At 33.3% G+C, this 115,343-nt stretch carries 104 protein-coding genes and 1 tRNA gene (1 of these 105 cut by a window edge); 41 read left to right on the top strand and 64 right to left on the bottom strand.

Annotated features, from left to right (window positions below):
* Positions 1 to 1,910: 1,910 nt before the first annotated feature.
* From Q4Q40_RS18670 to Q4Q40_RS18725, 12 genes are all read right to left on the bottom strand, one after another.
* The gene (locus tag Q4Q40_RS18670) at positions 1,911 to 3,428 is read right to left on the bottom strand and encodes a peptidoglycan recognition protein family protein (protein ID WP_303303499.1); all 1,518 of its coding nucleotides are present in this window, start codon (positions 3,426 to 3,428) and stop codon (positions 1,911 to 1,913) included.
* Between the two features lie 47 nt (positions 3,429 to 3,475).
* On the bottom strand, positions 3,476 to 4,870 hold the full coding sequence (locus Q4Q40_RS18675) for a hypothetical protein (protein WP_303303500.1): 1,395 nt from the start codon (positions 4,868 to 4,870) through the stop codon (positions 3,476 to 3,478).
* Positions 4,871 to 5,010: 140 nt separating this feature from the next.
* On the bottom strand, positions 5,011 to 5,286 hold the full coding sequence (locus Q4Q40_RS18680) for a hypothetical protein (protein WP_303303501.1): 276 nt from the start codon (positions 5,284 to 5,286) through the stop codon (positions 5,011 to 5,013).
* Entirely contained in the window at positions 5,249 to 6,403 is a 1,155-nt protein-coding gene (locus Q4Q40_RS18685; RefSeq protein WP_303303502.1) for a hypothetical protein, read from the bottom strand. The genes Q4Q40_RS18680 and Q4Q40_RS18685 overlap by 38 nt, the downstream gene beginning before the upstream one ends.
* A gap of 57 nt (positions 6,404 to 6,460) precedes the next feature.
* Entirely contained in the window at positions 6,461 to 8,431 is a 1,971-nt protein-coding gene (locus Q4Q40_RS18690) for a hypothetical protein (RefSeq protein WP_303303503.1), read from the bottom strand.
* Between the two features lie 24 nt (positions 8,432 to 8,455).
* Positions 8,456 to 9,121, bottom strand: coding sequence for a hypothetical protein (locus Q4Q40_RS18695; RefSeq protein ID WP_303303504.1), 666 nt, complete (start codon positions 9,119 to 9,121; stop codon positions 8,456 to 8,458).
* 8 nt (positions 9,122 to 9,129) lie between these two features.
* Positions 9,130 to 11,046: a hypothetical protein gene (locus Q4Q40_RS18700; protein ID WP_303303505.1), complete on the bottom strand. Its 1,917-nt coding sequence runs from the start codon at positions 11,044 to 11,046 to the stop codon at positions 9,130 to 9,132.
* A 35-nt stretch (positions 11,047 to 11,081) separates the two neighbouring features.
* Positions 11,082 to 12,605 (bottom strand): hypothetical protein, encoded by a 1,524-nt coding sequence (locus tag Q4Q40_RS18705; protein ID WP_303303507.1) that lies wholly within the window; start codon positions 12,603 to 12,605, stop codon positions 11,082 to 11,084.
* A 232-nt stretch (positions 12,606 to 12,837) separates the two neighbouring features.
* Entirely contained in the window at positions 12,838 to 14,616 is a 1,779-nt protein-coding gene (locus tag Q4Q40_RS18710) for a hypothetical protein (RefSeq protein ID WP_303303508.1), read from the bottom strand.
* 5 nt (positions 14,617 to 14,621) lie between these two features.
* Positions 14,622 to 15,671, bottom strand: a complete 1,050-nt coding sequence (locus Q4Q40_RS18715) for a hypothetical protein (protein ID WP_303303509.1) — start codon at positions 15,669 to 15,671, stop codon at positions 14,622 to 14,624.
* 111 nt (positions 15,672 to 15,782) lie between these two features.
* Positions 15,783 to 18,215: an RICIN domain-containing protein gene (locus Q4Q40_RS18720; protein ID WP_303303510.1), complete on the bottom strand. Its 2,433-nt coding sequence runs from the start codon at positions 18,213 to 18,215 to the stop codon at positions 15,783 to 15,785.
* A gap of 17 nt (positions 18,216 to 18,232) precedes the next feature.
* Complete coding sequence (locus Q4Q40_RS18725) at positions 18,233 to 18,793, bottom strand: hypothetical protein (RefSeq protein ID WP_303303511.1); 561 nt, start codon at positions 18,791 to 18,793, stop codon at positions 18,233 to 18,235.
* A gap of 107 nt (positions 18,794 to 18,900) precedes the next feature.
* Here Q4Q40_RS18725 and Q4Q40_RS18730 point away from each other — a divergent pair, with 107 nt between their 5' ends.
* The 7 genes from Q4Q40_RS18730 to Q4Q40_RS18760 all read left to right on the top strand — a co-directional run bounded on the left by Q4Q40_RS18730 (position 18,901) and on the right by Q4Q40_RS18760 (position 26,795).
* Positions 18,901 to 19,476: an RNA polymerase sigma factor gene (locus Q4Q40_RS18730; RefSeq protein WP_303303512.1), complete on the top strand. Its 576-nt coding sequence runs from the start codon at positions 18,901 to 18,903 to the stop codon at positions 19,474 to 19,476.
* 227 nt (positions 19,477 to 19,703) lie between these two features.
* Complete coding sequence (locus Q4Q40_RS18735) at positions 19,704 to 20,210, top strand: tetratricopeptide repeat protein (protein ID WP_303303514.1); 507 nt, start codon at positions 19,704 to 19,706, stop codon at positions 20,208 to 20,210.
* A gap of 216 nt (positions 20,211 to 20,426) precedes the next feature.
* Positions 20,427 to 21,725 carry a S8 family serine peptidase gene (locus tag Q4Q40_RS18740; RefSeq protein WP_303303515.1) on the top strand — a complete coding sequence of 433 codons (1,299 nt, stop codon included), beginning with the start codon at positions 20,427 to 20,429 and terminating at the stop codon, positions 21,723 to 21,725.
* A gap of 187 nt (positions 21,726 to 21,912) precedes the next feature.
* Positions 21,913 to 24,633, top strand: coding sequence for a CHAT domain-containing protein (locus Q4Q40_RS18745; RefSeq protein ID WP_303303517.1), 2,721 nt, complete (start codon positions 21,913 to 21,915; stop codon positions 24,631 to 24,633).
* A 716-nt stretch (positions 24,634 to 25,349) separates the two neighbouring features.
* On the top strand, positions 25,350 to 25,559 hold the full coding sequence (locus Q4Q40_RS18750; protein ID WP_106659579.1) for a type II toxin-antitoxin system Y4mF family antitoxin: 210 nt from the start codon (positions 25,350 to 25,352) through the stop codon (positions 25,557 to 25,559).
* A gap of 2 nt (positions 25,560 to 25,561) precedes the next feature.
* Positions 25,562 to 25,876 (top strand): HipA N-terminal domain-containing protein, encoded by a 315-nt coding sequence (locus tag Q4Q40_RS18755; protein WP_303303520.1) that lies wholly within the window; start codon positions 25,562 to 25,564, stop codon positions 25,874 to 25,876.
* Positions 25,869 to 26,795 (top strand): HipA domain-containing protein, encoded by a 927-nt coding sequence (locus Q4Q40_RS18760; RefSeq protein WP_303303521.1) that lies wholly within the window; start codon positions 25,869 to 25,871, stop codon positions 26,793 to 26,795. The genes Q4Q40_RS18755 and Q4Q40_RS18760 overlap by 8 nt, the downstream gene beginning before the upstream one ends.
* Before the next feature lie 337 nt (positions 26,796 to 27,132).
* Here the strand turns inward: Q4Q40_RS18760 and Q4Q40_RS18765 are convergent, their stop codons facing one another.
* On the bottom strand, positions 27,133 to 27,276 hold the full coding sequence (locus Q4Q40_RS18765; RefSeq protein WP_303303522.1) for a helix-turn-helix domain-containing protein: 144 nt from the start codon (positions 27,274 to 27,276) through the stop codon (positions 27,133 to 27,135).
* 679 nt (positions 27,277 to 27,955) lie between these two features.
* Here Q4Q40_RS18765 and Q4Q40_RS18770 point away from each other — a divergent pair.
* The 3 genes from Q4Q40_RS18770 to Q4Q40_RS18780 all read left to right on the top strand — a co-directional run bounded on the left by Q4Q40_RS18770 (position 27,956) and on the right by Q4Q40_RS18780 (position 29,888).
* Positions 27,956 to 28,429 carry a T9SS type A sorting domain-containing protein gene (locus Q4Q40_RS18770; RefSeq protein WP_303303523.1) on the top strand — a complete coding sequence of 158 codons (474 nt, stop codon included), beginning with the start codon at positions 27,956 to 27,958 and terminating at the stop codon, positions 28,427 to 28,429.
* An 11-nt stretch (positions 28,430 to 28,440) separates the two neighbouring features.
* On the top strand, positions 28,441 to 29,517 hold the full coding sequence (locus Q4Q40_RS18775) for a phage tail-like protein (RefSeq protein ID WP_303303524.1): 1,077 nt from the start codon (positions 28,441 to 28,443) through the stop codon (positions 29,515 to 29,517).
* Between the two features lie 191 nt (positions 29,518 to 29,708).
* Positions 29,709 to 29,888 (top strand): hypothetical protein, encoded by a 180-nt coding sequence (locus tag Q4Q40_RS18780; protein ID WP_303303525.1) that lies wholly within the window; start codon positions 29,709 to 29,711, stop codon positions 29,886 to 29,888.
* A gap of 14 nt (positions 29,889 to 29,902) precedes the next feature.
* Here Q4Q40_RS18780 and Q4Q40_RS18785 read toward each other — a convergent pair whose 3' ends face one another.
* From Q4Q40_RS18785 to Q4Q40_RS18890, 22 genes are all read right to left on the bottom strand, one after another.
* Complete coding sequence (locus Q4Q40_RS18785) at positions 29,903 to 30,889, bottom strand: virulence RhuM family protein/type II toxin-antitoxin system death-on-curing family toxin (RefSeq protein WP_303303526.1); 987 nt, start codon at positions 30,887 to 30,889, stop codon at positions 29,903 to 29,905.
* A 297-nt stretch (positions 30,890 to 31,186) separates the two neighbouring features.
* Positions 31,187 to 32,149 carry a nucleotidyl transferase AbiEii/AbiGii toxin family protein gene (locus Q4Q40_RS18790; RefSeq protein ID WP_303303528.1) on the bottom strand — a complete coding sequence of 321 codons (963 nt, stop codon included), beginning with the start codon at positions 32,147 to 32,149 and terminating at the stop codon, positions 31,187 to 31,189.
* Complete coding sequence (locus Q4Q40_RS18795) at positions 32,146 to 32,877, bottom strand: DUF6088 family protein (protein WP_303303530.1); 732 nt, start codon at positions 32,875 to 32,877, stop codon at positions 32,146 to 32,148. Before Q4Q40_RS18795 ends, Q4Q40_RS18790 begins: the two co-directional genes overlap by 4 nt.
* Before the next feature lie 570 nt (positions 32,878 to 33,447).
* Entirely contained in the window at positions 33,448 to 34,386 is a 939-nt protein-coding gene (locus Q4Q40_RS18800; RefSeq protein ID WP_303303531.1) for an endonuclease/exonuclease/phosphatase family protein, read from the bottom strand.
* 247 nt (positions 34,387 to 34,633) lie between these two features.
* Positions 34,634 to 34,789 (bottom strand): hypothetical protein, encoded by a 156-nt coding sequence (locus tag Q4Q40_RS18805; RefSeq protein WP_303303532.1) that lies wholly within the window; start codon positions 34,787 to 34,789, stop codon positions 34,634 to 34,636.
* A gap of 97 nt (positions 34,790 to 34,886) precedes the next feature.
* On the bottom strand, positions 34,887 to 35,825 hold the full coding sequence (locus Q4Q40_RS18810) for an endonuclease/exonuclease/phosphatase family protein (protein WP_303303531.1): 939 nt from the start codon (positions 35,823 to 35,825) through the stop codon (positions 34,887 to 34,889).
* A gap of 532 nt (positions 35,826 to 36,357) precedes the next feature.
* Positions 36,358 to 37,335: a virulence RhuM family protein/type II toxin-antitoxin system death-on-curing family toxin gene (locus Q4Q40_RS18815; protein ID WP_303303533.1), complete on the bottom strand. Its 978-nt coding sequence runs from the start codon at positions 37,333 to 37,335 to the stop codon at positions 36,358 to 36,360.
* Between the two features lie 97 nt (positions 37,336 to 37,432).
* Entirely contained in the window at positions 37,433 to 38,143 is a 711-nt protein-coding gene (locus Q4Q40_RS18820) for a M48 family metallopeptidase (protein WP_303303534.1), read from the bottom strand.
* Positions 38,136 to 41,375, bottom strand: coding sequence for a type I restriction endonuclease subunit R (locus Q4Q40_RS18825; protein WP_303303535.1), 3,240 nt, complete (start codon positions 41,373 to 41,375; stop codon positions 38,136 to 38,138). The genes Q4Q40_RS18820 and Q4Q40_RS18825 overlap by 8 nt, the downstream gene beginning before the upstream one ends.
* Positions 41,376 to 41,385: 10 nt before the next feature.
* Positions 41,386 to 45,123: a YecA family protein gene (locus tag Q4Q40_RS18830; protein WP_303303536.1), complete on the bottom strand. Its 3,738-nt coding sequence runs from the start codon at positions 45,121 to 45,123 to the stop codon at positions 41,386 to 41,388.
* A 2-nt stretch (positions 45,124 to 45,125) separates the two neighbouring features.
* Positions 45,126 to 46,430: a restriction endonuclease subunit S gene (locus Q4Q40_RS18835; protein WP_303303537.1), complete on the bottom strand. Its 1,305-nt coding sequence runs from the start codon at positions 46,428 to 46,430 to the stop codon at positions 45,126 to 45,128.
* Complete coding sequence (locus tag Q4Q40_RS18840; protein WP_303303538.1) at positions 46,430 to 47,959, bottom strand: type I restriction-modification system subunit M; 1,530 nt, start codon at positions 47,957 to 47,959, stop codon at positions 46,430 to 46,432. Before Q4Q40_RS18840 ends, Q4Q40_RS18835 begins: the two co-directional genes overlap by 1 nt.
* Positions 47,949 to 48,521: a restriction endonuclease subunit S domain-containing protein gene (locus tag Q4Q40_RS18845; RefSeq protein WP_303303539.1), complete on the bottom strand. Its 573-nt coding sequence runs from the start codon at positions 48,519 to 48,521 to the stop codon at positions 47,949 to 47,951. Before Q4Q40_RS18845 ends, Q4Q40_RS18840 begins: the two co-directional genes overlap by 11 nt.
* A gap of 172 nt (positions 48,522 to 48,693) precedes the next feature.
* On the bottom strand, positions 48,694 to 49,023 hold the full coding sequence (locus Q4Q40_RS18850) for a hypothetical protein (RefSeq protein WP_303303540.1): 330 nt from the start codon (positions 49,021 to 49,023) through the stop codon (positions 48,694 to 48,696).
* Positions 49,024 to 49,105: 82 nt separating this feature from the next.
* A complete protein-coding gene (locus Q4Q40_RS18855; RefSeq protein ID WP_303303541.1) occupies positions 49,106 to 50,224 on the bottom strand; it encodes an ATP-binding protein in 1,119 nt (372 codons plus the stop codon).
* Between the two features lie 212 nt (positions 50,225 to 50,436).
* The gene (locus tag Q4Q40_RS18860) at positions 50,437 to 50,706 is read right to left on the bottom strand and encodes a DUF6730 family protein (RefSeq protein WP_303303543.1); all 270 of its coding nucleotides are present in this window, start codon (positions 50,704 to 50,706) and stop codon (positions 50,437 to 50,439) included.
* An 11-nt stretch (positions 50,707 to 50,717) separates the two neighbouring features.
* Positions 50,718 to 51,575, bottom strand: coding sequence for a relaxase/mobilization nuclease domain-containing protein (locus Q4Q40_RS18865; protein ID WP_303303544.1), 858 nt, complete (start codon positions 51,573 to 51,575; stop codon positions 50,718 to 50,720).
* The gene (mbpA, locus tag Q4Q40_RS18870; RefSeq protein WP_303303545.1) at positions 51,572 to 52,090 is read right to left on the bottom strand and encodes a mobilization protein MbpA; all 519 of its coding nucleotides are present in this window, start codon (positions 52,088 to 52,090) and stop codon (positions 51,572 to 51,574) included. The genes Q4Q40_RS18865 and mbpA overlap by 4 nt, the downstream gene beginning before the upstream one ends.
* Positions 52,068 to 52,928: a DUF8464 domain-containing protein gene (locus Q4Q40_RS18875; protein WP_303303546.1), complete on the bottom strand. Its 861-nt coding sequence runs from the start codon at positions 52,926 to 52,928 to the stop codon at positions 52,068 to 52,070. Before Q4Q40_RS18875 ends, mbpA begins: the two co-directional genes overlap by 23 nt.
* A 205-nt stretch (positions 52,929 to 53,133) precedes the next feature.
* On the bottom strand, positions 53,134 to 54,342 hold the full coding sequence (locus Q4Q40_RS18880) for a primase-helicase family protein (protein ID WP_303303547.1): 1,209 nt from the start codon (positions 54,340 to 54,342) through the stop codon (positions 53,134 to 53,136).
* A 28-nt stretch (positions 54,343 to 54,370) separates the two neighbouring features.
* Positions 54,371 to 54,658 carry a helix-turn-helix domain-containing protein gene (locus tag Q4Q40_RS18885; protein WP_303303548.1) on the bottom strand — a complete coding sequence of 96 codons (288 nt, stop codon included), beginning with the start codon at positions 54,656 to 54,658 and terminating at the stop codon, positions 54,371 to 54,373.
* 577 nt (positions 54,659 to 55,235) lie between these two features.
* Positions 55,236 to 55,715, bottom strand: coding sequence for a helix-turn-helix domain-containing protein (locus tag Q4Q40_RS18890; RefSeq protein ID WP_303303549.1), 480 nt, complete (start codon positions 55,713 to 55,715; stop codon positions 55,236 to 55,238).
* A 662-nt stretch (positions 55,716 to 56,377) separates the two neighbouring features.
* Between Q4Q40_RS18890 and Q4Q40_RS18895 the strand changes: the two genes are divergently transcribed.
* The 5 genes from Q4Q40_RS18895 to Q4Q40_RS18915 all read left to right on the top strand — a co-directional run bounded on the left by Q4Q40_RS18895 (position 56,378) and on the right by Q4Q40_RS18915 (position 58,646).
* The gene (locus tag Q4Q40_RS18895; RefSeq protein ID WP_303303550.1) at positions 56,378 to 56,638 is read left to right on the top strand and encodes a hypothetical protein; all 261 of its coding nucleotides are present in this window, start codon (positions 56,378 to 56,380) and stop codon (positions 56,636 to 56,638) included.
* Positions 56,639 to 56,960: 322 nt separating this feature from the next.
* Positions 56,961 to 57,131 carry a hypothetical protein gene (locus tag Q4Q40_RS18900; protein WP_303303551.1) on the top strand — a complete coding sequence of 57 codons (171 nt, stop codon included), beginning with the start codon at positions 56,961 to 56,963 and terminating at the stop codon, positions 57,129 to 57,131.
* Positions 57,132 to 57,201: 70 nt separating this feature from the next.
* Complete coding sequence (locus tag Q4Q40_RS18905; protein WP_303303553.1) at positions 57,202 to 57,462, top strand: hypothetical protein; 261 nt, start codon at positions 57,202 to 57,204, stop codon at positions 57,460 to 57,462.
* 406 nt (positions 57,463 to 57,868) lie between these two features.
* The gene (locus tag Q4Q40_RS18910) at positions 57,869 to 58,402 is read left to right on the top strand and encodes an RNA polymerase sigma-70 factor (RefSeq protein WP_303303554.1); all 534 of its coding nucleotides are present in this window, start codon (positions 57,869 to 57,871) and stop codon (positions 58,400 to 58,402) included.
* A gap of 28 nt (positions 58,403 to 58,430) precedes the next feature.
* Entirely contained in the window at positions 58,431 to 58,646 is a 216-nt protein-coding gene (locus Q4Q40_RS18915; RefSeq protein ID WP_303303555.1) for a hypothetical protein, read from the top strand.
* Between the two features lie 22 nt (positions 58,647 to 58,668).
* On the opposite strand, the gene Q4Q40_RS18920 is transcribed toward Q4Q40_RS18915, so the two are convergent.
* The 3 genes from Q4Q40_RS18920 to mnmE form a co-directional block, all read right to left on the bottom strand.
* The gene (locus Q4Q40_RS18920) at positions 58,669 to 59,805 is read right to left on the bottom strand and encodes a tyrosine-type recombinase/integrase (protein ID WP_303303556.1); all 1,137 of its coding nucleotides are present in this window, start codon (positions 59,803 to 59,805) and stop codon (positions 58,669 to 58,671) included.
* Positions 59,806 to 59,823: 18 nt separating this feature from the next.
* Entirely contained in the window at positions 59,824 to 60,063 is a 240-nt protein-coding gene (locus Q4Q40_RS18925; protein WP_303303557.1) for a helix-turn-helix domain-containing protein, read from the bottom strand.
* Between the two features lie 373 nt (positions 60,064 to 60,436).
* Complete coding sequence (mnmE, locus tag Q4Q40_RS18930) at positions 60,437 to 61,861, bottom strand: tRNA uridine-5-carboxymethylaminomethyl(34) synthesis GTPase MnmE (RefSeq protein ID WP_303303558.1); 1,425 nt, start codon at positions 61,859 to 61,861, stop codon at positions 60,437 to 60,439.
* 593 nt (positions 61,862 to 62,454) lie between these two features.
* Between mnmE and Q4Q40_RS18935 the strand changes: the two genes are divergently transcribed.
* Both Q4Q40_RS18935 and Q4Q40_RS18940 read left to right on the top strand, forming a co-directional pair.
* A complete protein-coding gene (locus Q4Q40_RS18935) occupies positions 62,455 to 62,883 on the top strand; it encodes a hypothetical protein (RefSeq protein ID WP_303303559.1) in 429 nt (142 codons plus the stop codon).
* A 578-nt stretch (positions 62,884 to 63,461) separates the two neighbouring features.
* Positions 63,462 to 63,890, top strand: coding sequence for a hypothetical protein (locus Q4Q40_RS18940; RefSeq protein ID WP_303303560.1), 429 nt, complete (start codon positions 63,462 to 63,464; stop codon positions 63,888 to 63,890).
* Here the strand turns inward: Q4Q40_RS18940 and Q4Q40_RS18945 are convergent.
* The 3 genes from Q4Q40_RS18945 to menD form a co-directional block, all read right to left on the bottom strand.
* On the bottom strand, positions 63,882 to 64,712 hold the full coding sequence (locus tag Q4Q40_RS18945; RefSeq protein ID WP_303303562.1) for a CvfB family protein: 831 nt from the start codon (positions 64,710 to 64,712) through the stop codon (positions 63,882 to 63,884). The two genes, Q4Q40_RS18940 and Q4Q40_RS18945, sit on opposite strands and share 9 nt — an antisense overlap.
* A gap of 150 nt (positions 64,713 to 64,862) precedes the next feature.
* Complete coding sequence (locus tag Q4Q40_RS18950) at positions 64,863 to 65,201, bottom strand: DUF2853 family protein (RefSeq protein ID WP_303303563.1); 339 nt, start codon at positions 65,199 to 65,201, stop codon at positions 64,863 to 64,865.
* A 100-nt stretch (positions 65,202 to 65,301) separates the two neighbouring features.
* A complete protein-coding gene (gene menD / locus Q4Q40_RS18955) occupies positions 65,302 to 67,059 on the bottom strand; it encodes a 2-succinyl-5-enolpyruvyl-6-hydroxy-3-cyclohexene-1-carboxylate synthase (RefSeq protein WP_303303564.1) in 1,758 nt (585 codons plus the stop codon).
* Between the two features lie 517 nt (positions 67,060 to 67,576).
* On the opposite strand from menD, the gene Q4Q40_RS18960 reads away from it, so the two are divergent.
* Positions 67,577 to 67,768 (top strand): hypothetical protein, encoded by a 192-nt coding sequence (locus Q4Q40_RS18960; protein ID WP_303303565.1) that lies wholly within the window; start codon positions 67,577 to 67,579, stop codon positions 67,766 to 67,768.
* Between the two features lie 179 nt (positions 67,769 to 67,947).
* Here the strand turns inward: Q4Q40_RS18960 and Q4Q40_RS18965 are convergent, their stop codons facing one another.
* Together Q4Q40_RS18965 and Q4Q40_RS18970 are read right to left on the bottom strand one after the other, a co-directional pair.
* The gene (locus Q4Q40_RS18965; RefSeq protein WP_303303567.1) at positions 67,948 to 69,078 is read right to left on the bottom strand and encodes a chorismate-binding protein; all 1,131 of its coding nucleotides are present in this window, start codon (positions 69,076 to 69,078) and stop codon (positions 67,948 to 67,950) included.
* 3 nt (positions 69,079 to 69,081) lie between these two features.
* The gene (locus Q4Q40_RS18970) at positions 69,082 to 69,507 is read right to left on the bottom strand and encodes a PaaI family thioesterase (RefSeq protein ID WP_303303569.1); all 426 of its coding nucleotides are present in this window, start codon (positions 69,505 to 69,507) and stop codon (positions 69,082 to 69,084) included.
* 53 nt (positions 69,508 to 69,560) lie between these two features.
* Between Q4Q40_RS18970 and Q4Q40_RS18975 the strand changes: the two genes are divergently transcribed.
* Positions 69,561 to 70,196 carry an alpha/beta hydrolase gene (locus Q4Q40_RS18975; RefSeq protein ID WP_303303570.1) on the top strand — a complete coding sequence of 212 codons (636 nt, stop codon included), beginning with the start codon at positions 69,561 to 69,563 and terminating at the stop codon, positions 70,194 to 70,196.
* Between the two features lie 272 nt (positions 70,197 to 70,468).
* Positions 70,469 to 71,353 carry an AraC family transcriptional regulator gene (locus Q4Q40_RS18980; protein WP_303303571.1) on the top strand — a complete coding sequence of 295 codons (885 nt, stop codon included), beginning with the start codon at positions 70,469 to 70,471 and terminating at the stop codon, positions 71,351 to 71,353.
* A 150-nt stretch (positions 71,354 to 71,503) separates the two neighbouring features.
* Here Q4Q40_RS18980 and Q4Q40_RS18985 read toward each other — a convergent pair whose 3' ends face one another.
* Positions 71,504 to 72,109, bottom strand: a complete 606-nt coding sequence (locus Q4Q40_RS18985) for a pyridoxamine 5'-phosphate oxidase family protein (RefSeq protein WP_303303572.1) — start codon at positions 72,107 to 72,109, stop codon at positions 71,504 to 71,506.
* Positions 72,110 to 72,279: 170 nt separating this feature from the next.
* On the opposite strand from Q4Q40_RS18985, the gene Q4Q40_RS18990 reads away from it, so the two are divergent.
* Positions 72,280 to 72,645, top strand: a complete 366-nt coding sequence (locus Q4Q40_RS18990; protein WP_303303573.1) for a hypothetical protein — start codon at positions 72,280 to 72,282, stop codon at positions 72,643 to 72,645.
* Here Q4Q40_RS18990 and Q4Q40_RS18995 read toward each other — a convergent pair.
* On the bottom strand, positions 72,638 to 73,585 hold the full coding sequence (locus Q4Q40_RS18995; protein ID WP_303303574.1) for an NAD(P)H-dependent flavin oxidoreductase: 948 nt from the start codon (positions 73,583 to 73,585) through the stop codon (positions 72,638 to 72,640). The two genes, Q4Q40_RS18990 and Q4Q40_RS18995, sit on opposite strands and share 8 nt — an antisense overlap.
* A gap of 181 nt (positions 73,586 to 73,766) precedes the next feature.
* On the opposite strand from Q4Q40_RS18995, the gene Q4Q40_RS19000 reads away from it, so the two are divergent.
* On the top strand, positions 73,767 to 74,267 hold the full coding sequence (locus Q4Q40_RS19000; protein ID WP_303303575.1) for a nicotinate-nucleotide adenylyltransferase: 501 nt from the start codon (positions 73,767 to 73,769) through the stop codon (positions 74,265 to 74,267).
* 690 nt (positions 74,268 to 74,957) lie between these two features.
* On the opposite strand, the gene Q4Q40_RS19005 is transcribed toward Q4Q40_RS19000, so the two are convergent.
* Entirely contained in the window at positions 74,958 to 76,187 is a 1,230-nt protein-coding gene (locus tag Q4Q40_RS19005; protein ID WP_303303576.1) for a class I SAM-dependent rRNA methyltransferase, read from the bottom strand.
* Positions 76,188 to 76,410: 223 nt separating this feature from the next.
* Between Q4Q40_RS19005 and Q4Q40_RS19010 the strand changes: the two genes are divergently transcribed.
* Positions 76,411 to 77,715, top strand: a complete 1,305-nt coding sequence (locus Q4Q40_RS19010) for a cytochrome ubiquinol oxidase subunit I (RefSeq protein ID WP_303303577.1) — start codon at positions 76,411 to 76,413, stop codon at positions 77,713 to 77,715.
* Between the two features lie 2 nt (positions 77,716 to 77,717).
* Positions 77,718 to 78,737 (top strand): cytochrome d ubiquinol oxidase subunit II, encoded by a 1,020-nt coding sequence (locus Q4Q40_RS19015; RefSeq protein ID WP_303303578.1) that lies wholly within the window; start codon positions 77,718 to 77,720, stop codon positions 78,735 to 78,737.
* 306 nt (positions 78,738 to 79,043) lie between these two features.
* On the opposite strand, the gene Q4Q40_RS19020 is transcribed toward Q4Q40_RS19015, so the two are convergent.
* Positions 79,044 to 79,562: a lipocalin family protein gene (locus Q4Q40_RS19020; RefSeq protein ID WP_303303579.1), complete on the bottom strand. Its 519-nt coding sequence runs from the start codon at positions 79,560 to 79,562 to the stop codon at positions 79,044 to 79,046.
* A 177-nt stretch (positions 79,563 to 79,739) separates the two neighbouring features.
* Positions 79,740 to 81,647, bottom strand: coding sequence for a molecular chaperone DnaK (dnaK, locus tag Q4Q40_RS19025; RefSeq protein ID WP_303303580.1), 1,908 nt, complete (start codon positions 81,645 to 81,647; stop codon positions 79,740 to 79,742).
* A gap of 321 nt (positions 81,648 to 81,968) precedes the next feature.
* Here dnaK and Q4Q40_RS19030 point away from each other — a divergent pair, with 321 nt between their 5' ends.
* On the top strand, positions 81,969 to 83,390 hold the full coding sequence (locus Q4Q40_RS19030; RefSeq protein ID WP_303303581.1) for an L-serine ammonia-lyase: 1,422 nt from the start codon (positions 81,969 to 81,971) through the stop codon (positions 83,388 to 83,390).
* A gap of 393 nt (positions 83,391 to 83,783) precedes the next feature.
* On the opposite strand, the gene Q4Q40_RS19035 is transcribed toward Q4Q40_RS19030, so the two are convergent.
* On the bottom strand, positions 83,784 to 84,242 hold the full coding sequence (locus Q4Q40_RS19035; protein WP_303303582.1) for a nuclear transport factor 2 family protein: 459 nt from the start codon (positions 84,240 to 84,242) through the stop codon (positions 83,784 to 83,786).
* A 283-nt stretch (positions 84,243 to 84,525) separates the two neighbouring features.
* Between Q4Q40_RS19035 and panB the strand changes: the two genes are divergently transcribed.
* From panB to Q4Q40_RS19050, 3 genes are read left to right on the top strand one after another with little or no spacing between them, the layout of a single operon-like run.
* Positions 84,526 to 85,344, top strand: coding sequence for a 3-methyl-2-oxobutanoate hydroxymethyltransferase (panB, locus tag Q4Q40_RS19040; protein ID WP_303303583.1), 819 nt, complete (start codon positions 84,526 to 84,528; stop codon positions 85,342 to 85,344).
* Positions 85,345 to 85,387: 43 nt separating this feature from the next.
* Positions 85,388 to 86,089: an RluA family pseudouridine synthase gene (locus tag Q4Q40_RS19045; protein ID WP_303303584.1), complete on the top strand. Its 702-nt coding sequence runs from the start codon at positions 85,388 to 85,390 to the stop codon at positions 86,087 to 86,089.
* A gap of 36 nt (positions 86,090 to 86,125) precedes the next feature.
* On the top strand, positions 86,126 to 87,496 hold the full coding sequence (locus tag Q4Q40_RS19050) for an aldehyde dehydrogenase (RefSeq protein ID WP_425555817.1): 1,371 nt from the start codon (positions 86,126 to 86,128) through the stop codon (positions 87,494 to 87,496).
* Between the two features lie 3 nt (positions 87,497 to 87,499).
* Here the strand turns inward: Q4Q40_RS19050 and Q4Q40_RS19055 are convergent, their stop codons facing one another.
* From Q4Q40_RS19055 to Q4Q40_RS19075, 5 genes are all read right to left on the bottom strand, one after another.
* Positions 87,500 to 88,300 carry a sensor histidine kinase gene (locus Q4Q40_RS19055; protein ID WP_303303586.1) on the bottom strand — a complete coding sequence of 267 codons (801 nt, stop codon included), beginning with the start codon at positions 88,298 to 88,300 and terminating at the stop codon, positions 87,500 to 87,502.
* The gene (locus tag Q4Q40_RS19060; RefSeq protein ID WP_303303587.1) at positions 88,276 to 88,998 is read right to left on the bottom strand and encodes a hypothetical protein; all 723 of its coding nucleotides are present in this window, start codon (positions 88,996 to 88,998) and stop codon (positions 88,276 to 88,278) included. The genes Q4Q40_RS19055 and Q4Q40_RS19060 overlap by 25 nt, the downstream gene beginning before the upstream one ends.
* A 9-nt stretch (positions 88,999 to 89,007) precedes the next feature.
* On the bottom strand, positions 89,008 to 89,538 hold the full coding sequence (locus Q4Q40_RS19065) for a hypothetical protein (protein WP_303303588.1): 531 nt from the start codon (positions 89,536 to 89,538) through the stop codon (positions 89,008 to 89,010).
* Positions 89,539 to 89,645: 107 nt separating this feature from the next.
* Positions 89,646 to 90,272: a CPBP family intramembrane glutamic endopeptidase gene (locus Q4Q40_RS19070; protein WP_303303589.1), complete on the bottom strand. Its 627-nt coding sequence runs from the start codon at positions 90,270 to 90,272 to the stop codon at positions 89,646 to 89,648.
* 24 nt (positions 90,273 to 90,296) lie between these two features.
* On the bottom strand, positions 90,297 to 90,755 hold the full coding sequence (locus Q4Q40_RS19075) for an Lrp/AsnC family transcriptional regulator (RefSeq protein WP_303303590.1): 459 nt from the start codon (positions 90,753 to 90,755) through the stop codon (positions 90,297 to 90,299).
* A 231-nt stretch (positions 90,756 to 90,986) separates the two neighbouring features.
* Here Q4Q40_RS19075 and Q4Q40_RS19080 point away from each other — a divergent pair, with 231 nt between their 5' ends.
* Positions 90,987 to 92,216 (top strand): aminotransferase class I/II-fold pyridoxal phosphate-dependent enzyme, encoded by a 1,230-nt coding sequence (locus Q4Q40_RS19080; protein WP_303303591.1) that lies wholly within the window; start codon positions 90,987 to 90,989, stop codon positions 92,214 to 92,216.
* Here the strand turns inward: Q4Q40_RS19080 and Q4Q40_RS19085 are convergent.
* Complete coding sequence (locus Q4Q40_RS19085) at positions 92,203 to 93,225, bottom strand: metal-dependent hydrolase (protein ID WP_303303592.1); 1,023 nt, start codon at positions 93,223 to 93,225, stop codon at positions 92,203 to 92,205. The two genes, Q4Q40_RS19080 and Q4Q40_RS19085, sit on opposite strands and share 14 nt — an antisense overlap.
* A gap of 237 nt (positions 93,226 to 93,462) precedes the next feature.
* Positions 93,463 to 93,810, bottom strand: a complete 348-nt coding sequence (locus Q4Q40_RS19090; RefSeq protein ID WP_303303593.1) for a bromodomain-containing protein — start codon at positions 93,808 to 93,810, stop codon at positions 93,463 to 93,465.
* Positions 93,811 to 93,929: 119 nt separating this feature from the next.
* Here Q4Q40_RS19090 and nhaC point away from each other — a divergent pair, with 119 nt between their 5' ends.
* The 4 genes from nhaC (at position 93,930) to Q4Q40_RS19110 (ending at position 96,745) form a co-directional block, all read left to right on the top strand.
* Entirely contained in the window at positions 93,930 to 95,393 is a 1,464-nt protein-coding gene (gene nhaC, locus Q4Q40_RS19095; RefSeq protein WP_303303594.1) for a Na+/H+ antiporter NhaC, read from the top strand.
* A gap of 148 nt (positions 95,394 to 95,541) precedes the next feature.
* Entirely contained in the window at positions 95,542 to 96,186 is a 645-nt protein-coding gene (locus Q4Q40_RS19100; RefSeq protein ID WP_303303595.1) for a peroxiredoxin, read from the top strand.
* A gap of 6 nt (positions 96,187 to 96,192) precedes the next feature.
* Positions 96,193 to 96,507, top strand: a complete 315-nt coding sequence (locus Q4Q40_RS19105) for a thioredoxin family protein (RefSeq protein ID WP_303303597.1) — start codon at positions 96,193 to 96,195, stop codon at positions 96,505 to 96,507.
* Complete coding sequence (locus Q4Q40_RS19110; RefSeq protein WP_303303598.1) at positions 96,488 to 96,745, top strand: DUF6952 family protein; 258 nt, start codon at positions 96,488 to 96,490, stop codon at positions 96,743 to 96,745. Before Q4Q40_RS19105 ends, Q4Q40_RS19110 begins: the two co-directional genes overlap by 20 nt.
* 100 nt (positions 96,746 to 96,845) lie before the next feature.
* Here the strand turns inward: Q4Q40_RS19110 and katG are convergent, their stop codons facing one another.
* Complete coding sequence (gene katG, locus Q4Q40_RS19115; RefSeq protein WP_303303599.1) at positions 96,846 to 99,050, bottom strand: catalase/peroxidase HPI; 2,205 nt, start codon at positions 99,048 to 99,050, stop codon at positions 96,846 to 96,848.
* 222 nt (positions 99,051 to 99,272) lie between these two features.
* Here katG and tpx point away from each other — a divergent pair, with 222 nt between their 5' ends.
* The 6 genes from tpx (at position 99,273) to ribB (ending at position 106,582) form a co-directional block, all read left to right on the top strand.
* Entirely contained in the window at positions 99,273 to 99,770 is a 498-nt protein-coding gene (gene tpx / locus Q4Q40_RS19120) for a thiol peroxidase (RefSeq protein WP_303303600.1), read from the top strand.
* Positions 99,771 to 99,795: 25 nt separating this feature from the next.
* The gene (locus Q4Q40_RS19125; RefSeq protein ID WP_303303601.1) at positions 99,796 to 100,164 is read left to right on the top strand and encodes a diacylglycerol kinase; all 369 of its coding nucleotides are present in this window, start codon (positions 99,796 to 99,798) and stop codon (positions 100,162 to 100,164) included.
* Positions 100,165 to 100,256: 92 nt separating this feature from the next.
* Positions 100,257 to 102,638 (top strand): FtsK/SpoIIIE family DNA translocase, encoded by a 2,382-nt coding sequence (locus Q4Q40_RS19130; RefSeq protein ID WP_303303602.1) that lies wholly within the window; start codon positions 100,257 to 100,259, stop codon positions 102,636 to 102,638.
* 13 nt (positions 102,639 to 102,651) lie between these two features.
* A complete protein-coding gene (gene lolA1, locus Q4Q40_RS19135; protein ID WP_303303603.1) occupies positions 102,652 to 103,287 on the top strand; it encodes an outer membrane lipoprotein periplasmic chaperone LolA1 in 636 nt (211 codons plus the stop codon).
* Positions 103,288 to 103,428: 141 nt separating this feature from the next.
* Positions 103,429 to 105,402, top strand: a complete 1,974-nt coding sequence (locus tag Q4Q40_RS19140; protein ID WP_303303604.1) for an LptF/LptG family permease — start codon at positions 103,429 to 103,431, stop codon at positions 105,400 to 105,402.
* Between the two features lie 16 nt (positions 105,403 to 105,418).
* On the top strand, positions 105,419 to 106,582 hold the full coding sequence (ribB, locus tag Q4Q40_RS19145; protein ID WP_425555812.1) for a 3,4-dihydroxy-2-butanone-4-phosphate synthase: 1,164 nt from the start codon (positions 105,419 to 105,421) through the stop codon (positions 106,580 to 106,582).
* On the opposite strand, the gene Q4Q40_RS19150 is transcribed toward ribB, so the two are convergent.
* From Q4Q40_RS19150 to Q4Q40_RS19160, 3 genes are all read right to left on the bottom strand, one after another.
* Complete coding sequence (locus tag Q4Q40_RS19150) at positions 106,579 to 107,742, bottom strand: family 16 glycosylhydrolase (protein ID WP_303303605.1); 1,164 nt, start codon at positions 107,740 to 107,742, stop codon at positions 106,579 to 106,581. The genes ribB and Q4Q40_RS19150 overlap by 4 nt on opposite strands.
* Before the next feature lie 134 nt (positions 107,743 to 107,876).
* Positions 107,877 to 109,070, bottom strand: coding sequence for a DegT/DnrJ/EryC1/StrS family aminotransferase (locus Q4Q40_RS19155; protein WP_303303607.1), 1,194 nt, complete (start codon positions 109,068 to 109,070; stop codon positions 107,877 to 107,879).
* 23 nt (positions 109,071 to 109,093) lie between these two features.
* Positions 109,094 to 109,723: an NAD(P)H-dependent oxidoreductase gene (locus Q4Q40_RS19160; protein ID WP_303303608.1), complete on the bottom strand. Its 630-nt coding sequence runs from the start codon at positions 109,721 to 109,723 to the stop codon at positions 109,094 to 109,096.
* Between the two features lie 186 nt (positions 109,724 to 109,909).
* Here Q4Q40_RS19160 and Q4Q40_RS19165 point away from each other — a divergent pair.
* Positions 109,910 to 109,994: transfer RNA gene (locus Q4Q40_RS19165), tRNA-Ser, on the top strand.
* Between the two features lie 238 nt (positions 109,995 to 110,232).
* On the top strand, positions 110,233 to 111,162 hold the full coding sequence (locus Q4Q40_RS19170) for a site-specific integrase (protein WP_303303609.1): 930 nt from the start codon (positions 110,233 to 110,235) through the stop codon (positions 111,160 to 111,162).
* Positions 111,163 to 111,389: 227 nt separating this feature from the next.
* On the opposite strand, the gene Q4Q40_RS19175 is transcribed toward Q4Q40_RS19170, so the two are convergent.
* The 4 genes from Q4Q40_RS19175 to Q4Q40_RS19190 all read right to left on the bottom strand — a co-directional run.
* Positions 111,390 to 113,003: a PepSY-associated TM helix domain-containing protein gene (locus Q4Q40_RS19175; protein WP_303303610.1), complete on the bottom strand. Its 1,614-nt coding sequence runs from the start codon at positions 113,001 to 113,003 to the stop codon at positions 111,390 to 111,392.
* Positions 113,004 to 113,282 (bottom strand): hypothetical protein, encoded by a 279-nt coding sequence (locus Q4Q40_RS19180; RefSeq protein WP_303303611.1) that lies wholly within the window; start codon positions 113,280 to 113,282, stop codon positions 113,004 to 113,006.
* A 377-nt stretch (positions 113,283 to 113,659) separates the two neighbouring features.
* Entirely contained in the window at positions 113,660 to 114,925 is a 1,266-nt protein-coding gene (locus Q4Q40_RS19185; RefSeq protein ID WP_303303612.1) for a DUF4374 domain-containing protein, read from the bottom strand.
* 26 nt (positions 114,926 to 114,951) lie between these two features.
* On the bottom strand, positions 114,952 to 115,343 hold the end of the coding sequence (locus Q4Q40_RS19190) for a TonB-dependent receptor (RefSeq protein WP_303303613.1). Its footprint extends 1,993 nt past the window's final position; only the last 392 of its 2,385 coding nucleotides appear in the window; the start codon falls outside the window, past its right edge; its stop codon occupies positions 114,952 to 114,954.

Here is a 115,343-nt window from a genome sequence, read left to right on the forward strand (position 1 = left end):
AATCAACCAAGAATATAGAATTAGAAAGAAGATTATAAAATATAATTAGTACTGAAAATAAAAGTTTTATATGAATATTTTTGAAATTATAGTGACCTCAAAGTCAGGAGACTTTGCGGAGTGATGAATTGAAAATGAACAATTAAAAAAAATGGACACGACTAAAACCAAATAAAACTGCAGCTAACACCGTAAAATAATGCAGTAGTTGGTGCTTTATCAAAAGTTAATGTAATTTTGTTTTGTTTGATTTTTATTCAGAAAATACTCACGCATAAAACGCGCTATTATTATACAAAACCATTGTAAGTAATTAAACAAAAAATGAACAATAAATCTCTAATTATAAAGGCGATATTATTTTCCTTACCAAGTTTTTTCGTTTTACACTTAAACCAAGTAAATTTGGTACGCCTAATTATTATTGGGTTAAGCATGATTTACATAATATTTCAATTAGAATTATTGTTCTATCCGATATCCAATTATTTTTATCTCCATTCCAAAAATAATATTACTGAAAAATCTAAGGTTAAACATTTGAAAAAAATTCTGATATATTATTTTAAAATATTCCTCATTTTATTTAATCCTCTAATCGCCATTTATATAAGCAAACTTATTGATAAGACAATTCAACACATTTTGTTAAACAACTCAGAAAACATATTTCATGTCTTTTCTTCAATTATAATATCACTAATTGTTAGTTTTTTAATTCTGGCTTTTGAACGAAAATATCCCTTGCTAATTTATTCTTTTTGGTTTATTACAGCTCTTTTGTTAATACCGGTTGCCATTAATTTAATTGAAAACCCGCTTTTAATTAAAATTAGCGGTATAATTTTTTCCATAAGCTTTCTAGCTACAATCCTTCATCAAATAGATCTATTAATCCCTGAAAAATACCCAAAATATAATAAATCATGGGAGAGATTAACTGACTTTCTGTCTTTAGGGCTAGCAAAGCCAAAAAACATTAATTAACTGCTCACACAACGTTAATCGTTGCGCAAAACCAACAAAATGATAAAAAAGGAACTCTATAGCCCCCGCTCCGCAAAGTCTCTCAACTTAGTGGAACATTAATCAACCAAGAGTATAATGGTTACATTATATGAGATCAAGAAAAAATACATTTTATTACTGTAACAGTAGTAGCTTGGATAGATGTCTTTACACGAAAGTCTTATAAAGATATTGTTATTGATTGTTTAGGGTTCTGCACAAAAAATAAAGGCATGATTTTGTATGGTTATGTTATTATGAGCAATCATATACATATAATCATACAATCTAAAGACGGTAAACTATCAGATTTAATAAGAGATTAAAAAAAATACAGCTAGAAGCATATTAGAAAAAATAGAAAACGAACCCGAAAGTAGAAGAGAATGGATGCTAGAAAGATTTAAAAAAGTTACAGAAACGCATAAAATACCAACTATCAATTTTGGCATATGGAAATCATGTAGAGGAAATATATTTACACAAATTTATGTGATCTAAGTTAGGTTATATTCATTTAAACCCTGTGCTGTGTGAGCTGAAATTATAGAAAAAGCTTCTTATTATAGGTATTTACGGAGCGGGAGGAAGATAAAAATTTATAAAGTCAATACTTTAACAAACAGAGTAAAGTAAGTTACTTTCCAATACAGAAAGTGACTTATTATTATTGTATTAGTGATACAAATTTGGCACAATAAAAATCCAAAACAATCAAACAAGAACAAAATACTTCGTCGATGACAAAAAAAATATTTTTACAAGTTTGATTTCCTGCGAGTACACTATCAAAAACAAAAAACCTGACAATTCGTGATGTCAGATTTTTTCTTCTTTCGTTATAGGTTTTATATTGAAAACATAAGGAATAATTGGTTTTCATCTCGATAATGATTTTGACTCTAAATCCCTGTTATATCAATAAATTTTTGTCTTCTTGTTCTATTATTAACGCGTCCGTTATTGCCATCAATCTGCGTATTAAACGCCCCAATAATTTTAGTCATCGCCTGAGCATGACTGTTGTTTCGACTCCTCAACCACAAGTAAAACGTGGGAAATGTTCCATCACTATGCCTACCTCCTATGTTGAAATGAGATAAAATCCCTGGTCTATTATGTCCTGTTGTATCCAATCCATATTGACTCCTCCATCCATCAAGCAAAAACAAATTTTCAGAATCAGCCGAAATTTGAGCTCCAGATACAGTCTCGTGATTTAAGGAAAGAAAATCACTAATAATAGCTAGACTAGGTTGGTTGACCAACCAATCTACCAAGGTGTTCAATGCCATAAGTTGTGGGTCGGTTGGTACAACATATCTTTGATGTTTTCTTAATCTTGGAGTGCCAGATTCAAAGCGATCTGAGTTATCATCTTGTGCACCATGAACCCTACGATTGTACTCTCTTTTGTTTTCTAATCTGTTGACCCAAGAATGTACCAAAGTTCTTTCAGAGTTATTGACGGAAGTACCAGGAACCCGATATCCTGATCTGCCATCAAACCAAACCGAATTTACCACTTCAATTCCTATCGAAGAATCATTTCGTGGACCAGCATGACTAATCCTTTGAGCTATATCATAGTGTTGTGTGATACTTCCATCTGTATGTACAACAAAATGAGCACCCAAGCTCTCAGCTCTATCTCGACCACTTTTGTTCCATGTATCAGGCGGATTACTTGGGTTATCAAAACGGAAACCTGCTGTTTCATGAATTACTATTTGAGTTATCTCATTGGATATCCTAAAGTCTTCTCGCCTACCGCCTATTAAACTATCAATATGATGTACGCGGTCATTGTTCCAATTCAAGAAATTAGGAACAGGCGCTTGAAACCCTACATCATTTAAAATGATTCTGTTTTCGTTTGAAGAACCTGCATTAATACCAGTCAATAATTGGACAAGTCTATTTTGAGCTGCAACGGCTCCGTCTGAATTCATTTGATTCGTGCCATAATGTACAATACTCGTATAGTCATCATCATTTTCTCGAGTGACACAGGCCGTAAAATGACCATTATCAATACGATCTACCCAATTATCCGAAGCCGTTTCTGAATCAATTGGTTCACTATCAAAATAAATAAAAAGTGCCGAAGGGTGGTCACTTCCACTCAAAGCTTGAACAATTGTCTCCTGGAAATTCTGGTCTGATTCTGCAATAAAAATACCCCTTATCAAACTTTGGGCGACTTCCGCCTCTGGATTTCCTCCAAATAATTGATTACCATCCATAATTTCTTCATAATTCAACAATCTATACTGATTGGATGAAGGATCCTCTACATAATACACCATAAGATGATCTCTGAGAAATGTACTAACATCTGATTGCTGCCCCCAAGCAATTATTGTAAAAAAGGAAAATACCATGAGGAGTGTTTTTTTGATATATATATACGTGTTCATAACTATTGTTTTTAATTAATATCTCTTTTGTGTTTTTCTGGTAGAAGTTAAGGCGTATGGCCAGAGAGGTTTAAATCTCTAATAATGTCCCATTTTTCTGCACTCATACGTCTATTCCATTGCCACCACGCAATTGAAGGACTTGGTAGATGAGGTTCAGTAATATCTAGAAGCGCTTGAAACTGAGCTGTCGTTTTATTAGCGTCTGTTATGGCTCCAGAGGCTACCACTATCTTATTCCTAAAACCAAGACGTTCCCATGATTGTATTCCATTTTGTACGTAATCCCTCCTACGAGCACTTACTGTAGCAGAAGATCTAGGTTCAAAAATCTCGTTTGCAGGAGCGTATAATTGAGGTACTCCAAAATCAGCCCGACTCATTTGCTTATGTGGAAATCGATGCAGACTAGACCCAAAACTAGACACACCAACACTCAGATTTCGTTCATGCGCTTGTGCCAAGGTATAATCCATTAAAACTCGCATTTCGGATGATTTATCACCGATATTCCAGGCAACCGCGTCATTATCATGTGCAACACCTTCGATATCTAAGATAATCCCATCTCCATCAACCCATTCAACCTTTTCAATAAGTTGATCCACAAAAGTCCGTATGCTATCTGGAGGGCTATTTGCCATGGGCCAACCCCAGACATATACTTGAGCATCTGAGACACTATCTTTAAAAGCCCCTATATATTCTTGAGTCAGTGTACGATTGGCATTTTTTGTATTCAGATTATGCCCTTGTCCATCTTGATTGGCTCCTTGGAAAGCAATCCAATTAATAGTATTTCGTTTTGCTCTGGAAGCAAAAGCACGTGCAGTGGGTTCAGCCCCTCTTAAGTTTTGAGTAAACATTCCTTTTCCTATAGGTATCCGCCGTACCACTTGAGCATTAGTACTATGTATGTTTTCGAGTAATGCTATGACTCGATTTTTAGCCAAGGCAAAACCATCTTCGTTCATTTGATTGGCACCAAAATGAATAATACCTGCATACTCATCTCCAGCCTCAACGGTGACACAGGACGTAAAGTGCCCATTTTCAATACAACTCGTCCAGTTTGCAGAGGCACTTGATTCATCTAGTGACCCTTTATCAAAATAGATAAAAAGTGCCACAGGTGTGTTATAGCTTCTCAACCTCTCAATGACTTGCTGTTGAAAATCGACACCGGATTCAGGAATAAATATTTCCCTAATCAATTGTTGTGCGATATCCATCTCTGGATTATTTCCAAATAATAACTCTCCAGATATGATTTCATTTGGATTTAACAATCTATACTGATCAGATGATGGCTCTTCCACATAATAAACCTTAAGATGATCTACTATATACGACTCTACACTAGAATCTTGACCTATTGACACCTTAGAATTCAATACAATTATCAGAAGGCATATAAGCCTTAAATGTTTGGATACTTTCATAATTTTGAATTTTAAAATTGTCCTATGTTAATGAGATGAATTATTTCATCTGTGAACGATTTACGTTCTTCAAAAATAGACTTACTTCTGTCCTTATAGCCACTAGTAAAATACAAGCGTTAGCGGGGTTGATTTTTAATCTATTCTTGATTTATTTTCTTTGTAGTTGAGTTATTAAGTCTTTTTCTAAAAATTTCTATCCCTTTTTCAAGTCTAATTTTTGATTCTTTATTTAACCTTAAATAATCAAGATTTTGGTCTTCACCGTTAAGTATGTCCCAAAAATTATCAAACCCTATAACTCCAATTTCTCTAAAAAGTATGTGTATGTTACCTCTGGTAGAAGATTCTTCTTTCGTTAATTGAGTATCTCCATTCTTATCCTTGTATGTCTCTGAAAAAATTACAACTTGCATTTTTGTTTTTAGCATCCTTATCTGGGATGCTAAAATCACTTTTAAGTTTATACATAATAAACTTAGGCAATTTTTCCCCCGAAGACATACTTCTAATTTGCGAATTTCTAACCCCATCTCCCGAAACAATATTTCCATAAATATCCAAAGAAGGTAACGCTTCTGAAACTTTTTGCAAGACACCATTAGTAGCCCCACTAGAGCAGTGATGAAAAATAATCTTAGTTCCAGGATCAAGATTTGCTTCTCTAAGAACCTCTATTAACTCATTACTATAATATCCTTTACGCCATGTTCTTGTACCTATAGCAACACGATCATTCCAACCGTGGCCAAAACTATGAATTATTTTAGGCTTAGATTCCAATAATTTTTGCAAACTCTTTTTTGTGGGTGCGTAAGCTCGTTTTACTTTATGATCTTTAGCTGCTTTTTTAGCATACCCCTCAGAATTAGGATTAGAGGAGTCGTAAAGAAATAGAGGTTCTGGAATTATCGGGTCTTCTTTTACATCTATCCTATAATGCACCATTCTCCTTTCCGCTTGCTCCCCACTAATATCTGTATTACTCTCGGGAGACGTAAAACCTGATCCATTTAATAATTCTACTAGGCGATTTTGAGATGTTTCGAGACAATCTATATTGAGTTGATTGGCGCCATAATGCACCGCACTGGCATAGTCATCATTTTCTTCTCGTGTTAAACAAGGAGTAAAATGACCGCTCTCAATATAATCAGTCCAGTTGGCAGCTGCAATAACCTCATCTACAGGTTCACTATCAAAATAAATAAAAAGTGCTGATGGATCATCATTGTCGCGTAATGCACGCACAATACTTTCTTGAAAGTCCCCGTCTGAATTGGTATTATATATACTTCTTACTAGGCTTTGAGCTACTTGCATTTCAGCATTTCCACCAAAAAGTTCTCCACCATCAATTATTTCATCGGGATTCAATAAAGTATATTGATCGGATTCTGGATCCTGCACATAATATACCATAAGGTTATCTCTCAGAAATGAACTCGTAGTCGATTCTTGCCCCCAAGTATTTATAGCAAAAAAGGCAAATATTATTAGGTGTGTGTGTTTTATATATAGTTGTGTTTTCATGATTATTGTTTTTAACTAATACTTAGTATATGAGTTATACATATCAAGCAGAAAATTTTAAAATTGCCCAGAATTAATAAGATATATTGTTTCGTCTGTGGACGATTTACGTTCTTCTACAATAGGGTCTTGGCCTTTTAATATCCATTTTATCTGATAGTCATACTCCAATATATCTTCCTCTAGTATGATACTGACCCGCTGTGATAGATCGTCTTTACTGAAGTCTACTCTAATCGATTTTCTCTTTTCCTTATCACCTTGTTTATAAAAGACCTTAACCTCAGCAAAGCGGACTAGATTATCGTCTACAATACTCTCATCTACATTAATATATATATCCTTTTTCTTAAATGGCGGGGCTAGTGTAATGGCTCCAGCTTCACGAGTAGTCCAAGGCGTGCTTACCTCATGACCTCCATGAAAACTCCATGTGGCCTTATACTCGTATTCCAACCACTTGCTGCGGTTATTATCTCCCTTCCAGCCATATGGCTCAAATTTGAAATTGTTACCTCGGTTAAAGTTTTTTCTATCTATTCGAATCTCTCGCTGAGTAACGTTTCCACTTTGGTGCTTTTTCTTAAGCAAAACACTAATGTAATTAATGAATTGCCCAAAATCACTAAGATTTGCTCCATCAATAAAGGCAATAATCTCGCGCTGTTTGTATAAAGGATCATCCATATTGAACATCCTGAAACAGTCTTTACAATTAACAACACCTATATTACCTCCAAAATTCTGAGGTTGATTTCGCATGATAGATTTCTCCATATTAATCGTGACACTACCTGATTTCTTTTCTTTCTTAAATTGAAATGCTGCGGCAATGGCAATTACAGGCGCTGAGGAGGCACTATCGGTATTAGATGAAGAAGGTTCGTAAGGAGGAACCGTTGAAGGTTCATCACTTGGACTTGCCCTGCGAACAGCCACTCCTGCCGTAGGAGTAGTCGAATCACTAGTTGATGCTGTATCGTTTTCATCATTATCCCTATCAGACGAAGTTGATGGCGAATTTCGTGTTGAAGGCACAGAAGTCCTAACTGGACGATTTGCCCTGCTACGATCTCGTTCATGATCACGTCGCTGTTGACTCAACATGGTACTTGCTCTATCCAACATACTAGGTCTTCCATTAGCATTGGAAGTTAATTGCGATAATGAAGGAGCAGATGTGTTTTCTTGAGATTCAAAAATACCAGTCTGGATCATCTCCATGACCACGTTACGAATCTGATCAAAATCTTCATCCTCTCCAACCTCAGTGATTTTAATAACACGATTACTTATCATTTCGCTAACTGCTACATCAACTTCGGCAGCCAGAACAGGTGTTGCGATTCCTCCTTGAAAATTATTATGCTTATATATTTCTTCCCACTTAAAACTGACATTGGCAGATATAGGCGCGTTATATCCTTCAATTTCCATATTGAATGTAAAACTGAGATCTGCAATATTGGCTTTAAATGACTCCCAAAGTGTTTTCGCTCCTTTTCTAGTCAGAAGCATGGAAACAGGGATTTTCTGCCCTTCCAATACTGGAGCTGCTCCCATACCAAGAACTTGCTTTGTAAATTCTTCATTACCGGCGTTAAATGTGGAAACCAGTGCCACGGTACCTCCCCTATACATAACTGGGCCTTTAATTTTTCCTTTGGGATTGATTCTGCGTAGTTCTTGTTGGGCCTCCATTTTTTGTTCATCAGAAACACTCAGTTCGATGAGCGCTGTAACAATGCCACCGCCAGCACCTTCTGTATCCTTATATGATTCTTCATTATCGTCGGTACTTACATTTTCTACCCATCGGATAAAAGAGAATTCGGGTTTTCCGTTTTCTCCTCGTGCAAGGCGTACTTTGTCTGCCAGATAATAATACTCGTTCTTATTATAAATATTTGGAAATAGTTTTAAATCTCCAGCTTCTACTAAATCGTCTAGAACTATCGCTTGAGCAACTATTGATTCAGAAGTGAAAGCATCCAAAATTATTAGGCCTATTAAAATTATTTTTTTCATGATTTCTGTTTTTTATTGATTCTGTTAATTCGATCTTTGGAAAGACTCTATTACTTTTCTTGAATCGTCTTTTTTGTATTCCTTTGCTAACTTTTTAGCCCTTTTATGAATTTCAGATTTTGGATTCGCAAGACCTTCTGGTGCATTTATATAGATGAAATTATCACGGACCAAAGATTTCCAAGGAAGCATAAGATTTCCATGATCTTTATGTACAAAAACCAAACGATATACATATTGAGAAGCATCGCGATCAGTATAAATTTTACGTTCAATGTAGGGTCTAGTACCTTCCTCTACATTTAGGACCATAATAGCTTCATTTTCTTTCCCAAATTGCATATATCGTAAAGCGACATAAACCATGAAAAACCCGTTATCTTTTAGATTCTTAATATCTCCTTCTACCCCAATAGTTTTACTAAATATTGGCGGAACAACGGGCAGACTTGGATTTTTTTTAGAATTAAACAATAGTGCATCCGAAGTATAAGTATTGCCATTTTTAAGTCTCCATTCTTGATAATAATTATAGTGATTCGATACTTCTGATTTTTTTATAATGATCCTGACTTCGTCAATGATTTCATTCAACAAGTCACGATCGTACTGATCAAAATGAAAAACCTGACCTTCTGCCGCCCAAAGATTAGCGAAGATTATTAAAGCTGTTATTATTAGATGTTTCATGATTTCCATTAATTACTTTTAAATAATTCTTCAAATTTATCGAGGACCTTTTCACTTGCTTTCTTTACAATGTCCTCACCTGTTTTCTTGGCAATCTTGAACACTTCAGATTCCGTATCCATTAAATCCTCAGGAATAACCGCGTAGATATAATTATCGTTGACCATAGGTTCCCACGGAAGTACTAGCTTCTTTTCTTTTTTATGGTTTATAATCAAGCGGTATACATAACCATTGGTGTCTTTATCAACAAAAATCTTCTTGTTTATAATAGGCTCTCCTTTTTGTGTAGATAATTGAATATTCGAACGAACCTCTTTATCAAATTGTTTGTAGGCTATTTGCGCGGTTATTCTTGTAATACCACTGTTCTTCAATTCGTCTATGTCTGCCTCCAATTCTACAGTTCTAGGAGTTACAGGAGGTTCAAGGGTGACGCCTTCCCAAGCCCCTGTTTGCCATCTTGGATTTTTTGGGTAAATATTACCACCGCTGAGGCTCCACTGAGCTTGATATTCGTAAGCTGACGAATCAGTGTCTTCGCCACGTGCATATGTTTTCACTCCTGTGATTCCATTCTTCTCAATAAAGACTTTATCTATGGTGAGATGATCTTCATAATCATTACCCGAACTTCGTTTCTTACGAACGTTTACGGTAACATAGTTAATCGCCTCATCAAACATTTCTTTGGCCTCTAGATCCAAGACAAAACGGATATCTCGATGCTTAAAGAAGGGATCATTCAAATTTACACTGTAAATACATTTTGGATTATCCTTTACTTGATCATACCAACTGGCCAAATTACCTACGATCTGATGTGGTTGCTTAACGGCTAGTCTCACTTCCCTGAGATCAATGACTTTTGTTTTTCTTTTGATAGAGGTCTTGGAAAGCGACGTTTTATAAGTATAACTATTTCCTTTTCTAATATCAGGAACAGCCAGTGTATCGGCTAATGTCATAGCACCAGTGGCTTCATCACTATTAGAGTCGCCTAGATCCGTAAATGCGTTCAAAAAATATTGAAAAAAGGCTTCACGTATAACGGTAACACGCTCATCATTAAGCATTTCTTCCCATTCAAAACGTATCACCTCACTTTCACGTAGAAAGTCAAAGTGTGACCTTACTTCGTCGTAGGATTGTTTTTCATTATGTTTCCAAAACCAATGCCCATTATGACTTTCCTTGTATTCAGCCGAAATTTTATCATACTGAGTCGCAAGTTTAGTCCAGTCAAAAACAATTTTCCCTTTTACCGCTGGCGTCTGAAGCGTAAAATAATAGTCTAATACAACTGAAAGATCAGTGATAGAGTTGGCTTTTTCGAAAGTGGATGCCAATAGCTGTGCTCCATATTTATCCAGTTGTGACGCTGCCGCAGCCTTACCACCTTCAATAAGAGGTGCCTTTCCAGAGGTGACTAAACTTGAAGTTCTCTTATTGTCGGACATTGTAGCCGATATAATTCGAAATGAATCTGCTTTATCATCTAAACTCATAGGAATCGCTCCCATAAATTTTGCGCCTTTTTTCTTTGCCGCTAATTTCCGCTCCAACTCTACTTTCTGTTCTGGTGTCAGCCCCCATTCCATTAAAAAATGCATAATAGCTCCTCCTATTCCACCTTGAACCTCGCGCTCTTCCGTAGTAAATTTCGCAAATAGAAACTCTGGAGTACCATCTGGTTTTGACCCAATCTTCAACCCTGTGGGCAGCATATAATATTTATTAGTTTTTTGTCCTATGACCTTTGAACTTTGCCCATATAATATGACCGTAGTACCATCGTCCAGTTTGATGTCTATTTTATTCATCGCATCCATATTCTGCCCAAGCATCGTCAGTGGCAGTATGAGTAAGGCCAAAATGAGCATATTCCGTAATATTTTTAGTGTTGTTCTACTTTGTTGTTTCATGATCTCTAATCTTTTTGTAATTAATTATCTTTTGTTTATTGATTTGGGATATCATCAACGAATATGATTCCCGATGTATCGACCCTGCTCTTACTTAATTGCTTGTTTTCCTTACCAATCCAAGTGAGAGTATATTTATATTGTCTGTCATTTAATGGAAGAGTTACCTTAAAAGCTTCATTACTCAATACATCGCTGGGTTGAAAGATTCTTTGTGGAGTCATCATTTTTCCAAAAAAATCATATTCGAGGCTCACAGCAACTGCTTTATACCCCTTATCAACTAGTTCTTGCATATCTCCAGCTATTTGGATATCTGTTCTCTTGAAAGGTGAGAAAAGATTAATCATGGATGCTGAGGCATTTTGCCAATCCGTTTTATAATTTGCACCTCCTTGAAATTGCCAAATGGTCTGGTACTCATAATCCAGCCATTCAAAACGATTATGATCTCCTTTAGACCCGTAACTAATCGTTAAAGGTTCGGCATCGTTTTGATCGAACTGAGATTTGTTCACGATGAGAGAACGTATGGTTTCTTCTCCATTTTGATGTTTTTTACGAACGATGACCGTAACATTATTTACCATCTTATCAAACTCTTCGTACAACTCACCATCAATACCAATATTAACTTCACGTAGTTGAAAATCATCATCTTCTATAGATGTCGTCTTGAAGATGGCTTCATCCTCCTTATATTTTTTGTAGAGATTTCCAATGTTAAAAGTGATGAAATGATGACGCTCTACTGGCAATCTTGAATTAAATGAAACTCTGCTTTTCCCACTTCTTTTAATTTCCTTGTAGTGATAGGAAGCCTTAAAACCAAAACCAGAAGTCTTGTAACCTGGTTGATTTCCTTGATTGGCGCTTCCCATTAGATCAGATATCATTTCTGTTATTGGGTTCTCATTTTCAGGGACATCATCTGAAACAGGGTTGAATAACATATCCAACAGTTTCTCCATGACTGTATTCATTAAACCATCCATTTGGTCATTTTCACCATTGGAGGTAAGAGTGATTGCCTGGTTTTTCATTAATTCGTCAATTTCCAATCCTGCCTCAGCTCCAATAAACATATAGCTCCCTCCAACACTTGCCTCATGTCGTTTTTGTACTTCAGACCAATCAACCTCAAGTGTTGCATCATAAGCATTACTTAGTCCTTCAAAGGCAAGATCAAAAACCAAGGAAATATCTGGCGTCGCCATTTTAAAGCTTTCAAATAAGAGTTTAGAGTCTTTAGAATCCAGTTCGAACGAGAGCGCAATTTTATTACCTTCCAGTACTGGGGCCCGTCCTTTTACCATGAGTTTGCGGCGTTGTCCCCCTTTTTCTGGGTCAATAATTGAGGACACCAACGCATATGTGCCTTCTTTAAAAATAATTGGGCCTTTCAATTTGGCTTTGTTATCCCTGGTCACATAACTCAACTCGTCTCGTGCAGTTTCTAATTGCTCTTCGGAAGTATCATAAAGCACCACGAAGTGTAATAATCCACCACCTTTAGCCTCTAGAATACTATTACCTGCTTTGCTGGTTTCTGCCTCCATATCCACATACCGCATATAGGAAAACTGAGGTTTATTTCCCTTTTTCCCTAGGCGTGCATCGGCGGGAAGATAATAATAGATGGATGGCTCATCTTTCGATGGAAAGCACCATAATCCCTCAACCCTTACTCCCTGATCCATCAATATTTGGGCTTTTATTACCCCCGAGAAACCAGTGAGAATGAGAAGCAAAAAGAAAATGTTAAATTTTGTTTTTTTCATGTTCTTATATTTAATCGTTTATATCATTTTGTTTTGATGGTGGCGTAAGGAAGAGATAGCCTCGTTCAAGAGGTTTATGCGGAAGCTTTATTTCGTCACCGTTCTTAGCATACCATACAGTACGATAAACAACCTCACCCTGGTGGTCATAAAAAATACTCGCAACTTTATTGTTCTCTTGCCCCGATGCACGTAAGGTTACCGATTTTACTAGTCTTGTTTTCCCAAGGAAATCTGCTGCAAAATCAATAGCGACAGTAGCAATCTCGTTTTCAATAAGGAGTTGCTTGTCCAAATCTATGGCCACTTCAATTTTCTTGAATGGTGGTGCAATTACAATAGCTTTATCTCGCGCTTTTATCCAAGTATTCTTTTTCCCTACAAAATCTGATTCTCCACGAATACTCCATGATATCTGATATTCATATTCCTGCCAATTGTTATCTGAGATTCCTAGCCTTGGAAAAGAAATGGATTTATAGAATTTACCGGCCTTTATATCTTCTGAATTAAAATATAACTGATGGGTAAAATCGTCTCTTTCTTTATCATATTTTTTTCTAAAATTGACACTTACGAAGTTGACGAGATCTTCAAAGGATTCAACAAATTCACCGTCTAATTGAAATATCACTTCTTGTTTTTCGAAGTCACTGCTTTCAAGATCTACTACCCTGAAATATTTTGGATCGTTGCGGAAACTATCGTAGAGACCACCTAGATTTCCAGCAGTATGGAAAGGGACTTTAATCGTTGTGGATTCACTGAGATCTAATCTGAATCTACGCGCTTTGATATCTTTCCTTTTCTTTACTATATGTTGAATATCTGGAATGAACATACTGGCTGGTCCAAAGGCAAATCCACTGAGAACTCCTTTCCCACTTTTATCCTTAGTTTCGGCAGGCGTTTGCATTTCTGGTTCGGCAGACCATCCTGTTTCTGTATCGAACATAAGATTGATGAGCTTGTCCGACACAATTTGTAAAATGTTTTTTAGGTCACTTTTTACACCAAGGCCTTTGGTTCGGTCTAAAGTTTCAATTTTAATGACGCCACTGCTGTATAAGCTATCGATGGCATTACTCACTTCATCATGGGTAAATAAGGTTTCTGTCTTGGAAACATTACTAAAATGATCATAAACCATATCCATTTCAGCTGTTACCACAGCATTGTATGCCTGTACAACTCCTTCGTAGTAACCACTAACAGCTACAGACACATCAGAGGCAGCACCATTGAATGTTTTCCATAATAGGGTCGAACCTTCTTGGCTTAGTTTCGCGGCAAGTACCGCTTTAGAGCCAGGAGTAAAAGGAGCTCTACCGCTTGTTATAAGGTTTTGAGTAAAAGGGTTTTCAGCCAGGGTATCTGTTAGTATAGATGATATGACCCTGAAACTTCCAAGGGATGGCTCACCATCTTTCATAGTCTCTAATAAAGGAACAGGACCTTTAATCTTTGCATCTTTAATCTTGGCTTGAAGTTGCTTTTCCAGTTTTTTCAGCTTCTTCTCTTCCATGCTAAACTCGAACAGCGCATGAAATAAACCACCATTATCCTTTTCTTCTTTCCCCACATATTTCATACACAAGAACTCGAAATCACCTTTCTCGTTAATTGCTAGTCTTGGATGTTGGGGAATGTAGTAGTAAGCTAATGAATCTTTATAGTCCTGTAAGAGTTGTACTTTATCTACGGTAATTCTACCTTGATCGTATTTTACTTGTCCTAAAATAGTATTGGAAAAGACACATATACATAGTATATAAATTATATTTCTCATTGTTTCTAATTTTTAATTACACTTACGAACTCTTTTTGAGAACTTACATCTATTATGCTTGACCATTTTATTTTGGTTTGCCAAACTCCAGTAATTACTTCGCCAGCCTCGGTCATTTCAATAACTCGGTAATAAAAAGGTTTGTCGAGCCTGACGGCATATTCAAATTTTAAGGCATGTGCTACAGTATATGGTGCACTTTTCATAAATTCCACTTCCGTCTTTACAAACCCTACACCCGCTGCATGTGCCTTAAATTCGACAATCTTTCCAATGAGATCAGAACGAATATTGTCGCTAAAATCATGACAATAAATATCGATAAGCCCGTATCGTGGAGACAAAGTGCTGCCTAAATCTATCTCTTTAAGAAGGTCGGGCCACTTTTCTAAATCTAGGCTTACTGGAAAAGCATCGGCAACTATTAATGTTTCACTTGGTGTCACTTGAGTAGAATCTCTTGAGGCATTTAGGTTCTTAAATAGAGCCTCTAACTCTTTTGAGCCATTATACTTGTACGATACGCTATCAGTATATTTTCCTTTTGCCCATATAGCGTAGGCCACAGTCAATAGGGCCTTATCTTTTTCAAAACCATCCCAGAGTATTTCAGAGGTATGCTTATTTGGCCTGATCGTAAATGTTTTGGTTGACCAACGACCTTCTTTTTTATCCTGTTCAGTATTATGATATTTATTCTTTAAAACCTCAATAGTGTCTGCATCAATGCTAGTGTAAACAAGATTTGCTTGAACCCTACTTAAAGGAATAGGAACTAATTTCGGCCTACATTGACTACATAAACGTTTTCTTAAGATGTTTTTTATTTCTCTAAGTATTTGCGGGCTTACCTGCTTCATACTTACCGTGAACTGAACCATATTAGTTTGCTTCCAGTTTTCATTGCCTTTCGCTCTACTTGGTATATAGGTCATTCGTGCAAAGGAAAAATTTGGCTTTCCGTCTGTGTCGACCACTAATTCTATGCCTTGAGGCGCAAAATAGAATTTGTCGGATTGTTTTTGATGTGCATAAATCGCCACTCCCTTTATCACCTCTCTTGATGATAAGTCGGGCTGTGCTTTTGTTTGGAAACAAAAACTCAAAAAGCAAAACAATATGATAACAAATCTTTTCATAATGAACTTCTTATTGGTGTCAATTTGTTAGTTATCGTCATCATTCTCATTCTCAGATTCCATTTCTTCGGCTTTTGGCCAAGTGTCAAAATGGCTCTTTAAATTAATTTCTGTAAGAAACACCTTGAGCTTATCACCTCTAATCCAAGTATTGGATTCGTACAATTTTCCATCCTCCATCATCAGTCCTACTTTATACTTAAAATCTGGTTGTTCGCCGTTTAGTAAATAGAATTTAGGAGACTTCGCTTCACTTCCGTCTTCATTAATCTCAATAGGCTCGTATGTTTCTACTTCTCTCTGTTTACCTGGATCCAATTGATGTGATTTCATATAAATCAATACCGTTTCTGCACCTGTGCTTCTCAATAGATTAATTGTCTTAAACTTTACCTCTTGTTTTGTAGCAGATGTTATACCTCCCGTTAGACCATTAATAATTTTTTGTGTGCAAGGTTCACATGGAAGCAGTCGGTATTCAACAAAAGCGCGCAAGGGTTTATCTTTAGCAGGCAATCTGAAACCAGATGGTTTATTAAATTTCAGAATATCATTCGGCTGAATGGTCTTATCACCTAGCTCAAAAGAATATATATAAGGGATGATTTCGGAATTTTCACCTTTAGCGGTAAGCACATGTAAGTATTTTACTATAATTGGAAATGGCGCTAGATTCTTTACATTTTGAAGTGTTGGTAATTCTACATCAAAAATCCCATAAGATTGTTCATCCTTGATACTGATATCTGCGGGAATATCATAAGTTTGCTCGTTATCGACACTAGAATTAAAATGTAAGATAAAAGACATTTTATTTTGTAGTTCTCCATTTTTCATGGCATCAATATTGTCATCGGAAGTTGTAAAACTCATCTCAATGTCTTCTCCAAAATCAGAAAATGCCACAATAGTTATCTGATCTCCATTAATATCAAAACCTCCGCCTTGAAATTCTATTCGTGGACTTTCAACAGGCAATGGTCTTAACTCTATTGGGATGTTTTTAAATGGCGTATTCTTCCTCATTTCATCTAGCATGTTTTCCATAAACTTGATTTCGGAAACCATAATTCCTGAAGAAAGCGTTGCGCTTACACGTGTGCTTTTATCCGCTCTTCCATCGGTGTTTCTGCTGTAATTTATTCTCAACTTGTGCTTGTCTAAATCACTATCCCAACTCAAATGGTAAGAATTTGGCACATAATAAAAGACACCAGAATTTGGTTCCTTATCAGGTATAAGATTAGCATCTAATCTTGAAAATTTTGAAGTCACATAATGCCTAAAGCGATTAGTGAGCTCTCCATCTAAGTTGCTGAAAACAGCTTTAGCCCCTTCTTCAAAATCTGGTCCTTTAGGGCTTTTCTTTTTTATGTTTGCTGGTGATATTGTAGCCACGTTAGCCAAGTACGAATACATAGTACTTGAGTTGAGGAGCAATGGCGTTTTAATAACAGATGTACCAGTTGCGGCAGGCACCTCGTTAAGCTTCCAGCGTTGAGCGTTTCCACGATTAAGAGGATACATCCATATAGGCGTACCGTCGGTAGACACTCCTCCCTTGACGTCTAAATATGTACCCTTTTTAGAACGGATATAATGATAACCATTAGGTGCTTTTATAAACTGCCATTTGGTCTGATCACCTCCTTTACCTGTCCATAAATGGGCCAGAACTCTAGGTTGATTTGACGCACCTTGTACATGTAAATATTTTCCAAGAACAGATTTAATATAAAAATACCCTGACCCGGCATTTTCAAATATAAATTTTTGGGCATTGCCGCCATTGTAACGCCACAAATGAATGGGTGTGCCATTGGCTGTACCAGCCATTTTAACATCCATATACTTTGCACCAATAGCCGATTGTATATAATAGGTTTTACCCACTTTTACATTCTTGTTTACATTTGATCCAGATACAACAACCGCTGTAGAAGCTCCATTACTACTCTGCGTATAAGATGCCTTTTTAAGCTTCCAACGCTGTGCGTTTCCTTTATTAAGTACGTACATCCAGATAGGTGTACCGTCTGCAGATTGACCACCTTTGACATCCAAGTAAGTGCCTTTTTTAGATTGAATATAAAAGTAGCCGTTAGGGGCAGTTATGAATCTCCATTTAGAATTATCATTACTTTTGCCCTCCCATAAATGTGCTAGCACCCGAGGTTGATTAGATCCATGTTGTACATGTAGATATTTACCGAGTCGAAACTTTATATGAAAGTAGCCACCTCCAGCATCTTCTAAGGTGAATTTTTGGGCATTACCACCATTATAACGCCAAAGATGAAGCGGTGTACCATTGGCAGTCTGGTTATTCTGCACGTCCAAATATTTGCCTGCAATAGCAGATTGTATATAATAAGTTTCTCCCACTCGTTGGGCGTTCAAGTCTTTACATACGAATACAAGTATGAAAAGGAAGATGATGTATTTAAAATGATGTCTCATGATATTTGTTTTTAATATTATTGATTGAAGAACCGACGTGCAGTTCCAACAGGTTTTAGTTCTAATACTATCGTTCGACTTGGGCGGTTAGCCAATGATGAAGAATCTTGGCCAGCATCAGAACCTTTGGGGCTCCATTGTTTTTTGAATTCGTACACATACGAGATTCCCTTTAATCTAAAGATGCCATTGGTTATGACTACTTCGATGAAATCTGAATTCTTTTGATTGTCTCCTGATAGGTTTAATCGTGCTTTGATTGTTTTTTTTCCAGAAGACACTTTTTTCACAAAAGGTGTAATAGGCATAACTATTCGCGTTCCAGATTTACTTAGAGCAAATACTTTTATCTGTTTCCCATCATAACCCTCTTGATGAATATTGATTTCTACGCTATGGTCCTTTTGACTAAGAATTGTCACTTTTTCAACAGTCCCATCCATACCCTCTAATTGTTTGGATTTGGTGCCTTTTTTCTTGGCGCTCATTTCTGGTATATATGTAAGTTCTTCTTGCCCTGCGATATTAATACTGAAACTAATCAGTAAAAGAAATAGTAATAGATGTCGATTTTTCATGTGAATATGTTTTGATTACGGTTTTTTATGTTATCACATCAAAAAGGTTAACATCAAATTTTTTTATTACATTTGAGTGTTAACTTTTTTGCTATAAATGACATTAAATGACTGAGCACTCGGATCAATTACTTTTTAATTCCTTAAAAGAAGGGTCTGATGATGATTTTAAAAAAGTATATAATGACAATAGACCCATGTTTTTAAATTTCGCTAAGAAATATGGCATTGCTGAAGAGGATATTTTGGATATCTATCAGGATGCTTATATCGTTTTTTATGAGAACATTCAAACTGGTAAGCTAGCTGAACTAAGGAGTTCTTTAGCGACATATTTGATGAGCATTGGAAAATATATGATACTAGATAAACTGAGGAAAAACAAAAAAAAAGTAGATGGTTATCAAATTTTAGAACGCGTAGAAGAGGTGGATTTAGAATTAGATTTTTTTGATATTATACAACCAAAGTTAAGTAAGGAACAAGTATTATTAAAAGACTATTTTGATAAACTTGGAGAGAGATGCCAACAAATATTAACCTGGTTTTATTATAAGAAATATAACATCAAAGAAATTATGTCTGCAGGAAACTATAAAAGTGAGAACGTGGTAAAAAGCCAGAAGTCACGTTGCCTAAAAACATTAAAAGAATCCATGATTCAAAATATTAACCAGTCGTAATGGAAAACGAGGAACTCATAAAGAAATATTTTTTAGACGAACTTAGTGACGTTGAGACTTCTTTGTTTCAGCGCCTTCTATTAGATGATTCCGTGTTCAGGAAGCAATTCGAGTTCGAAAAGAATCTACAACAGGTTATTAAGTCTAAAGAAAGAGCACGATTAAAAAGTAAATTAAGGGGACTCGAAAAAGAGCGAAAACAACAAGTTGTAAAAGTGTTTCCGAGATTGAAACTAATAGGAATTGCTGCTACTCTTACCCTTCTTTTGGGGTTTGGATGGTACACGTTTATGAAGACCGATAGTATCAATCCGCAAGAACTTTACGCATCTAACTTCGAACTCTATCCCAATACTGTATATCCGATAACACGAGGCCAAGGTGATGACACTATTGAGCACCAGGCTTTTATGGCTTATGAATCTGACCAGCACGAAGAAGCCATTACGTATTTCAAGACATTAAAACAAGGTGCCCCTCCGAATTATATAGACTTCTATATGGGGCTATCCTATCTAAAAACAGGTAATCACGAAAATGCTATAAAACGCTTTACTGAAGTTATTGAGCAAAAGGGAAATTTTGACCATGAGGCTCGATGGTATTTAGCCCTATCATATTTAGCAAATAAGGATATTGACCAAGCTAAAGATGTCTTAGAAATTTTGACCAAAAAAGGGTCTTACAAAAATGAAGAAGCCAACATAATTCTCCGAGCATTAGAACGACGTTAATATCTCACTTTCCTATTCTGATCGCAACCCCGATTTCGCCATATTTTCTAGAAACCACAATGACCCTGAGCGTTGAGCTATCAATAAAATACTTATCCATAACACTAAATATCAATTAGAGACACATGTGCTAATCTAAATTTTAGTACCTTTTGTTAACTTTTTCTGTCAATTCGCATAAAAAAGTAAGTCAACCAATCATAAAAATTAATCACTATGAAAAGAACAATAACAATTCTAACTCTAATACTCAATCTTTCATTATATAACTGTAGCATAACATACAACAACATAATGGTAGATGAAGGAGCTAACACAAATGAGAGTAGCTTGAAATTGTCAAACAATCAAATTGTGGTACGCTTGAAATCCAATATCACTACTGCTCGATTGAATCATTTAAAGGATACATTACATGTGTTGGATACCGAAGTAAAATATTGCTCTTGTGGTGATCAGAGCTTGCAATTATGGACCATTGATACTCGTTTAATAAAAATAGAAGAAGCTGTTAGTAGCCTTAAGAGAGAGAGTGAAAGTGAGGATGATGTAGAAGGAGGAGATCGTCAATTCACTTTTGGGCTTATGGATTTAGGAAATTATGCGCAAGAAAATGAACCAGGTGGTTCGAATACATGGGTAGACCTGAGTTCTGATGCAAAGGTTAATATCGCCGTTCTTGACACTGGCTTAGACTATTACAGGACTGCTAGTGAAAAACCTTATTTATTAAATACAGAGGGGTTGGACAACTGTTCGGATGGAGTGTCTACGGACAATAGAGTTTCTGGTTGGAATTTTATTAACGACTCATCAGATTTCTTGGATGATCAAGGACATGGCACTTACGTTACCAACATTATAACATCAACATTAGATTCAATAAATGTCGGGTATCGTATACTACCATTAAAAGTATTTAACAACGAAGGTCGAGGTTCGTATTGGGATATTGTCTGCGCTATGGATTATGTGCGCTGGATTAATGAGAAAGGAGCCAACATTAACATTGTGAATGCTAGTTTTGGAAGCGAGATGCCACAAAGGATCTCAGAGAGTCATAAGATTCTTGGAAAAATAATTAAAGACATGGCAAATGAGGTGTTATTTATTACATCTGCTGGAAACAGAGCCCTAAATACGGATGCCCCTGACATTGGACACTTTCCATCGGGTTATGAGTATGATAATATATTAGCCATTGGCGGGCACCGAATTGAAATAGAAAAGGCAGTGCTTCATCCACACTCTAATTATGGGAGATTTAGTATAGATGCTACAGCATCATATGCTAATTACAGCCTGATTTTGGACACTAGAGACACATATGTGAAGGATAAAGTTGAATTAGCAGGAACATCTTATGGAACAGCTTACATAACAGCTTTAGCAGCAAAATTTCATCAAGATAATGGCTCTCCAACTCCTATAATTATAAAAAGTGGTTTGTTGGACAAAGCTAGTCCGTCCCCTTTCCTCATTGGTAAAATATGGAATGGAAAATATTTTAAATAAAAAACACAATGGCTAAAAAGCAAATTATGCGCTTGTTATTGAGAACTCGCGCCATACTTTTGAGCCTGCTACTCTATATGTTGCTATGTCTATTGACTATCTTTATAATATGAAACAGCGTTTTACAATCTGCTTTTTTATTAGCTTAAGCACTCTCTCTCTTTGCTATGGGCAGCACGAAAATCTATTGAAAATATTAGCATCTGATGCTAGTACTCCATTAAAACAACAACAAATAGATTCGTTTTTGTTGACCCACGAGAAAACAATACCCAAAAAAATCTTGGCTGATTGCTATCACGATCTAGGGAGCAAATGGTATTATAGAAACTGGAGAAAAGACAAAAACAAAGAAAATTTAGAAGCTGCTATTCTCGTCACTGACAAGGCATTCAACATTAAAAAAAATGAAGAGAAGCTAGTAAAAGGATCCTTGGAAAAAACACTTTATAACTTAGGGTATTTCAACTCTAAGAACGATGCTATTTATGAAGCAATAAGTGCGTATTCATATCTGATTGAAAAGGGTAAAGACAATGGCAAAATACTAAGTGCCAATCGTGAACTTGGAAAGCTCTATGCATTGACGGGCGATTTTTACAAGGCTTTAAATAGATTTGATGCTTACACTTCATCTCATTCGACCAAAGACACCCTAAGTAGGAAACAAATACTAGGATTACTCGAAATAAACCTTTCCAAAGCAGAAACCTACGCAATCATGGGATTTGAGGAATTCTCGAATGAAATTGATTCGCATTTAAAAAGTGCAGATTCATTATTGAAGAATGTTAGTGATGCAAATAATGAATTTAGGAATAGTATAGACCAATTATATGGCAACAGATTGCTAAAAGCAAGAAACTATAAAGAAGCCATATATTATCATAAACTCGTTATTAAAGATTCATTACAGTTAGAACCTAATAATTTGGCAAGGGTATACAATAGTTTAGCATATTCACAAATCAAACGAAAAGATCTAGATTCTGCATTGGTTAATTTGAATAAAGCAATCACACTTGATCCTGATTATACGGACCCATACGAGAATATGGGAGATCTGTATATCTCTAAGAACAAATTTGAAAAAGGTCTGTCTTTTTATCAAAAAGCAATAGTTCTAGGCACCTCCAGAAGTGATGGTTTTCGTTATGACAATCTAGTCTCCATCCAAAATCTCGAAGTATCTGCTAACAAAGTAGTAATCTTACAAAACATTATCACCAAAGCAAATGGATGGTTGAAGTACTATCAGTATGACTCTAATAAAGAACATCTTATCCAAGCATTGAAAACGTTTTCTTTAGCTGATAAACTTGTGGATTTAATACGGTCTGAAAGCACTGAATATCAATCAAAACTATTCTGGAGAGAGCAGAGTGCCGAATTATATATGAAAGCTGTAGAAGTTTGTTTTCTGCTCGAGAAACCTAAGGAAGCTTACTATTTCATGGAACGAAACAAGGCTTTATTATTATTAGAAGACATTACAAGCGAAAACGCCAAGGAAATTTCAAAATTACCAAATGTCATTGCAAAGCGAGAATTTGAATTAAAAAGATCCATATTTCTTTCCGAAAACGAGTTGCAGAATATGAGCACTACATTAACAGCTAAGAAACAGATATTAAAAGAAAAAATCTATGAGAACAAACATGAATATTCAAAATTCATGGATTCTATCTCCATCTCCTTTCCAGAATACTCTAGGCTTAAAGGTAAATTGAACATACTTCCTTATCAATATTTAGTAGATAATTATGTTTCCGAAGAAGATTATGTACTGCAATATATATTGAATAATGAACAAGGCTATGGCTTGCTAACCCTAAAAGAGGGACCTTTTTTCTTTAAGTTAGATGGAGGAACAGAACTTATTGATGAAATACTTCAACTCTTTAATCTTTTGAGAACATTGGTTTCCGACCGAGAAAAAAATGCCAATTACAACAATGTATCCTACGGTCTTTTTAAAAAGCTCATACCAGAAACAGTATATAATAAATTAAAAGGCAAAAAACTATTAATCATTGCAGATTATGTATTGCAGCAAATCCCATTCGAAGCCTTGGTAGTAAATAACACTAATAATACTGTAAGATATTTAATAGAGGACACAGAAATCAGATATGCTTATTCCATGTCGTACCTAAGTGCTAAAAAGCAAATTATTAGGAATCCTAAAAAAAGTATATTAGGGGTGGCTCCTGGTGAATTCAATATCAAGAATTTACCCAAACTTAATTTTAGTACCGAAGAGGTCAATCAAGCTGCAAGAATATATAATGGAGATGTTTTCTTGAATAAAGATGCTACAAAATCTAATTTGCTGGATAATATATACGACCACAAAGTCATTCATCTTTCTACCCACGCAGATATTGGGAAGAATGGAAATCACTGGATTGCATTTAGTGACAAAAAGTTATTCTTAAATGAAATCTATATTACAAAAAACCAAGCGGAGATGGTGGTTTTGAGTGCTTGTAATACATCTTCAGGAGAGTTGAAAAAAGGAGAAGGCATCATGAGTTTGGCTCGCGGATTCTTTCACTCGGGTGCAAAGAGTGTCGTTTCTTCCTTATGGACTATTGATGATAAAATCAGTAAGGACATTATTATTGAATTCTACAGAGGATTAGATAAAGGACTTACTAAATCGGCATCACTCCGTGAGGCCAAACTAAAAATCATTCAAAAATATCGTAATACTGCAGTAAGTCCATCATATTGGGGAGCTCTCATCGTCATTGGCGATAATACCCCAATCCAAAATTATGGATTCTTCAAAAGGAATTGGTTGTACTTGTCTTTTGGAACTTTTATGTTTGGTCTCCTTATTTTTTTCCTAAATAATCGTCTTAAAAAAATTGTTATGCGTTTAAATATTATTTTTAATCTTTAGAATTAGTTTTATCAATCAAATTATTCACTTGGTATATAGGTTTTAAATTTTTATCAAAAAATTTGACTTCTGTCCTGTTAGCTGTACAATAAACTCTTATTAATGGATTCGGATACATAAAGTACCTACCTCTTATTCATAGATGTTTAAATAAAAATGGTACAAATACGGAACAATTATTTTTACCAACCGACTATTCACCGATACAATATGTAATTATCCTTGATACACGTTACTTTAGAGGTTGCGAGGTGTAAATATGGTGTAATACTATGTTTTCCTTTGGTATTACTATAGCATCTATGTTACAAATTTTTAACATCAATTTATTTAAATCATCAAAAGTAACTCAAAAAAGGAACCACAAACCTATAATACCAATTTAGGTGTAAAATGCCGCATGTCGACTCGTTCTTTTTAAATCTAAATGCCTTGTTCATAAATTCCGTAACGATGCTATGCAATCTAATCACAGCGTTTTTAGATTTTAAAATAACATTGGCTTTAATACGGCATTTTACACCTAAATTGGTATAACTCTTTGTTTAATTAATTACCGCCTTAGCAGTAATACAATGCTTTTTTTGTCTTTTCATTCTTAAAACTTATGAATCCTCTTTTATTTACTGCTATAGCAGTAATAAAATACAATTTTATACAAAAAATGTATCTTTACATATTTAAATTGCGTATTTTTACCGCTTAAACAGTATAAAATGAATGATTTTGATTTAGGTGCTTTGATAAAAGATCATCGAAAAAAAGCAGGACTTACCCAACTTGAACTAGCTAATCTAGCAGGCGTTGGTAAAACAACTGTTTTTGATATTGAAAAGAATAAAGAAACGGTGCGATTAAATAATCTATTTGCAGTACTCCAAGTACTCAACATTAAAGTAGAATTCAAAAGTCCATTAACTAAATAATTATGAGACAGGCCATTATATTAACTCACGGAAAAAGAGCTGGAATTTTAACAGAAGTAGCTACTAACGATTATAATTTTGAGTACGATCAAAATTATGAAGGTGAAGCGGTATCATTAACTATGCCCACTAACCATAAAAAATATGATTACAAATCCTTCCCTCCTTTTTTCGAAGGGTTATTACCTGAAGGTGTCATGTTAGAAGGCTTATTGCGCATTGCCAAAATTGACAAAAAAGATTATTTCTCTCAACTAATTGCTACAGGAAATGATTTAGTAGGATCTGTAACAGTTCAATTATTGGAAAATGAATAGATGTCCCATTACATACGAATTATGCGGTACGAATAAGTATAGCGAAAAAGGAATACGGATGATTGCGCCTAAATTAACGCACTTAAAAGATTTACCATACACAGCGGTAGAACTACGTCAAGAAGCGGCTAATAGGGCGAAAAAGCTGTCTATTCAAGGAGTTCAACCAAAGCTTAGTGCATCTGTTTCTATAGTGAATCAAGAATTTAAAATTGTTGATCAATTTGGAACGTATATCATCAAACCTCAAAATGATTTGTTTCCACAATTACCAGAAAACGAAGATGTAACCATGCGAATGGCAAAAGCATTTGGTTTAGAAGTTCCCTTTCACGGAATGCTTTATGGTAAAGATGGTAGTTTATCATATTTTATCAAACGTTTTGACCGCTATGGTAAAGGAAAAAAATGGGCAACAGAAGATTTTGCTCAATTAACTGGAAATACTAGAGATACAAAATACCGTTTTACAATGGAGAAGCTCATTCCTGTACTTGACGAATATTGTTCATTCCCTGCTATCGAAAAAGCTGATTTTTTCAAAAGAATACTTTTTTGTTATGTTAGTGGGAATGAAGATATGCACTTAAAAAACTTTTCATTGATTACTAAAAATGGTAAAACAACGCTCTCGCCTATTTATGATTTTCTAAACTCTACTATAGCTATTAAAAATCCCGATGAAGAAATAGCGCTAACCATGAAAGGGAAAAAAAGTAATTTGAAAGCAACTGATTTTATTGACTATTACGCCAAAGAAAGGCTACAACTCAACGAAAAAACAATAACTATAATTCTTGAAAAAATGAAAAAAGCAATTCCTGCATGGAAAGAATTACTTGAAATTTCTTTTCTTTCTGATGAAATGAAATTAAAATATTTAAAGCTATTGGAAACTAGAATTGGAATGTTTGAGTAATTAGAAATTACTGTAATTAATAAAAAAAATATCAGATTAATTTTTAACCTGAGATTTTAAAACTTACACAGTCAATGGGATACTACTTTGATTTTTAAGATCGGTTTATTGAATTGTTATTATAAAAATTTAATTAAATCTTTTGCTCCATAAAGGACTCTTACAATGCGTAATATGTGTTTTATACATTCTGTAAAATATAATATGGGATTCATAAAGGAAGCTTATTAGTTTTATTTTAACTTCATCCCTATTTTTTCAACTTCCTTTAACCACCACCATATAATTCTTCGATATCATCATCTCTTAATGCTTTTTTTAGTGATTTAATCTCCTGCTATTGAGGACTTAATTCTTTCCTTGCCGTAAAACCTCCTGATTTAGATTCTCGATTCCATCTAGTTATATTGCTGTATTCTACATTATATTCATCACTTAGTTCTCTTGCTGTCCTCCCTGCTCTCAACAGGTCAACTATCATTTACTTAAAGTCAGTATCATATTTAGTTCCCATAATTCAAATTTATTAATTATGAGCTTAAGTTTAATGTCTCATCAAAAGTAGACATTCCACTAATTAATAGTCATTATAATTAGTACTATGGGTTCGGCTGACTTCTCACAGTAAATCTTGTTTCAACCTTTATTAACTTAGCGTAAATAATGTCTGTGAGATCTCCCGAGGTAAGATTAATAACTTTCATTCCATGTAACCGCATCATTTACACCTTGATATTCCGTGTAGTTTTTGGACTTTGTTTTGTTGTGTAAACTCATCCTTATCAAATCTGCCTGATGATATTCGTGTTCCTCGGTTCGGAATTTTGCCTTAAGCTTCCTTCAGATTCGTAGTCACCTACGACACCCTTGCTCTTAGCTCATGGTTGGAAACTACAGTCACCCATAATGGACTTGCACCATCTAGTTATTACCATTAGTTATTTACAATTCTGCAATTATTAGGGTCAAATACCTAAAATTTATAAAATTTTATAAAATTGATATTCAATGTGTTAAATAAAAAAATTTAAAAAAAAAACAGATGAAGTATTTCAATAAACGGATGAAATATGTATTATTGGAGTCAATTAACACAGATGAGTTAATTATCTTCTCAAAATTTGGGTCGAAAAAAGGCTACATCTATTTAAAAGACCCCAATGAAAAAAACTGTTATCGCAGCATGTATGCTATGTGCTGTATTCACAATTCAAGCACAACAAACTATTCCAGCATCAGGAAACAAAGCCACAGGTAGTGGAGGTTCTTCAAGTTATTCTGTTGGTCAGTTAGTGTACACAACTAATTCTGATAGTGATGGTACTGTTACGCAAGGTGTGCAACAAAGTATCGAGTTATTTACCTTAAGCAATCCAGAGATTACATCAATCAATTTATCAGCTGTAACCTTCCCGAATCCAACGTCTGATTATATAGTACTGAAAATTTCGGACAGTGCTCTGAATAACTTAAATTATGAGCTCTATGACATCAATGGAAAAGCCATGGCTATTGGTAAGATTACCAATTCAGACACACAAATAAATATGCTACAATTAGCTATTGGTATGTATGTCCTTAAAATAAACCAAAATAACCAAGAATTAAAAACATTTAAAATCATTAAAAAATAACCCTATTTACTATGAGAAAACTATACACAATTTTAGCGGCCTTATTAATTACTGTAAGTACTTTTGCCCAAGCACCGGAAAAGATGAGTTACCAAGCTGTTGTAAGAGACAGCGGCGATAATTTAGTAGTAAGCCAACCTATTGGCATGCAAATAAGTATACTACAATCTACAGCTACGGGCACAACAGTGTATGTAGAAACCCAAACCCCAACAACGAATGCTAATGGATTGGTTACTTTAGAAATAGGTACAGGTAGTGTTGTGAGTGGCGATTTCACGATCATTGATTGGTCTACAGGACCTTATTTTATAAAAACAGAAACCGACCCTACAGGCGGTGTAAATTATACCATTACAGGTACAAGCCAATTGTTGAGTGTGCCTTATGCTCTACATTCAAAAATGGCTGAAAGTATTGTGGGAGGTATTACCGAAAATCAAGATTTAAATAATGTTTTGACCCAAGGTAACGATGCCGCTGGAAATAACGTGTTAAACCTTGGTATTCTTGCCATTGGCACAGCTAATCCAAGAGCAGGTGCTGCATTGGAGATAAACTCTACAACTGGTTCTGTTTTACTGCCGAGAATTACAACATCTCAAAGAAATGTAATTCCCGCAACAGGAGGAATGATAATTTATAATTCTACAACATCTACCGTTCAAGCCTATTCAGAAGAAGGAGAGTCAATTGATCAACAACACTTTACCGGTTTTGCAAATTTGGCTGCTGCAGGTCAATCCTTTACAGCAGGTATTACTGGACAACTTTCAAAGATAGAAGTAAATAGTTTGTCTATACAATCAGGAACCATAAATATTTATGCTGGAGAAGGTACAGGTGGAACTCTTTTATTGACTCAGGCAATAAATCTTGAAGTTGGATTTAATACAATTACTTTAAGCAGCTCAATACCTGTCACTAATGGTCAGGTATATACTTTTAGCACCAACGTTGATTTGAAATACTCATCAAATTCTGGTTCATATCCTGGAGGTATAGCATACTCAAATGGGGTTGCTTTTCTGGGAGACCTAGATTTTAAAACTCACGTATCAAATGGTAGTTGGATTGACCTTCACTAATAATAATTAAATTCTGCCTCGTCATTTTTTTCAGATGGGGCTAAATTTGCCTAAAAAACACAGGAACATATTTTCTTTTTTTACTTTAGGTTATAAAATTCGGATTGATTTTTTTTGTAATTAATGGTAAATAAATATTTTTTAATAGAATTTACTTATAACGGGTAATATATTGCCCGAAAACAGCATATTTGTGTAATATATTACAAGTTATGTCTAAAAATAATTCGATATTATTACCAAAACTAGAGCGCTTATTAGAAGAAATGGTGCATCAAATAAAGCTAGCGCGTCTAAGAAGAAGATTAAGTGCCGAACAAGTAGCAGAGCACTTTTGTTTGGGTTTCAAATTGCGTTGTATTGGTCATTAATATTTAATTCCTTTTTAATTGATTCTATTTCTGTTTAACACGCTAATCACCAACCTTGTTACTGTTTGCATTTCTTCTGGTTTACTTGATGCTATAAACAACGTTAAACTTGCTAAAGTATCGTTACTAATTATGGGGTGTTGCTCACTATTAAAAAGCATATTGTTCTGCTGCAAAAATTTAAGAAAGCAAGCAGCAGCAATACGTTTGTTTCCATCTACAAACGAATGATTTTTTACAACAAAATATAAGAGCATGGTTGCTTTTTCTTCTAGGGTTGGGTAAAAATCATCTTTTCCAAATCCTTTTTCAATCTGAGCAATAGAACTTTGAAAACCTTTATCTTTTTCTTTACCAAAAACATCAGAATCAAACTCAGTTAGCATTTGATTAATTAACGTTTGATAGTCTTCTATACTTGGATAATCTACTTCTTTTATTGTTAATCCTTTTGTATCTAATTGTTCGTGATCGTAATCATCTAACAAGCTCAAACCTTTAGCAAAAACTGAAAGCCATTGATTGTCTTCTGTTTTTTCTTCAATAGCTCGACTTAAAATTTGGATACCATTTTTTAAGACTTGTACTTCTTGTTCTTTTTGTTCTAAACGTTTTTGGTTAATAGCATACCCTTTAACTAAATACGCTTTTAAAATACCGTTTGCCCATATTCTAAACTGCGTACCTTGTTTTGATTTCACTCTATAACCAACAGATATAATGACATCTAAATTGTATAAATTTACATTTGTAATTTGTGTTTTACCAACAATGGCACCATGTTGACTGGTTGACTGGGATTTCCGGACAACCACTTTTTCTTCAAGTTCTCCTTCCTTAAAAACATTTCTAATATGCTCAGAAATAGTTCGTTTATTTTTATCAAATAATTGTCCCATTTGTGCTTGTGTAAGCCAAACTGTATCTTGCTCCAAATACACATTAATTTGAGTAGTACCATCGATAGCTTGATAAATTTCTATTTGATTTTTTTCTTTCATTTCATCTTTTACTTTTCAACTGTCTCATATTTTGAGACCGTTGTTTTTACTTTTTTAAATTAAGCAACGTAACCGTTATATTCATTCATATACCCCACTCCGCATTCTATGTTATAAATACTTTTTAGTAAAAATGCGAGATTATTACCAAAAATCACTAACTATCTCGCATTTTTACTAAAGTTGACAAGGCTTTTTTTACTTAACACATGAAGAATATTCTCTTACGCGAATAGCTTAATAAAAAGTGACTCTTATTTTGATTCGCTAAGCTTCTCCTTCACTGACTTTTATATTTCACTCAATCCCTATAAGCCTACTAGCAATTTCTTTAATAGATTTTAGAATGACATCTTCATCTGGCAACTCTCCATATACTAAGTTTTTAAAATTGTTTAGATAGGTACTACGTAATTGTTTCCAAACTGTATCAGGGTCTTTAAAAATTAGTGCTTCGGTTGGATGTAATTCAAGCCATTTGTTATCACTTTTAAAACTAAAAACATCATCTTTAGCTACTTTTAAAAGCATGGTTTCAAATTCATTGGATAAAAAGAAAGCTTTAACTTCCTCTATTGACAAAAGTTTATGTATATCATAGAGGTGACGAATTTTATTATTCAAATCTGTTATTGGGTCGTTAGTATGAGAGAATCTTACTATACTCATTATTTTTTCACATAGTGTTCTCCTAACATCTAATACAATGACATCAAAATGTGCCATTTCATATTCCTCAGCTAATTTTTCTTGCTTAGTAGCCACCATCATTTCAAAAATATAACTCGCTATTTGTTTTGTTGAATAGGGTTCAAAATGACCTAACCAAGATGCTTCTACTATAATATGATCTCTTACCTGTCCAAAATTACCTTCAAATGCTTTAGGGTAATTATATGCCACCTTTCTTATCATTCCCATTTTATTGGTTACCCCCTCCATATCAACTTCAATAAATGGATTAGTTAACACCTTTGTAACTTTTTTAAGTTTAGATTTTAATTGATTTCCTGTTTCATCTCCTGTTCTTAGAAGTACTAAATCTATATCTTCTGAAAAACGTTCAATAATATCAAAACATTTAGACAAGGCCGTGCCTCCCTTAAAAATCACATCATTCTTTTGAGCACTACTATAAATGAGTTTTAATGCATAGCATACCCAATAGTCTTTTTCTATATAAATGTCCAAAATGTCCATACGCTGTGCTGTTGCACGTATGGCTTGGTTAAAAAGATCTTTGTTTTCGTGAAGCTTCATGTAATATACCAGTATTTAGAGGTTGGCAACACATCTTTTGAAACAGGAATACTGTAGGTCGTAATTGGGTTTAGAGATTCAAAAAGTTCATTAAGCCATCCCTCTTCTTTAATTTCAATAGTAGAGAGTAAAGCCCCTAACAAGGCTCTTGTTCCTGGTGAATATTTAAAAGCTAGCTTTATAATCTGCACTTGTTCGTCATTACTCAGCCCATTTAATAGTACTAAAAGACGCTTACAGCTCCTATTCACTGTAGTATCTGGTATTCTCTTTATAAGTCTAATAACATCTAGCAACCTTAATAAAGGAATGTTTTCTTTATTTATGGTGTTTTTTTGTTTAATAAAAGAAATAATAAACCGCCCACGTTTTAGTTTAGGGCGGGTTTGTTGTTTGCCTATCTGAATCGTATTACTCACTTGAGTTGTTAGTCCTAAATTATTATACACACTATAACCAGTAATATATCCAATACGTTTTCCATCTTCCTCCAAAAGATCTTTTACAATTTGATACTGTTCTGGTAATAAGATACCAAATACACTTTCTTGAGGTTTATAATATTTTCCTTTAGAAAGCTTATTAATCTTACCAGATTGTACCATTCTGTTAAGATGCTTTATAATAGCTTCTCTTTTGTTCACCTCTGTTAAAAAATCTGTATAGGTGAATACATAATTTTTAGGAAGTCTATTTATCTTATCCTCTATGTAATGTGATGTTTTCAACTAATTTATCTTTAGTCAAAGATATAAAAAGTCCAGTTTATTAACTAATAAACTGGACAAGTTTTTATAAAACCCCGTTACTTAATTTGTTTTATTATCTAGGACAAGTATGTTATTATAATGATACTCGGTTTGTATTAGGAAAACGTTCTGTTAAACCATGATGATGCAACGCTAACCAATAAGCAATTGTGCTATTAGAACTTATATAAGTTACCAGTACATTCACATTGTTACAATTGGGTTTGGCGTATACCCTACGTTATATAAGGTTTAACAGGTCTTTTTGGTACACATTCCCTACCAACTCTGACATATGTAACTATACTTGACACACCCTACTTTGGAGGTCACGAGGTGTAAATATGGTCTAATACTTTGTTTTCTTTTGATATTATTTTGGTATCTATGCTATAAATACTTTTTAGTAAAAATGCGAAATTATTTGGATAGGGCTAGTCAATGTGAGCCATCTTCAGCCGATAAAAGTGAGCATAACAATAAATAATTATTGCAAGTCCTTTTATCGCTTAGGTTAGAATGAGTTTTTAAGTAGCTCAAAAGTTTATATTAGAATTTCAATTGCATCCATATTGGTCTATGGTCTGATATGTAATACTTCATATAAGATTTGAATTTTGATTTACTTTCAATCCATAGGTCAGGAAATAATGAGTTATCAAAATCAAATATTCCATTAGCTTTTATCTTCTTCTTTATTGATGGTAAAAAAGAGATTTGGTCATACATTTTATCATTAGTTATGTTAGAATATACTTTGGATGAATGCTTAGGTAATTCCAATCCTCGTTTCATCAATGCTTGATATATTAAATCTCCTTTTTCGACAATTGGTAAATTAAAATCTCCTAGTGCAATGATATTTTTAGAAAATGCCCATTTAGATTTCCCATTTAAATCAGCATACCTACTTATTGCATAAGTTTCTAATGCTCTTCTTTCCATATCTGCTTTACTATTGCTTCCAAAAAAAGAATGTACATTAATTAAAACTAAATTAGTATTTCTCCATTGAAAAGATGTTAAATATGGGTTTCGGTCGAAACCATTAAACTTCTTTTGAACATTAGGAAGTTTAATATAGCGATGGTCTTTAGGAGGTACAGCTACCTCTCCCACTAATTCCATTAACTTTGTTTTACGACTATCGTAAGCAAAAGCAAATCGTTCATTATTTCCTGCTTTATCAGAAAATATGAGGTCATAATGCGATGGTAACTCAGATTCTAATTGACGCAAACCTTGTAAATTATAATTTACTTCTTGAATTGCGATAATATCAAACCAACTAATAATTTCAGATATCAATTGAGCATGCTGTTGCCATCTTTTTTGGAGTCCAAGATTAGCAATATTCCACGAAGCTATTAAAAGTTCTTCATCTGACTTGTTAGGAATTAGACGCTTTTTTTTATGAGACTCTAATAATCCTATTTGTTCTTGTAAATCAAATTGATAAACAAATTTTGGTTTTGGAAACGCAGGCATTTGATATAATTTTAATTATTAATAAGTATAAATTGTTGACCTAGATCGATGCATATTGCTAGTAATCTAAGGAAGCTATTAATAATTAAAATGGAGATTACTAAATTAAGAATTCTTTTAAAGAATACAAAATCAAATGTTTAAGTACTAAAACACTTGAAATTTTGATAACATGAAAATTGTTTTGCTATTCATTAATTATTTGAAAGAACTCTGATATTTTAATCTCACAAGCTTCACATATTTTTTAAAGTGTCCTAACTGGTATACGATAACCATCTTTTTCTTTTACAATTTTGCGAACAGTTTTCTCATCAATATTATGATTAATAGCAAATTTACTTTTTGATTTAGCTTTTGATATCCATTCATTAGCTGGATAGGGCGGGTCAATGTGAGCCATCTTCAGCGGATAAAAGTGAGCATAACAATAAATAATTATTGCAAGTCCTTTTATCGCTTAGGTTAGAATGAGTTTTTAAGTAGCTCAAAAGTTTATATTAGAATTTCAATTGCATCCATATTGGTCTATGGTCTGATATGTAATACTTCATATAAGATTTGAATTTTGATTTACTTTCAATCCATAGGTCAGGAAATAATGAGTTATCAAAATCAAATATTCCATTAGCTTTTATCTTCTTCTTTATTGATGGTAAAAAAGAGATTTGGTCATACATTTTATCATTAGTTATGTTAGAATATACTTTGGATGAATGCTTAGGTAATTCCAATCCTCGTTTCATCAATGCTTGATATATTAAATCTCCTTTTTCGACAATTGGTAAATTAAAATCTCCTAGTGCAATGATATTTTTAGAAAATGCCCATTTAGATTTCCCATTTAAATCAGCATACCTACTTATTGCATAAGTTTCTAATGCTCTTCTTTCCATATCTGCTTTACTATTGCTTCCAAAAAAAGAATGTACATTAATTAAAACTAAATTAGTATTTCTCCATTGAAAAGATGTTAAATATGGGTTTCGGTCGAAACCATTAAACTTCTTTTGAACATTAGGAAGTTTAATATAGCGATGGTCTTTAGGAGGTACAGCTACCTCTCCCACTAATTCCATTAACTTTGTTTTACGACTATCGTAAGCAAAAGCAAATCGTTCATTATTTCCTGCTTTATCAGAAAATATGAGGTCATAATGCGATGGTAACTCAGATTCTAATTGACGCAAACCTTGTAAATTATAATTTACTTCTTGAATTGCGATAATATCAAACCAACTAATAATTTCAGATATCAATTGAGCATGCTGTTGCCATCTTTTTTGGAGTCCAAGATTAGCAATATTCCACGAAGCTATTAAAAGTTCTTCATCTGACTTGTTAGGAATTAGACGCTTTTTTTTATGAGACTCTAATAATCCTATTTGTTCTTGTAAATCAAATTGATAAACAAATTTTGGTTTTGGAAACGCAGGCATTTGATATAAATTTTAATTATTAAAAAGTATAAATTGTTGACCTAGTAGATTGATGCATATTGCTAGTAACCTAAGGAAGCTATTAATAATTAAAATAGGAGATTACTAAATTAAGAATTATTTCAAAGAATACAAAATCAGATATTTAAGCACTAAAACACTTGAAATTTTGATAACATGAAAATTGTTTTGCTATTCATTAATTATTTGAAAGAACTCTGATATTTTAATCTCACAAGCTTCACATATTTTTTAAAGTGTCCTAACTGGTAATAAATCAAATGTTTTTTAATGGAATTGATCTATAACGGGTAATATATTACCCGAAAACAGCATATTTATGTAATATATTACAAGTTATGTCTAAAAATAATTCGATATTATTACCAAAACTAGAGCGCTTATTGGAAGAAATGGGTGAGCAAATAAAGCTAGCACGTCTAAGAAGAAAATTAAGTGCCGAACAAGTAGCAGAGCACTTTAGTTTGGGTTTCAAATTGCGTTGTATTGGTCATTAATATTTAATTCCTTTTTAATTGATTCTATTTCTGTTTAACACGCTAATCACCAACCTTGTTACTGTTTGCATTTCTTCTGGTTTACTAGACGCTATAAACAACGTTAAACTTGCTAAAGTATCGTTACTAATTAAGGGGTGTTGCTCGCTATTAAAAAGCATGTTGTTCTGCTGCAAAAATTTAAGAAAACAAGCAGCAGCAATACGTTTGTTTCCATCTACAAACGAATGATTTTTTACAACAAAATATAAGAGCATGGTTGCTTTTTCTTCAAGGGTTGGGTAAAAATCATCTTTTCCAAAACCTTTTTCAATCTGAGCAATAGAACTTTGAAAACCTTTATCTTTTTCTTTACCAAAAACATCAGAATCAAATTCAGTTAGCATTTGATTAATTAACGTTTGATAGTCTTCTATACTTGGATAATCTACTTCTTTTATTGTTAATCCTTTTGTATCTAATTGTTCGTGATCGTAATCATCTAACAAGCTCAAACCTTTAGCAAAAATTGAAAGCCATTGATTATCTTCTGTTTTTTCTTCAATAGCTCGACTTAAAATTTGGATACCATTTTTTAAGACTTGTACTTCTTGTTCTTTTTGTTCTAAACGTTTTTGGTTAATAGTATACCCTTTAACTAAATACGCTTTTAAAATACCGTTTGCCCATATTCTAAAAGCAGTTCCTTTTTTAGAACTTACTCTATAACCTACAGATAGAATAGCATCAAGATTATAAACATTTATATTTCTTTTAACTTCTCTACCTCCTTCTTGTTGAACTTGTGCAATTTTTGCACTAGTTGTATTTTCATCTAATTCACTAGATTTATAAATATTTCTTAAATGACGTCCAATAGAAGTTCTATCTGTATCAAAAAGAGCTTCAAGTTGATATTGGTCTAACCAAACTGTTTCTCCATCTAGTTTTACATCTACTGTAATTCCAGATTCTTTATCTTGATAGATTTCTATTTTATTTTTTATTTCCATTTATTTTTAAACAATTAAGTATTTCGCGTTAATTCAGTTAAGCAACATAACCGTTGTATTCATTCATATACCCCGCTCCGCATTCCATGTTAGTTATTTAGTTCAAAGTGTTCTCCAATCTTTCTTTCCATTTTTTCCAGTCTGGCATAATGCTTTCCTGTAGTTCATAAAATGCTTTTGTATGGTTATGATGGATCAAATGACAGAGTTCATGTATGATCACATATTCTATGCTTCCTTTTGGTGCTTTTATCAGCTCTGGATTGAGTATTACTTTGCCTTTTGTGGTACAACTTCCCCAACGGGTAGCCATGTGCCTGATTTGAAGCTCAGGCTCTGAAATATCATATCTTGCAAATAGAGGTAATACCTTTTTCAAAGTGTCTTCAAAATGAATGGCTGCTTTTTCTCTGTACCAATCGGTTAGTAAATTCTTAGGTGATGTGTTCTCTTTCTTCAATACCAACAACCGTCCTTTGAATAGTTTTACTTCATTGGCTGCTGCCTTTTCAATTCTTAGTTTGTATTGCCTACCTAAATAGAGATGTGTTTCACCATTCACATATTTACGAGGTGGCGTTAAGGGATGATAGGAAAGAAAATCAAGTTGTTGTTTGATGATCCAAGGTGCTTTTTCCCTGAGCTTACTGTAAAGCTTTTCATCAGGTGTATCAAAGGGTGCAATCACTTTCACCTTACAATTAGGATATACTCGGATACCCAATGTTTTCCTGTCCTGAAAGGAGAGTTCATAATTGATCTCTTTTGAGCCAAAGGCGAAAGATTGTATGGTAGTGGTCTCAGACATATTTCAGCTTAGCTACTTTTAATCCTTCTTCTACTAATTCATCTATCAAGTCAAAGGGCAATTCAATGTCTTGTTGTGTTTTTAGTTCATAGAGGTAGTCATCAATGGCAATTCTAATCTTTCCTTCAATGTCTGATTTGTTGCCCCAATCAATAATTGGTTTGCCGTTTTCAAAGACAATGGATTTGATCACATTGTCTATTCCTTCAGCCATTACGGCTCCTGTATTTTTACCATCTTCAGAGCGTTTTAGATGCCCTTTGAATATCTCGTTTACCAAGTTGTATATGGCAATTCCTGTATCATTACCAACTAAGTTCTCAGGAATATTGTCTTGTCTTCCACTATGGAATTGATCCTCAAATCCTTTTGCTTTATTGAGATAGTCCACTTCCGAAATTCGGTGTTGGTGGTAGTCATCAATCGTGTCTTTAATCAGTCGTGATAGCTTTTTGAAGTAGACTAGATCTTCATTCATCCTGACATTAATTGCCTTGATGGTTCTGCTGGCAATATGATCTGCTTTGGCTGCCTTACTGGTAATTTTCTCTACTTCACGGTCTCTCTCTGCCTTGTCGAAAATGTTAACCATTTCTGTAATGCGCAAAATTTCACCCTCTGTAGTAATGTGCTTATCAATCAACTTCTGAACCTGTGGCTCATATTCCTTGTATTCCAAATCATCAAAATACCTCCGCTTCACAGAAATCCTTAATCCCAAAAAGAATTTAGCATCCTGTTTGTACTTGTTGATTTGTTGCTCCGTTGTATTGCTGATAAACTCAAAGCTTGATAATGCGAGTTTTAACAACCGAGCAAAGGCAGATACTTTTTCATAGAAGATGTGTCTGATGGCCTCATCCTGCAGCAACTCTTCATAAGCAGGTTCATCATACTTGTTCTTGATCTCTTTGAAAATATCCCATACCTCAGATTGAGCTTGTGGCAACTTCTTAATTTCCTCACTGATATTGGTCAGTGTTCCTTCTAAGTCAATGGCATCATAATTATTTGCACCACTGTATGTTTCTAAAGCAGAATCTAGGTTTTCAAGGTTTCCATAGTAATCAATGATCAAACCATGTTCTTTACCTGGAGCTAATCGGTTGACTCGTGCAATGGCTTGTAATAAAGTATGTTCTTTAAGCTGACGAGTGAGGTACAACACATAGTTGTTAGGCGCATCAAAACCAGTCAAAAGTTTATCCACCACAATGATGATTTCGGGATGATCTTGTTTCTTGAACGAGTTGATTAATGATTTCTCATAGTTTTCTGAGCTGCCGTATTTGTCCATCATGGCTTTCCAGAATTTCAATATCAAGTCATCACTCTCCTCAAATGCATCATCATAGTTTTCTCTTACATCAGGAGCGGAGATCAATACTTCACAACTTACTTTGCTAATCTGCTTGATGAACTCTCTATATCTAATAGCAGTCGTTTTGTTTGGGGCTACTAACTGACCTTTTGCCTTCAATCCACCAAATAGAATGTCTTGTACATTTTGCTCGTAGTGATCAGAAATGTCCCATGCTCTGGCATAGATAATTTCCTCCGCTTTGTTGAGTTGATTGGTGGAGCTGAACTTTCGTTTCAAAGCAGCTTTCCCGTAAGGGGTAAGCGGTTCGGATACTCTATCAAAATAGTTATCTAATGGCTTTTCATTGACCTCTATCAAATTGTGTCTTCCTTCATAGAGTAAAGGAACTACTGCACCATCTTCTACCGCATCTGTGATAGAATACACATCAATTAAGCCTCCAAATCGGTTGGCAGTACTCTTTTCTTTTTTCATCAAAGGCGTACCCGTAAATGCTATAAAACATCCTTTAGGAAACACCTTTTGCATTTTGATGTTGAATGTACCGTATTGACTTCTGTGTCCTTCATCTACCAGTACAAAAATGTCGGGTGAATCAAAGCCTTCTTTTGCTCGGTTGACTGCTGCCTCAAACTTGTGAATAATGGTAGTGATAACTGTATCACCTGTACCAGAAAGCAGTTCTACTAAGTGTTTACCTGTCTGGGCATTTTCTACAGGTATCTGACATTTCTTGAATGTCTCTGTAATCTGATCGTCCAGATCAATACGATCAGTGACCAGTATAATTTTTGGATTCTTGATGTCGGGATGCGTAGCAATGAGTTGTGCCAGCATGACCATGGTTAAGGATTTTCCACTTCCTTGTGTATGCCAAATAACACCACCAGTTCGTAATCCTTGGCCATCTGTTTTAGCTACCTTGTTCAGTGTATTGTGTACAGCAAAATACTGTTGATAACGGGTCACTTTCTTTACACCAGCATCATACACAATGAAATTAAAGAAGAGGTCTAGCAGGCGTTCGGGTTGACAAAAGCTGTACAAGAGTTTGTCTTGTTCTGTAATAGTTTGCTCTTCTTTTTCTAAGTTCTTAAAGTATGTCCATACGTTCTTGTACCTGTCCTGAAATAATGTGGTTTGCTCGTTGGTCGGTAATGGCTGATCTTTTATTGCTTGCAGCTTATCTTGCCAAGCCGTTTCTTCTGCTTTGGTTTTAAAAAGTTCTTTCCAAACACTCCAAAACTCTTTTTCTGTAGCAGTAGTAGCATATTTGGCTTCATGGGTTGATAAACCCATTACCAGATTAGAATATTGATACAAGGAACGAATGCCGTCTTCTTGTTGGTTTCTTAAATGCTGTTCAATAGACTTTTCAATAGGGTCTTTGATTTTTGGGCTTTTACACTCAATCACCACTACAGGAATACCATTGATAAAGAGAACAATATCTGGACGATAATGCTCACTACTTCCCGTTCTTAAAACACTAAATTCTTCGGAGACATGAAATACATTATTCTCTGGATGTTTCCAGTCAATATATTGGAATGAGAAACTCTTTTTGTCTCCTAAAACCGATTGTTCAAAGCTTCTACCTAAAGTAATGAATTCATAAAAGGCTTTATTGGAAGCGATAAAGCCATCCTGTATAGGAAGATCACGAATGGATAAAATGGCATTGTTTACATTGATCTCAGAGAAAGTAAACTCCTTGCCTTTGTACTCTATGGTATTGATGCTTTGGAGCTGCTCTTTTAAGATCGTTTCCAGCAACACATTAGAGGTTCTACCCCCACGAGCTTCTAATGCTTGCTCAGGAGTGAAGTATTTCCAACCCATATTCATGAGTAGCTTCAATGCTGGAAGCTGAGATATATGATCTTCTTTAAATGATGGTACTGCCATAATTTTATATTTATACTAATGCGTCCATTCCCTTTTCTTTCAAATTGGGTAGTGATACAAAAGGTATTTTCAAGTGTCTTGTTGTTAAATATGGTGTCAGCATATCTTCCTGAGTTACGAAGAAAGATTTGACATTATATTGGGATAAATCCAACTTATATTTCGTCCCCAATTGACCTAGATTCGCCTTTAGCCATTCGTCACGTCCAACATGTTTGTCAATCCATCCTTTTTTTGAATCGCTTCCAAACAATTTGTTTACTTCCTCTACCATTTCTTTGATGTTTCTACTTGGAGCCATGCTTTTACATTCAAGGCTATATATCAATTGAGAGGACTTGTCAATAACCAAAACATCAACATCACCAATGTCTTTGTCCGCTTTTAGCTCAGACTTGGTATTAATGAAAACTTCTGAATCAATAATCAATTGATCATTTTTCAATTCTTCTAAAACAGATTTCACCAAATTCTTTCCATTGACTTGAGTCAATTTCCCCAACGCTTTTTGAACCGCTCCTTTTTCAATGACTCTTAACCTATTTGTCATACACTGGTCAAAGAGGTACATTCTGCTTGTTAACAATTGTCTGAACCCCCAATAAATAGTTGGATCTTCTGGCGTATCTATATTGGAGACTGAGACTAATGGCTTTCTCAATAAGGATAAGCGTCTGTTGAAACGCCAAGGAGAAATATCAATGCCATCAAATCCCTCTGGAATGTTTTTTACCTCACCTCTTTCAAATAGACACAGATAATCTAATCCTTTATTAAACTCATCCTCAGTATAGGTGTGATCATGCTTGTTTATTTCAGTGAAGAGTTCACTCTTTAATATAGAAGCAAATGGTGTCGATTGCTGATAAGCAATGATGCCAAGATCATTGACCAATTCACAAATACGGGTAAATGTTAGCCCAAATTCGGATAAGAATGCATTTTCAAGATACTCAGGAGGATTTTTACTATCTAATTCAATATGCTGCGGAAAACACTGCTCAAAAGTATCGACCGCATTTTGTACGTTCTCCTTAGATTTTGAAGCATAGTATGGATCGAAAATAGCATTATGTAATGTTTTTTCTGTACCAATTCTTCCTGAAGGTAATACTCCAAGATTGATGTCAAAGAGATCGTATTCTATCTGATCTCCAAGTGATCCCCAAGTAATTATTTCACTTTCAATTGCTAACAGTTCATCAATAGCAGCAGTGCTTACGATTTTGTTGCCAGTACTTGGCTCTGCTGCCAAATGCTCGATTAGACATCTTACAGCTATTGTAGTCCTATTTAGTTTAGAAAGACTGTCATGCAAGTCAGCTGTTTGCTCTTCAACTGAGACGAAACAAGCAATGCGTGTAGGCGTTTTTAATCTTAAGTCTTCTCTTTTTCGAATTAAGCTCTCATTCAATGCGATTAATCTCGTTAGAAGAGACTCATGTTGATATTGACTGATTGTCCTGCTGAGTTTTGGTAGTAAAACTCGCATCACAATATTTCTTGTTAATCCTGTTTTATCTTTTTTTGCAGTTATATCACCAACTGCAGGGCACAACTTCCCTAAGTCTGGTACGATATTATTGAGCACTACATTTATATCATAGCTTTGGATATACCTGTGCTTGCTCAAGTTAGATGGATCTATCAACAGATTATCGCTAGTATCCAGTACAAAAACTTTCTTTTTAACACCCAATGGTGCTGCTGACTCTATGATTGCATCTATTCTGTCATTCTCAATAACAGGTTGTTGCTGTATAGCCAATAGTTGATTGAATCCTAACAGTATGTGCTTTAGCAAGACACGTTCCCCTTCATTATCTACTCCATACAAATAAGGAATGATGGAACTAGGAATTGAAACATTGAGTGTATTATCTGTGACCGATACACTGAAATGATCCGAAAAAGCTGGGTCTCTTTCAAAATTTCTTTCAAATGGATCAAACGATTCCTCTGGGTTAAGGTCAAATGTTACTGTTAAAGAAGTGTCACCTAATAGGGTTAAATCGTCATTGATTAGATCCTGACATTGCCAAAGCCAATAAGCAATTGCGTCAGTCATTTCATAGTACAATCCCCTTGCAGTATCAGGAATATCACCTGTGCTTTTTAGAGGGGAAACCCATAAAGATTGGAAGAATCCCTCAACTAATAATTTAAGTTCTATTCCTAAGTCAGAGGGAGAATAGTAGATGGGTGAAGACTCTTCCTTCCTAATAACAGGAACATTGACTAACCGACCATTGTAAAGACGTAATGCTGAATGCTCATCTGATAATAATTTTGCTTCCTGATACAAGTCGGTGGCATAGCCAGGCTCTACATGAAGTATGGTTTTCTCATGGTCATCAGATACGTAAAAAGAATCATCATTCTCTTTGTACACCTTAAAAATATCTAAGAAGGAAGCACTAAACATTTTGCTGTCAGGGATTTGTTCTTCACGGGCAATGCTAAACTTCCATAAATCGAAAGCGGAATGATCTTTTAATTTGATAAGGGTATCAAAGTCATGGATCGGCATGCCGATACTTTTAGACTGATCAGTTCGACTGAACATAAAAAACAAGTCTTTTCCCATAGAGGAGACTAGCGTAATGTCCATGAACTCATGTTCTGCAAATTTAGAAGAAGCTAATGTTTCATTGATAATGCGTTGCTTTCTTTCCTGAATATCTGCTCCACTACCCGTTACGTATTGTATATAGGCTAATTTATCATCATCAAAGCGATAGATTTTCTCTCTTATTTGAGTGTCACCAATTTCTTCTAATAATGGACTCTCTATTGCACTAAACCCAAGTTGGCTTAAGTGCAACTGAGTATTGTTCCATATCATATTATGATAAGCATTTCCCACTTGCTCCATGTAGCCAGATAGATTGGCCTGAGAGGTAATGAACTCTGTTAAAGCATAACTAAGTGTAGCAGGTGATACAATGATGTACTCTCCTTTATGAAATAGTATTGGTTTTACCAATAGTGGACTTTCCTGCATGTATTCATTCTGCAGGTCTGGATTGTTGATGTCAAGTAAGAACATCTCCAATGCTTCTGGTGCAATGCCGTGTTCTATGAGTAACCCCTGAATTTCTTCTTGATTAAATGTCAGTGCATCTTGTAATGTGGTTAATTGGGTATGTGTTGGTATTCTAATCTGTTGTTCAGTTACATTTCCTTCCAAATATCTATTGTAGCCTAATCTTATTGCAATTGCATTTGATAGATTTAATATCAAAAGAGAAGCATGCATGCAATTATTCTTGAACTGATCAGGAATGCCCGAATCTGGCCAATTGAAGACAGCAGTTAACAAATTGGATAATACATAGCTCCCTGCATCCGTAATGCCTGGAAATATGAGATAGTCACCGCCATAAAAGGTGATCAGGTCAGTATATAGATTTGTCGGAATATCCTCTAAATGGTGAGTGGCATAATTAGCACTTAAATACGTTTGGAATTCTGCATGTGGGATGATTGCCGTCTCGGTATTGAAATTGAGAATTGACTTTTTTGTCAGTTCTTCCAATCTTACATTTTTGCCGTGATTTTCAGAAATCAAGGTGAGAGCCGCACACTTTTTTATAAGATCAATTGAATTGTACTGACTGAAAATAGATGGAGGTTGTGTCGCATTATCAGTAGCACTAAAGGTACGACCTGAACCCAAGCAACACTTTTTGTATTTCTTACCACTTCCACATGGACACTTATCATTTCTTCCTATTTTCTTGCTCATATCTAATCCACTTTAACTCGTATTTCTCCCGTCAACAGCTTTTGCATTAAGCCTTTCTTCTGCTCTGTGAGGGTGGTAATGTTCTGTTTCAATAATTCTATTTCCTTGTCTGATTCAGACAGTACCGATACAATTCGTTTTTGCTCTTGCAATGACGGAACGGGTATTTTGAGTTTGGCAAATTCTGTTTGACCCAAGGTTTTGTTTCGTCCAGCTCCACCGGGAGAGGCAAGTCCTAAAAGATGTTTTCCTCTTGCTGTTTTGAAATAGTATAAGAGGTAGTCTAAATCTAAAATATCAGCCTTGGGCTTGTATAAAGGGAAGCGGTGTGATGCAATCATGCCAACCTCTGCTTCTGTGGTTTTGGCAATCGCATGTTCCCATGCAAATACTATGTTTACCACAAAACAGTCTGGTTGTATCCAGAACACAGATTTATTACCTAAACTTTCACCTGTTACTTCTTCTTTATGGAAAATTCCTTTGCAGTGAGAACGGATACCTATTTCTCTGTAGAGTGTTTCTGGTTCAGGGTTTAGCTTTTCTTTGACTCTATCCACTATTTCGGTGATAGATTTTAATTCCCAATTCTTTGGAAGTATGCCGACTTTGGTTTTTATCTTATCATTACTAATAACATGATCTTTAAATCGGATTTGACCTGAAAGTAATTGTTGTTCTAATCCTTTTCTATTGGTAATGTATTCACTTAGCAGAAGTTGATTATCTGTTATTGCTTTATCCCAAGCACTAAGTATTTTTGTTATTTTATTTTGTTCTGGGAGCGAGGGAAGAGTAACATTTAATTTGTTTAAATCACGACTGTAAATGGCTGCAACGCTTGTAGTGCCAGTAGCAAATCTTCGTAACTGAGAAATGGCATAATCTGAGTTCATCACATAATTCATGAAATAGTTAGAATGAACATGATTTTTGTCGAACTCAAGTCTTAATAAATTAGAATTATATAAGGCTTTTGGAAGCTCAGATCTCCATATCGCTACTTTTCCAACCAATTCCAAGGTATTCCTTGTGTTGAACAATAAGTCACCTTCTTTTAGAAAATCATTCTCATGGTGCTCACTTCCAACTGGAATGTATTGTAAACTCTCTATGCTAACTTTTCCACGGAGGATATTGCCCATTTTGATTAGAGGCAATCCATAATCGCTTACAGAATTTTCATAATTACCACCCAACTTAGCACTTGCCAGTATTCCTGATAAACGAAATATGTTCCAGTCAGTGGGGATCAATCCAACTTTAGATTTTTTGTAACCTGCTGGTATGTCGATTAATTCTCCCATTAAAACCCTAATTCTTTTAAGAAATCGTCCATTTGCTTCTCGACAGTAGCTAATTCGTGTTTCAGGTTAACTATGTTCTTCTGAGTGGCAGCAATATCCACAGGTTCTTCTTCTTCAAAAGTGTCTACATACCGAGGGATATTGAGGTTGTACTCGTTTTCTTCTATATCCTGAATAACTGCACGGAAAGCGAACTTTTCTTCTATTATTTCACCCTCCTTACTAGTCAGTGGATTGGCTTTCTGAAAGGATAAATAGGTTTCTACAACTTTATCAATATCAGCATCTCTCAATACATTTTGGTTTGTCCCTGATTCAAAACCTTGGCTGGCATCAATGAATAACACATCCTTATTGTTTCCTTTTGCTTTGTTGAAAATTAAGATTGTAGCAGGAATACCCGTTCCGAAAAACAAGTTAGCAGGAAGTCCAACTACTGCTTCTAAGAGGTTTTCTTCAATGAGTTGCTTCCTAATTTTACCTTCACTGCTCCCTCTAAACAATACTCCATGAGGCAAGATCACGCCTACACGACCAGTATCGTGATAAGTAGATTCGATCATGTGAGAGATAAATGCATAATCGCCTTTGCTCTTAGGTGGAATACCTCTGTGAAATCTGGTGAACTGATCGGAAATAGCATTGTCTGCTCCCCACTTGTCTAAAGAGAAGGGGGGATTGGCACCTACAATGTTTCCTTTGAGTAAGCTATCTTCTTCCAACAGCTTAGGATTGTTGAGCGTATCTCCCCATTCTATCGTAGCATCATCAATTTCATGCAAGAACATGTTCATTCTAGCCAATGCCCAAGTACTTCCATTGATTTCCTGTCCGTATAGTGAGAAGTTATTGCTGCCTACTTCCTTGGATAGTTTGATCAGTAACGAACCTGAACCGCAAGTAGGATCAATGATTCTATCTCCTGGTTGAGGATTCAATAGTTTGGCTAACAGCTTAGATACTTGCGCAGGTGTATAAAATTCACCTGCTTTCTTTCCTGCATCACTGGCAAATTTTTCAATCAAATACTCATAGGCATCACCAATTACATCATTATTTTCTAAGTGTGAAGGCTGTAAGTCAAGAGCAGAGAAATCTACCAAGAGGTTTTTGAGTCTTCTGTTTCGGTCTTTGGTTTGACCTAAGTTGGCTTCTGAGTTGAAATCAATGTTTCGGAATACACGCTCCAACTTACTGCGGTTGGCGTCCTCCATATTTTCAAGAGCAGTATTGATTAACTCACCTACATTGGCTGCATTTCGATTCTCGAAGAGGTAATCAAATGTGCAGGTTTCAGGTACTTGAAACCGTTCATTGTTTAACGCTCTTTGTACCCGCACTTCATCATTGTTGTATTTCTGAGCATAGAAGTCTTTTTTATCCTTCCATACGTCTGATACATACTTTACAAACAGCATGGTTAGGATATAATCCTTGTATTGCGAGGGATCAATCACACCTCTAAAGGTGTCACAGGCTTTCCATACAATATTGTTGATCTCGCTTTGAGTAATTGGTTTAGTCTTCATGCTTCTGATAAATTATATTTTTAATGACTTCCTGATAGACTTTCTGTTTTTCAGAAAAGATCTGTCTGGACAAGTCCATGTCTTTATAATGTAACTGCTTAATGGCAATTGTTTTTTCTTGTAATTCCAATGAAGGGAGTTTTACTGTAAATGCTTCCAGTTCAGATTTCCGAATAGAAGGAATAGAACTACCAGCTCCCAATGTTTGAAAATGTGCCTGTGTTTGAGGCATATTAAATAAGGTGGTTAGGAAGTCTGGTATTACTCTCGATCTATCAGGTTTGATCACAAAGAAGATAGAAGAAGCCATTGCAGGGCCAAATGATTTGTGATATGTCCAGGCAAAATTCCGCATTCCTTTACCAACTAAAAGAATATCGCCTTCCTCTAATAAATGGGATTCACTCTTCTGGTCAATCTGAATGAAAGTATCTACCTTATTGGTTTGATTGCCCCAATCATCAAAATGCTTAGCCTGTAAATAGGCAGCATTTCCATTCTCGGTAGGCTTGCTATACAAGCCAAATTGAAGTTGCGCAATATTGCTGAGTTTTACCCTCATTTATTTTGTAGATTCTTTCAAATATTAAACAAAGATAAGAAAAAGATAATGAAAAGCAACTAAATATCTTTGTAGAGTTTTTCAAATTAAAATTATTTAACTATTTACTGACTTTCAGGATTTGAGGAAATAAAGGATATTAAGGAAATTAATCCTCCGTATCCTTAGAATCCTATGTTTCCTTATTAGGCTTTGTATAGGAGTCTTTTTCATCTCGATGAAGCAATCCACCTTTTACAAAATTGGTCATATAGCCTTGAGCTGTCTTATCCTTAATACCCAACTGCACCGCTAAATCCAGATAGCCTTGTCGGTTGAATTGGGCTGGTAAAGCTTCATAGAAGCGTTCCCGTTTGTTCAGCCTTTTTACGGGTTGTTCTGATTCAGGCAATTGATTGAAGATATAGCTGGCATGTATGATGAGTGTTTCTGCTATGGCAATGGCTGTCTTGAAACCTTGCTCTTCACAGATTAGCTTGCTTGGCATCTCTCCCGAATCCATTAATCGGAGTACCGATAATATCTATAAGTGCTTCGGTTTGTGTTTCAAATGGTTCTGTATTCATCATTGCTTTTTTAGAGGTTTATATGGTGGTAAACTTTCTAAAATTTGCTCTATCAATTATAAATTCATTCGCCTGATATTCATTGACAAAAGTTTTAGGTAGTCTAAGTTTTTTCTTGGCATTCCACTTAAATTCAAATCCAGTAATTATGCCATTTTTTTCTTCAACCAAATCCACTTCTTGCTGTTGTTTGGTGCGCCAAAAATACATTTTGGCATTTGTGTTTTTGTAAGTATTTTGCTTTAAACGTTCAGATATTAAAAAGTTTTCCCATAAAGCACCTGTATCTTGACGAAGACTTAAAGGATTAAAGTTGCCAAGGATCATATTTCTAACACCATTGTCATAGAAATATATTTTTTTATTTTTTTTAATCTCATTTCGTAAATTTCTACTAAAGCTATTTAGTTTGAAAATAACGTAGCCTTTTTCTAGAATATCTATGTAATTAGAAACCGTGTTTTTATCAATACCTATTATTTGCGCCAATTCATTATAATTTACTTCATTTCCTAATTGTAGCGCAAGGGCTTGCACAAGTTTTTCAAGTACTTCAGGTTTTCTAATATTAGAGTACGCTAAAATATCTCTATATAAATAGCTATTCACTAACTGTTTTAAAAGCTCTTTTTCTTCTCCAGAGTGATTTAAAATATCTGGATAAAAACCGAATAAAAGTCTATTTTCTAATTGTTGTTCTGCAACTAAAAACCCATGTTTGTCCTCAAACTCTTCCCAACTTATTGGATATAATTCATATTCCCATTTTCTACCAGTTAAAGGTTCGTTAAGTGCGCTAGATAAATCGAAAGAAGACGAGCCACTTACAAACAATTGTACGTCTTTCAACTGATCTGTAATTATTTTTAACGTTAAACCAATGCCTTCTATTCTTTGTGCTTCATCAATAAAAACAATTTTATTGGATCCTATAATACTTTTAATTTGTTCTGTATTAGGGTTGTTAAGCACGTTTCTTACTGTAGGATCGTCTCCATCTAAAAACAGATGCTCTTTAGTCTTAATTATAGCTTTAATTAAGGTTGTTTTTCCAACTTGTCTAGGGCCTATTAAAATAATGGCTTTACCTTTATTTATCTTACTTTCTATAATATCTGATAATGTACGCTTAAACATCTTCCATATTTTAAGTCAAATATACAATTTTAAATCATATTCACTAATAGTTATGCTTTTTAGTGAATTAAATATTATAAAGTACTAACTAATAAACTAAGTAACTTTTCTATTATATTCATTTATGTATTCTTTTTTATAATTGATTTTTTTTTTGATCGCTTTAACTCTCCTTTATTTAAAAAGTAGATAAGAGCTCAACGTTACAGTAACTATAACACAAACACCACCACCGCCCAATTAGGATAAATTTTAGCTTGGATAATTTTATTGTTAAATCGATTTTCAAAGCGTTCAATAGCCTTTAAATGAGATGCCATTTCTTTTTGGTGTGAAAAAATCATAGTTTTATATTCCGATAAATCCATCTTGATTTTGGTGTCATTTAATTGGTCATTGATTTTCTCTAGTTTCTCAATGCTATTTTTAAAATCATCAATTTCATTGACCAATAAGGCTGTTAATTCTTCAAGTTTTGCCATAATATTTATATTTAATAACCGATTCCTTTGTCGATTGCTTTTTTAATAATAAACTTGGTTATTTTTAAAGCTAAATTTGGTGTCAAATCGACCATTTTCCCTGCCAGATTAACACTTACTGTATTGCTTTCTAAAACCTTGGATCTTGGTACTCCTGCTATTTGTTTACCAATGTTACCCATCGACATATTCCGATGCACCTCACTACCTTTAAGGTTGTGCCCATCAAACTCAAATCGAAAACCTTGTAATTTATTCTGATTGTTTATCGTTGGAATCACTTTAACCCCATTAACTTGCATCGTCTTTACATAATCATCAAAGGATTTGGGTTTAAACTGCTTCATGGTCAAATCATGTCGACGTTTGATTTCTGAGCGTATTTCTTTTAGATTAAATTCCTTTTCAAATTGCACTTGTTTTACGGTTGTCAATCCCATGTGTTCTGCTACTTTTTCGGCTGCTAACTGACTTCGTTTCCCAATAAAACTATCATTATAAGCAACGCCTTTAAAGTCGATACGATTGACATATAAATGAATGTGCTTATGATCTTTATCTTGATGCACAAAAGCAATGGCTTGCCGCTCCCCTAGTTTCATTTCATGAATAAAACGTTTGGTTATGGCTTGTAGATCCTTTGCTGCTAATCGTTTTCCATCTTCAATCGTTGGACTTATTACAAACGATAAGGTGTTCTTTGTACAATGGTAATTCTGATCCTGGAGCATTTTAAATTCTTGAGTGATTTCTGTAGGCGAATCTCCATGCAGAAATTCCTTTAATACAATTTCGGCATCCTTTTCCTGATTCCATCCATAAGACATGGAAGCTCTGGTATGTGATATGCTTTTTCCTTTCCCAATCATTGTTGAAATTTTTTAAGATGTGCTTTGATTTCATTAGCTAAATCATATACTGTTTTAGTGAGTTTAGGATTTCGCTTTTTGTACATGTTACCAATGGACTTAAAATTGTTATGATATTTAATGAGCATTTTATAAAGTTCAATATGCTCATCTGTGAAACGTTCTGTAATTTCTTTTTCAAATAGACTTCGTCTTATATATTCACTCAGTGTTAATCCGCTCCTTTTTGCTTTAACTTTCAGAAGTTTCTTTTCATAAGCAGAACATCGAAATTTAACGAGGTCTCCCTTCCCCTTAAACACTCTTTTTTTTTCTTTGCGACCAAGGGGAGCAAACGAGAATGTGTCCACAGACACACATCTCGAATTCCTACCCAAGAGTATTTTCGTTTTAGATGAAGTGTCGTTAAAATCCAATTCCACACTATCCAAATGATTTATTAAATCGGTAGGAATCTTTACAGACTGCTCCTTTTTATCTTTTGATTTAAAATTAAATTTCTTTTCTTTTTTCATGACTCAATAAATCGTTTAAATCTTTATAATTCTTGTAGCTTGAACTTTTGTCAATTCCATGTTCGTAATTATTAATTAAATATTGAGTTGCTTTTTGTCCAGAGGTATCATTATCCAAATACAGATAAACTAAGGCATATTTCGAAATGTGTTTTTCAATATCATTTATAAAACTGATGGAATTTAAAACGAGGATATCTGAAGTTTTTAATAGATTACCATCTAATGTAGCAAGCGATAACAAATCAAACATCCCTTCCAAAATGATTACTTGCTTTCTATTATTTTGGATGTAGGTATAAGATTTAGGGCTACTACTATTTTTAAAAATTTTATTGCGCAATTCCCAACCACCTTTATTATTCTTTAATCCAATGGCAAAAAACTGTTTGCCTTTATAAGTATACCAAATTTCATTACAATATATTTTTGCTATTGAAAGCGAAATACTTCTAAAATTTAGATATTGAATTAAAGCTGAATGAGTTATTTCTTGAACTTTAACAATGTTGATCCCTGTTTCTTTTTTACTGAAATGTTGCTGCTGTTGAAAAGAAAAACAAGACACACCTTCATTCAAAAACTCTAAAGTTTCTTTTATCGAGCACTTTAAAATCTTGCAAACTAAATCGATCACGTTTCCTCCAATACCTTCGCCGTGGTCGTACCATCGATTCTTGGTTTTAGATACTTTAAAAGAGGCTTGGGTTTCTGACCTAAAAGGACTTAGAAACCAAGCTTCTTTTTCCGTTGTCTTTTTAGGAAAGTATCCTAGCTTTTCTAGCGCCTTTACGATAGAAAAGCTACGAGCTGTTTCACAATTTATTTTTCTTTTCATAAGCCAATGTGTTTTATGTTGTTTTTTGATGATTTGATGACAGCATCCTCTAAAGCCTTTACCCTACTAGGTTTAACTCGTCATCGTTTTGTCATCACATCATCATTCTTATATTTTTTCATCTCTAATCTGTCATCATTATTTTTTTTGATGACAAAATGATGACAGTTTGATGACAGCCTTAGCCCTTGTAATCATTGGGCTATTACAAATCCGTCATCGTATCATCAAAATTTTTGGTCAAGAAATCCTTTTCGACCGTAAAATACCGTCCCTTGCTATCGACTAAAGTCATATCGCCATCTGTCCAAACCACAAATTTTTGATATTTGTTAGAGTTCTTCTGGTTACTTAATTTCCAATCCACTTTCAGCAACTTTCGCAGCTGTGTCAGATCCGTTTTCACTCTCGTCTTATTTAGCGACAACAAGGCATCCATTGGACAAAGGTGCACTGCCTCCAGATCAAACTTTTCAATCACACTCAGTAGAATACTTGCCAGTTCCTTTTCAACCCGATTACGGTTATTCTGCACCAATCTTGTTAAGGCTTTCGTTTTTATTTGTTGCGCTGTAAACCACATGCGTGTGATGTGTTTTGAACTCAGCTTTCTATTTTCTAAAAAATGCATAAAGGCAGGGATTTCTTTAATCAGATTCTCCAGGAAGTGAGTCTCCTCTTTTTCTAATACAGGAACCTTAATAACCCAGAACCGAGTTTCATTGGCATCAATTTTTATAAAGCTATCTTCATTATTGCTGCATAAGATGAACTTCCCAAAAAACTCAACTTCACGTTTATCTTTTCCTTTAGCCTCTAGTTTATTGATATTGGTAGTACTTAGATATTTAATGCGCTCTGTGAGTTCTTCTTTATTGAACAACACTTCGTCAATACATATTAAAAGCTTGTTTGCCCAATCTGCATTAAACTGACTGCTAAAGCTATCATTGGTTAAATAGGTAAGATTATTGTCGAAGATTTCTTTGAGCCATTTTAAAAAGGTGCTCTTTCCTGTGGAGCGTTCTTTAGACACCAAGCATAGAATGGGCAGTACTTGAATGGGTTTTAGATATAACAATTGTAGGTAATCCAATCCCAGTTTATAATGTTCTCCGAAAATATGTTTTACGAATTTTAGGGAATTTGAAATATCGCCTTCCTTTGGAAACTTTCCCAAAGGCGAATAAATATTGTAAAACCCCAAGTATTCCTGCTGAAAGTTCAAGTGACTTGGAATACAGGTAAAACCATCATATTTAGAAATTTTACTTAAGTGATCTTTACCATGATCTTGTTTAATGGTTTCTATATTCCAGTGCACCAAAATTTCATTAAAGTGTCCTGCTATGGTGGGGGCTTTAACGAGCTTGTAATAGGACGTGCCCACACGTATATAAGGTATCTGTTTCATGAGAATTGTTTTTAACATGGGAGTTCCCCTATCGTACTTTATGATGCATGGCATAAGTCAAAGCTTCTGCTTCGATTTCGTGTTTTGATTTGCGCTTATTCTGAAGTAACCAATCCACAAGCTTCGTTTTCTCAAAAAAGAGCATTTTACCATTGGGTTTGGAGTGTGGAATTCTTCCTGAGGCGGTCAATTTATAAAGGTAACTTCTAGAAATACCTGTATAATCACAGGCTTCATCAAAGGTTAATACCTCTTTACTGCCTATAAGTAGTTTTTCTAAACGATCTAGTCGTTCAAGGATTAAAAGATTGTCCATTTTTATTGTTTTTAGATTTATAAAATGAACAAAAGCGCTTTTGTTTTCCCTTATGGGATGATGGAAATAAAAGTATAAAACGTGGTTATTGAAAGAAGAAAGAAGGCAAAATAGTTATTCACAAAATATTGATAAACAACACACTAATTCAAACAAAACTAAATAGAACTAAATTTTATGAAGCATTTTAGATTGCAATATTATATATACTTCTATGATACCAAATGGTACTATTTAAAATTTTGGTCAAATAGGTCTTTTTGAGCGATATTGTAAGTTATTAACAATAAAAAAGAGCATGGACGGCTAAAAAAGAATTTAAAAACGCTAGTTTTAAGATTTCTGTATAAAAAGTTTATAGGCTTCATCTAAAAACCCAACTTCTTCAGGCGGGTAAAAGTTGGTTTGCTAATTCTAAATTTTTGCGAATATCTGATTCATAATCTTTAACATGTGGTGGATAATAAGTGTCTCCTTGGCTAGCTAATATGCATACGTTTATTAAAGGATTCAATCAATGGTAGTAAACAAATCCAAGTAGCCGTCAAATTGCAAGAACGATGGTTTTAATTTAGAATTATTTGTTAGTATAAAGATTTCTTTTTCCAATTTTCGTAATTCTTAAAACATTGTTTTTTGCAAATCTGCCTATAATTGCGGATACATTCTTAGATTCTACATCTATCTTATAATCTTCTTTAAGTTTTTTAACCACTTCATTAGTTTTTCGAGGTGTTTTAAAATATCCATTCTGTATATATGCTTTTATTCTAGAAGTTAATCTTGATTTTTCCATTCTGGAAGGTGAAAGTTCAAACCTAGGTTTTACAGTCAATTTAATATCCATTAATTCCTTAGGATGAATTCCTAAAGCAAAACATACTTCAATAAAATATGAAAAATAAGTTTCAGCTCCACTCTCAATATTAGTGATCGTGTTATAAGTAAAACCAGTCATTTCAGATACATCTTCAATTTCTAAGTTTTCTTTGATTCTTTGGCTCTTAATCTTTGCTCCAATAATCTTTAGTACGGTTGTATTCTTATATCTCGCCATATTTCAAATTGACAAATAGATATGACGACAAAAAATAGTTTTAAATGAAATTTTGTAGCTATATAAAATTTGTTTATATTTGGTTTTTAAAATATATTTGCGATTCTTCAAATAAAAATATTGAAGCATTCGCTTTGAATCTTGTATCAGAAAACTAGTAATTTTTAAGTACACAAGATGATAAGTAAGATGCTCACGTCTATGGGCGTGGGCTCGCTTATTCGTGTACGGGTATACTAGTGCCTCTGATGCAATAAGTTGAGTTCCGCGCCTTTTTTTGTTTCCACACATTACAGGCTTTAATGGGTTTTTATCTCATTTTTTGGCTACTTCAACATATAACATAGGTTCCACTTTTTAGTAAGATTAGCCTCGCTCAAAGTGGGACAGGTACAACGTGAAATTTAATCACTCATAATACAAATCTATAATTCGTATTAGTATAAATACATACACTGGTTTAGTCAATATTCATAAAATGAAGGATAATCATTCTATCTAGAAAAAAATTAATAAAATGAAAAAAAACAGATTAAAAATTGAATTAAACCCAATGGGTCTTATTCTTTGGATTAAACAAATTTTCGACAGTTTTATAATTATGAGGGTGTAACTGAATACAAGGCAGCTATTTTTTTAAAAACACTTAAAGAGCAGATATTATGATAACAAAAAAAGCACTCCAAAACATAGGGATGAGAGGTACAAAAATCGATATGGTTCTTGTTTTACCTAATGGCAAAGGTTCGGAGTTACATGTTGGAAAAGAAATGCCAGGAGAGGATTGGAATATATCATTTACTAGTGGAAATACAAATGGAGTACCAGGAAAAGATTATGATTATGTAGAGGTTGGTACTTCAAAAAGTATTGAGCAAATCAAACTATTAATTAATCTTTTAAAAAACATGTATAATGAATAATACCAATTAAACATTAAAACACACCTTATAATTTGTTTAGTTCACTATCCTTTATTTTTTATATGAGAGTTCATGAATCTTCGATTTCTAGAGCACTCATATTTCACAAGAAAATGAAACCGTAGCTCATGCTATGCTTGAATTTCATTGTTCATCTGAGCACTATATAATTCAAATTATTTAAGTCGCATTTTAAAATTTATTTGGTATAACCCAACAACTGGAAATAATGGATATAATAATTAAAAAACTTGTTGAGATTCAAACCCTCGGTTTTGACTGGGGAATAGATCAACGCAATGGACAAATTACTTTTCGAATAATGAAACAAGATTGTAATGGAACTGTGATTGTTGAATATACTTCTACCGTTTTCTGTAAATATGCTTCAGACGATTCTGTTGAATATCGTTCTTACAGTTCCGATGCATATAATGCTGCCGTTTCCGATGAGTTTAAAGAAGTTCTAAGAGATAGGTATAAAAAAATTTAAAAAATGGAAAGAAACCCACTTAATCTATTAACTCTGTTAGCACCCCTGAGTACTACACAAAATTAATACTATGAATAAAACAGAACGAAAATTTAAGTGCATAGGCACGAAAGAAATAAAGGTTTCAGGCTGGAGTAGTGAATTTGTTGTTGGAGGTATTTATAATGAAGCTGTAAAATTAAATAATCCTAACCATTTATCGCTAATAGATAATCCAGAAGATGGACAAAAACTACAATGGCTTGTAGATAAAAGTCAATTCGAATTAGTCAATGACTCTGATATTTTAGAAACAAAACAGAAATTTGATTTGTATTTATACCGTGTCTAAAAATGTAGAATCCTACATTGAAACCAATGAGATCATAAATAATCTATAGAATAAAGCCGAAAACACCTTAATTTAAAATCATGAGAGGGAAGAGAAAAGAATTTAAGCTAAATAATAAGAGTTACAAACAGCTTTTCGAGAGTTACACCCCCAATTATGTGTGTTTGCATACAAGTACCTTAGCGATTTAGATATCGCAATAGATTTTGTCTAGGAAGTATTTGTTAAAGTCTGGGAAGATAAAATTGCTTTTCAAAATGAAAAGCCCCCTCTTAATCTATCAATCCTGAGCTTATCGAAGCAATAAAAGTGACTTACTCAAATAAGTTGGTCTAATAAAAAGTATTGAATCTCAGGGTAACCCTAAACCCAGAGGATAAAGCCGAAAACACTTTAATTTAAAATCATGAGAGGGAAAAGAAAAGAATTTAAGCTTAATAATAAGAGTTATAAACAGCTTTTCGAGAGTTTATACCCAGAACTATGTGTGTTTGCATACAAGTACCTTAGCGATTTAGATATCGCAAAAGATGTCGTTCAGGAAGTATTTGTTAAAGTCTGGGAAGATGACATTGCTTTTCATAATGAAAACCATGCCACAGGTTTTTTTTATAAAGCTGTTAAAAATAAATGTCTCAATTATTTAAAAAGTAAACAGTATAGAGTAACAGAACGTTATGAGCCTGCAAATCTGGAAGCCTATGAAACGGGCCAATTTTATATGTCTGAAGGTGTCGTTATAGAAACCACCACTGTTATAAATAAAGCCATTAGTAAGCTGCCAGAAAAAGCGGCCCAGGTTATTAGATTGAGTATTGAAGATTATTCCAATAATGAGATAGCAGATCAATTATCCATATCCATCAATACGGTCAAGGATCATAAAAAAGCAGCCTATCGAAAATTAAGAGGTTTTCTTGGCTTTTTAAACATGGGGTAACTTCTTATAACATCAAAAAATAAACAAAATGAAAAAAACCGAGTTAAAAATTGAATTAATCGCAACGGGTTTTATTCTTTGGTTAGCACAGACAGAGGAAACAGGAGCCTTAAAAAAAAACAAGCTTATGAAAGCTAAACTATCTAAAGACGGCTCAAAGATGGATAAGATTGACTTTTTTATACATCCTGAAATAGTAAAACTAATCATCATCACCAGTACGTATCTGGAAGAAATAGAATAATCTGTTAATGCTGTTGGATGGATTAATCTTTAGAAATTTTTAAGACTGGAATACTGTTAGCTGCTTCTTTCATTTTGACATCAATTATTTTAGCATAAATTTGAGTCGTTCTTATCTCTTTATGTCCAAGTCGTTTTGAAACCGTATAAATATCTGCGCCATTTTCTAATAACAATACAGCATTTGTATGTCTAGCACTATGAAATGTTATGTGCTTCGAAATTCCTGCACGCATACACCATTTGATTATCTCAGCATTAAAATGGGCACCATATTTTAGTCCCTTGAAAACTTTATCGTTGGTATTACCTCTATCCCCTAATAACTCTCTAGCTTGCTGTGAAATATAGAGGTACTCAAGACCTTCTGTTTTCTTCTGTCTAAAAATCACCCTGTAATCTTCTTCCTCTTCTCTTACTTCAGCCCATTTTAGTTTATTGATATCACTCCAACGAAGCCCTGTAAGACAGCTAAATATAAAAGCTCTTTTTAAAACAATATGTTTACAAGAAGTTTCACTTAAAGCTTGCAGTTCAGAATGTGTAAGATATTCTCTTTTTGATTCCCCATGATTAAATCCCTTAACAGATTTAACCACATCTATATTCAAATACCCTTCAGCATAAGCTTCCCTAAGTACAGCACGTAATTTATTGAAGTAAGTATATTTTGTGTTTTGAGATAATGGTGTATCTCCATTGGTTTTAGCATCCTTATGAAGATATTTTTTATAACCCTTTAAAAAATTCTCATCTATATCTTTAATACTTAGATTTGCTGGACAATAGCGCTCTAAATGCTTGAAAGCTGCTTCCCAATTATCGTAATTCCCTTTACTTTCGTACCGATCTTCTTTAAGTTTGTTATAGTAATCTAACAATAAAACCTTTCCTTTATTGTTATCCTCAATACTGAATTTTCCTTTTATTAAGTCTGCTTTTTTAAGTGTAAGTATGTTTTCTGCGAGTTGCAATGTTTCTTTGTTCTCATTCTTATCAGATGCGGTAATTGGATTACCGTGCAGATATAGCTTTAAATACTCAAAGCTTCTGTTGTGAGTTTTCTTTCCATTCTCATCTATGGAATACCCTTTATAGTACTCTAAATATAAACTATAACGTCCGCTAACAAGTTTCTTCTTTTTAAGACTTATTTTCATATCTATGATTTGAATAAATTATTTTTTACTAAACATCTCATCTAAAGATGACCGCTTTATTCTTATCAATCTTTGCCCCAAATTTACCACATCAATATTTCCATTATTAATAAAATTATAAACACTTCTCCTTGAGCAACTGAGAAGTGTTGCAACTTCACTTACGGTTAAGAACTCTTTCGTTTTTAGTGCTTCTAATGGAAATATTACTTTCTCTTTAGTTTCTTTATTACTAGCTACAATTTTAACAACCTTCATTCTTTCCTTATAATGCTTGCTATTACATTTATGTGAACAATATCTTGTCTTGGTTGTTCTCGCAATAAATGGATTGTTGCAATATTCACAAATTCTCTCTATTTGAATATTACTACTCATACATTTAGTATCATTATATATGATTTAATGTTGTTAAGTGTCATTAAGCGCAAAATTTGGCGAAATTACCTAAAGAAGGTGTAAATTTTTACACCTTTTTCAAATTTAATAAAAAAGGTGTAAAAATGGTGTAAAAATATTGAAATAATAAACCTACAAAAGAAAGAGAAGGAAAACGTGCGTTTTTATAAAATACTTATTTACAGCAATCTAAAACCAAAACGAATTAAACAGCATCAAATAAAATGACTATTTATTTCCCGATACAAAAATTAGAAAAAATATTCCCCAATAAATCATCATTAGTAATTTCTCCTGTAATTTCACCAAAATGGTATAATGCTTGACGAATATCTATAGCCAATAAATCGCCTGATAAACCAGAATCTAATCCAAATTTAACTTTATCAATTTCTTCAAATGCTTTTAAGAGAGAATCATAATGACGTGAATTAGTTACTATGGTATCATTATTCCTTAAAGCGCCTGTATTTACAAAGCTTGATAAGTGCGCTTTAAGCTCCTCGACTCCTACCCCCTGCTTTGCTGATAGTAACAGACTATGGATTTTCTCGCTAGCATTCGAAATGACAGAGAGCTCCTTATTTAAAACAGCAACAGTATTTTCTGAAAGTTTATCAATTTTATTGGCAATAACAATTAAGGGCTTTTGTGGATATTTATTTTTAATCTTTTCTATCTCTATCTTAATACTTTGAGATTTCTCACTAGCGTTCGAAATGACATCCGATTCAAAAAGATAAACAACAACTTGTGCTTGTTCTATTTTTTCAAAGGTTTTCTTTATCCCAATACTTTCAACAACATCTTTAGTATCTCTTATTCCTGCGGTATCTATAAACCTAAAACCAATACCTCCTATAGAAATTTCATCTTCAATAGTATCTCTGGTAGTTCCTGCTATCTCACTTACAATAGCACGTTCCTCATTTAAAAGTGCATTTAAAAGTGTAGACTTACCAACATTAGGTTCTCCTACTATCGCTACTGGAATACCATTTTTAATAACATTACCAACGGCAAATGAATCTATAAGACGTTTAAGTACAAACGTAATACGTTCTATTAAATCTTTAAACTGGGTTCTGTCGGCAAACTCAACATCCTCTTCAGCAAAATCAAGTTCTAATTCTATTAAAGATGCAAAATTTAAAAGTTCTTCACGTAGTTTTGCTATTTCTGTAGAAAAACCACCTCGCATTTGTTGCATGGCTATTTGGTGCGACGCTTCATTATCACTAGAAATTAAATCTGCCACTGCTTCTGCCTGACTTAAATCTAACTTACCATTTAAAAACGCTCGTAAAGTAAACTCGCCAGCTGTTGCCATTCTACATCCCTGACGTAAAAATAATTGAATAATTTCTTGTTGAATATAATTAGAACCATGGCATGAAATCTCAACAACATGCTCGCCAGTATAAGAATTAGGGTTTTTAAAAACCGATACTAATACTTCATCTATAGTTCTGTTACCATCTATAATATGTCCTAAATGAATGGTATGTGTGGCTTGTTTACTTAATTGTTTTCCTGAAACCGATTTAAATTGACTCTCTGCAAAGTCTATGGCATCTTTTCCAGATAAGCGTATAATAGCAATAGCACCAGCTCCTGATGGTGTTGCTAAAGCAACTATGGTATCTTGATTAATCATTTGGCAAAAATACTAAATTTGAAATGCTAATACCTATAAGTTAAACTACATAAAATTAATCTTCAAAATAAAAAGATATTAAACCTCAGGATAATCCCTGAGTCCTAAATAAGAATCGCTCCAAGAGTCGAGGTATTATACCTAGATCCCATTAAAAAATTAGGGTTAGTCTGCCACGACAAAGACGTAGTTCAACTTACAATTTTGAATGCGACTTTCAGACTTATATATTAAGCTCTCCACTCACGTAATAAACGTCAATGAATAAATTAAAATATTTTTACATAAGTTTTTTCATACAAATAAGTATTATAATAAATTTTAAAGAACTGATTATTAACATTATAAAAACAAATAAAACACACTTATCTGCAATGTTTATATGAAAAATCAACAAAAAACACAAGAGATTACGCAATATACTTAATTATTTGTAATTACGTAATTAACAGCTATTTAGGTTTGTATATATTATGCATACATAGTATATTTGCCCCCCTGTTTTTATAACTGTATAAAAACAGAGACTATAACTTTCAACCATAACTAAACTAAAATAAAATAAATTGAAGTAAATAATAAAAGAGTACTATATGAAAATTATTGAATCAGATTTTTCTAATCATATAATAAAGTCAAAACAAAAAGAATTGGGAAATATATTCTTTTTTAATCACATAGCGGTAATAGAGTTTAACGAAGGCGTACACATTGATATAAACAATTCTTCAGAAATTTTTGATGAACTAAAAACCTATTTTGGTGATTCCAGACCATTTGGTGTAGTTGCTAATAGAGTAAATTCTTATTCTGTAAAGTTATTAGACGTAGACTTATTTAGAGAGAAGGTTAAAAATTTATGTAGTTACGCTGTAGTTGGATATAATAAAGCAAGCAAAATGAATGCAGAGATTGAGAACAGCTTTTGTATTTCAGATAATATCAATTACGATAGTATTTATGAAGCTATTGATAATGTTTACAGTAAAGTAAAAAAAGATATATTATTTTCTTTAAACTAAAAAAAAAACACAAACTATTACATACTAAAAGACAACAAGTTACACATATTAACCTTAAGATTTACTTCATAAGATCCCAAAACAAAGTATCAGCCCTTTTTTAAAATTTTTCTTATTCAATTGAAACGAATCTTCTATATCTAATTTATTTCTTAGTCTTCTTTTTTTAGCAATCTATATTAATTAATTACTTTCCTAAAACCTATTTAAACTTATCTTCTCCAAAGTTTATAGCACCCCTTTCCAGATAAACATATTAATGACAATTTCATCTGTTCCTGGTGGAATTGCTAAAGCCACTATGGCATCTAAGTTGATCATCTGACAAAAAACTAAATTTGAAACGTAGATACTATAAATTAAACTACAAAAACACAAACATTTACCATCTTTTTAGTTAAAAAAATAAAAAAAATATAACATATAAAGTATAATAGAGAATTATTCATAATAATATAACTGAAAACTATTTTATCTTGAATATGTTATGTCCTCATACTATATTTACATGTCTGTTTATATATGAGCAAACATTATAACTTCCATTCTCTCAACTCTTAAAAGAAGTATATAATAATATGAAAATTGCTGAAACTGATTTCTCAAATCAAATTGTAGAATCTGTACACAAAGAATTAGGAAACATATTCTTTTTTAAACACATTGCCGTCATCGAATTTAACGAAGGTGTACATATTGATATAAATAATACTGTAGATTTTTTTGATGAACTAATAAGCTATTATGGTCATTCCAGACCATTTGGAGTCATTGCTAACAGAGTAAACTCTTATTCTGTAAAGTTATTAGATGCAGACTTATTTAGGCAACGGGTTATAGACTTATGTTATTATGCTGTAGTTGGACATAATATAACAAGCAAAATAAATGCTGAAATAGAGAATAGATTCTGTGATTCGAACAAAATAAATTACGACACTATTCATGAAGCAATGGATAGCATTTACGGAAAAGTAAAAAAAGATATATTACTTTCTTTACACTAAATATATACCATCTGTTTTTATTTCAATTTGGCGTTTCTTATACAAAGTCCCAATGGCTTTTTTGAAGTTTTTCTTGCTCATTTGAAGCGTGTTTTTTATTGCTTCAGGACTTGATTTATCTGTAAGGTTTAAATAACCACTATTATCATGAAGTTCATGCATAATACGTTCGGCATTAGGCTCTATATTTCTATAACCTATTTGTCCTAAGGTAATGTCTATCTTATTTCCTGGTCGTATTTTCTTAACAAGACCTTTTAATTTATCACCAATACTTAGATCTGAAAAAATAGCGTCTTTATAAATAAGACCTGAATGTATTTTGTTTACAATAACATTCATTCCTAAGTCTGAAGGATGCGAGACAATTAAATCGACCTCATCAAATTCACTTACTGTAAGCTCCTTATTATCCAAAAATCGATTCGTTTTACTGGAAGCTACCAGCCTATTGGTCTTTTCATCTAAATAACAATGTACCAAATACCAACCGCCAGGTTTCATTTTAAAAGCTTGTTCTTGAAACGGGCAAAACAGTTCTTTAACCAATCCCCAATCTAAAAAAGCACCATAATCGGTTACTTGATTACAACGTAATAATGCAAAATCATCCCGTTTAATATAAGGCATATCTGTTGTGGCAACAGGGCGTTCTTCATTATCCAAATACACAAAAACTTCTAGTTTCTCCCAAATTTTAAAAGTCTTTGGTACATACCTATTTGGTAATAACACTTCGTTATCTTCACCATCAATTAAATACATACCATGATCTGTTTCACGAAGTATTTCTAATGTATTTATCTGTCCTAAATGTATCATGTGGCAAAGATAATGATATTAGGTTGAGTTTTTTTGCTTGAATTCAAACGATTTTGTAAATAAGTATGCGTATCCAAAATTAAGTCCAGAGCAAAAAAAAGCGCTACAATTATTGTAGCGCCCAAACTTAAATATCTATATGAAAATTTACTAATAAACTGATTCTTTTTTGAAATGCTTAGTCAACAAATAATATACAACTGCTCTATACTTATTACGGTTAGATTGGCCATATTTATCCATCACACTAGCGATACCTTTATCTAAATCAGCACTATCTTTTAACCCTAATTTTTTAATTAAAAAGTTATTCTTTACTGTAGCTAATTCAGATTCGTCCGAACCAGAAACAGTTGAAGAATCGGCATTGTAAATTGAAGGGCCGCATCCAATAGTTACTTTCGTTAATAAATCCATGTCTGCATTAACACCGCATTTGTCTTTTAAATCTGCAGCATACTTTGCAATAAGTTCATCTCTTTTACTCATAATAATGTGTTTTAAATGTGTTTGTAAAATACGTCTTTATAACTGTTTTAAAGGTAACTGTTTTTTAGACACAAAAAGTAAGAAAAAGTCACTAATTATTTTAGCCTATAAATTTGAAATAATTTAGAAGTACCTCATCGTTAAGGTTTTTCGGTGTAAAAATTTCTAATAATTTAGGTTGATCTCCTTCAGAATAAAATGAATGTAACGTTGTTTTTAATACCTTCTCATCTGAAACTGCTTCGTATTTAAAACCATACATTTTGCACAAATGTTCTGCTGTTAAATGATGATTCGTTTCAAAATAAGTATTAAAATTCTCGGTGTTTTTATGTCCAGGAAGAATTCTAAAAATCCCTCCTCCTTGATTATTAATAACAATAATTCTAAAGTTATTAGGAATGTAATTATTCCACAAGGCATTACTATCGTATATAAAGCTTAAATCGCCTGTTATTAAAGTTGTTTGTTTAGTGTTTGCAACGGCACAACCAATGGCTGTAGACGTACAACCATCTATACCACTTGTGCCCCGATTACAAAACACGTTTAATGTTTTATTCAAATCGAATAATTGCGCATAACGAACGGTAGAACTATTCCCTAATTGTAAGACAGTATCGTTAGGTATGGCTCCTAATATAGCATCAAAAGCTTTTAAATCACTAAAAACAACCCCTTTTAAATAATTATTATGCTTAATACCCCTCGATTCTTTTACGCGTTTCCAATACGGATGATAATCACTTTTAACTGGTTTTATTTCTGGTAAAAATCTAGAAAAAAAGTGATTCGCAGTGGTTTCTATAACATTACTTAGACTAAAAAAAGTATCATTCGCTTTCTTTAAATCGATATGCCAATGTTGTTGTGGTTTATAAGTTCTTAAAAAAGCTTTTACTTTTTTTGAAACTATTAGACCTCCAAATGTGAGTAAAATATCTGGTTGAAGCTTACTAAATGCTTCACCCTTTAAAGGTCCTATTAGTTTGTCTATACTTGGAAAAAAGGCCTCATGATGTAAGTTTGATGTTGTTTCTGTAAATACTATAACACTTTCATCTGTTGCTAAAGCGTCTAACCAACGCTGTTCTATCTGATTAGGTTGATTAACACCAACTACAATCATTTTTTTTGAAGCGGCATTCCAGTCCTTTATACAATCTCCTAAAATAGCGTCCTCTATTTGCAGTGTCTTATTTTCTGGAATCGTTGGCTTTGGTTTTACAGATAATTCATGTACCATATCATATAACGGTTCATCAAACGGAACATTAATATGCACAGGACCGTTTTTAAGAAGCGCCTTATTTATAGCTTTATCTATAACTTCCTCATTGTATTCTTGAATGGTTTTCTTTATCCCAAGCAAGGTTTCAACCTTATTCTCTAAATTTTTGAAAATGGGTAATGCTTCTAAAACGTCATTTGTATCATCATCTTTTAAGTCGAGTTTTAAATTAGCGGCATATAAAATATGGTTCTCAAAAACGTTTTTTTGATTAATGGTTTGTCCGTCACCAACACCAATTAAATGCTTTGGTCTGTCTGCCGAAAGTACAATTAAAGGGATATCACTATAAAAGGCTTCTGCAACTGCAGGATAATAATTTAAAAGCGCACTCCCTGAGGTACAAACAACTGCCGTTGGTTCTTGTAGCTGTTGAGCAATTCCTAAAGCAAAAAAAGCTGCACAGCGTTCATCTACGATACTATAACATTTAAAATAATCGTCGTTTGAAAAACCAATAGTTAGTGGTGCATTTCTACTACCAGGAGAAATAATAATATGTTTAACACCTTTCGCTTTACATAACTGTATAACGGTTTGTGCTAGTGGGATTTTTGGATAAAGCATGTAGTAATGATCTAAGCGCAAAAATAAGAAATAGGAAGAAATATTAGCTACAAAACGTTTTTAATTACTCTTATTTCTGATTAAGTAGAAATCTGTAATCTCGTTCTAATAATTAAGAATAAACATATTCAGCAAGATTGGAAAAGTCTATCATTTATATAGCAGATACATTTGTTCTACTATTTAATGTTGCCATGTTGAAACATCCATATCCCGAACATGTATAGAAATGACTGTTAAAATGACTCTAAGGTTCTGTAGATATTTATCATTATCTGAAAAGTTTAAAATCATTTTGGAGGGTCTCCAACTACATAGTGTCTGGTCGGAAACACAGCAATATTAAATTTGTTTCTTTTCGCGCCTTTTTTATTTGTTTTTAATCGATTGATGCTAAGGCATCAACTCATAAAAAGTAAATAAAAATAGCATCAAAAATAATTCAAATTATAAAAATAGTCTGTTTACGACCAGGCACTATAGCGTAAAACAAATTATTCAAAATTAAAAAACGAGTATGATAGAAGTACCCCCCAGTAAAGATCACAGTAAAAATTTAAACCATATAAAACCAAAAACTATAGATATTGATGACAAAAAAAACACCTATATGCGCATACAGAGAACGTATCTATTTCGTCCCCATTATATTCCTGGATGGATTTCTTTAGCCCAAGTATGGTTTCATTTTTATTTTCCAGATTTTTAAAAATTTTGGAAAAAACTTAGAAACTGTTTTAGTTTTGTTTTTGGTATAAGTTTGGGTGGATTACGTTCTCTGTCAAGGCAAAACAAAGGCGAATAGCATCACTATTTAAATAAATTTTGCTTCAGAAGGACTTAAGACGACAAAAGAAACTAAAGGATAAAATTTAAACTGTTTCTTTACTATAACACGTTTTTAATAACTAAAGATTTAGAGACGGTTTCCTCCCATTCTCTTTCTAAGTTAGAATGTTTTGTAATACCTCCACCAACATAAATAATAACTTCTGTATCTTTTAATTGCATACATCGTAAATTTACATACAATCGGGTGCTTTTTCTATTGATGGTGTAAGCTCTATTTTCAATATTGCGTTTTGCAGATCTTGATTGTAATTTGGTTTCCATATTCAGTTCTCCTAAAAAGCCTGTGTAAAACGCTCTATTATAATGTTCATTTTCTAAAATAAACTGCTTGGCTTCACGTTTTGGCAAACCACAAACCGCTGGTGTTGGGTGTAATATTGAAATGACCTCTTTTAAATTCGATCCTGATTTTAATTGCGCTGAGATCATTGTTTTTAAATGCAATAAATTTCCAGCTTTTACGGTTTCAACATCAGAAACTCTAAAACTTTCTACTGAAGGTTTTAAATTATCTAGTATAAAATCGGTAACAAATTGTTGTTCTTCTTTTTCTTTATCCTGCCAAACAACATCCAATGTGCCATTATAATCTTGCGTCCCCGCCAATGCCATGATTGAAAATCGATTGCCTTCAATTTTTATTAGCGTTTCTGGTGTCGCTCCTAACCACAACCCCACTTTAGGATGATACCAGCAATACACAAATGCCGACTTATAAGTATTTAAAAGTCTTTTAAAAATAGAGATCGGATTTGATTCTGATACTGCAACAGTTTCCTTTCTAGAGAGTACTACTTTTTTAAATTGATTATTAGCAATCGCTTCAACACCTTTTTTAATTAAATTAATATGTTGTTGCTTTTCTTTTAAATCTTCTGTTGTATTACTTTCTTTATTAACTTCTAAACATTTTGCATCGCCTTCTAAAACAGCAATGTCTGCTTGTATGCTTTCAGAATTTTCTAAGGGGATTAAAACTGTTTTTTCTGTAGCATCAAAAGGCGAAAACACAAAACCTTTTTCTGTGAAATCACTTGTTATATGTAAATTATTTGTTTGTTGTAATAGCCCTCTTACTTGATTCTCATTTGGTTTTCTATAAGCGACAAAAGGTAATTTGTGGTTGTAATGCGTTTCTATACGTTTAAAAAAGTCTTCCAAAATCATCAACTATTTCTTTTTTGGTAAAGCAATGGTTGTTAACTTACAAATTGAAATTAAATGATCATTATCGTCGGTTATTCTAATATCAAAAATCTGAGTCGTCCTTCCTTTATGCATAAAAGTTGCTTTAGCATATACAAAGCCTTCTTTCACGGCTTTAACATGATTTGCTGATATTTCAATACCTCTAACAAACACTTCATCTAAATCTAAAAATACATGTGCCGCAAAACTCCCAACACTTTCTGCTAAGGCAGCAGTAGCCCCTCCATGTAATACGCCATCTGGTTGATGTACTCTGGAATTAACGGGCATCTTAGCTGTAACAAAGTCATTACCAAAATCTATAAATTCGATATTCAAAGTTTCCATAAGCGTGTTTTTACACACTTTATTTGCTTCTACTATAAATGATTCTCTAGATAATTGCATAGAAATAATGTATTTTTAATCTCGATTGTAAAAGTACAAAACCCATTTAATAAATGAATTCAGCCGAAAAAGAAATATCATACCAAACCACAAATACATATTCCACTTTAAATACTTTAACTAGTAAAACAAAACATGTTTGGTTAGTGTGCCATGGCATGGGGTATTTGAGTCGGTATTTTTTAAGGTATTTTAAGCAGTTAAATGCTGAGGAAAATTATATTATCGCACCACAGGCAAGTAGTAAATATTATTTACATTCAGAATTTAAACATATTGGTGCTAGTTGGTTAACTAGAGAAAACACTTTAGCGGAAACCGAAAACGTAATGCGTTATCTAGATGCCGTTTTTGAAGCTGAAAATATTCCTGAGGATAAAAACTTAATCGTTTTGGGATATTCGCAAGGTGTTAGTATTGCCATGCGTTATGTAGTAAAAAGAAAATTACAATGCAGTCAATTAATATTACATTCTGGTGGTATTCCTAAAGAATTAGTCACCGAGGATTTAAATTTCTTAAAGGCTAAAGTATCATTGATCTATGGGAAGGATGATGCCTATTTGAATGAGGAGCGTATGGCTATGGAAACTAAAAGAGCTGTTGAGTTACTTGGAAATAACCTAACTATAATACCATTTGATGGCGTGCATGAAGTGAATGTGCCGTTGATTAATAGTTTGGTTTAAATTGTAATTCCTACGCAGGTAGGAATCTATAATTTAGTTTCAATTAAAATCATCTAAAGAAACCGTAATAAAACGCATCAAGATTTATGGCTTACAAATCTTCAAAGTGGTGGGTTTTATGAAACTGAATTCATCATATTCGTGTCAAAAGACTTTAGAAACTGAAATCCAAAAGCATTAGTTGCTTTTAAGACCAAAAAAAATAATTCAGCAAGTTTGGAAAAGTTTCTATCATAAATAGTGAATACATTTGTGGCATCAATACTTTAAAAATGACACCGAAACAAACCAACAAAGCATTTTATGAACAAAAACTAAATGTGATTGTAGAATACATACACAATCATTTAGATAGTAAAATAGACATTAAAACGCTGGCTGAGATCTCACATTTTTCGCCGTTTCATTTTCATCGTATTACCAGAGCGTTATTAGGAGAACCCATAGGGGCATACATTTCTAGAACACGTGTAGAAACTGCTGCGAAAATGATTCGTTATACGTCTTTAGATATTGAAAGCATTGCTTATAACGTTGGTTTTGAAACACCATCGTCTTTATCTAAAAAGTTTAAAAGTCATTTTGGAGTGTCTCCAACAGCGTATCGTAAAGACAAATTATTCACAATTAAAAAATCGAATACCGTGGGAACAACATCTAGTATTAAAAACAGTCAAAATTTAAATATTAAAAAACCTAAATTTCTGAATATAGAAGACAAAAAATGCCTCTACATTCGTATGCAGGGAGCGTATCAATCTTTAGATTATCCTTCAGCTTGGAAAAAGCTTTGGGGGCAAGTTAAAAAACAAAAACTATTTACAGCAGGTATAGAACATATAGGCTTGGTGTACGACGATCCGAAAGTAACCGATGAAGATAAAATTAGATATGATTCCTGCCTGGTAATACATAAAGATGCCGAACCCGTTGGCAATATTGGAGTTAAAACACTTAAAGGAGGTAAGTTTGCCGTATTCTTATATCAGGGTAGCTATGAATTTTTTGCCGATGTGTATAATTATATTTTTAATGACTGGTTACTAAACAATGATTACGAAATACGTGATGAAGTTATTAGAGAGAAATACATTAGTAATCCCGAACGAGTAGAACCACATAAGCTTAAATCTGAATTTTATATACCTATAAAATAAACCTTGGTTTTATTTTCTAAAGCTAAAAGATGTGTCATAGCATTATAAATGAAGTTTAAACTTTTTTCAATATGTTTTTAACACGTAGCCTCGAAAATATCTACTTAAAAAACTTTAAAAAGAATACATTAATAGGGGGATCAGAACCAATTATAAATCCTTTTCATAACGCTTAACCATATCCTCTCTAGATTCTGGCGCTTCAGAAGTACCTAACTGATCCTTTAACATTTGCCCCATTGTTGGAAATGACTCTTTATCAATTTTTGACTCGTCATCCCACAATTTAGAACGCATAAAAGCCTTGGCACAATGTAAAAACAAGTCTTCTATGGTGATAACTATGCATGCTTTTGGAAGCGTATTTTCCGATGTAAATAATTCTAAATATTTGGTATCGGTAGTAATAATAGCCCGTCCATTAATACGCAAAGTTTCATCCACTCCAGGTATTAAAAACAATAAACCTACCCGTCCTGTTTCTATAATATTACTAATACTATCTACTATATTATTTCCTTTCGTATCTGGAATTACTATTTCTGTTTTGCTAAGCACTTTTACAAATCCAGGAGCGCCGCCTCTTGGTGATGCATCTAATTCTCCTTTATTATTGCATGTAGACATTACCAAAAACGGAGAGGTTTCTATAAAATGGATAGCATGTTTCTCTAAATTAGAAAGCACTTTATCTTTAGACCTTCCTGTAGGAAAACCATATAACTCACGAAGCTGTGATTCTGTTTTTATTTGCATAATAATAATTACATATATAATAATCAAAAATAGCTATTATGGTAAAAGAAATGGTCTCTAATCAAATAAAACTGTATTTCATCAAATATTTAATAATCGTGTAGTAAATATTGTATAAAATTACACTCAAAAAACTAAATACCAATAATTTACTAAATACCAATAATTTAATGAAAACCGTAGTTACAATTCTAATGATCTCTTTTACAGGCTTATGTAATGCTCAATTTATTTCTGGAGACGACAAGTTACATTTAGGTGCAGGTGCATTAATATCTGCAACCACTTATACTGCAGTTTACATTGCAACAAAAAACAAGAAAAAAGCATTTTGGTATAGTTTAGGAACCTCCGCATTAGCAGGTTTAGCTAAAGAAGTTTACGATGGTGGGATACAAAATGAAAGGTTTGATACTGGTGAAGCATTAGCTACAACCATAGGAGGTTTAACAGCTAGTACAACACTGAGCTTATTTGTTGGAAACAAAAGAGAGAAAAGAAACAAAAGAGCTGCAAAAATAGCTTTAGTTAATTAACCAAACGATTAATAATTTCTTTAGTAGATAGAATAGCCTTAGTATATTCTATGCTTGGTCCTGCAACCCAAACAGTTTTATAAGTTGCTTTAGTCGCAGCATTTTTTGTTGCATTCATGCCTATTGAAAACCGAATCATTTTAACCCATTTTTTAAGTGTTCTGTTTTTATTTAATACAGACTCTAACCAGGTTTGTTTGGTGCCTATTTTCTGAACATAAGGTGTATTAATTACTGTACATGGTGTTCCAGAAATACGTTCTGTCATAATAATATCTTTAGCACCATAATCAACACATGCTTGTTTGTATTCGTCGGTAACTGAAGCTTCCACAGAAGCTATAAACGGACTTCCAACAGAAACTCCTGAAGCTCCGTAGCTTAACATAGTATCAATATCTATTTTATTACCCACTCCCCCAGCAGATATTATAGGAATGTTACAATTTGAACTTAGTTCTTTAATTAAATCTTCTGGTGATTTATCACCCCGATGCCCCCCTGCTTGATTATTAACAGCTATAATAGCATCTGCTCCTAATTGTTCTACTTTTTTTGCGAATTTCAAATCTACGACATCACAAAACACTTTAATACCAACTTTACTTGCTTGATTAATAGTTTCTTCTGGGTTTCCTAAAGAGGTGATAATAAAATCGCAACCTTCTTCACAAAGTACTTCTAATTGCCCCTTATACTTAACATTCGATTTGTTAACAATTAAATTAAACCCAAAAGACCCACCTTCTACTTTGTTTGCCTTTAAAGCTTTTATAGCAGAACGTAACGCTTCTAACGTTCTATAATTAAGAGCTGGAATACAACCAGCTATCCCTCCTTTCATCGCTTCTGTAGCCATAGCGACATTAGACACTAAAAACATAGGAGCTTGAATTATTGGGTGCTTTATATTTAGAAGTTCGGTGAGATTTACTGACATCTATTAGGAATTGATTTCAACAAATATAATAAATATTATGCATGCATAATACCTAACATTCAATTAGTTATATGAATTTTCTCTAAAAACAATCATAAATATCTGATATTATGACTTTTATCATTTTTTTATTATGCATGCATAACTAATTTTAGTACTCTTAAACTATATATAATAAATCATGAAAAAATTAATATTAGGTTTATTTTTATTTGGACTAACCACCCAAGTTAATTCTCAAACAATTGAACTGCCTGAAACAGTAATTTCTGTGAATTACAAATATTTTAATGCCATAGATTCAGAGAATGCTCCTAAGTCTGTTAAAAAATTAGAAGAAGAAGTTCTAAATTATAGAAATACAGAACTATCTATGCTTTACGATGACGAATATGAAACTTATAAAGTCTCTTTTTACGTTCCTGAAGGGAAAATAGTAGCGGCTTATGATAAGAGTGGAAAAATTATAAGAACTATTGAAAAATATAAAAATGTAAGATTACCGTTAGTAGTCATGCAAGCTATTTCAAAACGTTTTCCTAATTGGGGAATCGTTGAAGATTTTTATCTTATTAATTATCATTGTGACAAAGATTCCTTAAAGCAAGAATATAAAATAAAGATTAAAAATGATGATAAAACTATCACTGTAAAGACCGATGAAAAAGGTGTGTTTTTATAGAAAGATGAAGGTGGTTTGAGAATCTGTTTTTTTGGTGTTTTTAACAGTTAGTTATCTTGATTCTTATTGGTTTTGGTAAGCCGCTAAGACGCAAAGCCGATACGTATAAAAACTTGAACTAACATATAATTGTGGATTACCATGTTTCTAGCTAACTCAAAACAAGTCTTTCTTCTATGTTATTTCTTCTTGGTTCTAATAATGAAGCGATCTTGGTTCTTTTGTAACTGTCTCGCTAAGGTGCTGAGGCGCAAAGCCGATATGTGTAAACTTGAATTAACATATAATTGTGGAGTACCATGCTTCTGGTTAATTAAAAACGAGTCTTTCTTCTTACTTCTATCTTCTTACCCCTATTCTTCTCCCTTCTCGGCTCTAATAACGAAACGATCTTGATTCTTTTGTAGCTGTCTCGCTAAGGCGCTGAGGCGCAAAGCCGATACGTATAAATTTGAACTAACATATAATTGTGGAGCACTGCTTCTAGTTAACTAAAAACGAGTCTTTCTTCTTACTTCTATCTTCTTATTCCTTTCTTCTCCCTTCTCGGCTCTAATAACGAAACGATCTTGGTTTCTGAACAGATAATTTACTTATACATAAACATCTATTTACTTATAAGTAAACTTATTCTATTATATGAAGTAGGTACAGAAAACCATTTTGTATTGCATCTAAAAGATACAATGACTATCCTTCAAATTTATAATAACCACATTTTAAATAAGCACCTTCAGGAAAGCTAACAGGGTGATCTATATCATGAAACGTATTTAAGATATTAGTAAACGATCTTGGTTGATTATTTAATACTTGCAGATTAATATCAAAAAATGATGGAGCTAATACTCTTGATGAGCAAGATGCTAAAACTAAAAGACCATTATTAGCTGTTAATTGCACTCCTAATTCTGCTAATTGGGCATACTTTTTTTTGGCAAGATCAATTTCAGACTGTTGCTTTGCAAAACTTGGCGGATCAATAACAACAACATTAAAAGTTTGCCTATTTTTAATTAATTTTTTAAGCTCAACAAAGGCATCACCAGCAATGGTTACATGTTTTCCTTTATAATCATTAAGTTTTCCGTTTTGGTATGCTATTTCTAAAGCTTGTTTACTTATATCTAAACTTGTAACCGATTTTGCGCCATTAAATAAAGCATGCACAGAAAACCCTCCAGCATAAGAAAACACATCTAAAACAGTTTTGTTTTTACTAAATTCACCAACGCGCTTTCTGTTATCCCTATGATCTAAAAAATAACCCGTTTTATGTCCCCTAATCACATTAGCAGAAAATTGGACATCATGCTCAACAAACTTAACAGATTCATTTTCTAAAATACCGTAAACCACATCACCATCATGGAGTTCATGGTTTTTAGATTGTTGTAACCCACGGCTTAAACGAATCACTATAGTTTCGGCATTAGAAACTGCTTGTAAACTTTTTAAAATTGGTTCTAAATATGGCAACCAAATCTCAGAATACAATTTTACTACTAAAACAGTACTATATACATCGGCTATCAAACCTGGAAAACCATCATTTTCACCAAATAGTAAGCGATAACTCGTCGTGTTTGTTTTAAATAAATCACCTCGCTTTTTATATGCCTCTTTAATTTTATGATGAAAAAAATCAGCATTAATTTCGGCCTTTGATGCTTCGCAATGAATCATTTTTATACGAATAGGCGAATTTCCATCATACAACCCAAGACCAATCACCTTATTTTTAGTCTTACTAAAAACAATCACTAAATCTCCCGTTTTAGCATCATCATTAATTTTAACAATGTTATTAGAAAACACCCATGGATGTTTTTTAATTACAAATTGCTCGCCTTTGGTGTTTAACTTAACAGCCAATCGTTTAGGTAAATAAGCGCTTTTTATATCTTTTGAAAAAAGCATGAGTTATAAGTCTTTTTATAAATTATTGAGTCCGCAAAGTACAAAAAACACAAGCGATATTTACAGTTCTTTTATTGAATAAATAAGAACACAAGTGCCCCTTATAATACTTAAAAAATTTAAAACCTTAAAAGCATAAAAATAATAACGATTCCTCATTATTATTCCGTAAAAATTGTACCATATAAAGTATCTTTGTAGAACTACTTAAAAAGCTTGTTTTATGGACAATTTAGATGCAGCCAGATTACAAATGGCATTTACATTAATCTTTCATATTATATTTGCTTGTATTGGTATGGTCATGCCTTTTTTTATGGTCGTTGCTCATAAAAAATGGCTAAATACTAAAAATCCTATTTATTTAACACTTACAAAATCGTGGCAAAAAGGTGTTGCCATTTTTTTTGTTACTGGTGCCGTTTCTGGTACCGCGCTTTCCTTTGAATTGGGGTTACTCTGGCCAGAGTTTATGAAACACGCTGGTCCTATAATTGGGATGCCTTTTTCTTTAGAAGGTGCTGCCTTTTTTGTTGAAGCTTTAGCACTGGGCTTTTATTTATACGGATGGAACAAGTTACCTGAAAAATTCCATTGGTTTACTGGAGTTATTGTAGGTATTTCTGGGGTTGCCTCTGGTATTTTAGTCGTTTCTGCCAATGGTTGGATGAACGCGCCTTCTGGGTTTGATTACATTAATGGTGAATTTTTAAATATAGACCCCGTAAAAGCATTATTTAATCCTGCTTGGTTTACTCAGGCACTACACATGACGCTCGCTGCCTTTACAGCTACAGGTTTTGCTGTAGCTGGGATTCATGCATTTCAAGTTTACAAAAAGAGACAAGCAGAATTACACAAAAAAGCCTTTAAAATAGCCATAACTTTTGGAGCTATAGCTGCTGTATTACAACCTTTAAGTGGTGATCTTTCTGCTAAAGACATTGCTGAAAGACAACCTGTTAAATTAGCCGCTATGGAAGCGCACTACCATACAGAAAAAGGTGCGCCTTTATATATTGGAGGTATTGTTGATAACGAAAAACAAGAGATATCTTATAAAATTGAAATCCCAAAAGCGCTATCCTTTCTAGCTTTTGGTGATTTTAATGCAGAAGTAAAAGGGCTTAACGACTTCCCAGAAGATGTACGTCCAAATGTAGCCATAGTCCATTATGCCTTTCAAATCATGGTCGGTATTGGTACCCTTCTTTTAGTTGTTGGTATTTTATTTTTTATAAGCTTAAAAAAGAAAACCTGGTGGCAAAACAATCGTTTTTGGCTCCTGTTTACCATATTAGCACCTATGGGCTTTATTGCTCTAGAAGCAGGCTGGATTGTTACCGAGGTAGGTAGGCAACCATGGATTATTCATAACATAATGAAAACTAAAGATGCTGTAACCCCAATGCCTGGAATGATTTACAGTTTTTATATGTATGTTATTTTATATACGGTTCTAACAATAGCAGTAACATGGCTTATGGTGAGACAAATAAAATTTTTAAATAACTCTAAATCAGTATAACCATGTTGTATGTTGTTCTATTCTTTTTAGTGTTTTCCTTACTGCTTTATGTAGTTTTAGCAGGAGCAGATTTTGGAGCTGGTATCGTTGAATTATTTTCCTCTGAAAAAAATCAGCAGATCACAAAAAAAACAGTTTATAGAGTCATGGGACCTGTATGGGAAGCCAATCACATATGGATTATTATTATTATGGTAATACTTTGGGTAGGGTTTCCTGGTTTTTATAACATCCTCGTTTTATACTTACATATTCCATTAACACTTGTTTTATTAGGCATCACTTTAAGAGGTGTCGCTTTTGTTTTTAGGCATTACGATGCTTATAAAGACAAATCGCAAATTTTATATGATTGGATGTTTAGAATCTCCAGTTTAGTAACGCCTATTTTTTTAGGAATGACTTTTGGCGCTATGATATCTGGAAATATTACTGTTACAGATAACTACGAAACCTTAAGTTTTTATGATCTCTTTATAGCCCCATGGTGTAACGGTTTTTCATTTTTTGTAGGATTATTTTTTGCTGCACTTTGTGCCTTTTTAGCAAGCGTATTATTAATAGGTGAAGCAAATGAAGTTGAAAGAGCGATCTATGTGAAAAAGTCAAGAATTGCAACCATAACTGTTATCATTTTAGGGTTTGTTGTATTAAGTTATGGCTATATAAACGAAACAACCTTTGTTATTCATTTTATAAAAAATCCATATGCCATTACTTTAGCAGCCTTATCGGCTCTATTAATTTTACCTTTATTAAGAAGTATAAGAAGAGCTCGGAAAGTCACAACACGAACTTTTACAGGATTACAAGTCGTTTTAATCTTAATCGCAGCCCTTATAGCTCAATATCCTAACTTAATAATTACGTCAGAATCAGAAATAAGCATCCTTGAAACTGTGGCTACAGATAGTGTTATTAAAGTTTTAGGAATAACACTTATTATTGGTGGTTTGGTAATTCTTCCTGGGTTATTTCACCTTTTAAAATCATTTAAAATGATAAAGATTTTTGAACAATAATTTATAACAGAAAATACTATCATTACAAAATTGAATTTCTAAGTTCTTTATGAAAATGTTTCAAGCACTTTGGATATAAAAAAGGTTGCATTCTAAAAAGATCATTCAGAATGCAATGAAATCGCTACGCCATCAGAAGCCTGCCTAAGAATCGGCAGACAGGAAGGAACGACTGAAGAATCTCTTAAATTTTAATGCTTTATTTTTAAGATACTTCACTTTGAATGAACACTACCCTTTTACAAACATAGTATAACAAAGTTCATCATTTTTCACGCCTCTTTTATAAAATTCAAAATACACGAATTATTCTTTCTCGAAAGTAACGATTATATCAGTTGTACTAACGACACTATTACCACCTATAGATAAATCTGTTTCTTCTGTTACTGCTAAAACAAGTTCAGAATCAGTAAGTTTCATTATCCTCATAATTCCCTCTTCATTATCAGTTGTTATTATAAGTTCATTATCTGTTATCTCCCAAGTTCCATCTCCTGTAGGTTTCAAGTTTTCTATGTTTTCAGTAGTTGTTTGACCTAAAACAGTAGTAGTAAGCTTAACACTAAATGTTCCTGTTGAAGTTAAATTATTAGGATCTTCAGTAAAAGTTAATGAATAATTAACATCATATGCTTCACCCAAATAATCTGCATTGATAGTCTCTCCTTCAACTGAAGTAACTGTCGTTCCAGAATAATCTACAGATACACCTTTCCATGTGCCAACTATACTTTCAGTTATTTCAGGAGAAGCAGCATCATCACTTGAACAAGCTGTTAATATTAAAGTTAAAGCAATAAATAAAATATTTAATTTTTTCATTTTTTTTTAATATTGGGTTATATACCTCAAAAATAGTGAGATTAAAATATAAACAAAGTATAATCGAAAAAAAATGACACAAATGTGGCTTAATAAAACATTGATTAAAATAAAAAAACGCAACCAAAAATGGTTGCGTTTTTACTTCTAGCTTCAGTCTTCTAACCTCTAGCTTTTTTATTTAACCTCTTCGAAGTCTACGTCTTCAACATCACTACCCTCTGCTTCACCATTTTGGCTTGCATCTGGTCCTGGTGCTTCTGCCCCACCTTGCTGTGCTTCAGCTTGTGCTTTGTACATTTCTTCTGAAGCAACTTTCCAAGCTTCGTTTATTTTCTCTAAAGCAGGCTCAATAACAGCAAGATCTTTAGTTTCATAAGCTTTTTTAAGTTCTTCTAAAGCCTCTTCTACTGGTTTCTTTTTATCATCAGATAATTTATCACCAAACTCTTCCAATTGTTTTTCCGTTTGGAAAATCATTGAATCTGCTTCGTTTAATTTCTTAGCACTTTCTGCCGCTTTAGCATCTGCATCTGCATTTGCTTCTGCATCTGCTTTCATTTTTTCGATTTCCTCTTCTGTTAAACCAGAAGATGCTTCAATACGAATATCTTGTGTTTTATTAGTCGCTTTATCAGTTGCTGTTACATGAATAATTCCATTCGCATCAATATCAAAAGTCACCTCAATTTGTGGCGTACCACGTCTTGCTGGAGGAATACCGTCTAAGTGAAAACGACCAATCGTTTTGTTATCAGCAGCCATCGCTCTTTCCCCTTGTAATACATGAATTTCTACAGAAGGCTGATTATCTGCTGCCGTAGAGAATACTTGCGATTTCTTAGTAGGAATCGTAGTATTAGCCTCAATAAGCTTCGTCATAACATTACCCATAGTTTCAATTCCTAATGATAAAGGAGTTACATCTAAAAGTAATACATCCTTAACATCACCAGTTAAAACACCACCTTGAATTCCTGCTCCTAACGATACAACTTCGTCTGGATTCACACCCTTACTTGGTGTTTTACCAAAGAATTTTTCAACAGCCGTTTGAACCGCTGGGATACGTGTTGAACCACCTACTAAAATAACTTCATCAATATCACCCTTTGATAAACCAGCAGCTTTTAATGCCGATTGACAAGGCTCTATAGTTCTTTTTACTAAATCATCAATTAACTGCTCAAATTTAGAACGTGTTAATGTACGTACCAAGTGTTTTGGTCCACTTGCAGTAGCAGTAATATATGGTAAGTTAATTTCTGTTTGCTCAGAAGACGATAATTCAATCTTAGCTTTTTCAGCAGCTTCCTTTAAACGTTGTAAAGACATAGGATCTTCTCTCAAATCCATAGACTCCTCTGCTTTAAACTCATCTGCCAACCAGTTAATGATTTTTTCATCTACATCATCACCTCCTAAATGCGTATCACCATCTGTAGATAATACCTCAAATACACCATCACCTAATTCAAGAATAGATACATCATGTGTTCCACCACCAAAGTCAAAAACAACAATTTTTTGATCAGTTCCTTTTTTGTCCATACCATAAGCCAAAGCTGCAGCTGTAGGTTCGTTTATAATTCTACGAACTTTTAAACCTGCAATCTCACCAGCTTCTTTAGTTGCTTGACGTTGTGCATCGTTAAAATAAGCTGGTACAGTAATAACCGCTTCGCTTACATCGGCTCCTAAATAATCTTCAGCCGTTTTCTTCATTTTTTGAAGAATCATAGCCGATAATTCTTGTGGCGTATACAAACGTCCATCAATATCTACTCGAGGTGTATCATTATCCCCTTTTACAACTGTATATGGTACACGCTCTGCTTCTTTCTTAGATTCAGAATATTTATTTCCCATAAAACGCTTAATAGAATAAACCGTTTTTGTTGGGTTAGTAACTGCTTGACGTTTTGCTGGATCACCAACTTTAATTTCGCCGCCTTCCACAAATGCTATAACTGATGGCGTAGTACGCTTACCTTCTGCGTTTGGGATTACAACAGGTTCATTACCTTCCATCACAGAAACGCAAGAGTTGGTTGTTCCTAAATCGATTCCAATAATTTTACTCATAATTCTTTATACTTTAATTGTGTTGAATGTTCATTTTTAATCTCGGTTTGTAATAGTCAATCATTATGCCAATAGAAAAGAACTGACATGATGTCATAAGGTAAAAAGTTTCAAAAAACACCTATATGCCCACTTGATAAAATAATAAAACAAAGAAACGGTAATTAAAAAAACATTTTATTAAGTACATAGATTAGAGGGAATCGACCGTAAACCTTTATTTCTTTAATCATTATACATTTTTCATAAACTTTACATATAAAATTAAAAAAAATACGCTGAAATGTTATATTTGACGAAACTATAGCTATTACGAAATTTATGGAATGTATTTCTGTTTTTGACATGTTAAAAATTGGTGTTGGACCATCAAGCTCACATACTTTAGGACCTTGGAGAGCAGCTGAGAGATGGATTAAAGAATTGAAAGACATCAATACCTTTAATAAAATTGAAAAAATATCTGTAGATCTTTACGGCTCTTTATCGCTAACAGGAAAAGGTCATGCTACAGATTATGCCATTATGCTTGGGTTAAGTGGTTATGACCCTGAAACAATTCCAACAGAAACTATAGGTTCTATTATTTCTGAAATTAAAAATACTAAAACATTAAACTTTAATAACGAAACCCCCATAGCCTTTAATATAGAGGCAGATATCGTATTTAATAAGACGTTTTTACCATTTCATTCAAACGGATTAACCTTTACAGCTACTATAAATGGAAAAAACACGAAATCAACTTTTTACTCTATTGGAGGTGGTTTTGTAGTTAAAGAAACACGTGAAAACTCTAAGAAAAACTTTGAAATTAAATGCTCCTTTCCTTATCCTATAGATAAAGGCACAGAGCTTTTACAATTTTGCGATACTTTAGATAAATCAATCTCCGAAGTAGTATTAGAAAATGAAAAGTCCATTCGTTCAGAAAAAGATATAGACAAGGAGTTAAAACGTATTTGGGATACCATGCTAGAATGCATGTATGTAGGATGCCATACAGAAGGGAATCTTCCTGGAGGATTAAACGTAAGACGGCGTGCTTTTGATACCCATCAAAGTTTAAAAGGAAAAAAGACTTATACAACGCCAGTAGAATGGGTATATGCGATAAGAGATACCAAAGTTAAATTTCGACAAATTCTAAAATGGGTGAGCTGTTTTGCACTTGCTGTAAATGAAGTTAATGCCTCCTTAGGAAGAGTTGTAACAGCTCCTACTAACGGAAGTGCTGGAGTTATTCCATCAGTTTTAATGTATTATATCGTCATTGAAAATCATGATGCTAATTTTGAAGATATCAAACGTTTTTTATTAGTCGCTGGCGAAATTGGTAGCATCTTCAAAAAAGGCGCAACAATTAGTGCTGCCATGGGAGGCTGTCAAGCAGAAATTGGTGTATCATCTGCTATGGCTGCTGGTGCCCTTTGTGAACTTTTAGGAGGCAACCCAGAACAAGTACTTATTGCTGCCGAAATTGCTATGGAACACCATTTAGGATTAACCTGCGACCCTATTGGCGGATTAGTACAAATACCATGTATCGAACGTAATGCTATGGGCGCCATTAAAGCTATCAATGCTGCCGAAATGGCTTTAGACACAGACCCTAAAAACGTAAAAGTACCATTAGATAAAGTCGTTTCTACCATGTGGGAAACCGCAAAAGACATGCATACAAAATATAAAGAAACCTCTGAAGGCGGTTTAGCTGTCGGAGTAAATATAACAGATTGTTAAACTAGTATTTTGGGCGTATCCCTATCGGGTCGGGCTATACGTTACAAGTCCTCGCTCGTACCTCACTGTGGGCTTTCCACTGCTATCCCTTACGCACCTATTCGCAGCTACAGTAAATAAATACACTAATTTTAGTCAACCCAAAACTTTAAGCCTCACCACCTTCAAATATTTGCGAATCAACACCTTATAAAGAAAAACCAATAGAAATTAAATCCACCTTAAAAAACAAAAAAATCACTTCATAATACAACATTACACATCAACAAAAAAACTTCGAGCATCACCACCCCCAAGCCTTTGCGACTCAGCGCCTTCGCGAGAAAAACAATAGAAATTAAATATAATTAACTAAAAAGCTCAGAACCTTTACGCCTCAGCGTCTTACCTCCCCTATTTCCCACAAGCAGACTTCCTCCTAGTATCAATTAAATAAATAATTTTCCACTGGTCACCATCCTTAAACAATTGAAAAGAATTAACACCACAATGACTAAATTCATCATTAAACCAAAACTCATAAGGTGTCCAAGCATTCGCCATATTACCATCCACTTGAATACTATAATCCAATAAACGTTCATCCCATTTTTGATCATCTGGTCTATTTGCTATAGTATTCATAAGCTTTTCAAAATCATCAGTAACTAAAATATCTTTTCCTTCTTTATTTCTATAAGCCGTTTGTAAAAGTATTTTATCCATCATAACAGAGGTCATAAGTGCTGTATCTCCTTTATGAAACCCTTCAAAAAAAGTATCTACTGCAGCTTTGACTTTAGCTTGCTCATCCTTTTGAGCATAAATAGTAGATGTAATTAAAACTAATAAATAGAATATTGTTCGAGCCATAATACATAAATTTTCACTAAAGTAAAATAACATGTGTAATGACAACACACCTTAAAGAAAAGTTTAACATATATACTTAGAGTCTGTTTAAAATTTCGTCAATTATTTTTTTATGCCCCTTTTTGCGCATTATTTCGTTAAAATTTTGAACCGTAACTGGGCTATGTTTAAAAATTTTGCCTTATACTCCATCAAAAATAGCCTATAAAAATTCTAATCACAAAATCTTAAAAAGACTCTTAATTCATTACTTTTACGTACTATTTAAAAATCAGAAAAAATTATGTCTGTAGCTAAACAAGAATACAAGCGCATTACAGTAAAAACATTAGTTGATATGAAAGCCAATGGTGAAAAAATATCGATGCTAACAGCTTACGATTATACCATGGCAAAAATTGTTGATGGTGCAGGTATAGATGTTATACTCGTTGGTGATTCTGCAAGTAATGTTATGGCTGGACATGAAACCACATTACCAATTACTTTAGATCAAATGATATATCATGCTTCTTCTGTAATTCGTGCTATATACCGTGCTTTAGTAGTTGTAGATTTACCTTTTGGTAGCTACCAAAGTGATCCCAAAGAAGCCTTACGATCTGCCATTAGAATTATGAAAGAAAGTGGTGCCCATTCCGTTAAATTAGAAGGAGGCAAAGAAATAAAAGAATCTATTAAACGCATATTAAATGCTGGTATTCCTGTAATGGGGCATTTAGGATTAACCCCACAATCCATATATAAATTTGGAACCTATACAGTAAGAGCCAAAGAAGAACAAGAAGCCCAACAACTTATTAACGATGCAAAAATGCTAGAACGCGTAGGTTGTTTCGCGATTGTACTTGAAAAAATACCTGCCAAACTAGCAAAACTAGTGGCCGAAAGCGTTAGCATTCCTATTATTGGCATTGGCGCTGGAAACGGTGTTGACGGACAAGTATTGGTATTACATGATATGTTAGGAATGACCCACGAGTTTAATCCTCGTTTTTTACGTCGTTATATGAATTTATATGAAGATATGACCAGTGCCATCTCTAAATATGTTGACGATGTTAAAACCCTTGATTTTCCAAGTGACAGTGAACAGTATTAGTATCAGTGAGCAGTAAACAGTAAGTAAAATTATTCGTGGATTAGTGGTTAAAAAAATAATTTCTAATAAAAATAATCTTCAAATTTTATTCGAAGACAATCATATCATTATCGTAAATAAACGTGCTGGAGATATTGTACAAGGTGATAAAACGGGAGATAAGCCTTTAAGTGATGTCGTAAAAGAATACATTAAAGATAAGTACAATAAACCTGGAAATGTATATTTAGGAGTTGTACATCGTTTAGACAGACCTACAACTGGGCTTGTAATATTTGCAAAAACGAGCAAAGTATTACCTAGGCTTAATAATTTATTCCTTTTAAAGGAGATAAAAAAAACATACTGGGCTGTTGTAAAAAAAGAACCTTCAAAAACGGAAGACACTTTAATCAATTGGTTAAAAAAGAATCCAAAAAACAATAAATCTACCGCTTATATAAAAGAAGTTAAAGACAGTAAAAAAGCCATTCTTCATTACAAATTATTAAAAAAACTAGACAACTATTATTTACTTGAAATTAATTTAGAAACAGGCAGACACCACCAGATACGGTCACAACTGTCTAACATAGGGTGCGCCATTAAAGGCGATCTAAAATATGGTTTTGATAGAAGTAATAAAGATGCCAGTATCCATTTACATGCCAGAGATATTGAGTTTATGCATCCAGTTAAAAAAGAACTTATAAATATTTCTGCACCGCTGCCAAAAGATGCCATTTGGGATGCTTGTTTATCATAATTTGTATACCTTTATAAAAAACACTTTTTGAATAACATACCTGAAATACTTTCAAAACAAAGAGCTTTTTTTAAGTCTCAAAAAACAAAAGATGTCTCTTACAGATTATCTCTTTTAAAGACGTTAAAACAAGAAATAGTATCTAACGAACAAGCTATTTATAGCGCTCTTAAAAAGGATTTCAGAAAGCCAGAATTCGAAACTTTTATTAGTGAATATGGGCTCGTTATTTCTGAGCTGAACTTAGCTATTAAAAACCTAAAAAAGTGGACGAAGCCTAAACGAGTAAAATCGTCGATGCTCACATTTCCTTCTCGAGATTATATTTACAAAGAACCTTACGGAAACATATTAATTATAGCGCCTTGGAATTATCCGTTTTTATTAGCCATAGAACCTTTAATTATGGCTATTGCAGCAGGAAACACTGCGATATTAAAACCTAGCGAACTAACAAAACACACCTCGCAACTCATCACAGATATTATTCAAAAAACATGTCCAGAAACTGTTGCCATATCTATTGAAGGAGGTGTTGAAACAGCTACAGAATTACTGGCTCAAAAATGGGATTATATCTTCTTTACAGGAAGTGTGTCTGTTGGAAAAATTGTGGCCCAAGCTGCTGCTAAATATATGACACCCGTTACTTTAGAATTAGGAGGTAAATCACCTTGTATTATAGATGAAACAGTCGATTTAAAATTAGTTGCTCGTCGCATATCATGGGGTAAGTTTTTAAATGCTGGGCAAACATGTATTGCGGCCGATTACATCATTATAAAATCTAATATTAAAGAACCTTTTATTGAAGCTCTAAAAACCGAAATCATTAAAAGATATGGTGTAAACCCAAAAGAATCACCCGATTTTCCGAGAATTATTAATAAAAAAAATGTTTTAAGACTGGCAGACATGCTAGAAGACTCTCAAGTTATTTTTGGTGGTCATATAGATGTCGAAACTTGTTATATAGCACCTACATTAGTTGATAATCCTAATTTGGATAGTAAAATAATGAGTGATGAAATTTTCGGACCTATTTTACCCATTCTAACTTATGATACAGAGCAAAATCTAGAGCACATTATTTGGAATTATGATAAGCCATTGGCGCTTTATGTGTTTTCAAACAATGATGCTTTTATTAAACAAACCATTAAAAAATATAGCTTTGGTGGTGGTGTGATCAACGATTTATTAATCCATTTTGGAAACCACAGATTGCCTTTTGGAGGTGTAGGTGCCAGCGGTTTGGGAGCTTATCATGGAAAAACGGGTTTCGATACGTTTTCACATAATAAAGGCATATCGAAACGAGGAAACTGGACTGACCCTGGCGTAAGATACGCTCCTTATAAAGGGAAATTAGCCCTTTTAAAAAAAATGTTTAAGTATTTCTCTTAGGTATTAGGGAATTGGATAATTTATTATCAATTGTACCCCTTCATTTGGTTTAGATAATAAATCTAGTTCTGCATGAATTAATGATGCCCTACTCTTCATGTTTATTAAACCAGATCCCTTTTCTATGTCATTAATATCAAACCCCTTACCATCATCTGTCGCAGTAATTTTTAAGTTTTCTACTTGATATTCTATTGTTATAGTTAAGTTTTCTGCCTCAGAATATTTTACAGAATTAGACAAAAATTCTTGCAATATTCTAAAAATAATGATTTCATGCTTTCTGTCTGTGAAATCGATTTTCTCCCCTACTGTTTTAAGTTCCGCAGAAGTAAATTTCATCTTTTTAAGTCGATCCAATTCGTTAGTAATAGACTTTTCAAAACCAATATTTAAAACAACTTCATTATTTAATGTTTTTGAAAGCGCTCGTACTTCAGACAAACTATTTTTAAGTGCATCAGAGGTATCTTTAAATTTTTCTTTCACATCATCGGCTACCTGCATTTTTAAAATACTTAACTGCATACTGGCAAATGATAATAACTGACCAACATTATCATGTAATTCCCAACCTATATTTTTAAGCGTTTGTTCTTGTATTTCGGTTTGAGCTTGCGCTATTTCTTCTTCAAAAGCTTGTTTTTGCTTTATTTTATCTAGTAATAATTTATTCTTTCTCTTTTGAAATACCATAAAAAAGATGACAACTAATGATGTTACAATTACTAAAACAGTAATCATATATATTAGTAAATAGCGTTCTGAAGCTGTACTAGCTAGTCGTTCTCCGGTTTGCACCATATTAAAGCAAAAGTGTAAGTTAAATACATAAACATATTAGCAAATAAGAAAATTTGCCATCTTAAAAAAACAAAATTCAAATCTCGGTTAAGGTTTCCCACTTCATATACAAAATATGCATCATAAAACACCAATGGTGTTATAATCAACCACCAAATAAAAATGGTGAAGCTAATATAAAAATTTAAAGATCTATAAAAAGTTAATATTCTATCGCTTTGCAATACTTCAATAAAATAAAATACAGAACATAAAAAGATAATCATAGCTCCAAGTATACCTATAATTGGAAAAAATTGTTTGAAAAAAATATCCCAATTTAATCCTATATAAACAATTGAAAATAATAAAAATGCTAAAGCACTAAATTTTATAATAAGTCTAAAATTTTTGTTCTCTAATATTTTATAATAATAAAAACAAAAAAACAGTATACCTCCTATTTGCCAATAAAATGTAGCCCACCAATGGTTTTTTTCAAAAATAGTCCCTATAAGAAAATCAAAAAAATTTCCAGGTGTAACGTACCGTGTATAAAAACTAAGGAAGTCACATATTGTTAGATATATTAAAAAGAATATAAAATATTTAGCAGCTGTAAGTTTGTACTTTTTATAAAGTAACAAACCTGTTACAGCTGCTAGTAATTCTGTTATAGAAGTAAGTATAAAATAATTTTGTTTTATGAATTCTTCCATATTAAACTATCAAGGATAGCCTCCATTACCTCCACCTCCTTGATTATTAGGAGGAATAGGCAGGTCTGTATCGTTTCCTCTAAAATTAAATGGGTTCATACTGGCTTCGGCATTCCTTTTTACACCCGTAGGTACCATAAACATAGTGGTCAAATTACATTTTTTAGATCCAGCTTCATGTCCATAAACACCTAAATAAATACGGTATCCAGTAATTTTATATTTTAAACTGTCTGCCTGTTTTTTAGAATATTTTAAATAATTTTTAATTTCTTTAGTAGACCACCATACAGAACGGTCGTCCATTGCGTGTCCTCCCTTTGCTGCACAAGAATCTACTGCTGCTTTTCGGTATTTAGTCCAATTGGTACTTAAAGTATCTCCATAAGCTTGCGTGATAAGCCCCTTAGGCTTTTCATAATTTTCAGCAATTTCTAATTTTGTTTTCATTGAATCCACATCAGGATTTCTTGGACATAAATAATACGTTAATGCGGCTCCAGCAATGAAGCCCATAATAATGTAACTTAATTTTTTCATATTTTGTTGGTTTGTTGGTTTGCTATGGTTAATAATTAGCTCCCCAAAAATAAGAAAAAGTTTTAACTCTGTAGCCTTTTTATCCTACTTGTTGTTTCTTATAAAAATTACGAAGGAAAACCAAGTAAACCTCCCATGCCTACTGTAAATAACCAACATCCATAAATAGCATGTTCTATGGATACTAATAGTGTAGATTGTGTTTTTTTATAAGTTATTGCAAATAACAGTCCTCCAAAAAAAGTAAGAATAATCACTAAAATATTTTCAAAAAATATGTGTCCCAAGGAAAATATAATAGCATTTACAAAAATAAATAGCGATTCATTTTTAAATAAACTCTCATATCGTTGAAAATAAAAAGTCCTGTAAATTATTTCTTGTGGATATACCGAAAAGAAGCTATAAACAAATAATATAAAAAGCCACAACTTCGGTTTCTTTAGCAATACACTAAATAACAAGCTACTTTCTGTTAAATAAACAAATAATATAGTAAGAATTGCAATGGCTCCTAATTTAAAAATGGTTTGTTTCCAGAATAAATGCCATTTCAAGCCTGGCGTTATTTTAAACTTTTTCTTCTCAACCTTTAATAAAACATAAATAATATATAAAAAGCCTATTATACCAATAGCCATCTTGAGTTTTATCGAATAGTTAATAACAAAACTAACAGGTAATAGAATAAAAATAATAAAAAACTCAATCCCCTTGTAGATTGTTGTATTCATATTGAAAAAGTTTAAACCACTTCATTATATATTAATTGCCGTGGTATGTTTTACCTCATTTATTACAAACATGCTATGTGTACTACCAATATGATTGATGGTCGTTAACTTTTTAACCATAAATTCACGAAAAGCTTGCATGTCTTTCACCAATACTTTTAATAAGTAGTCGTAATCACCACTAATATGATAACATTCTAACACCTCATTTATATTAGCGACTTCTTTTTCAAATTTTACGACGTATTCTTGGCTGTGTTGTATGAGTTTAATATGGCAGAAAGCTACAAAGGCCTTATCAACACGTTCCTTACTTACTAAAGCCACGTATCCATTAATATACCCTTCTCTTTCAAGCTTTTTTATACGCTCATAAACGGCCGTTACGGAAAGGTTTAATTTATTAGAAAGCTCCTTATTTGTTTGTTTACTATCTACTTGTAAATAATCTAGTAATTTCCTATCAATGTCATCAAATATCATAATCGAAAAATTTTCATCAAGATACATTAAAGCGCAGATATATCAATATATTAATCTATAATTATAAAATATAATAGTTTTATTTTCTAAATAATCAAACATTCATTGTTTTACAATCTTACTTTGTTGAATTTTGTAATGAAAATCGTTTAAGCTTTTTTGATTGAAGCATTTCTTACGATTCATTATTAAAAAAGTTTAAATCACTTCATATATAAAAAATAAAACATTATGGCTTTTAAACCAGCAAATAGTATACAAGACTTACAATATTTTGGTGAATTTGGAGGTGTAAATCCTTCTATTTCTGACTCTTCGACTTATACATTCTTATCTGCAAAAACTATGTTTGACACCTTTGAGGGGAATGCAGATGGTTGTTATTTATATTCACGTCATTCCTCACCTTCAAATTTATATTTAGGAGAAGCATTAGCTGCTATGGAAGGCACAGAGACTGCTAATGTTTCTGCCTCTGGAATGGGAGCCATCACACCAGTATTATTACAACTATGCGGTGCTAGAGATCATATAATCTCTAGTAGAACTATATATGGTGGTACTTATGCGTTTTTAAAAAACTTTATGCCTCGTTTTAATATCGAAACATCTTTTGTAGACATTACGAATTTGGAAATTGTTGAAAATGCCATTACTGAAAACACCAAAGTATTGTATTGCGAATCTGTAAGCAATCCACTTTTAGAAGTAGCAGATATTAAGGGCTTAGCAGATATTGCTAAAAGACACCATTTAAAATTGGTCGTAGACAATACATTTTCTCCGCTATCAATATCTCCAGCAAAATTAGGTGCAGATATTGTAATACATAGTTTAACAAAGTTTATTAACGGATCTAGCGATACCGTTGGAGGTGTTGTTTGTGGTACTCAAGAGTTTATAAATGATTTGCGTAATGTGAATGATGGCGCATCCATGCTACTAGGGTCTACTATGGACAGTTTAAGAGCGTCTTCCGTTTTAAAAAACTTAAGAACATTGCATATTAGAATGCAACAACATAGCCATAATGCTACTTATTTAGCCGAAAAATTTGAAACCGATGGTTTAAAAACAGTATATCCTGGATTAGAATCGCATCCATCACATAAACTATTTAAAAGTATGATGAATGAAAAATATGGTTTTGGAGGTATGTTAACTATTGATGTGGGTTCTTTAGATAAAGCTAACGAACTTATGGAAATGATGCAAGATAAAAACTTAGGGTATTTGGCCGTAAGCTTAGGGTTTTACAAAACACTTTTTAGCGCTCCTGGAAGTTCAACATCGTCTGAAATACCTGAAAGTGAGCAAAAAAAAATGGGCTTAAGTGATGGCTTAATACGCTTTTCCATAGGGTTAGATGCAGATATTGAACGTACCTACCAAACCATGCGAACATGCATGGAAACGCTTAATATTCTTGAGCCCAAATTAGAAACCGTTAAATCCCTTTAATCCGTAGCCACATATTTGACATAATTTCATTAAAATTATCAAATTTAGGTTCAAAAGGCTTGATGTTTAATCGATTTTTATCTTTGTAAAGTGTTAAACTAAAAACGGATGAATTTGGATTGTTTTCATCTAAAATCGGATACCGCAAATCATTGTACTGATAATCAGTATCATTAATTTTATAAACACTGTAATAATAATTGCTAAACCACGCTAAGTTCTCAATATCATTAAATTCAGAAGGCTTTAAATCGCGTTGTTTTGGTAATTCTTTAAAATTCAAAAACCTGTTTTTTGTATCTAATAAAGAATAGTTAGCTACAAAATAAAGAGAGTCCGTTTCAATAATACCATACCATAATACATTATTAAATATAGCTGGTTGCGTACTATAACGTTCAAAATTAATATTATTCTCTGTCATAGATTTTCTAAATATAGAATCTATATAAAATTTGTTTCCTATAGTTAGTAACATATAAACAGAACTTATCCCTAAACCCAATTTAAGCCAAAGCTTTCGTCTATTCGATTTTCTATTAAAAAACATTAAGACAATCACACAAATAAGGAATGGCAGCGTATAAATAGGATCAACCACTGCTATATTATTAAAAGCAACACGATAATTACTAAAAGGTTTGAATAATTGTGTGCCATATGGCGTAAAACAATCTAAAATAGGATGTGTAAATAAGGACCAAAAGAATAACCAAATCCAATCCTTTTTAGTGGTAGTCCCCAACCGATTGCCCGAATTATATAATTTATAAACGCCCCATCCAAGAAGTATCGCGGCAAGCACCGAAAACAAAATAGAATGCATAAAGCCCCTATGAAACAACATGGCATCAATTTCATTATTATATAATAAACTACCCATGTAAACATCCAGATCTGGAATAGTCCCACCAATAGCACCAAACAACAACGCTTTATTGCCTATTTTTTTTCCTAAAACTGCTTCACCACAAGCAGCCCCTAAAACAATTTGAGTTAATGAATCCATATAAACCCAACAAATATAACAAGAAAAAGAGTAGCGTATTACGTCGTATTTACTTAGAAACTGTTTAAGTTTTCTTTTTGGAATTAGTTTGGGTGGATTAAATTCTCAGTCAAGGCAAAATAAATGCGAATAGCATCGCTATTTAAAGAAATTTTGCTGCAGAATGAGGGCTTAAGACGACAAAATAAACTAAAGGATAAAATTTAAACAGTTTCTTAGTAATGATTTAAAAAATTACTACATGGAAGAAATCGATCTATAGTAATTTAATTTATTAGATATTTTTTTTCTACTTTTTATTAAATTACTTCTCAAATCTTTTACATCAGACAAAAACTCTAATTCACCTTTAAATTGGCAATTACTTTCTAACCTATTAATATAATCTAAAACCGTTAAATTCCAATTCAATTTTCCTTTAGACGCTTCTATTTTTTCATTTAAATCAACTGGTTTCTCGATAATAAAATCAAAAACTTCAATTTTTGAAACCAATTCCATATCTATACCTCTTTTCTTTTTTAACTTTAAAAAGAATATTATAAATAGAATTAGTATTATTATTGTAATGATTAATAATTTCATTGTAACTTTATTATTAACAATATTCACACGCGTAGTACTTTTGACGCTAAAAAGTAGTAAAAGTCACATTGTTTTATAAATTGCAAAAAATATAGCATTATAAGCCAAAAACACTATTTATGGATTTAAAAGACGAAAACATCATAGAAAACAAAGAACTTAATATATGGGAAGCACTCATTCCTGTAATAGCTTTAGTTGGTATGTTAGCATATAATATATATGTTTATGGTGATGACGCACTTAGTGGAAGTAATCAATTTGTGCTATTATTAGGAGCTGCAGTTGCTGCAATTGTTGGTTTTAAAAATAAGGTGTCTTATAAAAAAATGCTTGACGAAATTGCTGAAAATGTAAAATCTACAACAGGCGCCTTACTAATACTATTAATGGTGGGCTCTTTAGCTGGAACTTGGTTAATTAGTGGCATTATACCAACCATGATCTATTATGGTCTGCAAATATTAAACCCAACCATATTTTTGGCAGCCTGTGTGGTTATTTGTTCTATAATTTCGATAGCTACAGGAAGTTCTTGGACCACCTCTGCTACTGTTGGTATTGCCCTTGTTGGTATTGGCGAAACACTAGGAATCTCTGTTGGAATGACTGCTGGAGCTGTTTTATCTGGTGCTTATTTTGGAGATAAAATGTCACCCCTTAGCGATACAACCAACCTAGCACCTGCAATGGCTGGCAGTGAATTATTTAGTCATATTAAATACATGACTTTAACAACCGTACCTACTATAGTAATTACACTTATCATTTTTATAATAATAGGATTAAATATAGATACAACAGGTACGCCACAAATAGATGATAAACTATCTGCGATTGATGGTGCGTTTAATATCAGTCCTTGGTTATTTATTGTGCCAATTTTGGTTATTATTATGATCGTAAAGAAAACACCACCTTTAATTGCCTTACTAACTGGCGCTATACTTGGAGGTGTTACTGCTTTAATAGCACAACCAGATATTATAGTAAAAATTGCAGGAGCAGAAACGTTAACATTTCAATCTGCCTACCAAGGTGTTATGAATGCCTTAACCGTAGACACTGCTGTCGAAACTTCAAGCCCAGAACTAAACGATTTGTTTACATCTGGAGGCATGAAAGGCATGCTAGGAACCATATGGTTAATTGTTTGCGCCATGGTTTTTGGAGGCGTTATGGATGCCATTGGCGCATTATCTAGAATTACCAAATCTTTATTAAACTTAGCAACCACTACATTTGGTTTATTTGCTAGTACTGTGGCTAGCTGTTTAGCTTTAAACCTAACAGCATCCGATCAGTACCTAGCTTTAGTTATACCGGGAAAAATGTTTAAACAAGCCTATGAGGATAAAGGTCTTGCACCTGAGAATTTAAGTAGAACATTAGAAGATTCTGGAACAGTAACGTCCGTTTTAATTCCTTGGAACACTTGTGGCGCTTATCATTCGAAAGTGCTATTTGGTTATGCTGGAGCTACAGCGTACATTCCATACGTATTCTTTAGCATTCTTAGTCCATTTATGACATTATTATTCGCTGCTTTTTCAATAAAAATAAAGCAATTAACCTCTAAATAAATCATAACTATTCTAATTGCTATTTTAAATAAATTAAATCTATCATATAATAAAGATTTAAGATTTTATTAATGATTTATTTTTTCAAGTTATAATGTATTTTTACACTTGGAAAAAATGAATTATTAATTATAAAATTTAAACAAAAATGGCTTTAGTAGGAAAACAATTTCCAAATTTAAATGTTGACGCAATGAACGAAATGGGAGACACTTTCAAATTAAACGTTCTTGAAGAAGCAAAAAACAACAAGAAAAAAGTAGTATTATTTTGGTATCCAAAAGATTTCACATTTGTGTGTCCAACAGAATTACATGCCTTTCAAGCAGCTTTACCAGAATTTGAAAAGCGTAACACGATTGTAATTGGAGCTTCTTGTGATACACCAGAAGTTCATTTTGCTTGGTTAAGCGCTGCTAAAGATAATGGTGGTATAGAAGGTGTTACCTACCCTATTCTTGCAGACAGTAATAGAAACCTATCAAGCATCTTAGGTATTTTAGATATTACTAATGAAGTTTATGATGATGAAACTGGAACTGTTCAAGTTGAAGGTGACAATGTAACTTATAGAGCTACTTATATTATTGATGAAGATGGTATCGTACAACACGAAAGCATAAATAACATGCCTCTTGGTAGAAATGTACAAGAATATATTCGTCTTGTTGATGCATTAACTCACGTTCAAGAAAACGGAGAGGTTTGTCCAGCTAACTGGGAAGAAGGTAAAGAAGCTATGCAACCTAATGCTAAAGGTACAGCTGAATATTTAGCGGCACATATAAATTAGTAAATCATGGTACAAGAATTAGTTGAAGATACTTTAAAAGATATTGTAGCAAACAATGATACTGTTGTTGTTCAATACTCTGCTACTTGGTGTGGTAATTGCCGCATTATGAAGCCTAAAGTTAAGAAGTTAGCTTCCGAATTCGAAGCGATTACTTTTGTTATCGCTGATGCAGAAAAATTTCCTGAATCTAGAAAATTAGCAACCGTTGATAATTTACCAACATTTGCTACATTTAAAAATGGCGTTTTTGTGAACCAGGTACAAACGAACAAATTTGATGTACTAAAAACACTTGTAGATGAAGTTACCAGTAATTAAACATCTTACACAATTTATTGAAGATAACGACGAAGATTTTGTTATAGAGACCATAGAAACACTCGAATCAATCACCGAGGTCTCCTCTTTAAAAGATGAAGAATTAGATGTTATTGGAGAACTTATCTCTAATATGTATGGTGCTATCGAGGTGAATAAAATGATAAAAGAAGGTGTCCCTAAAAAAGAGGCTGTCAATGGCTTTATGCAACGCGTTTTAGGGTCTATAGATAAATAAAATACCTTTAATAAAAGTAAAAACCACTTCAATTGAAGTGGTTTTTTGTTTTTATAATTATCATTTCATTAGGAGCAATATTTCCCAATAAAAACTTAAATCAAGCAATATCAAAACGATCAAGGTTCATCACCTTAACCCATGCAGATATAAAGTCTTGTACGAACTTCTCTTTAGAATCCTCGCTTCCATAAACTTCAGCAAGTGCACGAAGCTCTGTATTAGAACCAAAGATCAAATCAACTCGAGTTCCTGTCCATTCGTTTGCTCCCGTTGCACGATTACGACCTTCAAAGACACTATCATCCTCAGAAACAGCCTTCCAGGTTGTTCTAATATCTAATAAATTAACAAAAAAATCATTTGTAAGTACCTCTGGTTGTTTTGTAAATACGCCATGTTGAGACTTATTAAAGTTTGTATTAAGAACGCGCATGCCTCCTATTAAAACTGTTGTTTCTGGCACATTAAGCGTTAACAATTGTGCTTTATCAATTAGCATTTCTTCAGCCGATGTATAGTGATGCGGCTTAATATAATTTCTAAATCCATCTGCAGCAGGCTCAAGAATTGCAAACGACTCTACATCTGTTTGCTCTTGTAATGCATCGCCTCTACCTGGCGTAAAAGGCACCGTTATATCATGCCCGCCATTTTTAGCTGCTTTTTCTATACCTGCAGAACCTCCTAAAACAATCAAATCTGCTATTGAGACGTGTTTATCTCCTTTATTAAATTCTTTTTGAATGCCTTCTAATACACCTAAAACCTTAGATAATTGAGCAGGATTATTTACCTCCCAATCTTTCTGAGGAGCAAGACGAATACGACCTCCATTGGCACCACCACGTTTATCCGATCCTCGGAAAGTAGATGCTGATGCCCAAGCGGTAGATACTAATTCCGATACAGACAATCCCGATGCAAGTATAGTATCCTTTAGTAAAGCTATATCTTTATCATCGATCAACGCATGAGTAACCGCAGGAATTGGATCTTGCCATATTAATGCTTCTTTAGGTACTTCTGGCCCTAAGTAAAGTGCTATTGGTCCCATATCACGATGTGTCAATTTAAACCATGCCTTAGCAAATGCGTCCTCAAACTGCTTTGGGTTTTCGTGAAAACGTTTTGAGATAGCTAAGTAAATTGGATCCTTCTTAAGTGCCATATCTGCTGTAGTCATCATAAGATCCTGTCTTTCAGATGCATCTCCTGCTCTTGGTGCTGTTCTTGCGCCAGATGCCTGAGTAGGTGTCCATTGATGTGCCCCTGCTGGACTTTTTGTTAGTTCCCAATCATAATTTAATAACACATCAAAATAATCATGATCCCATTTTGATGGATTGGGTGTCCAGGCACCTTCTATACCACTAGTAATAGTATGATCACCATGGCCAGATTTAAACGTATTTTTCCAACCCAAACCTTGCTCTTCAATACTAGCTCCTGCCGGTTCTCTACCTACATATTGCTCTGGATCGGCGGCACCATGCGCCTTACCAAAAGTATGTCCTCCAGCAACAAGTGCCACGGTCTCTTCATCATTCATAGCCATTCTACCAAAAGTTTCACGAATGTCTACCGCAGATGCTATTGGATTTGGATTTCCATTAGGCCCCTCTGGATTCACATAAATTAACCCCATTTGGACTGCCCCAAGCGGATTCTCCAACTCGCGATCGCCTGTGTAACGTCTATCTCCTAACCATTCTACCTCAGATCCCCAATAAATATCTTGTTCTGGCTCCCAAACATCCTCTCGCCCTCCAGCAAAACCAAATGTTTCAAACCCCATAGATTCAAGAGCACAATTACCAGCTAAAATCATAAGATCTGCCCAAGAAATCTTCTTGCCATATTTCTGCTTAACAGGCCATAATAATAAACGTGCTTTATCTAAATTTCCATTATCTGGCCAACTATTTAGCGGGGCAAAACGTTGACTCCCAGAACTTGCTCCTCCACGACCATCAGAAATACGATACGTACCTGCACTATGCCAAGCCATTCTAATAAAAAATGGTCCATAATGACCATAATCGGCTGGCCACCAATCTTGAGAATTGGTCATCAAATCAAAAAGATCTTGTTTTACAGCATGCAAATCGAGTTTTTTAAATTCTTCTGCATAATTAAAATCCTTACCCATGGGATTGGATAAGGATGTATGCTGACGTAGTATATTAAGCTTCAATTGATTTGGCCACCAATCTCGGTTTGATGTACCACTACCCGCACTTTCTTTTATTGCTCCACTACTAAATGGACACTTACCACCACTATGCATTTTATTGTTTTCCATATTTAAAGTTTTATTTAATTCAAAATCAGATAAATTTAAAAAATAACTAAACAAAAAATGCCTTAAGTAGATTTTTATAAATTATATAAATATCAATAAAATTTATTAAAAACAAAATAACCATAACATTAACTAATAGTTTCTTATTTTTAAAAAATCATAATATCTGTCCAACATAGTATTAATAATTACTATTTTTATCAAAATTTAAAAAATAAAATAATGGCTATAGTTACATTAAAAGGAAACGCAATTGAAACATCGGGTGAATTACCAAAAGTTGGAACAAAAGCACCCGATTTTGAATTAACGGCAAACGATTTATCTTCAAAAAAACTAAGTGACTTTATAGGTAGTAAAGTTGTTTTAAATATATTCCCAAGTGTAGATACTGGTACTTGTGCAAAATCTGTTAGACAATTTAATAAAGAAGTAAGCGCCTTAGAAAATACAAAAGTATTATGTATTTCTCACGATTTACCATTTGCAAATGCTCGTTTTTGTGGCGCTGAAGGTTTAGATAATGTGATCAGCCTATCAGATTATAAAAATGGGAGTTTTGGAAAAGATTACGGATTAAACTTTATTACTGGACCTCTTGAAGCTTTACATTCCCGTTGTATCATTGTGTTAGATGAAAATGGTACTGTGAAATATACAGAACAAGTTGCAGAAACCGTAGATGAGCCAAATTATAAGGCAGCTATTGACGCTTTATAGCATATTAAACTTTCACGCTTAATACATGACAAAAAAAGATTCCTTTATAGTGAATCGATTAAAAAGTATTGGTTATGCTTTTAAAGGTGCTTTATTACTTTTAAGAACAGAAGCTAGTATTAAAATTCAATTTGTAATTGCTTTAACACTTACATTTTCTGGATTTTATTATGAAATTTCACAAACAGAATGGGTTATTCAACTCCTTTGTATTGGTATGGTGATGAGTATTGAGGGGGTAAATACTGCTATAGAGGCTATAGCCGATTTTATTCATCCAGAACATCATAACAAAATAGGTTTAATAAAGGATATAGCTGCTGGAGCCGTTTTTATCGCTTCTATTTTTGCTATTATAATTGGTTTTATTATTTACATTCCAAAGATTTTTTAAATACTATTACCCTTAGGATAAACGTTAGTAATTTGTATTTTTGTTAAAACTGAACTTATTTTAGACCATAATTTTGAAACGATACCCTATTAATGGCGAAAAGAAAGACTAAGACTAAAAAACCACCAAGACAAAAAATTAAAAGACCTAGTTTTAAACTATCAAGTCAGCAAAAGCTGGTTTTTGGTAGCTTACTCATTATATGTGGTATTTGGTTATGTATTGCTTTTGTTTCTTACTATTTCACTGGAAAAGCAGATCAAAGTATCATAAATACATTTCCTTCCAGAACATCAAATACTCAAAATTGGGTAAGTCAATTTGGTGCTTGGTTTGGTGAGTTTTTTATTCAACGGGGTTTTGGTATTGCTTCATTTATATATTCTGGACTCATCTTCTTATCTGGTGTATATGTTTTAATGAGTCTTAATAAGGCAAAATTAAGAAAACACTGGTTTTGGGGAATTTTAATAACTATTTGGTTATCTGTTCTTTTTGGGTTCTTTAGAAGTAAAACCGATATCCTTGGTGGTACCATCGGTTTTGAAATTAACGCATTCTTACAAGATTATATTGGAAAAATAGGGGTCTCTCTCCTACTTTTATTAGGCTTAATAACTTATTTAGCAATTCGTTTCAGAGTCACTTTCGAAAGTATAACGTCCATTTTTAAGTCTGCAAAAAAAGATCTTGAAAATGAAATTTCAGATTTAAAAGATGATTTGATTATTCCTTTAGATAATAATTTATCTGAAGAAGCTGATGCTATTAAATCTGCTTACGAAATCCCTTTACAAAATGACGAACCTACAAAAAAGGAAGCAAAACCTGTTAAAGATATAGCCCCACTTGAAGTTAAAGTGGCACAAGAAGAAGAGGAAGAAGAAGCCTTAGAAATGAAAGTTGAAAAAGTTGAAGAAGAACTTTCTGAAACAAATAATTTGGCTAATAAATTGGTTGAAGATTTTGGTGAATTTGATCCTACGCTTGAATTAGCAAAATATCAATTCCCTCCTTTAGATCTTCTAAAAAAATATGATTCTGAGGGTATTACCATTAATCAAGAAGAATTAGAAGAAAATAAAAATAAAATTGTTGAGACTTTAAACAACTATAAAATTGGTATTGCAAGTATTAAAGCGACTATTGGTCCAACAGTTACTTTATATGAAATTGTTCCCGAAGCTGGCGTTCGTATTTCAAAAATTAAAAACTTAGAGGATGATATTGCTTTATCTTTATCTGCTCTTGGTATTCGTATTATCGCTCCTATTCCTGGAAAAGGAACTATTGGTATAGAAGTTCCCAATAAGAACTCAACTATTGTTTCTATGCGTTCTGTAATTGCATCTAAAAAGTTTCAAACTTCAGAAATGCAACTCCCTATAGCTTTAGGAAAAACTATTAGCAACGAAACCTTTGTTGTCGATCTTGCCAAAATGCCACACTTGCTAATGGCTGGTGCTACAGGACAAGGTAAATCGGTAGGGTTGAACGCGGTTTTAACATCATTATTGTATAAAAAACATCCAGCAGAAGTTAAGTTTATTTTAGTCGATCCTAAAAAAGTAGAACTAACACTTTTCAATAAAATAGAACGTCATTACCTAGCTAAATTACCAGATAGTGAAGATGCTATTATAACAGACAATACAAAAGTTATCAATACATTAAATTCTTTATGTATTGAAATGGATAATCGTTACGAGCTGTTAAAAAATGCGCTGTGTAGAAACATAGCAGAATACAATGTAAAGTTTAAAAACCGAAAATTAAATCCTAATGATGGTCATCAGTTTTTACCATACATTGTTCTTGTCGTTGATGAGTTTGCAGATTTAATTATGACAGCTGGTAAAGAAGTAGAAACACCAATAGCACGTTTAGCACAGTTAGCCAGAGCGATTGGTATTCATTTAATTATAGCAACACAACGTCCGTCTGTAAATGTTATTACAGGTATAATTAAAGCCAATTTCCCAGCCCGTATAGCATTTAGGGTTACTTCAAAAATTGATTCAAGAACTATTTTAGATACCTCGGGAGCCGATCAATTAATTGGTCGTGGTGATATGTTATTTACACAAGGTAATGATGTTATTCGTGTACAGTGTGCTTTTGTCGATACTCCAGAAGTTGAAAAAATAACCGATTACATAGGCTCTCAGAAAGCATATCCAGACGCTTATCTTTTACCAGAATACGTTGGTGAAGAAAGTGGCACAGGTCTTGATATAGACATATCAGACAGAGATAAACTATTTAAAGATGCTGCTATTGTTATTGTAACTGCGCAACAAGGTTCGGCCTCATTATTACAGCGAAAATTAAAATTAGGCTATAATAGAGCAGGAAGATTGATTGATCAATTAGAGGCAGCAGGCATAGTAGGACCTTTTGAAGGCAGCAAAGCAAGGCAAGTTTTAATTACCGACCTTATAGCTTTAGATCAACATTTAGAAAACGAAATATAATTTAAATTTGAAAATGAAACACATTATAACATTCTTATTTATCGCTTTTACAATTAGTGGCTTATCACAAAACAAAGCCAAAACATTATTAAACGAAGTTTCTCAAAAAGTAAAAGGTTATGAAAATATTTCAATAGACTTTAAATATACCCTAGAAAACACATCAGAAAATATAAAACAAGAAACACGGGGAGATGTTATCATGAAAGGTGATAAATACAAGCTAAACATTCTTGGAATTGTTCGTATTTTTGATGGTAAAACGCTTTATAGCATAAGCCCTGAAGATGAAGAAGTAACTATTTCTTCAGAGAATGATAATGAGGAAGACACTATTACACCAAGTAAAATGTTATCTTTTTATGAAGATGGTTACATGTATGCGCTAGATATTGAACAAAATATAAAAGGCAGAAAAATACAGTACATCAAATTAACTCCTATTGATTCAAACTCCGAAATAAAATATATTTTACTAGGTATAGATGCTCAAACCAAACATATCTACAATTTAATACAACTTGGGAAAAACAGTACAAAAACTACATTAACTGTAAATTCTTTTAAAACAAATGAGCTTTTATCTAAAACCTTATTTACCTTTGACCCTAATAAATATACCGATTATTATATCAATAAATTAGATTAGGTAAAGACTTGTGAAAAGGGCTATTAAAAAATATTTTCATTCTTTTTTTTAAAGTTTTTAATGTAAGAACGAAGTGATTATACACACGTTCTTAATTTTATAATTAGCTTGTTAAACAAATGACTAGTAAAATTTAACCGTGTGAAAATATTAGACCGATACATCCTAACCACATATCTTAAAACTTTCATCAGTGTATTTATAATACTCATGATGATATTTATTTTACAGACCATTTGGCTTTATATTAAAGAACTAGCAGGTAAAGACTTAGATATCGTAATTATCGTCAAGTTTTTAGTTTACTTTATGCCTAAACTAATCCCTTTAGTATTACCACTTACTATCTTACTAGCATCCATTATGGTATTTGGATCCTTTGCTGAAAACTATGAGTTTGCTGCTATGAAATCAACTGGCATCTCTTTACAGCGTGCCATGTCTGGTCTTAGTATTTTTATAGTTATTCTAGGTATTATTACTTTTTTCTTTTCGAACAACGTGATTCCGTGGGCAGAGCTCAACTCTTATAATTTACGAAGAAACATAGCGAAGCTAAAACCAGCAATGCTACTAGCTGAAGGTCAGTTTAATGAAGTAGGAGCCTATAATATAAAATTCGCCGACAAACATGGCAATAACGATCAATATTTAAAGGATATTATCATACATATAAAAGGAGCAGATGGCAAAAAAAATGCTACCACAATAAAATCTAAAACAGGAGAACTTGCAAGCGAAAAAGATTCAAATGTTTTAAAACTTATATTATTAGACGGTAATTATTATAGCGATTTCACATCTAAAACAAAAAAAAGCAAAGACAAAAACCCGTTTGCAAAAAGTACTTTTGAAAAATATACAATTAGCATAGATTTATCTAAGCTCAATGATGTTGATTTTGATGAAAAATCGCAAACAGATAAATACAATATGCTCGATGTTCTTGGTTTAAAAAAAACCATAGATTCGCTTTCAAAAAAAAGAGAAGCTAGTTTTCGCTCCTTATCAAAAAATTTACTTCAACGATCTAATGTTTCCAAAAAGATTAAAACAAAAGAACCCATTAATGATTCTATTAATGATTCTATTTATGATGGCAATCTTTTAGAACTATTTAGCCCTGCTAAAAAGGCTGAATTGATTGAGACTACTTCAAGAACCATAACAAGTGCAAAACAAATTATTGTTTCAAGAGAAAAAACAAGAAAAGACACTAAAATTTATATTAATAAGCATGTTATTTCATTACACGAAAAATTTGCTTTAGGCTTTGCTTGCATTATCTTGTTTTTTGTTGGAGCTCCTTTAGGTGCCTTAATACGCAAAGGAGGTATTGGTTTACCTATGGTAATAGCTATACTACTATTTTTATCTTATCACTTTATTGGCATTTTTGCCACAAATAGCGCAAAAGGTGGTAATCTTAGCCCAGTACTAGCCAGTTGGTTTTCAACGTTAACAATGTTGCCTCTTGGATTCTTTTTAACTAAAAGAGCCACGGCTGACAGCAGTTTATTTGGGGATATCAACATTATTGAGCCTTTAAAGAAAATCTTTAATATTAAAGAAAAAAATGCTGTAGATTATAAGTTCTTATCTCCTTATAAAGATGAAGAACTTATCAATATAATCAATAACTATGAAACACTTGGGCATGATGAAAAAATCCGTTATGAAGCTATAAAATTATTAAATAGCCGAGGTCTTTCTATAGAACAAATCCGAGAAAAAGGAGTGCGCATCAATACTAATTATGATATTTCTGAACGTCTAGTAAAAAGCTATAAAAGAGCTTCAAAATGGGCTCTTGTTTTATATAGTATAGGAGCTTTGCTAGTTATTCTATATTTTATAAGTAATAATAACAAATTACCATTATTAGCATCTATATCCAGTAAACTCTGTATTGCTGCATTCATTATATTTGTAACTTACTATATAAAGTCATTATTTAACACATCTAAGTTTTATAACCACATTCAAAAGAAAGATAAAAAACCTAGCTTGTTTCTTTTATTTATTGGGTTTCCTCTATATATAATTTCATTTATGTTTTTAAATGTAAAAATTAAGGAAGACTTGATGCTAAATTGTTTAAAATCTTTAAAATAAGCAATACCTTTGTATTATGATAGCAGATACTATGACACAAAATACGACCTCTAAATTAAAGTTAAATACCATACACGAAGCCATTGATGATATTAGAAATGGAAAAGTGATTATTGTTGTTGATGATGAAAATCGCGAAAATGAAGGTGATTTCGTGGCTGCAGCCGATAAGGTAACGCCAGAAATGATAAATTTTATGGCAACACATGGCAGAGGTCTTATATGTGCGCCTTTAACAGAAAATAGATGTAAAGAACTAGAGCTTAATATGATGGTACGTAATAATACCGATCCTATGGAAACAGCCTTTACTGTATCTGTAGATTTACGAGGCGGTAGTGTTACAACAGGTATTTCGGCAAGCGATAGAGCAGAAACGGTTAAAGCTTTAATTGATCCAAGTACGAAACCATTTGAATTAGCACGACCTGGTCATATTTTCCCCTTAGTTGCTAAAGAAGGAGGCGTTTTAAGAAGAACAGGACATACTGAAGCAGCCATTGATTTTGCTAGGTTAGCAGGCTTAAAACCCGCTGGTGTTATTGTTGAAATTATGAATAACGATGGTACTATGGCACGTTTACCAGAGCTTATTGATGTTGCAAAAAAATTAGACCTAAAAATTGTTTCTATTGAAGATTTAGTAGCATATAGAATGCAACATGATTCTTTAATTGATAAAAAAGAAGATTTCCAAATTGAAACTCGTTTTGGAAGTTTTAGATTAAGAGCCTACAAGCAAACCACTAATGATCAAATACATATAGCATTAACAAAAGGTCAATGGAAAGATAATGAAGAGGTTATTACAAGAATAAACTCGACCTTAGTTAATAACGATATTTTAGGAACCCTTACTAATAATGTAGATACCCAATTAGTTAACATGTTCAATGTTATTAATAATGAAGGAAAAGGTGCTATCATATTCATTAATCAAGAATCTCAATCTATGAATATTTTAAAACGTCTATCCGTTTTAAAAGAAAACCAGAATTCTAGCGACATATTTAAAGCTCCTAGAATAAATATGGACGCAAGAGATTTTGGTATTGGTGCACAAATATTACATGATTTAAATATTCATAAACTAAGATTAATTTCTAACGCAGAAGAGCATACTAAGCGTGTTGGCTTAATAGGATATGGCTTAGAGATTGTAGATTATGTGAAATATTAATTTATAACCACTTTTTTAACTAGCTTTTTAGTGCCAGAATAAATTTCTAACAAATAAATCCCAGGATTTAAATGGGTTACATCTAACCTATTACTTCCTTTTGTTTTGTTTAATATACGAGTACCTAAAAGATCATAAAGTACCACACGATTTATAGTTCCAGTAGCAGTTATATTTATATAAGTATTTGCTGGATTTGGAAATATTTTAACCGTATTATTATTAAAACCTTCAGTACTGAGGGCTGTATTTTGATAAACGCGTACATAATCAATAACCATGCTGCTTTCTGTAAAAGCAGGATCAATAGCTCCTGCAACACCTCCCATGGCAACATTAAGCAATATATATTGGTCTTCAAAAAATGGCCAGGTACTACCATTTTTAACTGTGGGATTGTAAGTAAAAAAAACAACACCATCTAATAAAAAAGTAATCTGATCTGGTGACCAATTTACGGAATACACATGAAAATTATTAGCAACATCTGTAGCTAAAATAGTTCCTTTATTTGGATTACCTCCATGACAACATGGGGTATGCAATGCGCTAGAAACTTCGTTTAAAGCATCAAGACCATGCTCCATAATATCTATTTCTCCACAAACTGGCCAATTTACCGAACCGAAACTACTATCCCAAAAGCCTCCGTTTTCATTTATATTTTTACCTAAAGTCCAAATAGCGGGCCATGTGCCATCTCCACTGGGTAATTTTGCCCGAACATCTACCCTGCCATAAGTAAATGCAAATTTAGAATTCAACCGTGCTGATGTATAAGATTTTGTTAATCCTTGATCTGTAAAATTTTCTTTTTTTGCTACTATATTTAAAGCCCCAGAATTGTCCACAAAAGAATTATCAATGCGATTTGTATAATGCTGCTCCTCTTGATTAGCCCAACCAACTCCTGGTATTATTATTTGGGTTTGATGATGCCAGTTGTCTGGATTAACACTCCCTTCTATATCAAACTCATCTGCCCAAACTAAATCGGTATAAATAACATCCAAAGCATTAGGATCTATCTGTATTGTTTCATAATCGATAGCATCGATTAAATAGGTTCCTGCAGAGAAATCAATAGGAGTTTCTTGCGCAAAAACCAATTGACAAACAAAAAGAGGTAAAACAAATAATTTAAAGTAGTTTAGTTTCATAGCTTAATTAAAAAAAACAAAATTAACACTAAACATCTTCTCACAAAAGTTTCAAACCCCTACAAAAACCATACAAAAAGCTAAAGCATGTTAATTCTTTACTAAATAGTGTCTGTTTACGATCAAGCCAGGCACTAAATAAAAGATTTTATAACATGAACCATTTTATTGGCTCTTTCCTTTACTTCTTCTTCAGACCAAGATAATTTTATTAAACAAGAAATATTTCTGGCTATATAGTGATCTGACTGAGTAAATTCTTTTGTCTTTAAATATTCAAGGCCTTTTTTAACTTCTGAAGAAATTGGAAATAACGATTTCAAATTTGTTAAATGATCCCATTTTCTAATATAATGCCAATTATTATCATAATAATGAAAACAAACATCGACACCATTCTGCTTAAAAGCTTCAGATACTTTTCTGGTAATTTCTAAATCTGGTAAGAAAAAGTTTAAAAATGCATAACTCTCTTCCCCGCCTTCTGGAACTGTTCTAAAGCTAACTTCAGGAATTTGAGATAACGCTTCACGAATAATTGTGTAGTTTTTCTTTTGAATAGCCAAAAACTCTGGTAACCTTTTTACCTGTGCTAATCCTACGGCTGCATGCAATTCTGAAATTCTAAAATTATAACCTAAAAAGGGATGCGTTTCCGCTCCTCTGTCATTACCAACGTGGTCATGTCCATGATCACTGTAATGATCTGCATTCGTATAATATGCTTCATTATTTGTAATAACGGCTCCTCCTTCTCCACATGTAATCGTTTTTACAAAATCAAAAGAAAAACAACCAAGATCTCCAATACTTCCTAGGGGTTTACCATGATAGGTTCCTCCTATTGCTTGACAGGCATCTTCAACTAATAATAAATTATGCGTATCACAAATAGTCTGTATGGTGTCCATATCCCCCATACTTCCACACATTTGCACAACCATAACGGCTTTGGTTTTTGAAGTAATTGCAGCTTCAACTGCTTTAGGATCTACCGCTAAAGTATCATCAATATCAACTAAAACAGGAATGGCACCAAGCATCATAATAGCTTCAAAACTGGCTACAAACGTAAATGCTGGCATAATAACCTCGTCTCCTGCTCCAACTCCAGCGGATGCTAATGCCACAGAAACTGCTGCTGTTCCACTCGAAACAAGTTGTACATGTTTTGTTTTAAAAGATTCTTGTAATGCCGCTTCTAGTTCTTTCGATTTCCAATGTCCGTTACGCATACCATCAAAACCATAACGCATTAAAACGCCATTATCTAAAACATCGTTAACTTCCTTACGTTCTAATTCTCCAAATAATTCAAATCCAGGCATAAAAAATATAGTTGTTTTTTAATTTATAATTCAATTATAGCATCACCTATTGGTTTTCTAACTTTTTCAAATTCAGAAAACATATCGTCTTCTGCTCTATAACCTACAGGTAATAATAATACTGATTGTAATTTCATTTTATCTAATCCTAAAATAGTATCGTATTCTCTTGGTAAAAACCCTTCCATCGGACATGAATCAATACCTTCTACAGCACATACTGTCATTAAATTCCCTAATGATATATACGCTTGGTTTTTAGACCATTGCTGACGTTCTTCAACAGACATCTTTTTCATCTTATCTATAAGTTCTAATCTATAAGGGTCTAAAACCGTATCTGATGTTTCTCTGATAGACTTAATATTAGCATAGTACTTATTAATATCTTCCTCCGTAATGTTATTTTGAATACAGATTACTAGTAAATGTGATGCTTCTAAAACTTGTTTCTGGTAAAAAGAATGTTTTACTAACATCTCTCTCAGAGCTTTATTTTCAATAACTATTAATTTAATGGTTTGAAGTCCAAAAGAAGTTGCTGTTAAATTAAAAGCTTCCTTTAAAGTATTAAGTTTTGTGTTTGAAAGCTTTTTATTCTCATCAAATTTTTTAGTAGCATAACGCCATTTTAACTGTTTTATAGTATCCATTTCATATTAATATATCTGCAAAAATAAGGTTTGATATTTTGTTTTTTACAATATTAGAGGATAAAATAATTAGACATAATTATGCGTAAAATTATTTTTTGAAAAAGTTTGTATTTTATTTGAAAGAAATAAAAAAGGGTTCTATATTTGCACCCGCATTCAGCGAATAGCTGATGAGGCACTCAAGGAGAAATGGCAGAGTGGTCGAATGCGGCAGTCTTGAAAACTGTTGAGGGTCACACCTCCGGGGGTTCGAATCCCTCTTTCTCCGCTGAGAATTTACTAAATTCTACTAAAAACCCGTAAACATTATGTTTACGGGTTTTTTAATTTTATTAAATGCCAAATAATAGCAAAAATCACCAAATAAAAAGGGGCTAATTCGGGGTCACTTACACCCCTCTTCAACTGACCCCGAATAACCTAAAAAAACCTGTAAACAAAGGACTTACGTTAATTATTTTTTATTTTATTTTTTGTAATTTGAAAGAGAAATAACAAGAAATACTATGAATAATTCATTTTCATTACTTTTTTATATTAAAAAGTATAAAGCAGATAATAATGGTAAAGCAAACATTTACCTCAGAATAACTCTAAATGGTCAACGAGTCGAATTAAGTATTAGGCGTAAAGTATTAGTTGACAAATGGAACTCTGATATGAATATGACTCGGGGGAATTCTGAAAAATCTCTGGGCATTAATAGATATATCAGTACAATCAAAAATAAGATATACACCATTGAACAACGAAGTGTATCTGAAGGCAAACCTATTACTGCAATCTCTCTTAGAGATTCGTATTTAGGCAAAGACTCCAGTAAAAAAATGCTTCTTGAAATCTTTGAAGACCACAATAAAAGAGTAAATAAACTTGTTGGTAGTGACTTTGCTACAGGAACAGCAGAACGCTACAGGACAGCTAAAAAGCATGTCTCTGAATATATTCAAAAAGAATATGGAGCTAAAGATATTTTAGTCAAAGATGTTGACCACAAATTTATAACTGAATTTGAATACTATTTAAAAACCGAAAGAAACTGTGGGCATAATACAGCCATTAAATACATTACTAATTTTAAAAAGATAATTCGAATTGCTTTTGCAAATGATTGGATTGATAAAGACCCATTTCTTCATTGGAAAGCGAAGTTAAAAACTGTAGATAGAGAATTTTTAACAGAGGAAGAAATTCAAAAAATGGTGGAAAAGGAATTGCATACTGAACGTTTAGACCAAGTAAAAGATATTTTTATTTTTTGCTGTTTTACAGGTTTAGCATATGCAGATGTCAAAAAACTATCTAAAGACGATATAGTTATTGGCATTGACGGTGATAAATGGATTAAAATTATATTTCAATCCTCTTCAATCAAAAGCAAATCTTATTTAAAAATAAGAACCAATTTTATGAGTATTAAAAATGTATTCTCTTAATTTTTATTGTTTTAATAGTTTTAAAAAAGATGTTTTGTCTTTTACTTATTAGAAGGTGAACCTTTTTGAAAACTGAAACTCGATTAGTTATTTTTATGTATAATTATAAGGATTTTATTCCCAATATTCGAGAAATCTCAATTCATAATATTTCTTCAAATAGCACCAAAATTAAAATAGACCTAATCATTTGGTTAGGTCTATTTTAGTAATGATTAAAATTTGTTTTACATCACAGATTTAAAGCCTTCTTTTACTTCCTTTTGTTTGGTTAGACTTTTGTCATTAATCTTAAAGACAGCGTACAAAGAAACTGTCGCCATTAATAACCAGAGCATATCAAATGCAAAAACATCGTAATTGTTATTAGAAAAAGTAATCCAAAACCAATTGCCTGTAGAAAGACCATTTACCAATGGAATACCTAACCCCAAAACTCCTCCTGCTAAAAGGGTATACTTGTTGGTGAAGTAATTATTCTTTTTAAACCAAAAGAATATAGAAGCTACAAGCCATCCTCCAAAGAGTACCCAATACAAAATAAGTTTTCGTTCAGGGTTAAGACTCTCTGGGATAAGTTTGGAAACTATAAAAGCCAATGCGGTTATGGGGTATAAAGTTAAACAAAGTGCTAAGTAAATATAACCCACCTGTGCATTGAACTTTCGCTGCTTTTCTGGTATGTGCTTTTTGTCCCTAGCCGTCAGCCATATCAATACACCCGTTATAATCACAAAACAAGTGATAAGGGTGAGTAAAAAATAGATGGTTTTCAACATATAGTTTTGCCACGTACCTATTTCTCCATATTCCGCATGGTGGAGGTTACCAGCAACTTCATAAACAGCCTTGGTGTATTTTAAGTCATTGGGGTCGGTTAGTGCGGTCACTTTATTTGTAGCAAAATTATAGGTGATACTTGCATGGTGATAAAACTGTTTCGTTTTTTTTAAAGTTCCAGAGACAGTAATGGTATTACTGAGATTTCCATAATCACTTACTTCAATACTATTTGATGCAAAACCTTTCCAAACGTTTTGTAGACTATCTAAAAATGGGGTTATTAAATGAGAGGTATCTTCATTGGACGAATAAGCAAACTCGCTATCTACCATTTCTATGGTATTTTTATCTGTTTCTTTTTCAGGGAAAAGATTTTCTAACGGTTCTACTAATACCCATAAACAAAACATGGCTCCCGTTAAGGCGTACATAAACTGAAATGGCAATCCTATCATACCCAAAACCGTATGAGCATCGGTCCAAACTGTTTTCAATTTTGCCCATGGCCGGAATACATAAAAATTGGATATTATTTTTTTCCAATGTACAATTACACCAGTTACAATGGCAAACAGAAAGAAAAAAGAAACCAAACCAGCCAAATAATACCCAAACATACCTAGTTGGTAAAAATAATGTAGCCTGTAGAATAGGAACCCCATACTGTATTTAGAATCTTTGTAATTTTCAGTTACATAGGTTTTAGGGTTTACCGACAGCTCATATTCCTTTCCTGCATTAGGCTGTAAACTATCTTTTGAAGCGGATAGATATACATATAAATCAGGTTCTGAATCAGAATAATAAAAGGATATATCCCTCCCTAGCACTGTATATCCTGAACTTTCTAATTTTTGTATTAATTGGTCAATATCAACATCATTTAAACTTGAAATTTGTGTTTTATCAGCTATGGCACTTGCGTTTTCCCAGGCTACAATCTCATCCCAAAATAAAGTAAAGGCACCTGCAAAAAAAATAATGTAAAGCCCAATGCTAATTACAATGCCCGTAACAGTATGTAAATGAAAAAAACGATTGTAGTTTACCTTATTCATTTATAGAAAATTTAATAGTGTTAATAGTACTAGTGCTATACCTAAATAAATAAACCAACAATGCCACCCGTTTTTAAATAAAAACGGAAATATTAATAAGGGTATCCACAGGATAAAAAGGCTATAGGTTGCCGTTTCCATAACCATTTCTCCATCAAACCAAGATAAAAAGCAAGCATGTGCCAGAAAAGACAACACATAACCACCTAATATGCCAGACGTTATTTTAGCGAAACGTTGCCAGTTGGATTTTGTAAGATGTTTAGGGTTTGCTGGCATTTACTTCTTTTTAGGTTGAATAAAAGGAAGAAGTAAAGTCACTAAGGAAGCAAGAGTCATTAATACAATTAAACCTATAAATAAACCCGGAACTAAACCTAATCGAATAGTTAACACGTAAAAACCAAAAATAATAAGCAATGACCCAAATACTTTAAAAAAATAAGGATATTGCTGTATTCGTTTTACCCATATGTACCCATATAAAACAGCTCTTTTTGAAGTATTATAGCATAGGTAAAAACCTAAAAAAATGAACATGATAGCTAGTATGACCATACATCAAGAAATAAAATAATCGGCCCTTACCTAAAAGAAAGCAAAGGCCGAAAATTGTCTAAATAAAAAAAATAAGAATTAATTTTAGAAATGAATTCTTATTCCTTCAATTTATCTATTCTTAAAATATATTCATAACCGCCTACAATTTCAAGACCAGCAGATACAGCTCCAGTATTTGAGTCTACTTCCCAAACGTAATCCTTTTCCGTTTCGGCATTTACCACAATATAAGCTTTGCCATTATCTATGGTCACACTTTGAAGCCCCGTTCCTTTATCTAATGGAAGTTCTAGTTTCTTTATTACGGTTGAAGAAGGTAAGTCTACAAGTGCATATAAGGCATTAAAAAGTGTATCAGGATTAGCTGCTATAGTAGCAGCATCTTCATATTTTACAATGGCTTTGCCATTACCTATATACCAAAGCCCTGAAGTAGAACCTCCTAAGGTTTCAGTTAGATTAAAAAAATAAGATTGGTCAAATGTTGTTTCTCCATTTTTAATTCTAAAAACCCCTGAATTATTATCAGCATCATAATACCACCCTGGATTAAACATCATATATATATCATTTTCCTCATTTACAGTAGAAGATGATTCCCACATATTAATACCTCCCATTGCTAGGGTTCGAGTCTCTTCGGAAATAGATTTGGTACTCATAGAAGGATATTCTATTTCTGCTAAATAAATAGGAAGGTTTCCTTTTTCTGGCCAATCTTTGTTATAAGTATAGGTCATTAAAATCTTTCCATTTACATATTCTATATTTCCTGTATAAATACCTGTATAATCTTGTGGAATTGCTGGTAAATCAAACTCTCCGTTGGTCATTGCCAATGTTTCAGTATTTAGTATGGTGTAAAGCAATTTATCGCGGTCGCCATTAAGTCCATAAAATATGAGAGTGGTTTCATCAATCCAAGTATGGGCATTTATAGAATTCTGATAGGTAAACGGTACTTCGCTTACTACTTGTAATTGGTCATCTTTATATTCAAATTTGGTCATCTTTCCAAAATCGGTACTGGAGCTTGGGTAGTAATAATAACCGTCTCCATTGGTAACTATTCCATAGTCAGCCTTACTGGTTACCTCGTCTCCATTACCCTCTAAACTAATTTCACCCGTAGTGATATCATCGACACCAGCAACATATTGGGTAGTATTGGGCCAACTACCTAGTTGTAGCCAAATAGCAAATTTTGATTTACCGTCGTCAACAGGCGATTCTTCAGTGCCACCGTTATCACTATCGGAGCAAGATAGTTGTACTATGGCCATACATATACATAGTGCTTTAAAATAGAAAGAGGGAGTTTTTAAATGTTTCATTGTTATGGTATTAAATAATTGTTTCATTTTTATAAGTGTTTTTAAATAATTTATTATTTGATGAAATAGCGGAATTTTACAGAAAAAGCTCTACCGGGTTTTTGCAATCTAAAATTGTCATAAGCCAAACGGTCTGTAATATTTCGCCCTTCTAGGGCAATGTTATAAGTGCCATTTTTAAAAGAATAGGATAAGGATGCGTTTTGGATATATTGGTCAGGTATGGTGTTTATATTGTCTTTATTCCCATAATTTTCCCAAGTGAGGTAATACCAATGTACATATTGAAAATCCCAATTCAGTTGTAAGCGGTTGTCCTTTTTGTTGAAAACATTCGATTTTCCTATGCCAATCGTAGCATTACCAAACAACCATGGCCTATTAGGCAGTTGGTTTTTGTACGTAGGCGATTCGGTTCCGGTAGTGGAACCAAAAGGGAACTGGG

The sequence above is a fragment of the Flavivirga jejuensis genome (assembly GCF_030540765.1).
Lineage (GTDB): Bacteria > Bacteroidota > Bacteroidia > Flavobacteriales > Flavobacteriaceae > Flavivirga > Flavivirga jejuensis.

Bases quoted from the DNA above. Each gene is read 5' to 3' on its own strand.
- Q4Q40_RS19065 (WP_303303588.1), bottom strand. From the start codon at position 89,538: ATGAAAAAATTAAGTTACATTATTATGGGCTTCATTGCTGGAGCCGCA.
- Q4Q40_RS18725 (WP_303303511.1), bottom strand. From the start codon at position 18,793: ATGAAAAATCGACATCTATTACTATTTCTTTTACTGATTAGTTTCAGT.
- Q4Q40_RS18700 (WP_303303505.1), bottom strand. From the start codon at position 11,046: ATGAAACAACAAAGTAGAACAACACTAAAAATATTACGGAATATGCTC.
- Q4Q40_RS18965 (WP_303303567.1), bottom strand. From the start codon at position 69,078: ATGATTTTGGAAGACTTTTTTAAACGTATAGAAACGCATTACAACCAC.
- Q4Q40_RS19180 (WP_303303611.1), bottom strand. From the start codon at position 113,282: ATGCCAGCAAACCCTAAACATCTTACAAAATCCAACTGGCAACGTTTC.
- Q4Q40_RS19125 (WP_303303601.1), top strand. From the start codon at position 99,796: ATGACAAAAAAAGATTCCTTTATAGTGAATCGATTAAAAAGTATTGGT.
- Q4Q40_RS18750 (WP_106659579.1), top strand. From the start codon at position 25,350: ATGAATGATTTTGATTTAGGTGCTTTGATAAAAGATCATCGAAAAAAA.
- mbpA (WP_303303545.1), bottom strand. From the start codon at position 52,090: ATGAAAAAAGAAAAGAAATTTAATTTTAAATCAAAAGATAAAAAGGAG.
- Q4Q40_RS18825 (WP_303303535.1), bottom strand. From the start codon at position 41,375: ATGGCAGTACCATCATTTAAAGAAGATCATATATCTCAGCTTCCAGCA.
- Q4Q40_RS18705 (WP_303303507.1), bottom strand. From the start codon at position 12,605: ATGGAGGCAGAAACCAGCAAAGCAGGTAATAGTATTCTAGAGGCTAAA.
- Q4Q40_RS18810 (WP_303303531.1), bottom strand. From the start codon at position 35,825: ATGCCTGCGTTTCCAAAACCAAAATTTGTTTATCAATTTGATTTACAA.
- Q4Q40_RS19055 (WP_303303586.1), bottom strand. From the start codon at position 88,300: ATGGTGCAAACCGGAGAACGACTAGCTAGTACAGCTTCAGAACGCTAT.
- Q4Q40_RS18690 (WP_303303503.1), bottom strand. From the start codon at position 8,431: ATGAAAAAAATAATTTTAATAGGCCTAATAATTTTGGATGCTTTCACT.
- Q4Q40_RS18910 (WP_303303554.1), top strand. From the start codon at position 57,869: ATGAGAGGGAAAAGAAAAGAATTTAAGCTTAATAATAAGAGTTATAAA.
- Q4Q40_RS19160 (WP_303303608.1), bottom strand. From the start codon at position 109,723: ATGGATACTATAAAACAGTTAAAATGGCGTTATGCTACTAAAAAATTT.
- Q4Q40_RS18850 (WP_303303540.1), bottom strand. From the start codon at position 49,023: ATGGATTCGGGAGAGATGCCAAGCAAGCTAATCTGTGAAGAGCAAGGT.
- Q4Q40_RS19150 (WP_303303605.1), bottom strand. From the start codon at position 107,742: ATGAAACTAAACTACTTTAAATTATTTGTTTTACCTCTTTTTGTTTGT.
- Q4Q40_RS18940 (WP_303303560.1), top strand. From the start codon at position 63,462: ATGAAAATTGCTGAAACTGATTTCTCAAATCAAATTGTAGAATCTGTA.
- Q4Q40_RS18675 (WP_303303500.1), bottom strand. From the start codon at position 4,870: ATGAAAGTATCCAAACATTTAAGGCTTATATGCCTTCTGATAATTGTA.
- Q4Q40_RS19005 (WP_303303576.1), bottom strand. From the start codon at position 76,187: ATGCTTTTTTCAAAAGATATAAAAAGCGCTTATTTACCTAAACGATTG.
- Q4Q40_RS18995 (WP_303303574.1), bottom strand. From the start codon at position 73,585: ATGTCAGTAAATCTCACCGAACTTCTAAATATAAAGCACCCAATAATT.
- Q4Q40_RS19015 (WP_303303578.1), top strand. From the start codon at position 77,718: ATGTTGTATGTTGTTCTATTCTTTTTAGTGTTTTCCTTACTGCTTTAT.
- Q4Q40_RS18720 (WP_303303510.1), bottom strand. From the start codon at position 18,215: ATGAGACATCATTTTAAATACATCATCTTCCTTTTCATACTTGTATTC.
- Q4Q40_RS19100 (WP_303303595.1), top strand. From the start codon at position 95,542: ATGGCTTTAGTAGGAAAACAATTTCCAAATTTAAATGTTGACGCAATG.
- Q4Q40_RS18945 (WP_303303562.1), bottom strand. From the start codon at position 64,712: ATGATACATTTAGGACAGATAAATACATTAGAAATACTTCGTGAAACA.
- Q4Q40_RS18915 (WP_303303555.1), top strand. From the start codon at position 58,431: ATGAAAAAAACCGAGTTAAAAATTGAATTAATCGCAACGGGTTTTATT.
- Q4Q40_RS18835 (WP_303303537.1), bottom strand. From the start codon at position 46,430: ATGGGAGAATTAATCGACATACCAGCAGGTTACAAAAAATCTAAAGTT.
- tpx (WP_303303600.1), top strand. From the start codon at position 99,273: ATGGCTATAGTTACATTAAAAGGAAACGCAATTGAAACATCGGGTGAA.
- Q4Q40_RS18970 (WP_303303569.1), bottom strand. From the start codon at position 69,507: ATGCAATTATCTAGAGAATCATTTATAGTAGAAGCAAATAAAGTGTGT.
- Q4Q40_RS18950 (WP_303303563.1), bottom strand. From the start codon at position 65,201: ATGAGTAAAAGAGATGAACTTATTGCAAAGTATGCTGCAGATTTAAAA.
- Q4Q40_RS19105 (WP_303303597.1), top strand. From the start codon at position 96,193: ATGGTACAAGAATTAGTTGAAGATACTTTAAAAGATATTGTAGCAAAC.
- Q4Q40_RS18685 (WP_303303502.1), bottom strand. From the start codon at position 6,403: ATGAAAACACAACTATATATAAAACACACACACCTAATAATATTTGCC.
- Q4Q40_RS19070 (WP_303303589.1), bottom strand. From the start codon at position 90,272: ATGAATACAACAATCTACAAGGGGATTGAGTTTTTTATTATTTTTATT.
- ribB (WP_425555812.1), top strand. From the start codon at position 105,419: ATGATAGCAGATACTATGACACAAAATACGACCTCTAAATTAAAGTTA.
- Q4Q40_RS18905 (WP_303303553.1), top strand. From the start codon at position 57,202: ATGAATAAAACAGAACGAAAATTTAAGTGCATAGGCACGAAAGAAATA.
- Q4Q40_RS18880 (WP_303303547.1), bottom strand. From the start codon at position 54,342: ATGAAACAGATACCTTATATACGTGTGGGCACGTCCTATTACAAGCTC.
- Q4Q40_RS18755 (WP_303303520.1), top strand. From the start codon at position 25,562: ATGAGACAGGCCATTATATTAACTCACGGAAAAAGAGCTGGAATTTTA.
- Q4Q40_RS19155 (WP_303303607.1), bottom strand. From the start codon at position 109,070: ATGCCTGGATTTGAATTATTTGGAGAATTAGAACGTAAGGAAGTTAAC.
- Q4Q40_RS19010 (WP_303303577.1), top strand. From the start codon at position 76,411: ATGGACAATTTAGATGCAGCCAGATTACAAATGGCATTTACATTAATC.
- Q4Q40_RS18830 (WP_303303536.1), bottom strand. From the start codon at position 45,123: ATGAGCAAGAAAATAGGAAGAAATGATAAGTGTCCATGTGGAAGTGGT.
- Q4Q40_RS19020 (WP_303303579.1), bottom strand. From the start codon at position 79,562: ATGAAAAAATTAAATATTTTATTTATTGCTTTAACTTTAATATTAACA.
- Q4Q40_RS18790 (WP_303303528.1), bottom strand. From the start codon at position 32,149: ATGAAGCTTCACGAAAACAAAGATCTTTTTAACCAAGCCATACGTGCA.
- nhaC (WP_303303594.1), top strand. From the start codon at position 93,930: ATGGATTTAAAAGACGAAAACATCATAGAAAACAAAGAACTTAATATA.
- Q4Q40_RS19030 (WP_303303581.1), top strand. From the start codon at position 81,969: ATGGAATGTATTTCTGTTTTTGACATGTTAAAAATTGGTGTTGGACCA.
- Q4Q40_RS18820 (WP_303303534.1), bottom strand. From the start codon at position 38,143: ATGTCTGAGACCACTACCATACAATCTTTCGCCTTTGGCTCAAAAGAG.
- Q4Q40_RS18895 (WP_303303550.1), top strand. From the start codon at position 56,378: ATGATAACAAAAAAAGCACTCCAAAACATAGGGATGAGAGGTACAAAA.
- Q4Q40_RS18775 (WP_303303524.1), top strand. From the start codon at position 28,441: ATGAGAAAACTATACACAATTTTAGCGGCCTTATTAATTACTGTAAGT.
- menD (WP_303303564.1), bottom strand. From the start codon at position 67,059: ATGCTTTATCCAAAAATCCCACTAGCACAAACCGTTATACAGTTATGT.
- Q4Q40_RS18860 (WP_303303543.1), bottom strand. From the start codon at position 50,706: ATGGCAAAACTTGAAGAATTAACAGCCTTATTGGTCAATGAAATTGAT.
- mnmE (WP_303303558.1), bottom strand. From the start codon at position 61,861: ATGATTAATCAAGATACCATAGTTGCTTTAGCAACACCATCAGGAGCT.
- Q4Q40_RS18865 (WP_303303544.1), bottom strand. From the start codon at position 51,575: ATGATTGGGAAAGGAAAAAGCATATCACATACCAGAGCTTCCATGTCT.
- Q4Q40_RS19080 (WP_303303591.1), top strand. From the start codon at position 90,987: ATGGCTTTTAAACCAGCAAATAGTATACAAGACTTACAATATTTTGGT.
- Q4Q40_RS18695 (WP_303303504.1), bottom strand. From the start codon at position 9,121: ATGAAACATCTAATAATAACAGCTTTAATAATCTTCGCTAATCTTTGG.
- Q4Q40_RS18975 (WP_303303570.1), top strand. From the start codon at position 69,561: ATGAATTCAGCCGAAAAAGAAATATCATACCAAACCACAAATACATAT.
- panB (WP_303303583.1), top strand. From the start codon at position 84,526: ATGTCTGTAGCTAAACAAGAATACAAGCGCATTACAGTAAAAACATTA.
- Q4Q40_RS19035 (WP_303303582.1), bottom strand. From the start codon at position 84,242: ATGGCTCGAACAATATTCTATTTATTAGTTTTAATTACATCTACTATT.
- Q4Q40_RS18730 (WP_303303512.1), top strand. From the start codon at position 18,901: ATGACTGAGCACTCGGATCAATTACTTTTTAATTCCTTAAAAGAAGGG.
- Q4Q40_RS18920 (WP_303303556.1), bottom strand. From the start codon at position 59,805: ATGAAAATAAGTCTTAAAAAGAAGAAACTTGTTAGCGGACGTTATAGT.
- Q4Q40_RS18900 (WP_303303551.1), top strand. From the start codon at position 56,961: ATGAAACAAGATTGTAATGGAACTGTGATTGTTGAATATACTTCTACC.
- katG (WP_303303599.1), bottom strand. From the start codon at position 99,050: ATGGAAAACAATAAAATGCATAGTGGTGGTAAGTGTCCATTTAGTAGT.
- Q4Q40_RS19060 (WP_303303587.1), bottom strand. From the start codon at position 88,998: ATGGAAGAATTCATAAAACAAAATTATTTTATACTTACTTCTATAACA.
- Q4Q40_RS19130 (WP_303303602.1), top strand. From the start codon at position 100,257: ATGGCGAAAAGAAAGACTAAGACTAAAAAACCACCAAGACAAAAAATT.
- Q4Q40_RS18800 (WP_303303531.1), bottom strand. From the start codon at position 34,386: ATGCCTGCGTTTCCAAAACCAAAATTTGTTTATCAATTTGATTTACAA.
- Q4Q40_RS18925 (WP_303303557.1), bottom strand. From the start codon at position 60,063: ATGAAGGTTGTTAAAATTGTAGCTAGTAATAAAGAAACTAAAGAGAAA.
- Q4Q40_RS18890 (WP_303303549.1), bottom strand. From the start codon at position 55,715: ATGGCGAGATATAAGAATACAACCGTACTAAAGATTATTGGAGCAAAG.
- Q4Q40_RS19185 (WP_303303612.1), bottom strand. From the start codon at position 114,925: ATGAAACAATTATTTAATACCATAACAATGAAACATTTAAAAACTCCC.
- Q4Q40_RS19110 (WP_303303598.1), top strand. From the start codon at position 96,488: ATGAAGTTACCAGTAATTAAACATCTTACACAATTTATTGAAGATAAC.
- Q4Q40_RS18805 (WP_303303532.1), bottom strand. From the start codon at position 34,789: ATGGCTCACATTGACCCGCCCTATCCAGCTAATGAATGGATATCAAAA.
- Q4Q40_RS18875 (WP_303303546.1), bottom strand. From the start codon at position 52,928: ATGAAAAGAAAAATAAATTGTGAAACAGCTCGTAGCTTTTCTATCGTA.
- Q4Q40_RS18765 (WP_303303522.1), bottom strand. From the start codon at position 27,276: ATGATAGTTGACCTGTTGAGAGCAGGGAGGACAGCAAGAGAACTAAGT.
- Q4Q40_RS18740 (WP_303303515.1), top strand. From the start codon at position 20,427: ATGAAAAGAACAATAACAATTCTAACTCTAATACTCAATCTTTCATTA.
- Q4Q40_RS18785 (WP_303303526.1), bottom strand. From the start codon at position 30,889: ATGAAAGAAAAAAATCAAATAGAAATTTATCAAGCTATCGATGGTACT.
- dnaK (WP_303303580.1), bottom strand. From the start codon at position 81,647: ATGAGTAAAATTATTGGAATCGATTTAGGAACAACCAACTCTTGCGTT.
- Q4Q40_RS18935 (WP_303303559.1), top strand. From the start codon at position 62,455: ATGAAAATTATTGAATCAGATTTTTCTAATCATATAATAAAGTCAAAA.
- Q4Q40_RS18985 (WP_303303572.1), bottom strand. From the start codon at position 72,109: ATGCAAATAAAAACAGAATCACAGCTTCGTGAGTTATATGGTTTTCCT.
- Q4Q40_RS18845 (WP_303303539.1), bottom strand. From the start codon at position 48,521: ATGAGGGTAAAACTCAGCAATATTGCGCAACTTCAATTTGGCTTGTAT.
- Q4Q40_RS18855 (WP_303303541.1), bottom strand. From the start codon at position 50,224: ATGTTTAAGCGTACATTATCAGATATTATAGAAAGTAAGATAAATAAA.
- Q4Q40_RS18770 (WP_303303523.1), top strand. From the start codon at position 27,956: ATGAAAAAAACTGTTATCGCAGCATGTATGCTATGTGCTGTATTCACA.
- Q4Q40_RS18960 (WP_303303565.1), top strand. From the start codon at position 67,577: ATGATAGAAGTACCCCCCAGTAAAGATCACAGTAAAAATTTAAACCAT.
- Q4Q40_RS18670 (WP_303303499.1), bottom strand. From the start codon at position 3,428: ATGAACACGTATATATATATCAAAAAAACACTCCTCATGGTATTTTCC.
- Q4Q40_RS18990 (WP_303303573.1), top strand. From the start codon at position 72,280: ATGAAAACCGTAGTTACAATTCTAATGATCTCTTTTACAGGCTTATGT.
- Q4Q40_RS18840 (WP_303303538.1), bottom strand. From the start codon at position 47,959: ATGAAGACTAAACCAATTACTCAAAGCGAGATCAACAATATTGTATGG.
- Q4Q40_RS19090 (WP_303303593.1), bottom strand. From the start codon at position 93,810: ATGAAATTATTAATCATTACAATAATAATACTAATTCTATTTATAATA.
- Q4Q40_RS18710 (WP_303303508.1), bottom strand. From the start codon at position 14,616: ATGAGAAATATAATTTATATACTATGTATATGTGTCTTTTCCAATACT.
- Q4Q40_RS19085 (WP_303303592.1), bottom strand. From the start codon at position 93,225: ATGGATTCATTAACTCAAATTGTTTTAGGGGCTGCTTGTGGTGAAGCA.
- Q4Q40_RS19000 (WP_303303575.1), top strand. From the start codon at position 73,767: ATGAAAAAATTAATATTAGGTTTATTTTTATTTGGACTAACCACCCAA.
- Q4Q40_RS18815 (WP_303303533.1), bottom strand. From the start codon at position 37,335: ATGGAAATAAAAAATAAAATAGAAATCTATCAAGATAAAGAATCTGGA.
- lolA1 (WP_303303603.1), top strand. From the start codon at position 102,652: ATGAAACACATTATAACATTCTTATTTATCGCTTTTACAATTAGTGGC.
- Q4Q40_RS19075 (WP_303303590.1), bottom strand. From the start codon at position 90,755: ATGATATTTGATGACATTGATAGGAAATTACTAGATTATTTACAAGTA.
- Q4Q40_RS18885 (WP_303303548.1), bottom strand. From the start codon at position 54,658: ATGGACAATCTTTTAATCCTTGAACGACTAGATCGTTTAGAAAAACTA.
- Q4Q40_RS19170 (WP_303303609.1), top strand. From the start codon at position 110,233: ATGAATAATTCATTTTCATTACTTTTTTATATTAAAAAGTATAAAGCA.
- Q4Q40_RS19175 (WP_303303610.1), bottom strand. From the start codon at position 113,003: ATGAATAAGGTAAACTACAATCGTTTTTTTCATTTACATACTGTTACG.
- Q4Q40_RS18680 (WP_303303501.1), bottom strand. From the start codon at position 5,286: ATGCAAGTTGTAATTTTTTCAGAGACATACAAGGATAAGAATGGAGAT.
- Q4Q40_RS18980 (WP_303303571.1), top strand. From the start codon at position 70,469: ATGACACCGAAACAAACCAACAAAGCATTTTATGAACAAAAACTAAAT.
- Q4Q40_RS18760 (WP_303303521.1), top strand. From the start codon at position 25,869: ATGAATAGATGTCCCATTACATACGAATTATGCGGTACGAATAAGTAT.